Raw genomic sequence first — 114223 nt, 5'->3', positions numbered from 1 at the left:
CTCGCTTATGGGCGAAGTGGGCAAAGGCATCACCTCGTTCAAGAAGGGCGTCAAAGAAGGTGCGGACGAGCTGGAGCAGGACGCGTCCGAGGTGGCCAAAGACGTCACGCCCGAGACAGACAAAGACAAGGTCTAAGCGCAGATGTTTGATCTGGGCTGGACCGAGCTTCTGGTCATCGGCGTTGTTGCCCTGATCGTTGTGGGGCCAAAGGATCTGCCGGTATTGTTCCGCAATGCCGGCCGCTGGGTTGGCAAGGCCCGTGGCATGGCGCGCGAGTTCAGCAGCGCCATGAACGAGGCAGCGGATCAGGCGGGCGTGAACGAGATCAAGAAGGGTCTGAATGCGGCCACCAATCCTGTGAACACCGCCATGGACGGTGTCAAAGAAGCCGCGCAGGAAATGGCCAAGAGCATGGATCCGACCAAGTTCGACCCCGACAGCGAGACAGGCAAGCTGGCTGCAGAACGTGCCGAGCAGGCCAAGAAGATTCAGGCCTCGACCGCGCGTGCCGCTGCCGAGCGTAAGGCCAAAGAAGCTGCGGATGCGCTAGCCAAGGCTGAAGAGGCCGAAGCCGCGCTGAATACTGAAAGCAAGACATGAGCAATACCGACGAGATCGAAGACAGCTCGGCCCCATTGATCGAGCATCTGGCAGAACTGCGCACACGGTTGATTCACTGCGTCGTGGCGTTCCTGATCGGGATGATAATCTGTTTCACGGTCGCTACGCCGCTGTTTAACTTCCTGACGAACCCCTTGTGTCAGGTTCTAGCTGATCGCGGACAGGATTGTGGGCTGATCTTCATCTCACCGCAGGAAGGTTTCTTCGTCGCCATCAAGGTCTCGCTGCTGGGCGGCTTCATACTGGCGTTCCCCTATATCGGGATGCAGATGTGGCGGTTCGTGGCACCAGGCCTTTACCGGACAGAAAAGAATGCGTTCCTGCCGTTCATGCTGGCGTCGCCGTTCATGTTCCTGCTGGGGGCAAGCTTTGCGTTTTACGTGGTCACGCCACTAGCTTACGACTTTTTCCTGGGTTTCCAGCAGTTCGGAGCGGAAGGCGAGGCAGTAGTTGACGGCACGGTCACAGCGCCGCTCAGCGTGGTCTTCCAGGGCTCGGCACAGGAATACCTGAACCTGACGATCAAGTTCATCGTGGCCTTTGGGCTGTGTTTCCAGCTGCCGGTTCTATTGACCCTGATGGGCAAAGCCGGGTTGGTAACTGCCGAAGGTCTGGGGGGCGTGCGTAAATACGCTGTGGTTGCCATTCTGGTTCTGGCCGCGCTGGTGACACCGCCTGACGTGATCACGCAGGTCATCCTGTTCGTGGTCGTCTATGGGCTGTACGAGGTTTCGATCTTCCTGGTCGCACGTGTTGAGAAGAAGCGCGAGGAACAACTGCGCGCTGACGGCTACTACGACGACGAGGAAGAAGCCGACGAAGAGATCATTCAGGAAGAAGAAGGCAAGTAATCCTGATGATCGGTAACAATCAGGCGCGCCCGTTGGGGCGCGCCTTTTTTGTGCGCGGCTCTTGTTGCGCCCGGCGGAACATGGTTTGAAACCAGCAAACCGACCGGAGGCGCCTATGAACGACCAAGCCCTGAACCGTATCGCTGACGCCTTGGAACGCATGGCACCGGCCCCATTGGCCGCGCCCGACTTCGAAGCTGCCCCAGCTTTTGTCTGGCAAGTTGAGCCGGACCGGTTGGAGCCGGTCAAACAGGTCAACCGTGTCGATCTGGACCTGTTAGTGGGCATTAATCGTTCACGTGATACGCTGCTGGACAACACGCGCCGCTTTGCGGCCGGATACAAGGCCAACAACGCGCTGTTGTGGGGTGCACGGGGCATGGGTAAATCCAGCCTCGTGAAAGCTGTCCACGGTACGTTGCAGGCGGAATTTCCTGACCTCAAACTGGTCGAACTTCAGCGTGAAGATATGGGCTCGGTCGCGCGTCTTCTTAACCACCTGCGGGCAGCGCCACACCGGTTCATCCTGTTCTGTGATGACCTCTCGTTCAGCCACGATGACCAGCACTACAAATCACTCAAGGCGGTGCTGGACGGAGGCATCGAGGGCCGCCCCGAAAACGTTGTCTTCTACGCGACCTCGAACCGCCGTCACCTGATGCCGCGGGACATGATTGAAAACGAACGTTCCAGCGCAATCAACCCGTCAGAGGCGGTCGAGGAAAAAGTCTCGCTCTCTGACCGGTTCGGCCTGTGGCTGGGCTTCCACCCCTGCGATCAGGATGAATATCTTGCGATGATTGACCGCTATTGCGCGGCTCATGGTGTGTCCGTCGACGCCGATATCCTGCGCGCCGAGGCCATCGAATGGCAGGCCACCCGGGGCGGACGTTCGGGTCGCGTGGCGTGGCAGTTCTTTGTCGATCTGGCTGGGCGCAACGGCGTACATATCGCGTAATCTGCCCGCTTCATCTGGCCAAAACATTTCCTCGCCGGAGGCATGGCCCAAGGGGGCATTCCTACAACAATGCCAAAATTCTGGCCGCCTCATCCGCAGGACTAGTCAACACATCGCGGTCTTCGCCGGGGTGGAACCGAGCGCGCACAGCCGTGGGCATTGGCGCGGGTTCCACGATGGACACGCGTGGTCCTGTACGTTCTGTCTCTACCGCCCAGCTGCGGGCAAGCGCCAGTTGCGCGGCTTTGGTTGCGCCATAGATGCCATAGAACTTCTCACCCGCCTTGGGATCGTCAAAAAACACCGCATGGCCGCTGTCGCCCAACAGGGGCGCGATATACGGGATCAAAACCGACGTGGCTGTTGCGTTGATGTTGACCGCCTTCGTCCATTCCTTGGGGTCCACGAAATGCGCAGGCGTCAGGGCCGAGGTGTGGACTGCAGTGTGCATCCACAGATCAACTTTGCCCCATCGGTCATGAATCCCCCGGCACAGGGTCGCCATGGCGTTCGGGTCCACGATGTCCATCGGCGCAAGCGTGGCCGCACCACCTTTGGATTTGATACGGTCATCCAGCTCTTCCAACCCACCAGTGGTGCGGGCGACGGCGACGATGTGATACTCGGGTGCCAGAGCTTCGGCCAGGGCAGCACCCAAACCGCGCGAGGCCCCGGTGATGAGGGCAATTTTAGTCTGATCGGTCATAAGGGCGGTTTGAACCCATGCGCGCAGGGCGTCAAGGCAGATTAACTTCCGGGGATGACGATCCGCTTGGTCTGGCCGCTTTGTCGCAGCATGACGCCTTCGTCATCAATGGCAATCACAGTGCCCGACGACACCCGGCTGCCGGGCTTGACCTCTTTGACCCGGCCTGACGACAGGCGCACCAACGCACGCATGTCAGCTTTTGGACCAAAGACGCCCAGCACAGAGACTGAGTTCTTCTTTAGCGCGCCCGTCTGTGTGGCCGCGTTTTTGACGTTGGCGTTTGACATGATTTCCGGCCTGGCCACGTTGGCCTGACCCCTTGTTTTATGAGTGGTTCGGCAAATGCGCTATCAAACGAAGGACAGGAACTAAAGAGGCGGGGATTGCGTGATAGCGCGGCTGAATAGCTGCGTCGCCGAAGTTCCTGCAATTGCGGTTTCTTCATCGAAAAGTTGTGCGCGAAAACCAACCGATCAGGCGTGGCCCATACGTGAAAAGGTCCGCATCGCAATTGCGAAACGGGCCATCACTGCAATCTGATTCGGGGGCGTATTCTTAGCCGGACGCCAGTTTGGCCGCATTCCAGGACCCGCCGGGTACCTGCATGTCCTGCTTTTTCTTGCTGACCCTGCTGCTGTTTTCGAGGCTGTCCAGATAGTCTTCGCTGACGCTGCCGGTAATGTAATTCCCGTCAAAGCACGAGCAATCGAAGGATTCGATATCCGGGTTACCTTCCTTGGCGGACCAAATCAGGTCATCGAGATCCTGATAGAACAGGGCGTCTGCGCCCAGCTCCTGCCGGATATCCTCAATGTTCTTACCGTTTGCGATTAACTCATGCTTGGTGGGCATGTCGATGCCGTAAACGTTGGGGAATTTCACCGGTGGCGAGGCGCTGGCGATGAACACCTTCTTGGCCCCGGCTTCGCGGCACATCTGAACGATCTTTTTGATCGTGTTGCCGCGTACGATGGAATCGTCGATCAGCAATACGTTGTGGCCTTTGAACTCCAACGGAACGGCGTTCAGCTTGCGGCGTACGGATTTCTGACGCTCTTCCTGACCGGGCATGATGAATGTGCGGCCTACATAGCGGTTCTTGACCAGGCCTTCACGGTAAGGAATGCCCGTGGCTTTCGCGACCTCAAGCGCCACAGGGCGCGCGCTGTCCGGCACAGGAATGATGCGGTCGATCTCTAGGCCTGCAGCCTCAATCTGGCGCGCCAGTGTCTGACCCATACGCATCTGGGTTTTGTAGACCGAAACACCATCCAACAGCGAATCCGGACGGGCCAGGTAGACATACTCAAAGATACAAGGGGTCAGCTGACCATCGACTGCCTGGAACGTGTGCATGTTGCCGTCGAGGTCAATCAGGATGGCCTCACCCGGTTTCACATCGCGCAGCTTTTCAAACCCGTTGATACCGAAGGCGACATCCTCGGACGCAAAGGCATAATCGTCGCCGTCCCCATCCACATCGCGCTTGGCAACCGACAGGGGGCGAATGCCGTAGGGATCGCGGAACGCCAGCATACCAACGCCGGCCACCAGACAGATCACTGAATAAGCACCCTGAACGCGTTCCATTGTCATCTTCACACCGGCAAAGATATTGCGGATGGGTTCGGCATTGCCGTTGACCTTGATTGCGTCGGCCACTTTGTCCGCCAGAACATTCAGCAGAATCTCTGAATCCGAAGTGGTGCGCAGATGGCGGCTGTATTTGGCGGTGACTTTCTCGCGCTGCTCGGCGGTGTTGGTGATATTGCCGTTATGGACCAAATAGATGCCATAGGGCGCGTTGACGAAAAACGGCTGCGCCTCAGCCGCGCTGAGCGATCCGGCCGTAGGATAGCGCACATGTCCCATACCGACCTGTCCCAGCAGGGTCTCGGCGTCACTGGCGTTAAAGACGTCCTTGACCAGCCCGTTGGCTTTCTTCTCACGGAAGAACTCACCGGTATAGGTCACGATCCCCGAGGCATCCTGACCCCGGTGCTGCAACATCAGCAGCCCGTCATAGATTTCCGCAAAGACATCATGTGTCCTGCTTGCGATCCCTAAAATGCCACACATGTACGGGCTCCAATTTCCATGACGTGTTTATGTTGATTAGGTGTGCGGGTCGGGCCGTCTGGACAGCGGTATCTGTACGCATTGTCGCTCGGCCGATTGGCGGCGCAAACACGCCAGCGTCGCAAGGGCAAGCGCGTAAGAAAACAGATACAGCAAGATCGGCAGCTCCGATTCCATGTCAGTTCGCCACTCACATAATGCCTAAGCTCGCCTGTGTCATCAAAGGATCACATTCGCGATTTGACGCATGCGGATTTTGTCAAAAACAACATGAAAAGGTGACAGGGACCGCAGGCATGTGGTGTCATGGTCGACATAGTGAGTTTTCGGCAATGATAAAGGTTCGATCGGATACCCGCCATGTGGCAGCACAAACAAGGAAACAAAAAAGAAGAACCGGTAAAGCGCCGGTGTCACCGATGCAGGGGTATGGGGCGGGCACCTTGCCAGATCTGTAACGGATCGGGAGAGGTTATCAAAAGTCGCGACATTCACGGAAAGCCGATATTCAATCGCTGCGACGGCTGTTTCGGTTTGAAGACGATTAGATGCACGGTTTGTGCAGGCGAAGGGTTCGTCTGAACTCGAAGATTTACTAAGCTAAAATAAACGGGTGTAGCTGCGAACCAGTGCCCTTTTTTGTCGAAAAGAGATCTCGAAAACTCTTCAGCTAATTGTTTTTGTACCGGGCTCTGACAAGCGGGTATCTGGTGAGTCTGGTCGGGCGCCCGGAATGGGACCGGATTAGACGTGATTTCCTTCCACAGTGCGCCATCAGCGTCAGTTTTTGGGGTTTTGGTGTCATTATGATACAATCCTAGCGTTGAGACTCTCTGGTAGCTCAACGGGAAAAGTAGTCATTACAATCTCGGATTTGTCGAAAAGGATGTGTTTCATGTCTTACGGACTTTGTAATTTTCAACTCAAAAGTGTGCGTTCATTTCTGAGCGTGGCAGTCATTGCTGCAGGCTTTGGAGCCATGACGACGACAACAGCGTTTGCGCAGGTGTTCATGACTCAGGAAGAGCTTCTTGCCACAATACCTGGCGGCCAGTTGTCTGGCGTCTCTAACAATGACGGAAAGACGCCGTGGATTCAGGCATACAGCAAGGCAACAAGCAAGAAGAACGGCAAACTGAACGGGCTTTGGGACGGTAAGGACAAATACACGGGGGACTGGTTCGTCAAAGACGATCAGTGGTGTGAGAAAGGGAATTGGGGGCAAAAGTGCTGGAGCGTCGAACGCATCGGCGCAAATGAGTTTCGGATCTACGAAAACGGACAACCGAAAAAGAACACTTGGAAGCTCAAGTAGAAGTGCGCTTTTGGGAGGGTTTTGATCGAGATGTGTGGGTTTTTTGAAGACCCGGCAAGACACCCAAGAAGTTCTTAATGACAACCGTACAGTGAAAGATCTTCCAGACAATTACAAAAGCTCGGGCACAAACGAAGACGAGCCGCCGGCAAAGCGGCGGCTCGTTTCAACAATTGCAGCATGGGTCGGACCCGTGCCAGGCATTTATTCCGTAGTCGTCGGGGCCGTCAGATCCTCGGCCGGTGCGGAACCTTCCGCGCAGCTGGCGACCAGTTCTTCATATTGGCGGGTGACCCAGCCAAGAGCCGCTTCGGGGTTCTGTTCTTCGATCTTGTCGCTGAACTGCTCGAACACTTTGGCCGAGCGGCTTTCGTCCACGATTGTATAGGACTGACCCGTCATCACCGTGTCATAGACAAAGAACGCGATGGCAACCAACAGGATGCCGCGGGCGATGCCGAAGAAGAAACCGAGTGCCTGATCCAGACCGCCCAAAGCAGATCGCTGGACGATCGACGAAAACAGGGGCGTAAAGATGCTGACAATAATAAGTGCAACTGCGAACACCGCAGCAAAGCTCGTGATGACCGACAATTCGCAGCTGTCGCGCAGGAAATCCCCAACAACCGGGATCTCTTTGACCAGTGGCACCGCTTGGGGTGCGAAAATAAAGGCCAGCACTGCGGCTGCGACCCAGCCTGCTATGGCCAGAACCTCACGTAAGAAGCCGCGCGAATAGGCAAGAATGCCTGAAACGACGACGATCAGGGCAACGACCCCGTCAATTATTGTAAAACCTTCCATGGCCCTCGCCTGTTTTTTTCTGCCCCTCAGGGGGCGACTTTAACCTGCTCCGAAGGTTTCGCCAACAAACCCAACCAAATCAGAGGGTCGGGTGAGTGTCAGACCTGCCACAGTACCGGTTTTGCCGCCCGCCGGAGCGATTGCCGATGTGAAACCAAGTTTTTGGGCTTCTTTCAACCTGTTTTCGGTCTGTGGGGCCGGTCTAAGTGCCCCAGATAACGAGATTTCTCCGAAAACAACGGTATCTGCGGGCAAGGCTGTGTCTTCCCGGGCACTCAACAGGGCTGCAGCAACGGCCAGGTCTGCGGCGGGTTCACCGATTTTCAATCCGCCGGCGACGTTGAGATACACATCGAGACCCGCAAAAGGGATGCCACAGCGTGCTTCAAGCACGGCGAGGATCATTGCCAACCTTCCACTGTCCCAACCGACAACGGTCCGGCGCGGTTGTGAATGTGGAGACGGGGCCACAAGCGCTTGTAATTCAACCAAAACGGGGCGTGTGCCTTCGATCCCGGCAAATACGGCTGACCCAGGGCTGGGTGTGCCGCGCTCGGACAGAAACAAGGCCGATGGGTTGGTCACCTGTGCCAGGCCTTTGCCTGTCATTTCGAACACGCCAATCTCATCCGCAGGGCCAAAGCGGTTCTTGACCGCACGTAGGATGCGGAACTGATGGCCGCGCTCGCCTTCGAAGTAAAGAACGGTGTCGACCATATGTTCGACGACGCGAGGACCTGCAATTTGGCCTTCTTTGGTGACGTGGCCGACCATGATGATTGAAACACCGTGTCGTTTCGCAAACGTGGTCAATTCATGCGCCGCGGCCCGGACTTGTGACACCGAGCCCGGTGCGCTGTCCACATTGTCGGCCCACATAGTCTGAATCGAGTCGATGATGGCCAGACCGGGTTTCTCAGCCTCAAGCGTCGTCAGTATGTTCCGCAGGTTGGTTTCGGCGGCCAGTTGAACCGGTGCGTCCTCTAAACCCAGACGGCGCGCGCGCATGCGCACCTGAGCGCTGGCTTCTTCGCCAGACACGTAAATCGTCTTGACGCCCGCACGTGCAAACCGCGCTGCGGCCTGCAACAGCAACGTCGACTTGCCAATCCCCGGGTCGCCCCCAACCAGCAGGGCCGAGGCCGGGACCAGACCGCCACCCAAAACGCGGTCCAGTTCTTCTACTCCGCACAAGGTGCGCGGCGGCGGTGTTTCCTCGGTCGACAAGTCCGTGAGTGTAATGGACTGGCCACGTTTGCCGCCTAGGGATTTCTTTGCAGGGCCAGCCGAAAGAGGCACGTCTTGCGTGATTGTGTTCCATTCACCGCAGCCGTCGCACCGCCCGGACCACCGGGAATGCGTTGCGCCACAGGCCGAGCAGGAGAAAGTTGTCTTTGCCATTCGGCCTTGGTGCCCGAGCGCGGGCGGTTCTTCAAGCCCTTGCAGGGCTTTCATCTCTGCCGATGGCGCGCCGCGTCCTCAGGCCCGATGGGCCATCGTTCCCGACGGGCGCTGTCACGCCTATTCGGCGGCGCGGGGCGGCGACATCGCTATGACGCTCGATTTCTTGGGATCGCGGTCGTCGACGGGCGATTGAAGCTGTGCCGACAATTCGGGCAGCAGTTCAAACAGTTCGTCCCGCAAACGCGCCAGCTGCGATTTGGCAATGGTTTCTTCCATCTCGATATCGTGGGTCCATTGGCGCAGCTCATGCTGGATGACCTGCGCTTCTTCGATCCGCTTCTGGAACGTTTCGATCTCTTCCTGACGTTGCTGCAGGAACGTGCGGGCGCGGCTGACGCGGGCATCGCCATAGGTTTCTGCCAGCTCTTGGCTGATACGGCTCATCTGTGCGGCCAGTTCCAGGATTTCGGGTTCGAGTGATTGCAGGTCGGGGTGGTGGCGCAGGAAGGCCATCCTTTCCTTAACTGCGTCGAATTCCGAGGACAGCAGAAACGTTTCACCGCGATCCGCTGAATGAGCCAAGTGGTAGGCCTGAGCCACGTCATACATGTTCAATGAGAACTTACGATGTGACGTTTCAAGCGCCATCATCCGGGCATTAGCGGGCAGATAGAACGCCAGCATGAGAATCAGCACGGTCAGGCCGATCTGGATATACATGCCCGCGTCCATAGCCGGATCGTTGCCGAAACCGGCCTGCATGGACAACCAGGGTAGTACCCCCAAAGCGGATAAAAGACAGGCACCGACCAGGAACAATGCCGCGGTGCAAATGAGGAAAAAAGTTAGTCGTAAAAAGGCATTCTGAAATTGCAATGTGATGTTATGGAGGGCGGTCATCTTAGACGAACTCCTTTTGAAACCGGAACACACCGGCCCAAAGCGGGAAACATCTAACACACACAGAATGATCCGCTCAGGACCGAAACTACAAAAATTTTCTGCTCGAAATATAAAGATGATACTCAGATAAGCGTTTTCAATCAATTACGTCTGAGGATTTCGTGAACCACGTGTCATTTCGGTAATGTGGCCCAGTGCGAGCGAGGCCAGAATGCACGCCGTAAACAGGTAAAGACCCCACGCGGTTTCGATGGTGGCGTAAGAGATTCCCTTGGCCAGCGTGATGTAAAGCGCGATGAGGAAAATGTCGGCCATGGCCAGTTTCCCGAGGATGTTGAGTGCGGGTTGGACGCGTGGGTCCAGCATGTCCCATTGGATCAGGGCGGAACCGATTGTTTTGATATAGGGCGCAAACAGGGCGAAGATGGTGACGATCAGTGCTAGAAAGACGTCTGATTTCCACAGCGACTGCAGGCCGGTGATGACGCTGATCTCGCTGAGGCCAAAGATCGGCAGGAACCCTGCGCGCATCAGTGGAGCGAACCACGCGATGGGGTAGAGGATCAGGAGTGAAAGGGTGGCGAGGCGGAGCATGAATCTATATTTGGGTAATCAAAATAAACAATCCAACCAGAAAGCTTGCAAAGTCGATTTTCCATGCTTTTCCAGCCCATTTTCGCAAAAACAGTCTGCGGCAGTTAAGCCCTAAAAAGATGCACGTAATTCCCAGAGTGATATTCAGTGCAGGGATTTGTGCATTTTCTGCCCAGCGCAATCCAAAGTAGGCCACCGCGATTAGAACAACTACCGCTATCCAAGTCAGAACGGTTGCTTTGGCATTGCTCCAGTCTTCGGCTAACAGTCCGAAACTCCAGCCGAGCTGTTTTCTTTGAATAAGGGTCTGAGATTCGTCGTATTTGCTGTTCGAAAACTGTGACTTCGCGAAGGCGGGAAAAACGCCGGATGTAGAGATCACAATACCCGTCAAATACGCAAGGCCCAAAAGCCTGATGAAATCTGATGGTTCTATCAGGCTGACGTTCATCTTTATCTTACCGCCTCAATCGGCCCTTCCGCACTCCCACTGATGAACTGCTCGACATAAGGATCACCCGAGGCATCCATCTGGCTGACCGGGCCGGTCCATTGGATGACGCCTCCGTGCAGCATGGCCACGTTGTCGGCAATCGCGCGGACCGAGCTCATGTCATGGGTGATGGTCATCGCGGTGGCGCCCATCTCGGTCACGATCTCGCGGATCAGGTCGTTGATGACGCCGGACATGATCGGGTCGAGGCCGGTGGTGGGTTCGTCGAAAAAGATGATCTCGGGCTCGGCGGCGATGGCACGGGCAAGGCCCACGCGCTTCTGCATTCCGCCGGACAGTTCCGACGGAAAGCGGTCGGCGACATCGGATTTAAGGCCCACTCGGCGCAGTTTCTCGATAGCGATCTCACGCGCGAATTCAGCAGGGCGCTTCAACGGGCCGCGCAGCAGGCGGAAGGAAACGTTTTGCCAGACGGGCAGGGAATCGAACAGCGCCGCGCCTTGAAACAGCATTCCGAAGCGGGCCAGAAATTTATCACGATCGCCCTTGGCCGCGTCCTTACCGTTTACGTAGATCATCCCACTATCGGGTTTGATCAGGCCCAGAATGCACTTCAGCGCCACGGACTTGCCGGTGCCTGAACCACCGATGATGACCATCGAGGTGCCCTTGGGGATCTCAAGGCTCATGCTCTGCAGAACCTGATTGTCGCCAAAGGCTTTTGCTACGTTCTTCATCCTGATCATACCGAGAAGAACACCCCTGTGAGAATGAAGTTGGCGGCCAGGATCATGATCGCGGCGGATTCGACCGAGGATTTGGTCGCGCGGCCAACGCCTTGCGCACCGCGGCCTGAATTCATGCCGTAATAGCAGCCCATGATGGCTGCGATCAGGCCGAAGGCTGCACCCTTAACCAGCGATGACACGATGTCTTTGGTTTCAAGGAAATTGACCGTGTTTTGCAGGTACGTCGCTGCGTTGAAGCCCAGATTTTGGGTTGCAACCACATAGCCGCCTGCGATGCCGATGATATCACCGATACCTACCAGCAAGGGCACGGTGGTGAGTGCGGCCAGAACCCGTGGTGCGGTCAGGTATTTCATCGGGTGGGTCGACAGGGTGACCAGCGCGTCAATCTGCTCGGTCACTTTCATGGTCGCGATTTCTGCTGCAATGGATGAGGTCACGCGCGCGGCGATCATCAGGCCAACCAGCACCGGCCCAAGTTCGCGCACCATGCCGATGGCGACGATCTGGGGTACCACGGCCTCGGCGTTGAAACGCGCGCCGCCCGCATAGATTTGCAAGGCCAGCGCACCACCAGTGAAGATTGCGGTCAGGCCAACAACTGGTAGCGACAGCCAGCCGACATTCATCAGGGCAACGGCAAACTCGCGCGGATAATAGGGCGGCCGAAAGATGTGTGAGATCGCGTCCAGCGCGAAAATTCCCACCTTGCCAAAGTTGGCAAGCATGGACAGGACAGCACGGCCCAGCCCACCCAGCACGGCCAAAGGGTTCATTCGACGTATCCCCGGGAATAGCGCGCGCCCAGCGACGTCAGGATTTCATATCCGATGGTGCCGGCGGCTTCGGCCAGGTCGTCGACTGTTTGATGTCCGTTCAGGATGCGCAGGCGTTCGGGATCTTCGGGCAGATCGGTGACGTCTACCGTGATCAGATCCATCGAGATGCGTCCGACAACAGGGCAAGGCTGGTTGCCGGAAAACGCGTCGATCCCACCGCCGATGGCGCGGTGCAAGCCGTCTGCGTAACCAGCGGCAACGGTGGCAATACGAGAAGGACGGCGCGCGATCCAGCTGTTGCCGTATCCGACCGATTCACCGACCTCGACTGGGCGAACTTGGATGACCGGCAGGTCAACCGTCACCACCGGTTTCGCTTCGGCAAACGGCATGCCGCCGTACAGGCCTACGCCGGGGCGGCAGAAATCAAAGTGGAATTCGGGCCCAAGAAACGTACCGCCTGTAGCCGCCAACGACCTTGGTGATGCGGTTCCGTCAGTCATCTCGCGGAAGGTCTTCAGTTGCTGGCGATTCATTGGATGATCTGGTTCGTCCGAACAGGCCAGGTGCGACATCATTACGACGGGGTTCAGTGCCTCGGCCTTTGGGCGCAGTTCAGCCCAGTCAGCAGGTTCCAGACCAAGGCGGTTCATGCCGCTGTCCAGCTGAATACCAAAGGGATGATCCGGAAGCGCCTGTTGATGGCGCATGAATTGCTCGGGCGCATTGATCAGCGGCGTCAGATCGTGATCGCGCAGCAGATCGGTGTCACCTTCCAAATGACCCGAGAATACAGCGATCATCGGTCCGGGGCCGGTGGCCTTACGCACGGCAACCCCTTCTTCGGCAACTGCAACAAAGAATTTGCGAACGCCTTCCTCTGCCAGGGTCGCGGACACAGGCTCGGCCCCCAGGCCGTAGGCGTCAGCTTTGACCACGGCGCCGGTTTCGACATCCGTTTTTGCATCGAGCGCGCGCCAGTTGCTGGCCAGCGCCTGAAGATTAATCGTCAAACGTGCGGTACTCATGGAACCGTTCATGACATTGGATCACGGCAGGTCAAGGGGGTAGGCGGCGATAAATGCAAACTTGTCCGCGTTCATGGGCAACTATTGGCCAACGGTACAAGGCATTGGCGTAAAAACATGTTCGGCTCGCCTCTGCATCGCCATTGTATCCGTCCTATGTTCAACCAGGTGCATCGGCGTGTAATCGTTGAACCAGAAACAGACCCACGGACGATTGGAGAGAGTTCACCATGAAATTCACGACAGGGATAGATGAATGGGAGGCCGCGCTGCCCGGCTTGTTCAAGAGGGTGTTCACGGCTTCGGAAAGCGATGAAGAAGGGGCCGCGATCGGCGCGTTGGTTTCGGATCTGTTGGCCACAACGCCTGACGGCGATTTGAGTGCAGCCATTGCCCATGATGGCCCCCAAGTGCTGGGTTGCATCCTGTTTTCGCGGCTGCGCTTTGACCAAGATCCGCGACAGGTGTTCCTGATGTCGCCGGTTGCCGTGCGTACAGATCGCCAGAAAGCGGGGATAGGGCAGCGACTTATCGCGTTTGGGTTGGGCGAGTTGCGCCGTGACAAAGTGGATTTTGTGGTGACTTACGGCGATCCGAACTACTACGGCAAAACCGGGTTTTTTCCGATTTCAGAAAAAGTCGCCCAAGCTCCTCTGCCGTTAAGCCATCCGCACGGGTGGTTGGGGCAATCGTTGACAGGGGCTGAGATGGCGCCGTTCAAGGGGCCATCTCATTGCGTCAGTGCATTCAACAAACCCGAGCTGTGGTGAGGGTTAGTAACCCTCAATCTGTCCGTCCTGTTGCCAGGGTTTGACCAGATTTCCAAAACGGGTGAACTGCGCCTCGAACGAGAGGTCAACCGTGCCGATGGGACCGTGGCGCTGCTTACCGACAATGACTTCGGCCTTGCCGTGCAGACGTTCCATGGCCTGCTTCCACTCTTCCATCTTTTCGAGTTCGTGATCGCCGGGCTTTTCGCGTTCTTTGTAGTACTCCTCACGGTACACAAACATCACCACGTCGGCGTCCTGTTCGATCGAGCCTGATTCCCGCAGGTCGGACAATTGCGGGCGCTTGTCGTCGCGGTTTTCAACCTGACGCGAAAGCTGGGAAAGGGCGATCACAGGAATTTGCAATTCCTTGGCGATGGCTTTCATGCCCATCGAAATCTCGGCAATTTCGTTGACGCGGTTTTCGGCCATTCCCCGGCACAGCTGCAGGTAGTCGATAACGAGCAGGTCCAAACCATGTGTCCGCTTCAAACGGCGTGCCCGAGCCGCCAACTGCGAAATCGGCAGGGCGGGCGTGTCGTCAATGAAAAGCGGGCAGGCTTCCAGTTCCTTGGCCGCGTCGACAAAGCGGCGGAACTCGGACTCGGTCATGTCACCCTGGCGGATCTTATGGGATGAGATTTCGGAGGCTTCAGCCAGAACTCGGCCTGCCAGCTGTTCGGCACTCATTTCCAATGAGAAAAAGCCAACGACACCGCCGTCAACCGCGCCCTCTGAGCCGTCTGGTTTCAGCCCACGTTTGTACGCCTTGGCGACATTGAATGCCACGTTGGTCGCCAGAGAGGTTTTTCCCATCGACGGACGACCGGCAAGAATGATCAGGTCAGACGGATGCAAGCCACCCAGTTGTTTGTCCAAGTCGGCCAGACCGGTGGAAATCCCTGCCATGCCACCACCGCGCTGGTACGCTTCGTTGGTGACGTTGACGGCTTCTGTGACCGCCTTGAGGAAGGATTGAAATCCCTGTTCGGTCTGGCCCTGCTCGGATAACTGATAAAGCTGTTGCTCGGCTTCGACGATTTGTTCTTTTGGTTCGCTGCTGATGTCGACCCGCGCTGCCTTGTCCGAGATATCGCGGCCTAGGCGGATCAGCTCGCGCCGGATTGCCAGATCATAAATCATCTGGGCATAGTCATGCACCGCAAAGGCGCTGATCGATGCGCCCGCCAGTTTGACCAGATAGGCCGGGCCACCCAGTTCCTGCAGGCCCTCATCCTCGGCCATGAAGGATTTTAGTGTCACCGGCGAGGCCAGTGCATTTTTAGCAATCCGGGTCGAGGCGACCTCATAAATCCGGGAGTGAACCGGGTCATAGAAATGCTCGGCCCCGATGATCGAGGCGACCCGATCGTAAAGATCGTTATTGGTCAGGATCGCACCCAGAAGCTGCTGTTCGGCCTCAATGGAATGCGGCATGGTTTCGGCGTTCTGAATCCGAGCTGCTGCCTGCTCGATGCTGCTTATCTCGTTCATTTTGTCCCCGCTGCCCTGCGGCGCTTTCTACACGCTATTTTGACGTGTCGGCTATCTGGAAATACCTGTGGCTAACTATGGATAAAGCCTTGGGATAACTTTCCTGACAGTTTGGATACCTGTGTATGCGTAGCTTATTATGTAGGAAATGGGGGGAAAGTCACCAGATATCGTGGCCGGTCGACCGATTCTTCTGGGCTTATCCCCAATCTGTCCACAAGAGGTTTACGTGGATTTATTTGCTTCCTGCCAGCCACGCGGGCCTTTCAGGAAGGCTTCGACACCGTCAAGTGTTTCCTGATCAAAGGCTTTCTGCGCTTTGGCCTCGGCCAGAACATCCCACCATGTGCACAGGTGATGCAGTTGGATGCCGTGGTCGCCCAAGGTTTTTTCGGTCTCGGGGAAGATGCCATAGTAGAAAATGACCGCCGTGTGCCCACAAGTGGCACCTGTTTCGCGGATCGCATCCACGAAGGACAGCTTGGACCCGCCATCGGTGGTCAGATCCTCGACCAGCAGCACGCGCTCTCCCTCGCTCATCGCGCCTTCGATACGGGCGTTGCGGCCATAACCCTTTGGCTTTTTGCGCACATAGGTCATCGGCAGCGCCATACGCTCTGCGACCATTGCGGCGAATGGAATGCCCGCGGTCTCACCGCCGGCGATATTGTCGAACGCCTCGAAGCCCGCGTCGCGCATCACGGTGACGGTCAGGAAATCCATCAGGGTCGACCGGATTCGCGGATACGAGATCAGTTTGCGGCAGTCGATATAGGTCGGGCTGGGCAAGCCGCTGGCCAGTGTGAAAGGCTCGCGCGAATTGAAATGGACAGCCTTGATCTCCAGCAACATCCGCGCGGTCAGGCGGGCAATCTCGGTGCTGTCGGGGAAGGAACTGGGGATCATAACGGTACCTCTGGACTGAATGGCATTGCGGGCTGATAGCCTGTCCCTCGTCCCAGAGTCGAGAGGGGTGTGCGCAAAAGAAAAGCGGACCTCACTAAGAGGCCCGCTTTGGCCCTTGCGGGCAAGAGGCAGCCAAGGTGGGCTTAGCTGCTCATGTCATAGGCACGCTCGCCGTGTACCGAAAGATCGAGCCCGTTTGTCTCGGTTTCTGCATCTACGCGAAGCGGGGTGATCAGCGCAACCACCTTGATCAACACAAATGTGACAACTGCCGTAAAGACACCTACGATGACCAGCCCGCCCAACTGCGCGGTCCAGGCACCCAGGCCGAACACAGCGATCATGATGGTGCCAAAGATGCCGCTTACGCCGTGCACCGCGAACACGTCCAGAGTGTCGTCGATGTTCAGCTTGTTACGGATGATGTTCACGGCCTCCTGACACAACACGCCTGCTACGGCACCGATGATCAGCGCCTGAACCGGATCGACATAGCCTGAGGCCGGAGTGATCGAGGCCAGACCGGCAATCGTACCTGTAACCAGGCCCACCATCGAGGCTTTGCCGTATTTGATGCGTTCATACAGCGCCCATGTCAGCGATGCGGTTGCGGCCGAGATATGCGTGACTGTTATCGCCATAGCGGCACCGCCATCTGCCGCCAATTGTGAACCGCCGTTGAAGCCAAACCAGCCAACCCAAAGCATCGCGGCACCGATCATGACGTAGCCAGGGTTGTGTGGCGGGGTTGTGCGATTGCGGCGCGGGCCAAGGACCACGGCGATGATCAGCGCGGCCAGACCTGCCGTTTCATGCACCACAATGCCACCGGCAAAGTCACGCACGCCGATCTCGCCCAGAATGCCGCCATCGGTCAGAATGCCGCCGCCCCAGATCCAGTGAACAACCGGTGCGTAACACAGCAGCATCCACAGGCCCGAGAAGATCATCACAAAGCCATAGCCCACACGCTCGACATATGCGCCGATGATCAGGGCGGGGGTGATGATTGCAAAGGTCATCTGGAAAGCAAAGAACAGAACCTCGGGCAGGGTGCCCGACAGGCTGTCGACATCAACTCCGTTCAGGAAGGCTTTGCCCAGACCGCCCCACAGGCCCGACCCACCGTCACCAAATGCGATCGAGTATCCGGCGACCAACCACAGGATGCTCATCAAACAGGCGATTGAGAAGCAGTGCATGAAAACGCTCAGCACGTTGCGGGCGCGCACGAGGCCGCCATAGAACAGGGCGAGGCCCGGCAATGTCATGAATAGGACCAGTGCAGTTGCAACTATGATCCAGGCGGTATCGGCTCCGTTCATCAGCCGGTCTCCTCTGTGGCATCTTCAGCTTGCTTAGCTGGCGTTGAAGCGGAGAGAAGGCGGGGAAAAAAGAGGCAGAGGTGGTTTTTGATGCCTGTTTTAAGGGCCTTTTGTGAACCGGTGATTAAATGAGCGCCAAAATGAATGGGGTGCTAGATTATTAAGCAATTGACGAAAGGCCGCGCGACAACAGGTCCAAGGCATGATCGCGGGCGGTCAGCCGGACCTTGTCACGCCCCAACGCCCCGAATTCGACCGTTTCGGTCTTTGTCTTCTGCCCGTCGGCAGCGAGCCCAAAGCAAACACGGCCTTCTGGCTTGAATTCAGATCCACCGGGGCCTGCGATGCCGGTGATCGAAACGGTCAGTTGGGCTTGCGAGTTCTTCAATGCACCCTCTGCCATCTCCAGCGCGACTTCTTCGGACACAGCGCCATGGGTTGTCAGAGTCTCGGCGTTTACGCCCAGCATCTGTTGCTTAGCGTCATTGGTGTAAGTGACAAAACCGCGATCCACTACGACCGAGCTGCCTGGAACATCTGTCAGTGCAGCGGCGACCATACCGCCAGTGCAGCTTTCGGCTGTGGCGATCATCACGCCTTTCGCCTTGGCGCGATCTAGCAGATCTGCGACCGTCATAGACCCAGAACTCCATGCGAAATGCCGGCCAGGATCAACACGCCGATCCCGGCAAAGACGCCGGCGATCACATCGTCCAGCATCACCCCCATCGCATCACCTTTGCGATCAGCCCAACCGACAGGGCCGGGTTTGGTGATGTCGAACAGACGAAACAGGAGGAAACCTGCGATCCAGCCGGGCCAAAGGGCTGTGATATCAATTCCATGCGCCCAAGATGGGTAGGAAATGGCCCAAAGCGCGATAAACTGTCCGGCAACTTCGTCGATGACGATTTCGGACGGGTCGTGATCTTCCTGCCCAGCCGTCATCACTTTGGTTGCCCACAGGCCACCGACAAAAACGGCGACAGTGGCGATGACCAACAAGGGAAAACCGCCCAGCGTATGTAGAACCCAGGCCAGGGGCAGGGCGGCCAGAGATCCCCATGTTCCTGGTGCCGGGCGCAGATATCCGACGCCGCAAACCGTCCCGATCAATCGCGCGGCGTTCATGACTTCACCAAACAGGCAGTTGCAAGCGAGGCGATGCCTTCGCTTCGCCCGGTAAAACCAAGGCGTTCAGACGTGGTCGCCTTGACCGATATCTGATCGACGCGCAGCCCCATGATTCGCGCCATTTCTTCACGCATCGTGGATGCGTGCGGACCGATCTTGGGGTATTCGCAGACCAGCGTGCAATCGACATTTGAGATGCTGTAACCCATCTGGACCGACAACTCGACCGCGTGGCGCAGGAAGATCTCACTTGCCGCGCCTTTCCATTGCGGGTCCGATGGCGGGAAGTGTTGACCGATATCGCCCTGCGCCAGCGCGCCATAGATTGCATCAGTAACCGCGTGCATGCCGACATCCGCATCCGAATGGCCCTGCAGCCCTCGGTGATGGGGAATTTTGACGCCGCACAGGATTACGTGATCCCCGTCGCCAAAGCGATGCACGTCATAGCCGTTGCCCAGTCTCACATCCATGTCTGTCCCCAATACGCGTTCCGCCCGGGCAAAATCCTCGGGTCTTGTGATTTTGATGTTATCGGCATCGCCTGGCACGATCACCACGTTCATACCTGCGGCACGGGCGACCTCGACATCGTCCGCCGCGCCGCCAGAATGGGCCGCGTGCGCCGCGACAATCGCGTCATAGCGAAAACCCTGTGGGGTCTGCGCCGCAAACAAACCCGTCCGGTCCTGCGTTCCGGTCACAACGGCTTCGTCACCGGTCCAAAGCGCATCTGTGACGGTCAGACCGGGTGCTGCAGCCTCATGTGTGGTCAGGGCGGTCAGGACGTCCGCAATAGTCTGGCTGCTCACGCAGGGGCGGGCGACGTCGTGAATCAGGACATGTTCGATCCCCAGCCCATCCAATGCATCAAGCCCGTTCCGTACCGACCCGGCGCGATCGCTGCCACCTTTTGCCAGCAGCAGATCAGAGCCTAAAAACTCGTCCCAGGCGGTCTGATCATCCTGGGACAGCACCAGAACAATATGGTCGACCTGATGGCGAAACCGGTCGATGGTCCAATCCGCAACTCTGCGTCCGGCCAATGGTCGCCATTGCTTGGGAATGCCGCCTCCGGCGCGCAATCCGCGTCCTGCGGCGACGATGATGGCGGCGGTGGTCATTGGGCGAATTCTCCGATGATTTGAGCGCAGTGTTTAAGCTGCGGTGAATGTAGAGGCAATCACCCGCGTCAAGTTGCTTAAAAAATAGGCAATTGATGATTTTGCAAGCTTGTTTCCTGCCGTTTTGTTGTTCATATGCGTCGAATTCGATATCTAAGTTGCAACTGCTCAAGGATTAAGCACGTTGACCCTATACCTCGCCGACAAAACCTTAAATCCGCCGGTCATGCTGGCCCCGATGGCCGGGATCACTGATCGACCGTTCCGCGATCTTGTGATGCGCTTTGGCGCGGGCATGGTCGTCAGCGAAATGGTCGCCAGTCAGGAAATGGTGCAGGCCAAACCGGGTGTGCGGGAACGGGCTGAGCTGTCCGCTGACGTTGAAAACACCGCTGTTCAACTGGCCGGGCGCGAGGCGCATTGGATGGCTGAGGCTGCGCGTCAGGTGGCCGATCGCGGCGCCCGGGTGATCGATATCAACATGGGGTGCCCGGCAAAGAAGGTCACGAATGGCTATTCCGGTTCGGCGCTGCTTAAGACGCCGGATCACGCGCTGACGCTGATTGAGGCCGTGGTCGACGCTGTCGACATTCCGGTTACTATGAAAACTCGTTTGGGCTGGGACGACAACCTGCTGAACGCGCCGGACGTGGCGCGCCGGGCGCAAGGTGCAGGCATCCAACTGATCACGATCCACGGGCGTACGCGATGCCAGTTCTACAAAGGACGCGCGGACTGGCAAGCGATCCGAGCGGTGAAAGAGTCGGTGTCGATTCCTGTCATCGCGAACGGGGATATCGTAGATACTGATGCAGCGCGCACGGCTTTGGACCAGTCAGGCGCTGATGGCGTCATGGTTGGGCGTGGGGCGCAGGGTAAGCCTTGGCTGCTGGCCCAGATGTGCCGCGATTTGTATGGCGCACAAGCGCCGGTCATCCCAGCCAATAGCGACCTGATCGACATGGTGCGCAGTCATTATGAGGCGATGCTGGACTTTTACGGCACCGATCTGGGTCTGCGCGTGGCGCGTAAACATCTGGGCTGGTACATGGATGAGGCCGCGACCCCGGCAACCCTTCGCCGTGCGGTTTTGACCTCGCGGGATACCGCCGAGGTGCTCCGTCTGTTGGGCGATGCCCTGCACAGCGACGCAGAGGAAGCAGCATGACCTCGGACCAAAACATCTGGGCTTCACTGCCGGTTCCGGCTTTCATCATTGATGCCGATGATCGGATCACCGATGTGAATTCTGCCGGAGAGGGGTTCCTGAACGCCTCCCGCAATGCAGTCATCGGTCACCCGGTCTGGGACCAGATCGCAGTGGATGCCCCACTGGAAGAAGCGTTTTTGCGCGCGCGCCAACAGGGCACACCGCTTTTCGTGAATGATGTCGATGTGGGGTCTGGTAATCGGGCGCCGCTGCAATGCGCTTTGCAAATTGCGCCGCTGCTTGGGCATCCGGGGTCGATGATCATGACCATGTCCCCACGCGAACTGGCGGGGCGGATGACGCGGGGCAACACGGTAAAATCTGCTGCGCAATCGGCGATTGGTATGGCCGAAATGCTGGCGCATGAAATCAAGAACCCGTTGGCGGGGATCACCGGGGCCGCGCAGCTTCTAAGCATGAATATCAGCCAACAAGACACTGAACTTACAGACCTTATCGTTGCTGAAAGCCGCCGAATAGTGAAGCTTTTGGAGCAGGTCGAGCAATTTGGGAACCTGACCCAGCCAGATTTCAAACCAGTCAATATCCATGACGTTCTGGACCGTGCGCGGCGCTCGGCGCTGTTGGGTTTTGGCGCGCATATGACGATTATCGAAGATTACGACCCCTCGTTGCCGCTGGCCTACGGTGACCCGGATCAACTTTTGCAGGTGGTGCTGAATCTGCTCAAAAATGCATCCGAGGCGTCCCCCAAAGGCGGGACAATCCGCCTGCGGACGTATTTCGAACATTCCTTCCGCCTGCGCCGCAGCGACGGTTCGGGGCATTCTTTGCCCCTGCAGATCGAAATCATCGACGACGGCCCGGGGCTGCCGGACAAGATCCGCAGCGACATTTTCGATCCGTTCGTGTCGGGCAGGGAAAACGGCACCGGTCTTGGGCTGGCGCTGGTCAGTAAAATCATCTCGGACCACGACGGCTGGATTTTGGCCGAGTCGGTTCCGGGACACACCGTATTCCGCCTGTCCGTCAGACGCGCGCCGCGCGACGGAACCTGAGATGGACAACCGGGCAGAGATAGTAAGGAGAGCACCCGATGGATGGCACAGTACTGGTCGCAGATGACGATCGCACAATCCGAACCGTACTGACTCAGGCCCTAACGCGGGCCGGGTGCAAGGTGCATGCGACATCCTCGCTGACCACTCTGATGCGCTGGGTCGGCGAGGGCAAAGGGGATGTTGTAATCTCGGACGTGGTCATGCCGGATGGCAACGGGCTCGAGATGTTGCCTAAAATCGCGCAGGACCGTCCGGGGCTGCCGGTTATCGTGATTTCAGCGCAGAACACGATCATGACCGCCATTCAGGCGGCCGAGGCGGACGCATATGACTATCTTCCCAAGCCTTTTGACCTGCCGGACCTGATGAAGCGGACCGCACGGGCCTTGGAGCAAAAGCAGCGTGTGCATGCGGATGCGATCGTACCTGCTGAAGACCGTCCTGAGGAGCTACCGCTGGTTGGGCGCACTCCGGGGATGCAGGCGCTGTATCGCCTTGTGGCACGTGTGATGAATACCGATCTTTCTGTCATGATTTCCGGTGAAAGTGGCACTGGCAAGTCATTGATAGCGCGGGCTATTCATGATTTTTCGGACCGGCGTACATTGCCCTTCGTCACTGCAACTGCCGGTGATCTGCGTGACCTCGAAGGGCCTGCGCGCATTATGGCCAGGGTGCGTGGCGGCACCCTGTTGATCGACGAGATCGCTGATATCGAAGATGAGGTCCAGGCACGTATTGTCCGGATGATGGACACGCCCGGCGATCATCTTCCGCGTTTCATGGCGACCAGCCAATCGGATCTGACCGAAGCGATGGAAAGCGGGCGTGTGCGTCAGGATCTGTATTATCGACTGTGCGGCGCGACGATCCATGTGCCTGCGCTGCGCGAGCGGGTGGACGATATTACCCTGCTGGTTGATCACTTTCTTGCCCGTGAGGAACGGGAGCATGGCACAAAGCGCTGGCTCAGCCCCGAGGCGGTAGAATTGGTGCGGCGGTATTCCTGGCCCGGTAATGTGCGACAGCTGGAAAACGCGATCCGACGTTTAAGCCTGACCAGCCGGGCCGAAGAAATATCGAAAGCCGAGGTCGAGATGGTTTTGGGCAGTCAGCCCGAAGCGGAACCGATTCTTGGTGACGGCGAAAGGGAGAAACTTTCAGCCTCTGTGGCCCGTCATTTGCGTCGCTATTTCGATCTGCACGGCAATTTGTTGCCACCTCCGGGCCTGTATCAGCGCATCCTGCGCGAGGTTGAGGGCCCCTTAATCGAGCAGGCACTGGACGCAACCGGCGGAAATCAGGCGAAATGTGCGGATTTGCTGGGGATCAACAGGAATACGCTGCGCAAAAAAATCACGGATCTCGATATTCAGGTGACACGCCGACGCAAACTGATGTAATATCGCCACACAAAGCGTGGCATCCGGGTACAAGCCCGGCAACGACCACGAGATATGGCGGTACGCCGCGTAAGCGGCACATCAGGATGAGGGCAGACGGTGGCAACCCGAGCACAGAGCGGGCTGATCCTATCGATTGATCGGTGGCGGAAATCCCGAAAACTGCGCAATTTTAGCACCCTGGGGCTGGTCCTTTTGGGGCCGCTTCTGGCGTTGGCCACGTATCTGGTCATCGGTCCGTTTGATTTGGGTTCGGCAGCGCCAACGCTGCGGCTGATTCTGCTGGCCGATCTGGTCTATGTGCTGGTCGTCGCGGCGTTGGTGTTGGGACAGGTGTTCAGTCTGATCGCTGCGCGCCGGGCAAAATCTGCCGGGTCTCGTCTGCACCTGCGGCTGATCGGGGCGTTCACCTTGCTGGCCCTGGTACCGACAGTGACCGTTGCGATCTTTGCCGGCCTAACAGTGAATATCGGGCTTGAGGGATGGTTTTCGGATCGGGTCCGTCAGGTTGTCGGATCATCCCTGTCCGCCGCCGAGGCCTATGAGCTTGAGCACCGCAGCGGACTGACACAGGACGCAATCGTTCTTTCCCGGTTCCTCGACAATGCACGAACGCTGGACTTTTACATTTCGGACGCCGAACTGCGCGAGGTTCTGGCACAGGGGCAATCGCAGATTCAGCGGGGCCTGCGCGAGGCATATGTCATTGATGGCAGTGGCGAAATTAAATCCCGCGGCGACCGGTCCTACTTGTTCAACTATGAACCGCCGACACCGGAGCAGATGGTTGAGGCAACCGACAGTGACCTTCTGATCATTGCGGATTGGCAAAACAACGAGTTCCGCGCGCTGGTGCCGTTGCAGGCTTATCTGGACCGGTATCTGTATGTTAGCCGCGAGGTGGATGGCGAACTGCTGAAATTGCTGGATGACACCAAGGAAACGGTACAATTCTACCAACAGCTGGAAAGTGAAAGGGGCCGGGTTCTTTTTGAATTCGGGCTCCTGTACCTGGGCTTTGCAGTCATTCTGATCCTTGCTGCGATGTCTTTGGGAATGTGGTTCGCCGAACGCCTGTCGCGCCCGGTTGGCCGTCTGACAACCGCCGCACAAAGGGTCGGCGCCGGGGATCTGAGCGTTCAGGTCATCGAAGAGGCCAGCGATGACGAAATCGCCATGTTAGGTCGTTATTTCAATCAGATGACGCGGCAACTTAAAGGGCAGCGCGAAACGTTGTTGGAAAACACGCGTCAGATCGAACGCCGCCGCCGCCTGTTCGATTCTGTACTGAGCTCGGTGACGTCTGGTGTAGTGGGCGTCGATTCGGATGGATGTGTCACATTCGTAAACCGCTCAGCCGAGCGTCTTCTGGACTGGTCGCGCGGTGAAGAACAACTGGCAATCGGCATCGCAGTTCCTGAATTCCTTCCCTTGTTCGAAAATCTGAAAGCCAGCGGTCAAGAAGCCGTGCAGGGTGAGGTTAAGGTCACGCGTAAGGGGCGGTTGGAAAATCTGCTCGTGCGCATGGCGATCCGACGCGGCGAAGATGGCGGTTTGGAAGGCTACGTGGTGGCCTTTGATGACGTGACCGATCTGGTCAGTGCACAGCGCATGGCGGCCTGGGGCGATGTGGCCCGCCGTATTGCCCATGAGATCAAGAACCCGCTGACGCCTATCCAGCTCAGTGCGGAACGGATCAAGCGCAAGTTCTCGCGCAAACTGAACGAAGAGGATTGTGACAGCCTTGAATCCATGACCGATGTGATCGTGCGGCAGACCAACGATCTGCGGCGGATCGTGGACGAGTTTTCGAAATTCGCGCGGATGCCTGAACCGGTTCGGCGCGAGGAAGACGTTGTTAACTTGGTGCGCGAAGCCGTGTTGTTGCAGCAAGCCGGACAGCCGGACGTGCAGATCGACGCGACGTTGCCGGACAAGCCCATCCTGGCGGATGTCGACGCGACGATGTTGAACCAGGCGTTGACGAACTTAATAAAGAACGCGGGTGAGGCCATTGAAACACTTAAGAAAAAAGGTCCGCCGGAAAATTTGAAGCCACAAATCAAAGTGGACATTTCCAACGATGATGCGGGGACGGTCATTACTATAGCGGACAATGGCATTGGGTTGCCCGAAGATCGGGCGCGGTTGTTTGAACCCTATGTCACCACGCGCGACGAAGGCACGGGTCTGGGCCTGCCCATCGTTAAGAAAATCATAGAAGAACATGGCGGAGCGCTGACCCTGGAAGACGCGCCCGTTTTCGACGGACAGGACCATTTCGGTGCGATGGCCGTGATCCGTTTGCCGGGGGGCAAAATTTCCCAGACTGCAGCGCCACAAAAGCAGGCAATTCATACTAACAAACTGAAAGCAGGCCAAAGATGAGCGACATTCTGATCGTAGATGACGAACGCGATATTCGCGAACTGGTGTCCGACATTCTGGAGGACGAAGGCTATTCAACCCGGCTGGCGGCAAACTCGGACGAGTGTATGTCGTCGATCAATTCCGAGCCACCGGGTCTGTTGATCCTTGATATCTGGCTGAAAGACAGCCGCATGGACGGGATCGATATCCTGAAGTCGGTTAAACGCGACAACCCCGACGTGCCGGTGGTGATCATTTCCGGTCACGGTAATATCGAGATTGCTGTGGCGGCCATCAAGCAGGGCGCTTACGATTTTATCGAAAAGCCGTTCAACATTGATCAGTTGATGGTCGTGATCCGCCGCGCCATGGAGACCTCGCGCTTGCGTCGCGAGAATGCTTCGCTCAAGCGGCGTGAGGTCACCAACTCGGACATGATCGGCAAATCGGCCTCGTTCCGGGCGATGCAGAGCCAGTTGGACAAGGTCACCAAGTCGAACGGCCGAGTGATGTTGAGCGGGCCAGCTGGGTCGGGCAAAGAGATTGCCGCGCGTTACATCCACGCCCATTCCAACCGCGCCAATGCGCCATTCGTCACTGTCAACTGCGCCGGGGTCGAACCAGAGCGTGTCGAAGAGGTACTATTCGGGCGCGAGTCATCGGAACGCGGGATCGAATCCGGCTTGCTGGAAGAGGCCCATGGCGGGGTGATCTACTTTGATGAAGTGGCCGACATGCCCCTGGGGACGCAATCCAAGATTCTGCGGGTTCTGGTCGACCAGCAATTCCAGCGGGTAGGCGGGTCTGACAAGGTGCGAGTGGATCTGAGGGTCATCTCTTCGACAAATCGCGATCTTGATGCCGAAATCGAAGCCGACCGGTTCCGTGAAGAGCTGTATCACCGCCTGAACGTTGTGCCGATCACCGTGCCTTCGATGGAGGACCGGCGCGAGGATATTCCGGTTCTGGCGCAGCATTTCATCGAAGTGTGCAACGAATCGCAAGGCTTGCCAATTCGCGAGATCTCGGAAGAGGCGGTGGCATTGTTGCAGACCATGACTTGGCCGGGCAATGTGCGTCAGCTGAAGAACCTGATCGAGCGTGTCCTGATCCTGGGCGATGGAACGGGCCCGATTGAAGCCCGCGAATTGCCGACCGAAGATGAGAAAACCGACGACTCGGGCCGCGTGGTATTGTCCGGTGCGCTGGCAACCCTGCCGCTGCGCGAAGCGCGCGAGGCGTTCGAGCGCGAATATCTGCTGACCCAGATCAACCGCTTTGGCGGCAATATCAGCCGAACAGCCAGCTTTGTTGGAATGGAGCGCAGCGCACTGCACCGTAAGCTGAAATCGCTCGGTGTTGTAACTTCGAACAAATCCGGGGCTAGGGTGGCGCAAATCGACGAACCGGAACCGGCGGAGTAATCCGCCGGGACATTACCCTGCCTGACCCGGGTTGATTATCTGAAACGAGCCGTCGTCGAACTTCACATAGCAGGATTGGGTTCCTAGCGGCGGCAGTTTCGTTGTGCGCGCAGGTGGAACCTGAGACTTTACGCTCTGTTTGCAGGGTGGCAGGCTGACCGGACGAAAGCCTTTTTTTGCCATGCATTGGGCCTCGACCTGATTGCGTAGACCGGCATTCACGTCGACCGTATACACGCGCCCGGGTTCCCACCAACCAGGCGAGCGATAGCAGTGCCCCCTGTTGTCGCAATAAGTGCGTCCCGGCCAGTATGTGGGCGGGCTTTGCCGCACCTGATTGGCGACGGGAACGTCATTTACCGCCTTAACCTGACATTGCGTAGTCTCGGATTGCGCGCGCGACACGCTTTCACCTTCGCGATAGTACAACGAAAGTGGGCCGCTGCATGCGGACAGGACGGTCAAAGGAATTAGTAAGTGAAGCACTGATTTCATAGGGTTATCTTGCCCCAGCTTTGTCTGAATGACAATTCAATTGACCACTTTAGGGGCATCTGTCATTCAAGGATTTCAGGCAGAAGGGCCAGAAACATGAAGGTCATCATATGCGGTGCCGGGCAGGTCGGCTGGCAGATCGCACGTCACTTGTCGGGCGAACTGAATGACGTAACGGTGGTGGACAACAATCCCGATCTGGTGCGCCGGGCAACAGAAACGCTGGATGTTCAGGGGATTGCTGGGTTTGCAAGCTATCCTGACGTGCTTGAGCGTGCTGGCGCGCGTGATGCCGATATGATCATCGCAGCGACCCATTCGGACGAGGTGAATATGGTCACCTGCCAGATGGCGCATTCGATCTTTTCCATCCAACGCAAGATCGCGCGATTGCGGGCGAAATCGTATTTGCAGGCGATCCATTCAGATCTGTTCCGTCGTGACCACTTGCCCATCGATGTCGTGATCAGCCCCGAACGCGAAGTTGCAGCCGCCGCTATGCGCCGCCTTTCGGCCCCGTCCGCCTTTGATACTGAGATGTTCATGGATGGGCAGGCGCAGCTTCTGGGCATTCGCATCGACGAAGATTGCCCCATCGTGAACACACCCTTGCGGCAGCTCACGGACCTGTTTTCGACGCTAAGCTCAATCGTTGTCGGTGTCCGGCGCGATGGCACGCTATTTGCGCCTGAATCCGAAGATCAGCTGTTTGTCGGCGACGAATGTTATGTCTTTACCAATGTCAAAGACTTGGATCGCACGATGGAGGTTTTCGGCAAGACCCACAAAAAGCAGGACCGCGTGGTAATTGTGGGCGGCGGAAATGTCGGTCTGGAAGTTGCCCGAACGCTGGAAGAACGTGAAAGCCGTGTGCGTGCCAAGGTGATCGAGCGTGATCGCCAAAGCGCTGAAATAGCCGCCGAAACACTGGAGCGGACGATTGTCCTGAATGGCGACGGGCTTGATGCCGCCTTGTTGCGCGAGGCCGGGATCGAACGCGCCGACGCGATGCTGGCGGTCACCGATGACGACCGCGCCAACATGCTGGCTGCTGTACGGGCCAAGGCCGAAGGTTGTGCCTTGGCGATTGCCTTGATCAATGATCCAAGCATGGTGGCCCTGATGGGGCCGCTGGGGATCGACGCCTATATCAACCCGCGTGCAACCACTGTCAGCTCGATCCTGCGCCATATTCGCCACGGGCGAGTGCGGCAGGTCTATTCTATCGGGGATGCCGAGGCAGAAGTGATCGAGGCCGAGGTGCTATCGACCTCACCAATGGCAGGACAGAAGCTGCGGGATATCGATTTTCCCGAAGGCGTTCTGGTGGGTGCCGTCCGAAAAGGCGATGAGCTTTTGCGCCCGACAGGCAGCCTGCGGATCGACGAAAAGGACGTGGTGGCGATCTTTGCGATGGCCAAGGACGTGCCCGAGGTTGAGCGCCTGATGCAGGTTTCAATCGATTTCTTCTGATGGCGCGCGCTCTGAGACAACAGATCACTTTGACTCAGCGATTGCCGCTGTTTCTGTTGATCTCGGGAATCGCTGCGTTGTCGATGTGGATTCCAGCGATTTACGCGCTGGCCTTGGATGATCACGACACGTCGCGATCCTTTTTCTACTCCGGCCTTCTGGGACTGTTCGTGGTATCCACGATCGCTGTGGCAGCATCAAACCGGGTGCCGCGACGTGGGACGCTGGGGCAACTGGCCGTGTTGTTGGGGTGTTTTACCGTTTTGCCGCTGTTTCTGGCGATTCCGCTGCATGATGCCTTGGGCAACACCACCTTTTTGAATGCGTATTTTGATATGGTCAGTGCTGTGACCACCACCGGTGCAGATCTGTTTCTGGACCCGGATCGCCTGACCGCACCGCTGCACCTGTGGCGTGCTTTGGTCGGCTGGATGGGCGGCTTGCTGATGTGGATTGCTGCGGCTGCAATTCTGGCGCCCTTGTCGCTAGGTGGGTTCGAGATTACGGCGCGCGGCCAGCCCGGTCGCCCTGTGTCGGGCGTCGCACAAAGCGAAGTGGTCGACCCCCGCGGCCGTCTGATCCGTGTGACCCGGACCTTGACACCAGTTTATACCGGTCTGACCGCAACCATATGGATCCTGCTGCTGATCGCCGGAGAAAACGGCCTGACTGCCGTGTGTCACGCCATGTCAACCATGGCCACGTCGGGGATATCTCCGGTCGGAGGGCTGGAGGGGGCGCAGGCTGGAATAACGGGCGAGGCGATCCTGTTTCTGTTCCTGTTCTTCGCCTTGTCGCGGCTGACCTTTTCGACCGATACGGCAACCACAGGCTATTCCCGGCTGGACCAAGACCCCGAATTCCGGATTGGCCTGATGATTGTGGGTGTCGTCGCGGCACTGTTGTTCGCGCGCGTCTGGGCCGGCGTTCTGGAAATCGGCAATCAGTTGGAACCGCTTCAGGCACTTAGCGTGATCTGGGGCATGATCTTTACGGCGTTGTCTTTCCTGACCACAGCCGGATTCGAAAGCGCAAACTGGAACGATGCGCAGCAATTGTCCGGCCTTGGCACCCCCGGGCTGATCCTGATGGGCCTCGCCCTGATCGGAGGAGGGGTGGCCACAACGGCGGGCGGGGTCAAACTGTTGCGGGTCTTTGCCCTGTACCTCAATGGCGCGCGTGAGATTGATCGGTTGATCTATCCCTCATCCGTTAGTGGCATTGGCGGCGGTAACCGTCGCATTCAAAGCGACGGGGCCTTTATCGCCTGGATCTTCCTGATGATGTTCGCCTTGACCGCAGCACTGTTCAATCTGCTGCTGGCCGCGATGGGGTCGGGGTTCGAACAGGCGATGGTCCTCAGCGTCGCGGCGCTCAGCACCACCGGGCCGTTGATTGAACTGGCCACCGATGTTCCCATCCGTCTGGTCGATTTGCCCTGGGGCGCAAAGCTGACCATGTGTGCGGCGATGGTGATCGGACGGTTGGAAACATTGGCGATCATTGCGCTGATTACGCCAACCCTCTGGCGAGACTAAGAATCCTCACCTTTGCCGACACCTTATTTTTCATCTGGAATATCGGTTAATGACACTCCATACTCTGCCAGAGGTAGCGCGTTGGTCCGCAGCGCGTAGCAAGAACAATGGCGAGATTATAATAATATGGCTTCGGACAGACAGAATCTGCAGGACGCGTTCCTGAATAATGTACGGAAAGCAAAGGTCCCTGTCACAATTTTCCTGATCAACGGTGTGAAATTGCAGGGTGTCATCACCTGGTTCGACAATTTCTGCGTATTGTTGCGCCGCGACGGACAGTCGCAGCTGGTCTACAAACACGCAATTTCAACGATCATGCCGTCGCAGCCGATCAACCTGTATGAGGGCGAAGACGCCTCTTGATGGAACATGAAAGGACGCGCACCCGGGCTTGGGTGCTGCATCCGGAAATCAAATCAGATGAACAGCGCCGTGTCCCTGGACCGGCGCTGGAAGAGGCGGTGGCACTGGCTGCCGCTTTGCCCGATCTGGATGTGATCGGGTCCGATATTGTGCGTCTGCCACGTGCTCAGCCGGGGCTGTTGTTCGGGACCGGCAAGATCGAGGAGCTGGGCGAACGGTTCCATGACGCCGAGGTCGAGCTGGTTCTGATTGACGGGCCGGTTACCCCTGTTCAGCAACGCAATCTGGAAAAAGCGTGGAAGGTTAAAATCCTCGATCGGACCGGGTTGATTTTGGAGATTTTCAGCGACCGCGCTCGGACCCGCGAAGGTGTGCTGCAGGTCGAGATGGCCGCGCTCAGCTATCAGCGTACGCGTCTGGTTCGCGCCTGGACCCACCTTGAACGTCAGCGGGGTGGATTGGGGTTTGTCGGTGGTCCCGGTGAAACCCAGATCGAGGCTGACCGAAGGGCGATCGACGATCAGCTTGTGCGCCTGCGCCGTCAATTACAGAAGGTGATCAAGACCCGGACCTTGCACCGAGCTGCTCGGGCCAAGGTGCCATATCCGATTGTTGCGTTGGTGGGCTATACGAACGCCGGTAAATCAACTTTGTTCAATCGCCTGACCGGGGCCGAGGTAATGGCAAAGGACATGCTGTTTGCCACGCTGGATCCGACCATGCGGCGGGTTGAACTGCCCGATGGTCCCGAGGTGATTCTGTCGGACACGGTAGGGTTCATTTCGAATTTGCCAACCGAACTGGTCGCGGCCTTCCGCGCCACACTTGAAGAGGTTCTGGGCGCAGATATCGTCGTGCATGTGCGCGACATCAGCGATGAAGACACCGAGGCGCAAGCCCGGGATGTCGAAACCATTTTGACCTCGTTGGGCGTCGATGACGAACGGCCCCGGCTTGAGGTCTGGAACAAGATCGACCTGTTGAACGAAGATGAGCGCGAGGCCAAGTTTGCCCGGGCCGACCGCGACCCGTCGATCTTTGCCATTTCCGCCGTGACGGGCGAAGGTATCGAACCATTGCTGGCCGAGATCGCGGTTAATTTGCAAGGGGTTCGGCACGAGACAGTTCTGACGCTGGCATTTGCCGAAGGCAACAAGCGTGCGTGGCTGTTCCGTCAGGACGTTGTTCAATCCGAAGAGCCGACGGATGAAGGATTTCAGATCACCGTATTGTGGACCGACAAGCAAGCGGCGCAGTTCGCCGCGCTTTGATCGACAAGCGAGGTCACGATGGCAAAAATTAAGGTGGTTCTGCGTGGTCATATTTCGGTGCCTGCCGACCGTGTCACACAGGTGCGGGAGGCGTTGCCGGACCACATCGCCCTGACTCGGGCCGAACCGGGTTGCATCACATTCGACGTTACAGAAGACGCGGATATTCCCGGTCGGTTCGACGTACACGAAATTTTTGAAAACCAAGCGGCCTTTGACGCCCATCAAGCGCGAACCAAAGCCTCGACCTGGTTCAAGGTGACAGAAGGCATTCCGCGCGACTACCAGATCACGCGCGTTTAGGCGGGGCGTCCGCTACTGCCCGTCTATCTGGCGCTGATAGTCGTCAGCATCGAACCAACCCAGCGACGTTTGCACCTTGTTGTCAGCGGTCAATTCCCATTCTTCCCAACCACGCGTGACGACGTGGTTGCCGGTCTCTGAGTGATGGCCTTCCAGCGTCCAGACAAAAATCGCGTGTGATCCGGCCCAGCGCAGCATGTCGCAGCGCACTTCCAGATCCGGGAAGTCGGCGTAGAATCCGCGCGCCATGTCTGCGACGGCGGCACGGCCGACAATTGGTTCACCCCGGTTGATCGTGATCTGCCCGTCGGGTGCAAAAAAGCTGGCAACCGCATTTGGGTCGCCCGAGCTCCACGCGATTGCGTAATCGCGTGCGAGATTGTTCAACATATCCCGAAAACTGGCCATCTGTACCCCCAAGGTCCCGAATTGTCGGCTTGCAGATCGTAGGCGAAAACACCTGCGCGCGTCCACGGCAGCTTGCAAAAGGGGCAAGGTCCTGCCGAAGCAGTGAAATCAGCGCGGGGTCAGGTTGGTTACACCGACCGCTGCCGCGCGGGCCAGATCCATGTCCAGTGACATGGGGATATACTCACCTCGCCGCCAAAGCTGGGCCTGATCGTCGTAGTAGCGCGACAGGAAATGCCCCGACTGGCCTGTGGCCGTGATAAAGACCGAACTGTTGGGATCGGCAAAATCATAGACACCGCGATATCCCGCACCGTGGACGTTTTGGAAAGGGTTGGGCCCTTCGCCCGATGTCCGCCCGCGCAGCAGGGTGTTGTCGCCGCCGCTGGTGGATTGGCGGATGTTGACGAAGAACCGCAGAACGGGAACCGTGCCCAGAACCGGGTGGTCATGCGTGGCCTGATGGGCGTCTCCCCAGCGCAGGGATTCCAGCGAACCACCGTATTTCTCGCTGATCCAGATCAGCGCATCGTCCAGCGCCAGTCGTGCCATGTCGGTACAGGTTTCCACGGGTGCGCTCTGACGCACGTCGCACCAGACCGACGCGCCGTCGATATCGCGGTACACCCGTTCGATGAAAAGCGGCTCAACATGTTTGTATTCGGCCGCCAGCGGCCCCAGCTCGTCCGAGATCAGCCGGATTTGCAGCGCGCGCAACCATGCGGCATAGATCAGCGGTTCAGGCAGGTGCTCGTTCATCTCACCGTTCCACTCGGCCAGCAGGGCCAGCGCGACCTGACGCTGGCGTTCCGGTGTGCCCTCGGGCGCAGAGGCTCCGGTAAACCAAAGATCGGCGCCGATTAGCGGCAGAAGTGAACGGGCGGTAAAGCTGACGGTATCAAGTTGCGCTTCGATAAAGCTGTCGCGGGTGTGAACCTCGCGCGATTGCATCAGGCGTTCCCAACGGTGCACCCTTTGGGTGTCGCCCCATTCGTATGAGACGTGGTTGGGAAAGGGGCGGTCGATGATCTTGTTGTTTGTATTGCCCAGAATCCCGCCTGCTGGCGTCACGAATTCGGGGTTGTTTGCATAAGGCAAGCGGCCTTGCCACAGGTTCTCGGCCAACCAACCGGGCGTTGGGATACGGCCGCGGCTTTGGTTGCGAAGATCTCGGTCAGGCATTGCGCCGATCAGCTTCATGCCGATCGTGTCCTTGTCGACCAGCGACAGATTTTGCGACGGCGCAATGAACAGCTCGGCCACGTCGATGGCTTCGCGCACACTGTCCGAATTCATTAATGCCATCGAAGCCGTCATCGACGTGTCGCGCGGGCTGAGCGCGGTCCATGACAACGACGCGACGTGTCCGGGCGGCGTGATCGTTTCCAGATCGTAATGGCTGCCGGGCAAGACGGGTCCGTTCTCGGTCCAGCGCAGGGTCAGGGTGATGGGGGCTTCGCCTTTGATCTCGATGATCGAGGGGCGAGAGCGAAACCGCTTGAAACCATCAGGCGACAGGTATTCTTCTGGGTTTTCCGGGTTCAGCTGTTCGATGTGAACATCCTGATCGTCCAGATAAGACGACGTCAGGCCCCAGCCCAATCGATCACTGCGGCCCGTCATGATCGCAGGTACGCCCGGAATGGTCGCGCCGATGACACCGCCTTTGGCAAGCTCAAGCCGTGCCAAGTACCAAATGCCGGGTGCGGTCAGGCCCAGATGGGGGTCGTTGGCCAGCAGGGTGCCCCCGATCGCGGAACGCGAAGGCGCAGCCGACCACGCGTTCGACGCCCCGGCCAAGCCGCGTCTAGGGAATGGTGACAGAGGCGAGTCTGGCATCGAGGTGCCTTCGGCATAGCGCGGCAGTCCTGGGAACAAAGACGCATATTCCGGCAGCGCCGCGATGCCCGCGCCTGGTACGTCTGGCAGGATATCGGCCAGCCGCTGTGGATCGTTCAGCATCAGGGATGTACGGGCGCGCAGGACCTCATCTTTCAAATGGCCGGACAGTTGTAAGCTCATCAGTTTGATGATCGCAATGCTGTCGCCGGGCTGCCACGGCGAAACAGATGCGTTGAACAGAAACATCTCGGGCGCGCCGCGTCCCAATGCGTTCTCATTGATCTCATCCAGACGGGCATTGACGCCCGCAGAATAAGCGCGCAGCGCAGCTTTGGTGTAATCGTCCTGCACCTCGACCGAGCGGTGGGCCAGACTGTACAGGTCAAACCGGCGCAAGAGCTTGTCGATAGGGACAGTGCGCTTGCCGAAAACTTCGGACAAACGGCCCTGCGCCGTGCGACGCATCACGGTCATCTGCCACAGGCGATCCTGCGCGTGGGCATAGCCCAGGCCAAAGAACACGTCCGGGTCGCTTTCGGCCAGAATATGCGGAACATTGGCGGTGTCGCGCACGATCTCGACCGGCGCACGCAGCCCGCTGACTTCGACGGTCTGGTCATAATCCGGCAGGGACTGGCTGGCCAGGAAGTAGACAAGACCCACAGCCGCAACGGCCAACAGGATCAGGCCCGTAGCAATCCGAACCAGCCAGCGAAAGACAAGATCCATGAACGCCCCATATCCCCATAATAAATTATTGGCTGAACCCTACTGGAAGGACCGGGCAACCGAAAGAGGAACGCCGCGCGAACGTTGAGTTAACATGTTGAGATGAAAAACCCCGCCACATGGTTTTGAACATGTGGCGGGGTCCGTGGCAAAGGGGGGGTGGTATTCGGTATCAGGGGATAATGCGCGTGTACTTGGTGCCTTCGACGGTCGCGCCGAATTTCAAACCGGCCTGTCCGAAAACGGCGGCAAGTACCGGTTTGCGCAATTGAGTTGTGTCGGTTGAGAGCGAGTCGCCGGTGGCATCGACGACGTAGCCGATATCCGCACCTGCGGTCCAACCGCTGGAGCGGCGGAAGTCATCTAGGGCGTCCTGCGTCATGAAGAACAGGACATGCGCATATTGTTGCGCGCCGATCTGCAGACCAGCACTGCCGGATAGGGCCGAGTAATAGTCTACCGTTGCGCCGTTGATGCGCAGCGCGCCCTGGCCATAGGCACCGCCAAAGATGAAACCGGCCTCGGTGATCAACGGCATCACCAGCATGCCGTCGGCTTTTTCGGCGATCTCGACGGTGTTGGGGTACTTGCTGAACATTTCGTTCAGCGTCACGTTCACACGGGCGTCGATTTGGGCCGCATTGGAATTGCCTACACCGTTTCCGCATGCAGCGGTCAGTGTGAGCCCGGCCATGCCAAGCGCAAAGCCACGACGGTTTAGTCGGGGAGAGTTGGAACTGCTCATGTTTTTTTCTCTGTATAAACTGCCTGAAGTGTCGGGTGTTCCCGATCTTGTGTGCAAGAATACGCCGATTGCGCCTGTGTGTCACGGGAAAGCTGGCTCAACAGCGTTCACAATCGGCGAAAAATCGCAACCGCCCGGGGTTTTAGCCTTGAAGAATGCGTGCAACCTGCGGTGCAAAGTAGGTCAGGATTCCGTCGCAACCCGCACGTTTGAAGGCCAGCAGGCTTTCCAGCATGACCTTCTCACCATCAATCCAGCCGTTCTGCGCAGCTGCCTGTATCATCGCGTATTCACCGGACACCTGATAGGCATAGGTTGGCGCGCCAAACGTGTCTTTCACGCGGCGACAGATATCCAGATAGGGCATGCCTGGTTTGATCATCACCATGTCTGCACCTTCTGTCAGGTCACGTTCGATCAGGCGCAGGGCCTCGTTCGAATTGGCCGGGTCCATCTGGTAGGTCTTCTTGTCTCCGGTCAGCGCACCGGACGCGCCCACTGCATCGCGGAAGGGGCCGTAGAATGCGCTGGCATATTTAGCGGCATAGCTGAGGATCATCACGTTGTGGTGCCCGGCACCCTCAAGCGCGCGGCGCATTGCGCCGATGCGGCCATCCATCATGTCTGAGGGTCCAATGATGTCGGCCCCGGCCTCAGCCTGCGCCAGTGTCATTTTGACCAGCGCCTCGACGGTCTGATCGTTCACGATCTCGCCATCCACGACATAGCCGTCATGGCCATTGATGTTATAGGGGTCCAGCGCCACGTCGGTCATCACGGCGATATCGGGGGTCGCAGATTTGATCGCCCGAATGGCCCGGTTCGACAGATTGTCTGGGTTCCACGCCTCGGCGCAATCTTCGGTTTTCAGGCTGGGATCAGTATAAGGAAAGATACAGATCGCCGGGATGCCCATAGCCTGTGCCTCAACTGCGGCCTTGGCGATCAGATCGACCGAGCGCCGCACAACGCCGGGCATCGAAGGTACGGGTTCTTCAATGCCTTCACCATCGCGCACAAAAACCGGCCAAATCAGATCGTCTGTCGTCAGCGCGTTTTCCCTTACCAACCCACGAATGGCATCGGATTGGCGCGCCCGGCGAAATCGCGTCTGTGGGTAGGGGGCGATGGTCGGTTTCATGTCGCGCTCTCCTTGAATAATCGTGCATTGGGTGGCATGAATTCCCGATGGTCTCAAGGGGAACATTGGACGCGCCTGCGCGAAGAACGCCCCAAGGACAATGAACAAAGGGCTGATGCGTGGATTTGCACTCTTCGATTTTCGAACTCATCGACATGCGCAGCTTTTCGAATCTGTGGTACTGGATTGTGTTGGCGGTGCTCTGGTCGTCGGCCAGCCACTGGGCGATGGGGGTTCCTTACGATCTGCTTGTGCGTGCCCGCCGCGTTGGCGGACAGTCCGAGCAGGACCTACTGGATATCGTTCGGATCAACGGCAACAGGCTGCTTTACATCGTTGATATGTCAGGTCTCGTTGTACTGGCCTTGAGTTGTTTCTTTTTTACCGGGCTTGCGATGCTGGGTTTCTATTATGGCGTTGAATTTGCACAGGCTGTGTTTTTGTTGCTGTTCCCGGTGAGTTTGGTGATGCTGATCAACATTCGCGCCGCGCGCAAGTTGCAAGGCATCGAGCCGGTGCTCGGAAGCGTGTCGAAGATCCTTGTACGCTGCAGGATTTACACCCAGATCATTGGCATGATCTCAATTGTCATCACGTCACTTTGGGGTATGTACCAGAACGTCTCGATCGGCGTTCTCGGGGGATGAAAATCAGAAAGGCAAGGCGATGACAGCTCCGAACCATGTGACGGTTGGCGGCGCTCCCGAAGGGTTTGACGCACAGCTTGTTCTGAATGAGATCACGCGCGTTGGCGGGCCGGTCTGCCACGTCGCGCGTGACGATAAACGGATGGAGGCGATGCGGGCCGCACTGGCTTTCTTCGCCCCCGATATGCCGGTCTTTGTGTTTCCGGGGTGGGATTGTCTGCCATATGACCGGGTGTCGCCCAACGCCGATATTGCGGCGGCGCGTGTGGCGACTTTGGCGGCACTGGTGCATCAGATGCCAGATCGGTTTGTCCTGCTGACCACGCTGAACGCGGCAACCCAGCGCGTGCCTGCGCGGGATGTACTGCGCGAGGCTGCTTTTACCGCCCGCGTGAACCATCGCGTCGACGAAACGGCGCTGCGGAACTTCCTTGTACGCATGGGGTTCACGCAAAGTCCGACAGTGATGGAGCCGGGCGACTATGCCGTTCGCGGCGGTATCATCGACATTTTTCCCCCGGGCGAATCTGGTCCCGTACGTCTGGACCTGTTCGGAGACGTGCTGGACGGCGCGCGCCGGTTCGATCCGGTTTCGCAACGCACGACCGAAAAGCTGGATGTTGTCGAATTGGCTCCGGTTTCCGAGGTCATTCTGGATGACGCCGCCATCACGCGGTTCCGCCAAAACTATCGCATCGAATTTGGCGCGGCGGGCACCGATGATCCGCTATATGAGGCGATCAGCGCGGGCCGCAAGCATCAGGGCATCGAACACTGGCTGCCGTTCTTCCACGAAAAGCTGGAAACCCTTTTTGATTATCTTCCGGATGCGACGATCACTGTGGATGATCAGGTGACACCCACGCGGCTTGCCCGCTGGGATACAATAGCCGATCAGTACGAAACGCGGCGTCTGGCACTGGAAAACCGTTCGCGCATGGATACGGTGTATAAGCCTACACCTCCCGGATTGCTCTATCTGGACGATGCCGCATGGGAGCAGGCGGTCGGGGACCGGCGGGTGATGCAGTTCAGCCCGCTGCCTCAGGCCAGCGGTCCCGGTGTGATCGATGCAGGCGGGCGGATTGGCCGCAATTTCGCACCAGAGCGGCAGCAGGAAAACATCAGCCTGTTTGGTGCTTTGGCAAGCCATATCACCGGCAAGATGGCCAAGGGACCCGTCTTGATTGCGTCGTACTCCGAAGGGGCACGAGAGCGCCTGACCGGATTGATCGAGGATGAAGGCCTTGCCGAAGCCGTCCCTGTCACCAATGGCACCCGGATTGGCAAACGCGGATTGCATCTGGCTGTCTGGGCGCTTGAGCACGGGTTTGAAACGCCCGGTCTGACCGTGATCGCCGAGCAGGACGTGCTAGGTGACCGCCTCATCCGTCAGCCTAAAAAGCGCCGCAAGGCCGAGAACTTCCTGACCGAAACCCAATCGCTCAGCCCCGGTGATCTGGTGGTGCATGTCGACCACGGGATCGGGCGGTACATTGGGATGGAAGTGGTCACGGCGGCCGGCGCTGCGCATGAATGCCTGCTGCTGGAATATGCCGAACAGTCCAAGCTGTATCTGCCGGTTGAGAACATCGAGCTGCTGTCGAAATACGGTCATGACGAAGGTCTGCTGGACCGCTTGGGTGGCGGCGCTTGGCAGGCTAAGAAAGCCAAGCTGAAAGAACGCATCCGCGAGATGGCGGACAAGCTGATCCGTATCGCTGCGGAACGCGCTTTGCGCAAAGCTCCGGTCATGGATCCGCCACCCCACGCGTGGGAGGAGTTCAGCGCGCGCTTTCCATATCAGGAAACCGATGATCAGTTGCGCGCGATTTCCGTGGTGATGGAGGACATGCATTCCGGCGCGCCGATGGATCGGTTGATCTGTGGTGACGTGGGCTTTGGCAAAACCGAGGTTGCCATGCGCGCGGCCTTTGTCGCCGCGATGTCCGGTGTTCAGGTGGCCGTGATCGCACCGACCACATTGCTGGCGCGTCAGCACGCGGCCAGTTTCAAGGAACGGTTCCGTGGCTTTCCGTTGGAGGTGCGGCAGCTATCGCGCTTTGTGTCCGCGAAAGATGCACAGCAGACCCGTGATGGTATGGCGCGCGGGACCGTCGACATCGTGATCGGCACCCATGCGTTGCTGGCCAAGGGTATCCGGTTCAACAATCTGGGCCTGTTGGTCATCGATGAAGAACAGCATTTTGGCGTCGGTCACAAGGAACGACTTAAGCAGCTGCGCAGCGACATTCACGTTCTGACCCTTACCGCCACACCGATCCCTCGGACACTGCAACTGTCACTGACCGGGGTGCGCGATCTGTCGATCATCGGCACACCGCCGATCGATCGTCTGGCCATTCGTACCTATGTTAGCGAATTCGATGCAGTCACTGTCCGCGAGGCGCTGCTGCGCGAACACTATCGTGGCGGGCAGAGCTTCTATGTTGTTCCCCGTATCTCCGACCTGCCAGAGATCGAAGAGTTCCTAAAAGAACAGCTGCCCGAGCTGACTTATATGGTGGCACATGGGCAAATGGCGGCGGGCGAACTCGATGATCGTATGAACGCTTTTTATGACGGAAAATATGACGTGCTGTTGGCGACGACGATTGTCGAAAGCGGGCTTGATATTCCCACCGCGAACACGATGGTCGTGCACCGGGCGGATATGTTCGGGCTGGCGCAGCTCTATCAGATCCGTGGTCGGGTAGGGCGGTCTAAAACCCGTGCCTATGCGTACCTGACCACCAAGCCGCGTCAGAAACTGACGGCGACAGCAGAAAAGCGCCTGCGGGTTCTGGGCTCGCTGGATACTCTTGGGGCCGGGTTCACGCTGGCATCGCAGGATCTGGACATTCGTGGTGCGGGCAACTTGCTGGGCGAGGAACAATCTGGCCAGATGCGCGATGTCGGCTATGCGCTGTATCAATCGATGCTGGAAGAGGCGATTGCCAAGATCAAAGCCGGTGAGATGGAAGGCCTGTCGGAAGCCGACGACCAATGGGCGCCACAGATCAATCTGGGCGTGCCGGTTCTGATCCCCGAAGATTACGTGCCCGATCTGGATGTGCGCCTTGGGCTTTATCGTCGCTTGTCATCGCTTTCGACCAAGGTCGAGCTGGAAGGTTTTGCCGCAGAACTGATTGACCGGTTCGGCACGCTGCCGAAAGAGGTGAATACCCTGATGCTGGTCGTGCGTATCAAGGCGATGTGCAAGCGGGCAGGGATCGCCAAGCTGGATGGCGGGCCGAAAGGCGCGACAATCCAGTTCCACAACGACAAGTTCGCCTCGCCAGAGGGTTTGGTCGAGTTCATTCAGAACCAACGCGGTTTGGCCAAGGTCAAGGACAACAAGATCGTCGTCAGACGTGATTGGAAGAAGGACAGCGACAAGATCAAAGGCGCATTCGCCATCGCCCGCGATCTGGCAGAAAAGGTCATGGCAGCGAAGAAGAAAAAGGCAAAAGCCTAGTCTCCGCTGACGAAAGTGCACAGCTGCCATTCGCCCGCGTCGGGTTTTACGAATGCGGCGCGGTGGCCTGTCATGGGCCAGAGAAAGTCGCCGTGCATGAATCCCCGCGTGCCGTCGGTCAGCATCACCGGTTGATAGTCGGCACCGTCGCGATAGTTTGGAACGATGACGATCTCGTAGCTGATGAGGCTCAGCGCTGGGGAGCCCGGCTCGGCAGCTTGCCGAAGGGTCACGTCCTCACCGGTCACAAAGTAGGCCACGTAAGGGTCCAATGAGGCAGGCAAAGTGATCTGCCATTGATGCGGCATCCAAAACTCGCCCTCGTCGTCGAAATAGCCCGGTTGGGACAGGGTGGTTTCCAGATCGCTCCAATAGGCTTGGCGGATCTGATCTTCTTGAGAGTCGCTAGTTTCCGGGGCGAGGTACTCGACAAACTCCTCGGGCCCGCCGTTTCCGCCATGGCTGAGGTAGATGTCCGGGCAAGCGGCTGCGATCACGGCCTCGGTATCCCGTGCGGCCACGCTCGCCAGCAAACTATCCCGAAAGGCCACGAGGGTAGGATCGCGGTCTGCTTCATCAACCGGCGGAAAAGACTGGCGGTCAGCCAGGGCTGGGCCGCAAATCAACAAAGACAATAGCAGTGCACGGGTCATTCTGCGGCCTTCATTGCTGCCTGCGCGCAAAAACACGAGGCCCCGACGGCCCTGTCAGCGCGGGCAAGTGCCAGATCAAGACGTTGTTTGATCAATTTGATCTCGACTGTCTCACCGCGTGCTTTCAGACAATCATGCAGGCCCTTCAAACTCCAGACATTGTCTGGGTGGATTGAGGCGCGGCTCAGAGTGCCGCCAAGCCCTAGATCTTCGCGATACACTGCTTCGGCCTCGGGCACGTGGCCCTGTTCGTACAACAGCGCACCAAGCGCGTGACGCGCGGGTTGCATCCACCCCCAAGGCTCGTCATAGGGCAGCGTGTCGTCCAATTCGACCGAGCGCCTAAGATGCGCGAATGCGGCGTCATAGTTGCCTTTGCGATACTCAATCTCGCCCCGCAGCATTTCGCGGGCGATGTCCAGCAAGTCGATCACGCGGTTGTTGTGTAGCAGCCGTGTTTCCGGAACCCGATCCTTGGCGGCAAGGAACAGTTGCTCTTCGGCCTCTGCTTCGGGCACAAGACCTGTGGCCGCATAAGCGATTGCACGGGCGTAATGGGTGGTTGCGGTGACAGTGCGGTAGAGATCCTGATCATCGGGCAAGGGCAGGGCCTTCGCTTCTTCCCACCGGCCAAATCGGATCAGGATATGCGGCCCCATCGACATGTAGCTTTCGAAGAAATCCGCCATGGGCGGGCTTTCCGTGCGCAGCATCTCTTCGGGGGTGGTGTCCCAGATGCCCTGATTGGCGCGCAGCGCGGGTTCCATCTGGCCAAGGAACAGCGCGCCGTAGATGGCAAAATGATAGTCGTGCTGGCGATAGCCTGTGTAGATGTTGAAGGCACCTTCGCGCTCATAATACTTCAGATCAGCCTCGGTCGCCTTTTCATTCCAGTGAACGACGTTCTGATAGTGCCCGCACAACACGTCGATATGGGTTGGCATATGCACCAAATGCCCCGCATCCGGGACCAAAGTGCGCAGGATATCCCCGGCCTTCAGCGCCTTTTCCGGTGTTGGCGACATCTCCATCAGATGAACATAGAGGTGCAACAGACCCGGATGCGACATCGCCGCCGGATCGTCTGCCATCGCGTCTTCCAGGGCTTTTTGCGCTTCCAGAGTCGCGGCGCCCTCAGCGGGATTACCGGTTTTCAGATCCCACATCTGCCAGGGGGTCAGGTTGAGCAGCGCCTCAACATAGATGGTGCGCAGATCGAGGTGATCCGACTGCTCTGCAAAGGCCACGCGCATCGCGTCGGCAAAATCGTGATCCCAGCTATGCATGTCGTCGACAGGATCGCGCTGTGGGTACCGCGCGGGTAGGGCGCGGATCAGCGCCTGTTCCGTCGGGCTGCACCCTTCGGCCAAAGCCACGGCTTTCTGCGTGGCATCATAGGCCAGCGCCAGCGCCTTTCGCCGTCCACGGTCATCCAGCAGGTTCCAAGGCAGGTTGTAATTCGGGCCCGCGGCATAAGCCACGCCCCAGTGGGCCAACGCGCAGTCAGGGTCAAATTCAAGCGCGCGCTGAAAACACACAACAGATTCGTCGTGGTTGTAGCCGTAGATCCAATTCAGCCCTCGGTCGAACCAGAGCTGTGCGTCTGCTGAGGCCGTCGTTATCGGACAGGTATATGCGCCAAGATCGTAGTAGTCGCTCACTGAAAAACTCCACTCATATTGAGCAGATGTTAGCCTGATTCACCGTTCCTGCACAGATCAGGCCGGCAGCCTGTTTTCGATCCGCCCCATATGCAGCATCAGGCCGAAGCCCGCGGCGCTCATGGCCAGGATGCCGACAGCCAGCGGGGTAATAGACCCGTCGAACATCTGCCCGATAGGCGCCGCAATCGCGGCAGCAAACACGGTCGAGATCGCTCCGATCACCGAGGCTGCCATGCCCGCGATATGGCCCATAGGCTCCATCGCGATGGCGTTCAGGTTGCCCATGGTCATGCCTGCCATAAAGAAGACCGCAGTTTGCCAGCTTACGAAAACGGCGAAGGACAGCGTGGGCGAAAGGTCTGCTGCATTCAGGGCGATGACGGCTGAGGTAAAGAGGACCTGCGCGCCTAACGCCCATGTCACGATCCGGCGCATGCCCAATTTAATAACGAGTGCGGCGTTTAGCAGGCTGGCTGAGCCCGCCATCAACGCCACGAACCCGAACCAGAACGGAAAACTGTCGGCACTGTCGTGGATGACATCGTAGACCGGTTGAACCATCGTCAGCATGGTGAACAACATGCCCAGACACAGTGTCTGAACCAAGATCGACAGTCGGACAGTTGGATGTGTGAACATCTGGCGCGCAGCGTCGAGTAAAAGGGGCAGGCGCAGCGGGCGACGGTTTTCGGCCGACAAGGGTTCCGGAAGGCGCAGGCCCATCCAGACGATGGTGATCAGTGAGAACAGGATGAATGAGGCAAAGATACCCCGCCATCCGGTCAGTGCGATCACGCCGGCACCAAGCATTGGCGCAATCGCCGGTACCAGGGTGAAGATCATCATTGCAATCGATACAATCCGCGCCATCTCGCGGCCCGAATACAGGTCGCGAATAATTGCCATGGCCACCACGCGCGGGGCCGCACATCCGATCCCCTGGAAGACACGGGCGACCAATAGCATTTCGAGTGATGAACTGGCCCAGGCAGCCGCCGCTGCGATGATATACAGTGCCGATCCGACGTAGATCACTGGTTTGCGGCCAAAGGCGTCCGACAGCGGACCGGTGAAAAATGTGCCAATCCCCATGCCCAACACAAACGAGGTCAGGATCAGCTGGGCTTTGTTGACGTCGTCGGGGCTGAGTTGCGCGCCGATATTTGGCAGCGCAGGCAACATGGAGTCGATCGAAAACGCGATCGTCGCAAACATCATTGCGACAAGTGCTACGAACTCACCCCGTGACATGCGATTGGCCATAACGCCCTCCTGATCTGTTCGCGCTATCACGGCAAATCAGTTGACGCTAGGTGTCAAATTGCACAGAGGTCTGTGCTAATTTGCAGGGGAAGCCTCGAGTTGAGACATGATTTCAGTAATCACTTTTTCCCACATTTCAGGGGGTTGCGCCCCGGGGACGGCATGTTGATTGGCAACGATGAACGTCGGGACAGAGCTGACGCCCATTTGCCTGGAATGGCTGTCACGGTTGCTGATATCCTCGCGATCGGCATCGGATTTCAGCAGCTTTAGAACGACTGCGGCGTCCATGCCCGCGTTGTCGGCAATATCCGCCAGAACCTCATGATCGCCGATATCGCGGGCCTGCACGAAATAGGCATCGAACAAGGCATCGACCACGGCATTCTGTTTGCCTTCAATCCCGGCCCAATGGATCAGGCGGTGCGCGTCCAGTGTGTTGGGCGTGCGCTTGATACCTTCGAAGTCGATCTTAAGACCTGCGTTCTCGGCATGATCAACGACCGGTGCATAGGCCCGCACAGCGCCGTCCTTGCCCCCGAACTTGCGTTCGAGATACTCGCGGCGATCCATCCCGGCATCCGGCATGTCGGGGTTCAACTGGAACGGATGCCATTCGATCACAAACGGATGGTCCGGGATCGCCGCCAGCGCCTTGTCCAGATGGGTTTTGCCGATATAGCACCACGGACAGATCGGATCGGACATGATATCAAGCTTGACGGTCTCGGTCATGGGGTAGTCGCCTTGAAATAGGCCGGCAGCGCCCGGCGCAGAAGTTTCCCGTTCCCGCCGGTGGGCAGTTCAGGCAGATGGATAAAGGCGCGCGGTTGCTTATAGCGCGCCAGATTTGCCTCGACATAAGTACGCAGGGCGTTGTCGTCCAGCTTTTCCGGTCCTGTATAGAAGGCTGCTATCACAAATGTGTCCTGTCTGACCTCGACTGCCGCAGCTCCGACCTGCGCGATGCCGGGATATCGGGACAGCGCCGCCTCGACCTCAACCGGTGACACCCTATAGCCGCCCGCATTCATCATATCGTCATCGCGGCCTAGATAGGTGATCTGGCCATCCACGGCCATGGCCCCTTGATCGCCGGTCAGGAACCAGTCGTCCTGCATCCGGGCTTCGGCTTCGTCCGGGGCGTTGAGATAGGTCAACATCAGGCCGGGGTCAGACCTGTGTACGGCAATGGTGCCTTCCTGACCCTGAGGTACAGGACCATCAGGCCCCAGAATGGCCACACGGCGGCCAGGCTGTGGCTGGCCCAATGCATCGGACCGCGCTGGATGCGCCGGGCTGGACGAAATGAAAGTCGAACACTCGGACATGCCATAAGCTTCGTAGAGTTCAGTGCCGGTCGCTTGCGTCCACTGTTCATGCAGATGCCGCGACAGTTTTTCTCCGGCGCACAACCCATGTCGCAGGTCCGGCAGGTGCAGGTCATTCTGCCTGCTCAATACCTTTCTGAACACGCCAGGAGCGGCAGCAAAAATAGTCGCCTGATGGTGACGCAGCAGCGCGGGCAAGTTGGTCAGATCGGTGCCCGGCGCGGGGATAAGAGCCGTTGCGCCAATGGTCCAGGGATCCATCAAACCGGTGCCCAGAGTATAGGTCCAGTTGAACGCGCCCGCGTGACACAGGCGATCGGTTTCACGCAGCCCGTACCAGCCATCCACCATCATCTGACGCGCCCAGATGGCGCGATGGGCATGGGCCACAGCCCTCGGTTTTCCCGACGTGCCCGAAGTATAGACGACATAGGCCATCAGGTCCGGACTACCCATTTGATACTCGGCAGCAGGCAGATCACGCATTCCGGCCAAATCGGACAGGTCAATCTGAACCGGGTGCGCGGCGCACGCAACCTGTGGGTCACGCAGAATGGCGGCTGGCTTGAGGTCCTTGATCATGCGCTCTGTTTCCGGCTCGGTCAGCTGCGATGACGTTGGGACCGGGACGATACCGACAGCAATCGCTCCGAGATAGGCAATCGGGAAATCGACCGTGTTTCCAAGCCGCATCAACGCGATATCGCCGGGCTTCAAACCGGCATTCAACAACCCTGTGCCAGTTCCCAGAATGGCCTGCCGCAACTCGCAATACGTCCAATTCCGGGCATCCGTGGAGCCCACCACAGACAGGGCGGTCTTGTCCGAAAGCCTGTCTGCACAGCGCAGTACGTGCGCTGCCAGGTTGAACGGAGACGGGCAGGCCGGCGGCGGCCCCTGATCAAAAACAGAAAGCATGGCAACTGGCTAGCGCGACCACTGCTGCGTTGCAAGCGCGACAGGCTGCGCCTATAGAATGACGCATGAGCACTCAAGACCAGACATCTCTGATCCGCATTGCCCGGGACTCGGGCGAACATACGGAAGTTGAACCACTGGACCTCGGCGCGCGTGTGCGCGAGCTGCGGAAAGCGCGGAAATGGACGCTTGAACAGGCGGCCACGCAGGCCGGTTTGGCGCGTTCAACGCTCAGCAAGATCGAAAACGGTCAGATGTCGCCCACCTATGACGCGCTGAAAAAGCTTGCGACCGGCCTTGAGATCTCGGTGCCGCAACTGTTTACGGCGCCACAGCGGGACCAAGTGATCGGCCGGATGGCCGTGACGCGCATGGGCGAAGGGTCTGCCCATCCCACAACCACCTATGAACATGAACTGCTGGCCGAAACGCTGACAAAAAAGCAGATGTTGCCCTATCGGGCCCGTGTCCGCGCGCGGTCAATGGATGAGTTCGACGGCTGGGTCCGCCACGACGGCGAAGAGTTCTTGTATGTCCTGACGGGTGTTGTGCGCCTTTACACCGAGTTTTATGAACCAGTCGAAATGCGCCGCGGCGACAGCGCCTATTACGACGGTAGCATGGGTCACAATGTAATCTCGGTCAGCGACGAAGATGCAATGATCCTGTGGGTAACATCACTTACTTAACGACCGGCTGAATTCCCGGTTCAAACCTTCCGTGAACAAAAAGTCCTCAAGCTCTTCGTGGGCTTCGTTCATGGTCAGTTGATGGCGTTCAGCCAGATACGCTTCGAAACATTTGCGGTCTTGGCTTAACCGCACCATGTCCTGATCCCGCAGGTTTGGAAAGCGCCGTTTGGCGCGGGTGTACATTGCACTCCAGTCTTGCGTCAGATCGGTCCATTTCAACATTAGACAGCTTTCCGTTTTCATGGTTTCAAACCGTTCGTCCCAAGAACCAGCGTACGAAGGTGGTGGGGGCGTTCGGGCATGACAAAATGTCGCACCCGGGGTCGGGAGGCGGTTTGATTTTTGACGGGGGCGAAAGTGCCCGTTGCAGCCTATCCGCAACGGGCAGACGGACCTGATTTTTGAGTGAGTGGAGGCCGGTCCGTAAATTCGATGTTCTGCGCACCGGACGAAGAGTTACGTTTTGAATTTCAAAGCAATAATCAATTCGTGCAGCGTACTGCAGTATATGTACAAGCTATATTGCTAAACCCCGGTCAGTAAAGCTTTTTGTGTGAGTTTTTTAGGGGAACACTTGACGTTGGGGTTGTTGCAACATGTTGGCATGGCAAAAAACCGACCCGCAATATGTGGTGCCAATAGGCTGTGCGCCGATTTCCGCCCACGTCCCTTAGGTGCCGCGCGTGACCCGTTACTGTTCGTACCACCAAACCTGCGGCATGTACTCCGGCCCATCGCCATAGATCGGCAAGTTTTCCGGCTGCTTGAGTTCCTTGGCGTGGGCTATCCGGCCCACATCAAAGTTCCAGATCGGAATGACATAGCGCCCGGCGGTCAACACACGATCAAGCGCGCGCGTTGCAGCGACGAAATCCTCATGACTTTCCGAGGCCAGCATGGCGTCAATCATTCCGTCCACAGCGGATGAAGCCACCCCCATCAAATTGCGCGTGCCCGGAGTATTCGCGTTTTCGCTGCCCCAATACAGGCGCTGCTCGTTGCCGGGTGACAGGGACAATGCACGACGGAAATAGGTCATGTCGAAATCTAACTCGGATGTACGGCTGGTGAACTGGGCGCTGTCGACGTGCTCGGTGGTCACAGCGATGCCAAGGCGCTCGAGCGCGCGCGTGTAGATCTCGATTGCCGTTTCGCTTTCGGTGTCGCCCTGTTGCAGCAACACGGTCAGCGTAAAAGCATCGCCGTTTTCGTTACGCAGCACGCCGTCCTGGATGGTCCAGCCCGCCTCAGCCAACAGTTTGGTTGCAGCGCGGATGTTCGAACGATTGCGGGCCGATCCGTCACTTTCCGGCAGGGTATAGCCTTCAAGCGTTCCGGGGGGCAGGTCGTCCTTGAACTCCAATAGCAGCTCTTCCACGCGACCACTTGCCGGGCCGGGTTGCATCGCCAGACCCGAGCCCGAGAAATAGGATGTGATGCGCGGCTGAGCATTGCCGGTAATCGTGTCGTTGATGAACTCGAAATTGAACGCCAGCGTCAACGCCTCGCGGACACGCCAGTCGGCAAACGGCGCTTTGCGGGTGTTCATGACAAACCCGGTCATGCCCGAAGGCTTGCCGTGTGGGATCTCGGTCTTGACCACATCGCCGCGTTGGACGGCCGGGAAATTGTATTGATTGGCCCATTTGTCGGCATTGAATTCACGTACCGCAGTCAGTTCTCCGGCTTTGAAGGCCTCAAACAGAACAGTGCCGTCGCCGTAGAACTCGATCCGCATTTCGTCCAAATTCATGGTGCCTTTGCGGAAGGGGATATCAGTGCCCCAATAATCCGGGTTCCGCTTGAGGTTCACGTATCTACCGGCCTCATAGCTGTCGACGACGTAGGGCCCACTTCCGGCCGGAATGTCATGCAACCCGGCATTGGCAAAATCTTTACCTTCCCACTGGGCTTTCTGCAGGATCGGGCGCAGGCCTGCGATCAGGGCAAGCTCGCGGTCGGGCTCGTTGAAGGTGATGCGCACCGAGCGGGGACCGGTCTGTTCGATGCTGTCGATCTTGCCCCACAGCCCGCGATATCGCAGATGACCTTCTGTGCCTAAAGTCTCATACGACCAGATGACATCATCCACTGTGACTGGTGTACCATCCGAGAATTCGGCGTTCTCACGCAGGGTGAATTCGACCCAGGACCGGTCCGGCGCGGTCTCAACTGATTCGGCTAACAGCCCGTAAAGAGTGAAAGGTTCGTCCCAAGATCGACCCATCAGGCCCTCATGGGTCCAAAATCGCAATTGCCAGGGCGAGCTGCCTTTTTGCACGAATGGGTTCAAACTGTTATAGCCGCCCGTATTTCCGAACACGACTTTCCCGCCTTGTGGCGCGTCCGGATTTGCGTAGGGCAGGGACACAAAATCCGGTGGTAAGGCCGGGTCACCATACATAGCTATGCCATGGGTTGATTCTGCATGGGCAATTGACGTGCTCAAAAGTGCAGTGATTCCCGCGATCAATGGACGAACGGGGCGTAGATAATCGGGGCTCATTTTGGAAACAATCCTGCTCTGGCCTTATTTTGTTGGGATTCATCGTAGCGATGATTTTTCTTATTTTCAAACTTTTAGCTTGGACGAAGGCACGGAATTGCTTATAAAGGTTGCACTGCTCGATAGGTTTCTTGCCTGTATGAAACCTGCCTCAATAACTTAACGCCCGCTTCGTGCGGGCGTTTTTTTGTGCGGGTCTTTCAAAGGATGCGCTGCCCGAATGTTTCCCCGTTTTCTTTGCAGCTGCAGCATGGCACTGTGTTGCCAAAGTTGATTTTGTGGGAGTTCGGCTATGAGCCTTTCGGGAAAAACAGCCATTATCACCGGTTCGAATTCAGGGATCGGATTGGGCGTCGCGCGCGAGCTAGCGAAGGCCGGCGCCGACGTGGTGCTGAATTCCTTTACCGACCGCGACGAAGATCATGCGCTGGCCGCCGAGATTTCGAAAGAGACCGGGACCAGCGCACGCTATATCAAGGCGGACATGTCCAAGGGTGAAGAATGCCGCGCGCTGATCGAAAAGGCGGGGGCTTGTGATATTTTGGTGAACAACGCGGGCATTCAGCATGTTGCGCCGGTTGATCAGTTTCCGGTCGAAAAGTGGGATGCGATCATCGCAATCAACATGAACTCGACTTTTCATACGATGGCCGCGGCGCTGCCAATGATGCGCAAAGCCGGGTGGGGACGTATTGTGAATATCGCCTCGGCACACGGGTTAACGGCGTCTCCGTTCAAGGCGGCCTATGTCGCGGCAAAGCACGGCGTGGTTGGTATGACCAAAACCGTGGCGCTGGAAACTGCGCAGGAGCCGATCACATGCAATGCGATCTGCCCGGGATACGTCCTGACACCATTGGTCGAAGCGCAGATCCCGGGCACGATGAAGGAATACGGCATGAGCCGTGAGGACGTGATCAAGAACGTGATGCTTGAACGGCAACCTTCGAAGGAATTCGCCACAGTCGAGCAATTAGGTGGCACCGCGATCTTCCTGTGCTCAGATGCGGCAGCGCAGATCACCGGGACCACGATCTCGGTCGATGGCGGTTGGACAGCGTTGTGAGTTTTCACGGGGGCGCTGCCCCTGAACCCCCGGAGTATTTTGGAAAAGATGAAGGGGCAGGACGGTGAAACGGATCAATCTGGCTTTGCAGGGTGGCGGCGCGCACGGTGCCTTTACCTGGGGCGTTCTCGACAGGCTGCTGGACGAAGAGGATATCGAGGTTGCGGCCATCACTGGGACCTCGGCCGGGGCGCTGAATGGCGCTGCGTTCAAATCCGGGATGGTGCACAACGGACGCGACGGCGCGCGGGCTTGTCTGGACGAGCTATGGGCACGGATGGGTGCTGTGGGAGATATGCGCCTGGCTAACTGGATGCAGGCGCTGGAGCCTGCGCAGATTGCCCAGTCGATGGAGTATTCACTGCCATTCTCGGTTGGTGATGCCTGGTCGCGAATGGTGTCGCCCTATGCCTATGGTCCTTTTTACCGCAATCCCCTGGAACCGGTTGTGGATCGGTTCAATTTTGATGAGATTTGCACGGATCAGGGACCCCAGTTGTTTGTTTGCGCGACCTGTGTACGCAGCGGCAAGATCCGGGTGTTCACCGGGGAAGAGATTTCAACGGATGCCATCCTGGCTTCGGCCTGCCTGCCGAGCCTGTTTCAGGCCGTCGAGATATTTGACCCCAGCTCGGGCCGGACCGAGGCATATTGGGATGGTGGTTACACTGGAAACCCGGCGCTTTATCCTCTGTTTAACAATGATTTGCCTGAAGACGTCGTGGTCGTGAACATCAACCCGCTCGAGCGTGATGAGGTGCCGAAAACTCCGCAGCAGATCCAGAATCGGATCAACGAGATCAGCTTTAACTCATCCCTGTTTCGCGAGCTGCGGGCGATCAATTTTGTTCAGCGTCTGTTGGCGGACGGCAAGCTGACGGCCGGAGAGATGAGCCGCGTATTTGTTCACATGATCGCGGATGACGAATTGATGAACGATTTGTCCGTGGCGACCAAGACGGTTCCCAACCCTGTGATCCTGCACAAGCTGAAGGAAGCCGGGCGTGCCGCGGCGCATCGGTTCATCGGCGATTACAAAGCCGATCTTGGCGCACGCAGCACCGTCGACCTGCCCGAGATGTTTGGCTGATCACTCGGGCGGCTGCGTCGGGTCTTTTTCGTTGGGGTAAACAAGGCCTGCGGAAATCACCAACTTCGCGGCGTCCTCGATCGTCATATCCAGCAGGATCACGTCCTCGGCCGGGAAGAACAGCAGGAAGCCAGAGGTCGGGTTGGGCGTGGTCGGAACGAAGACACCTAGCAGTTCACCCCCGGTTTCAGCCCGCTCGCTGACTTCACCTTTTGCCGCGGTAGAGACGAAGCCAATCGCCCAGATACCGCGGCGCGGGTATTGGATCAGGCATGCTTTTTCGAATGACCGTTCAGTTTGCGCAAAAACCGTTTCCGAGATCTGCTTGATCCCGGAATAGACGGACCGGACGACAGGCATCCGGCTGACAAGACTTTCGGCAATTTGGATCAGGGACCGGCCCAGAATACCTTTGGCGATCCATCCGACCAGAACAGTGAAGATCAGGAAGATGACAACGCCGACACCGCGCAGGTTGATGCCAACGTATTCCTGCGGCTGGAACCGTTGTGGAATTATGGGTAGCACCGCACTGTCGATCCAGCCAACTACAGACCAGATCAGCCAGATGGTCAGCCACACAGGCGCAATCACGACGATGCCCGTCAGGAAAGACGCTCGCAGTCGGGAAAACAGGCCCGGGCGGCGATGTGGTTCTTCGTCAAATGGCGTGTTCATTGCGGTCCTGAGCGGTTTTCTGCCAAATTAGTTAAGCAGTTGGGTGCCTTGGTACAATAGGCGTATGTCAATCGGTCCGGTCGGACAGCGCCCGAGCAATCCCAGCCGCCAGTCGCGCGTTATTACGAACTAGGGCAATATTGGCCGTCAGCGAACGCCCTTCGGTCTGTTCGTAAATCCGTTGCAGCAGGTAAGGCGTGACGCCCTTGCCGCTGATCCGGTGCGTATCTGCGTCGGCCTGTGCTGATGCAATGATGGGTGCCAGTTCTTCGGCCGGGATCTGATCGGCGGTCGGAATTGGGTTGGCAACCAGCTGGCCGCCGGGCAAGCCAAGCGCGCGGCGTGTGGCGTGCGCCGTGGCGATGTCCTCGGCGCTGTCCATGCGCAGGGGCGCGGCATAAGGGGATTTGGCCGACCAGAAGGCCGGAAATTCGTCCTGCCCGTAGGCGATGACTGGAACGCCCAGCGTTTCCAGAACCTCGAGCGTTTTTGCCAGATCGAGGATGGCCTTTGCGCCTGCGGCCACAACCGTAACCGGAGACTGGGCCAGCTCATGCAGATCGGCTGAGATATCAAAGGTCGTCTCGGCACCCTGATGCACCCCACCGATGCCACCGGTGGCAAATACCTCAATCCCGGCATAATGCGCGGCGATCATTGTGGCTGCGACCGTTGTCGCGCCAGTGCCGCCGGTTGCCATGCAGGCGGCCATGTCTGCGCGGGACAGCTTGGCGACGCCCTGCGCCTGACCCAACGCTTTTAGCTCATCAGCCTCAAGGCCCACATGCAGTTTGCCTTTGATCACTGCCATGGTTGCCGGAATTGCGCCCGCGTCGCGGATGTCCTGTTCGACCTGTGCCGCAACCTCGATGTTCTGAGGGTAAGGCATCCCGTGGGTGATGATGGTGCTTTCCAGCGCAACGATGGGCTGGCCTGCGTCTTTGGCGGCGCGGACCTCGGTAGAATATTGAATGTCGATCACAGTGGGGTTTCTCCGGATACGTAAGTTGCGGCGGCGTTCAGGGCGCGGGTCAGGGCCTCGGCGCTGGATGCTCCACCGGATTCTGAGGCGATGTGGGCCGCCATGAATGTGTCGCCTGCGCCGGTTACTCGGGTAACCAGAACGGACGGGGGTGTTTGGGTCAGGATTTCATCCGCATTACCAACCGTGGCCGAACTTCCGCCGTCGGTGACCAACACGCGCAGCGCGCCGCGATCCAGCAGGCCTTTGGCGGCGCTTTCGGAATCCTTGAATTCGCGCTGGCACAGGATGCCGGCTTCTTCGAGGTTCACATACAGCGTGGCACGCGCATGTTTCAGGAACGGCAGCAAGCGTTCGGCTTTACCGGGCGAGGCCGGTGCCACACGCAGATCGGCGCGGGCAAAGGCGGGGCTTTGGGCGATTTCCTCAAGCAAGTTCAGTGTCAGATTGCCGTCCAGCGCGATTGGGCCTTCGAACGGCTCGTTTTCGTACCCTAAAGGCCCGTGCATCAATGGACGCAGGATTTTGGCACCCGCGGCCTCAAGCGAATGCGCGTCGGCAATGGCCGCAATCAGGCCGTTGGCCCCTTCGACCGCCATGTAACGGTCGGTCGGCAAATCCTGCGAACGGTAAATGTGATCCGTCACCATGCCCAGTCGGGAACAGGCATTTGCCAACTCATCGCCCTCAGGATCGCGCCCGATGGCGGTCAGCAGGGTGGGGGTCATGCCAAAACGCACCAGTGTCATGGCGATGTTCATGGCCACGCCACCCGGTAGGCGGGTGATCCGCCCCGGCACGTCCGACCCTTGCCGCATGGCGCTGGCGGACCGGCCAATCACGTCCCAAAGAACCGATCCGATACAAAGGATGTCGCTGTTTTGTGTCATGTCGTCGTCATGCCGCAGCCCCGGCGTAGGTGCAAGCGTTAACGCTCGCACCGATCAGCGCATCGCGTCGGTCAGACCCTTCAGCGCGGCCAGAGGGTCATCCTGTGACCAGATCTCGTCCCTGATACCGAAAAAATCGGTGCAGGGGGTCAGATCGCGAACCAGGTCGGGGTTCAGGCCACCCTCGGCAACGACCGGAACTTCGATCGTCTCAGACCACCACTGGAACAGATCCATTTCGGCGATTGTGCCATCACCCAGCGTTGACGCGCCCACTGGTCCAAAGGCGACATAGTCCGCACCGGCCTCGCCAGCCGACATGCCGTCATGGCTGGACGCACCGCAAAAGCTGCCAACGATGGCTTCCGCGCCCAATTCCTTTCGTGCAAACCGGACCGAGCGCGCGGCGTCATCCAGATGCACCCCGTCCAGCCCCAACCGCTGCGCCAGCAGAACATGGTTCGAGATCACCAGCGCCACATCGCGCGCATGGGCAACCTCACGGCAGGCATCCGCCGCGCGGGCTATCGTGTCTTCATCTCCACCAGCCAGCGCCAATCGGATACAGGCGATCTCTGCCCCGTCCAACACGCTGGCCAAACGGTTCGTAAAGGTGCTCAGTTCGATGGTCGGTGGCGTAATCAGGTAAATCTGCGGCTGCTCGGGGGTGTCCATTGGCGCGTCCTTCGCTTTCAGTCTTTTGCGCGGTTTAGCGGATTGCGGCGGGGAAGCAAACTTTTATGCTGGTTTCCGGCCCAAATGAAGGCGCGGATGGCTTGCCCTGCCTGTGCGCGCAGATTAGAGCAGGCGGAACCTTCGGAGACAGCCATGCCCAGCGATAAATCTCAGCCCTCATTCGTGCTTGTGCGCCCGCAGATGGGTGAAAACATCGGTGCTGCCGCGCGGGCGATGTGGAATTTCGGGCTGGATCGGATGCGGATCGTAGCACCTCGGGACGGATGGCCGAACCCCAAGGCTGTGGCGATGTCCAGCGGCGCCGGGCGTCTGCTGGATGAGGCGCAGCTGTATGACGATCTGGCCGGTGCGCTATCCGACAGCACTTTTGTTTTTGCGACCACGGCGCGACAGCGTGGATTGACCAAGCCTGTCTACAGCCCGGAACGCGCAATGCAACTGGCTGCCGAAAAGGTTGCTGCTGGTGAAAAGGTCTGTGTTCTGTTCGGCCCGGAACGCGCAGGGCTCGAAAACGAAGACATCGCTAAGGCAAACGCCATCATTTCGGTTCCGGTGAATCCGGAATACGCCTCGCTGAACCTTGGACAATGTGTGCTGCTGACCGCTTACGAGTGGATGCGTCAAACCGGCGATTTGGTTCATGAGGCCACCGATCTGGGCAAGGGCGACTGGGCCACGGGCATCGAGGTCGAGAAATTGGTCGAACACTATGAGGACCGGCTGGAAGAGGCGGGGTTCTTTTATCCGCCCGAAAAGGCCGAGGGTATGAAGACCAACCTGCGCAACCTGTGGTCGCGGATGCGCATGACGCGGGCGGATGTGCAGATGCTGCATGGGGTCATGCGGCAGATGGTCCGCTGGAAAGACAAAGGCTGAGGCTGGACCTATGTTCCGCTTCACCCTAGCTTGCGACGAAATCCAAGGCACAAGAGGACAGCATGAGCGGTAAGCGCAGCATCTTCGAAGACGTCTCAGACACTGAAAAACAACAAGCCGTTCAACCGGGTATGATCGATCGTGGCCGCGGGGGCGCGCGCAAGGCAATTCGCGCCTGGCTGATGATCCTGTTTGCGCTGGTGGTCGTCATGATCGCGGTGGGTGGGCTGACCCGCCTGACCGATAGCGGGTTGTCGATCACCGAATGGCGCCCGATCACCGGGGCGATACCGCCGATGAACGAGGCGGACTGGCAGGCCGAGTTCGACAAATACAAGCAGATCGACCAGTGGCGCATCCAGAACCAATGGATGGAACTGGGCGACTTCAAATCCATCTACTGGTGGGAATGGGGCCATCGTCAGCTGGGGCGCGTGATTGGACTGGTCTGGGCTCTTGGCTTCTTTGGCTTCCTTGTAGCGCGGAAAATTCCGACCGGCTGGACCGGGAAACTGCTAATCCCCGGCCTTTTGGGCGGTGTTCAGGGCGCAGTCGGCTGGTGGATGGTCGCCTCGGGCGTGACGCAGGGCGAGGGGATGATTGCCGTGGCCAGCTATCGTCTGGCGATTCATCTGGGGCTGGCCTTTGTAATTCTCGGCTTCCTTGCATGGTACATCTTTGAGCTGGGCCGCGAGGAGCGCGACCTGATGCAGGCCCGACGCGCGAAAGAGGCGAAATTGTTCTCGCTATCCACTGGGCTGATGCATTTCGCCTTTTTGCAAATACTCATTGGTGCGCTTGTCGCCGGGATCGACGCCGGGCGGTCGTATACCGATTGGCCGCTGATCGGCGGGCAGATTCTGCCGCCAGACATGGCGATGTTGGAACCGATGTGGCGCAACTTCTTCGAAAGCCCCGGGCTGGTGCAGTTCATCCACCGTTGTGTGGGCTATCTGCTATTCATCTTCGCTATCATCGTTTGGCGACGCGGCAACAGCAGCGCCCACCCGCAAACGCGCTTTGCCTTCAACGCGGCCTTTGCGGCGCTGTCGCTGCAGGTGGTCATCGGCATATTGACAGTAATCTATGCCGCGCCGTGGCAGATCGCCATATGCCACCAGTTCATGGCCGTGGTCGTCTGGACGCTGATCCTGCGAGCGCGGTTCCTGACCGCTTACCCAATAGCTACCTCTCTGCGCGGAGCCTGATTTCCATGAGTGCATATGATGACCTAATGGCGTTCCAACGCGAAACTTCGGCTTTGGGAGAGATTGCCGGACGCTTGGGTTGGGATCAGGAAACGGTGATGCCGCGCGGCGCGGCGCCGCAACGGGCCGAGGAAATGGCTGCGATTGAGGCTGTTTTACATGCTCGCCGATCTGACCCGCGCGTGCCTGAATGGCTGGAACAAGCCGACCCTCAGGACCAGGTCGGGCAGGCGCAATTGCGAGAAATCCGCCGGTCCTATGAACGGACGGTCAAGGTGCCTGCCGATCTGGCAACGGCCATTGCGCGCGTGACGTCAGCAGCACAGGGAACCTGGGCGCAGGCCCGCGCAGACGAAGATGTGGCCGCTTTCTTGCCCGTGCTGGATGAGGTCGTGGCGCTAAAGCGTGAAGAAGGCGCCGCTCTGGCGCAGGGTGGCAATATCTACGACGCGATGGTTGAGGATTATGAGCCTTACACGACCGGGTCGCAGATTGCCGAAATCTTTGACCAGATGCGCCCGCGTCTGGTGGCGCTGCGCGCCGCCGTTCTGGATAAACCTGCACCTCAGGCTTTGACGGGGAGTTTCGATGAGCTGAAACAGATGCAATTGTCGGAAAAACTGGCAACCACTTTCGGGTATGACCTGAATACAGGCCGCATCGACAAGGCTGTTCACCCGTTCAGCTCGGGCAGTGGATCGGATGTTCGGATCACCACCCGGACCAGTAAAACCGATCCGTTCAATTGTTTCTATTCGACGATTCACGAGGTCGGCCATGCCGCCTATGAACAAGGGATTGATCCGGCCTACGCCCTGACGCCTTTGGGGCGGGGTGTGTCGATGGGCGTGCACGAAAGCCAAAGCCGGATTTACGAGAACCAGCTGGGCCGATCCCGTGCCTTTACCGGTTGGTTGTTTGGCCAAATGAAAGAGGCGTTTGGCGATTTTGGTATCACCGACCCGGATACTTTCTATGCAACGGTCAACGGTGTTCACAACGGTTATATCCGCACCGAGGCGGATGAGGTGCAATACAACCTCCACATCATGCTGCGCTTTGATCTGGAACGCGCGCTGATGGCCGGTGACCTCCAAGTGGATGATCTTGAGGCCGCGTGGAACGACCGTTTCAAGGCGGATTTCGGATATGCGGTCGACAAACCTTCGAACGGGTGTCTGCAGGATGTGCACTGGTCAGTGGGTCTGTTTGGTTATTTTCCAACCTATTCGCTGGGCAATGTCTATGCAGGATGCCTTTACCAAGCGTTGCGGAACGCTGTGCCGGAACTGGATGCGCAACTGGCAGCAGGTGACACGACAGGCGCAACCGATTGGCTGCACGAGAATGTGCAGCAACATGGCGGGCTTTACGCTCCACGCGAGACCATTCAGCGAGCAAGCGGTATGGAACCCGGACCTGACCCGTTACTCGGGTATCTGGAACAGAAATTTGGCGAATTATACGGGCTCTGAGGTCAGGAAACGTTTCGTCAAGTTGCCGTGTAGGTGCATTGGTTTTGACCTGAATGAGGGTAGGGTGTTTCGAACGGTTTTACCAAAGGAACCACCTTGTTCTTTGCAACACATGTGAAACCACACTTAGCGTCAATTCTGACCAGCAACACGCGCCTGGTGGTACGTAGGCGCGCGCTGGAGGCAAAGCATCAGGTGCTGAACCGCCCGCGCGTTGTCCATTATTTCCATGATGTTTCCGACCCATACTGTCACCTCACCGCACAGGTCTTGCAGCAGTTTCGAGACACTTATGATGTCGAGCTGCGCCCACATCTGATTTCGGGCCCTCCGGCCGAGGCTTTGCCGGACCCGGCAGCACATCGGCAAAATGCCATCAAAGATGCGGCAAGACTGGCCCGAAAGCTTGGTCTCAGCCCTCCTGAAGGCTCAGTTCCTGACGAGGCTTTCATTGCAGTTGCGGAAAAACAGATGGCAGCCGAACTGACGAATGATAGCTTTGTTAACAATGTCCGAGATATCAGCGAAGATCTTTGGTCGGGAAAGGGTTTTTCGTCTTCGGATCACCCCTTACCGGCTGCGCTGATCGAGGATGGTGACCAACAACTTTCCGATTTGGGTCACTATCTCGGCGGAACGTTTCACTACGATGACGAATGGTATTGGGGCGTTGATCGTCTTCATTATCTGGAAAACCGGTTGCTGCACGCGGGTTTGGGAAGCGGGTCGTCACCGATAATGTCTTTGCCTTCAGTGCAATTGGGCCAAGAGAAGTCTCAGGATCAGGAGATTGAGTTCTGCTATTCTTTCCGCAGCCCTTATTCTTATCTGGCATTTGACCGGGCCGTCGACTTGGCACGCCACTACAACGCACGGCTGGTTCTGAGGCCGGTTTTGCCAATGTTGATGCGAGGTTTACCCGTCCCTCCACCCAAGTCTTCCTACATCCTTTATGATTGCATGCGCGAAGCGCGGCGATTGGGGATCCCGTTTGAGCGTATCTGTGTTCCTTTGGGCAAAGGGGTCGAGCGTGGCTATGCCTTACTGGATTATGCCGAAGCGCAGGAAAAATTGCCTGAGTTCTGTTCCGCCTTCCTGCACGGCGTTTGGTCCGAGGGACTGAATGCAGCAACTGATCGGGGGCTTCGGACTATCATCGAAAACGCGGGGTTGGATTGGCAAAGTGCGAAACCGCACGTTAGCTCAGATCGTTGGGGAGATCGGGTAGCGGTCAATCAGGACCGTCTGCAAGAGATCGGGCTATGGGGTGTCCCAAGTTTCCGTGTCGCCGGGGAAAGTGTCTGGGGACAGGATCGCCTTTGGGCTGTCGAAGACCTTTTGATTTAAAAAAGGCGCCACACCCGAAAGTGTAGCGCCTGAATAATTTTACCCAATTATCCACGAAACAAAGCACGTGTAATTTCATAACGTTGAAAACCATATATAGAACCACTTGCTTCGCTAATTTGCGCGATTTGCGCAGTGTCTCTTCAGAAATCACGGAATCGGCCAATATTGCCGGTCCCCGGATTCTTTAAGGAGACAAGCATGATCACAGAGTTGAAGTCAGTGCGGGACATCTGGAAGAAGATGCCCAGCGAACGCCACGCTCGCATTTTCCTCGAAGAGATGATTTGGCCGTCTGGCCGGAATTGTCCACATTGCGGGAGCCTGAACTCAACACCCATCCGTGCGCGCACGGCCCGCCCTGGTCTCTACCAATGCGCCGAGCGGGAATGTCGTCTCCAATTCACGGTCACTACAAAGACCCCGATGCATGCCACGAAACTGGATCTTCGGATCTGGATTGCAGCAATTTTTCTGGTGCTGACGTCCAGCAAGGGAATCTCCTCCGTCGTCATGGCGCGGATTCTGGGTGTGAATCAGAAAACGGCTTGGAAGCTGGGGCATGCGATCCGGGAATTGATGGATGACCGCGAGGCTGTTTCCGCCAGGTTGGCCGGCGTAGTCGAAGTGGACGAGGCATATGTCGGCGGCGCCCCCAAGTTCAAGAAGGGTGTGAAGAACAAGCGTGGCCGGGGCACAGGTAAGCCCATAGTGCTGGTTGCGGCGGATCGAAATGGACAGGCCAAAGCGACACTGGTCCCGAATGCGCAAGGCGCGACGCTTGGACCGATCATGAAAGAGTGGATTGATCCATCATCGTCCCTCATGACCGACAGCAACACCGCATATCGGAAGATTGGCCACAACTTCGCATCGCACCACACTGTCAACCATGGCAAACGGCAGTATTCACGGCCCTCCAAGGGAGCACACATCAACACTGTGGAAGCCGTGAACTCCCAAGTGCAACGCGCCCTGATTGGTGTTTACCACCGCCTGGGCCGGCAACATCTTCAAAGATATCTGGACGAAATCCTGTGGCGCTGGAACCATCGCCAGCAGGAAGTGAAAATCAGGAACAGGAAAACAGCATCCGGAACAAAGACGATTGCCACGACGGTCTGGAAACCGATCCCAGTCGTCGAACAGATGCGGGGATTGCTCTGCTTTGCAGTCGGCCGGCAGGTTCGCAGGACACCCCAATGGGGGCTGAGTTGGCCGTGATCCCATGAGCCATGGAACCCAACCTCATTGCCAATTTTGTCGTGTTATGAGAACGATATCGTGAATTTCGGAAATATTGGCAGGCATTTATGTTGTTTGAAAATTGGGATGTGCGGAAACGGCGTGCCGGATTGGAGATTCTCGGGGGCTATACTGTCGACTTCGCAGCATACGAGGATGGCAAGCAGTTCAACCATAATTTCATGAGCTTTGGTGAAAATGCCACCTGGCTTGTATGTGCACTTGGGCTGGCAGAAGCCACAAACACAGGATTTATGAACCCCGTCCCTGAGGAGCGCAGGAGTTCAATCATCGCCGAAATCTCCGATGGGGAACTTCCATTGATCGAGGATGCCTGTCAGTCGGTCCTGTGTTTCGCGGAACACTATTTTGGGATCACGCCCACTGAAGATTGGCCTGCAAATCCAACTCGGCACTTTTTTCTCAACGATTGCTTCGCTGATCTTGGTTTGATGTCCAGAGAAGACGTCTGGCACGAGGCTGCCTTGCCCATGCTAATCAGGGCCGGTCATTTTCAAGTAGATGATATGATGAATGATGAAAAGATTGCGGCGTATGTCAGGAAAACTGCGCTTTCGTCGTTTGAAACAATGCCCGACGAGGTTTTCCAAGTCATGCTTGACGACGAAAACAGCCGCCGGCCAAGGCCCAGTTGGAGGCTTGATCATTTCTTTGCTCGTCGATGGAGGTATGGCACTTGGCTCACCGTTGAACAGGATAAGGTTGCGTGCAACTTTGGCCCCGACCCGCTCATCAAAGGAGTGGTCAACGAGATTGCCAAGCTAAGATCGTCGGCGAGGCACTGACCGATCTGTGCCACGACACGTCTTGTGTATTCCGCTGATTGAAAAGGGCACTGGCACATCCAGTTGTCCAAAACTTTGTTTGGTGGATAACTGGGTAATTTTATGGATCAGTCGGTTACTCTTCCGCTTCGTCTTCGTCGCCCTGATCGGCAATCCAGGCAACACTGACGACCACTTCGCCTTTACCGGTGTTGAAGACCTTCACGCCACCGGCCGAGCGGGAACGGAACGAAATCCCATCAACCGGCACCCGTATCGATTGGCCTTTGGACGTCGCCAGCATGATCTGATCTTCCATATCGACCGGGAACGAGGCGACGAGTTCGCCGCCACGCATCGCCTTGTCCATGGCGGCCACACCCATCCCGCCGCGTCCGCGGACTGGATAGTCGTGGCTGGAGCTCAGCTTGCCTGCGCCGCCCGCCGTGATTGTCAGGATCAGGTTTTCGGCGGCCGACATCTCGGCATACTTTTCCTGGTTGAAATCACTGCTTGCTGCGGCTTCCTCGTCGTCACCAGCATCATCTTCGGTAAGCCCTGCGACCGCACGGCGCATTTTGAGGTAAGCCACACGATCTTCGGGGGTCGCTTCGAAATGGCGGATCACCGACATCGAAACCACGCGGTCGCCATTGGACAGCCTGATACCGCGCACACCGGTGGATTCGCGCGAGTTGAACACCCGTACATCGGTGGTGCGGAAGCGGATCGCACGGCCCGAATTGGTGACGAGCATCACATCTTCATCCTCGGAACAGATGCGGGCGTTCACCAGCTCTACATCTTCGGGCAGCTTCATTGCGATCTTGCCGTTGCGTCGGACATTGGTGAAGTCTGACAAGCGGTTACGACGCACGTCGCCCGCGCTGGTGGCAAAGATGATCTGCAGGTTTTCCCACTCTTCATCGGGTACATCCACCGGCATGATCGCGGCGATGGAAACACCGGTCGGGATCGGCAGGATGTTGACGATTGCCTTGCCCTTACCTGTGCGCCCTGACTGCGGCAGACGCCAGGTCTTGAGCTTGTAGACCATGCCATCCGTCGTGAAGAACAGCAGTTGCGTGTGTGTGTTGGCCACGAAGAGGTTGGTGACAACATCCTCTTCCTTGGTCTGCATCCCAGACAGGCCTTTGCCGCCGCGCTTTTGCGCGCGGAAATCGGCCAGCGGGGTACGCTTGATGTAGCCGCCCGACGTGACGGTCACGACCATATCCTCACGTTCGATCAGGTCCTCGTCTTCCATGTCGCCGGACCAATCGACGATCTCGGTGCGACGGGGCACGGCAAACTGTTCACGAACGCTGCGCAGCTCATCTCCGATGATCGACATGATGCGCTCTCGCGAGGACAGAATATCGAGGTATTCCTGAATCTTACCTGCCAGTTCTTCCAGCTCGTCCGTGACCTCTTTGACACCAATCTGAGTCAGTCGCTGCAGACGCAGGTCAAGGATGGCGCGGGCCTGAACTTCGGTCAGGTTATAGGTGCCGTCGTCGTTCATCTTGGACAGAGGATCGTCGATCAGGCGCAGATAACTTTCAATCTCAGCCGCAGGCCAGCGGCGGGTCATCAGCTTTTCACGCGCTTGCGCCGCGTCAGCAGATGACCGGATCGTGGCGACCACCTCATCCACGTTCGACACGGCCACGGCCAGACCACACAGGATGTGGCTGCGTTCGCGGGCTTTGCGCAGGTCGTACGCAGTGCGACGGGCGACAACATCTTCACGGAAGTCAATGAAGGAGGTCAGGAACCGGCGCAGGGTCAACTGCTCGGGCCGGCCACCATTCAGCGCCAGCATGTTGCAACCAAAAGAGGTCTGCATCGGCGAGAAACGGAATAGCTGGTTCAGAACAACTTCGGGCGTCGCGTCGCGTTTGAGTTCGACAACGACACGCACGCCATTACGGTCGGATTCGTCCTGAACATGGCTGACGCCTTCGATGCGTTTTTCGCGAACGGCTTCGGCGATCTTTTCGATCATCGAGGCCTTGTTCACCTGATAGGGAATCTCGTCCACGACGATGGCGTAGCGGTCCTTGCGGATTTCCTCGACGCGGGTCTTAGAGCGGATAATGACGCTGCCGCGCCCTTCCAGATAGGCTTTGCGCGCACCGGAACGGCCCAGCATCACACCACCGGTTGGGAAATCGGGGCCGGGGATATATTCGATCAGCTGTTCGGATGTCAGATCCGGTTCATCAATCAGCGCTAGCGTCGCGTCGATGACTTCGCCAAGATTGTGCGGCGGGATGTTGGTCGCCATACCAACGGCGATACCACCGGCACCGTTGACCAGCATGTTCGGGAAACGGGCGGGCAGAACCGTCGGTTCGCGGTCCTTGCCGTCGTAGTTGTCCTGAAAATCGACTGTTTCTTTTTCGATATCGGCCAACAGAGATGCTGCGGGCTTGTCCATCCGCACTTCGGTATAACGCATGGCCGCCGGGTTATCACCGTCCATGGAGCCAAAGTTGCCCTGACCATCCAACAGCGGCAGCGACATCGAGAAATCCTGCGCCATTCGCACCAGAGCGTCATAGATCGCGCTGTCACCATGCGGGTGGTATTTACCCATTACATCGCCAACCGGACGGGCCGATTTGCGGTATGATTTGTCGTGGGTGTTTCCAGTTTCGTGCATGGCATAGAGGATGCGCCGGTGCACCGGTTTCAGGCCATCCCGCAGATCGGGGATCGCGCGGGACACGATGACCGACATGGCATAGTCCAGATAGGACGTGCGCATCTCGGATTCGATGGACACAGTCGGGCCGTCATATGCGGGGCGCTGTGGCGGGGTTTCATCCATGTTTTCTGGGGTTTCTGGAGTATCGCTCACGTAAACTGCCCGTTTATTGTGCTGGGTCTATATCTTGTGGATGTACCTTATCAGACCCGGCACATAAGGTGCAAGCAAGCAGCGCATTCTGTGCAAAAAACACCCGTAACACTGGGGTAACATATTGTTAACCAAGGGTTAGGTGGTTTCTGTGTTACGCTGAAGAGACCTTGCAACAATTTTGGAGATCTGCATGGAGCAAAGCGAAACAGAACTGATGCTCAAGGGGTATGGGCTGACAACGGCCGAATTTTTTTATCATATGCCCGACTATATTCACGTGCTCAATACATTTATCTGGCAGGAATACGACCTTGCGCCGGATCATCCCAAACTATTCGATTTTATTGAATTCTGGCAGCGAGAGATTGAAGGACCGCTGCATTCCGTGCGGTTTACACATCGCAAGATGATCGCGCCCGGGGAATGGCGCAACGTGGTAGGCGAATTCCGAGTGAATTGACGCCCGGGCGCATCAGGCCCAAACCCATATACATTTTCGGTGCATCCGGTATCGTGGCGGCGAAGTCATTGGCCACAAGCGGAAACACGGAATGCCCAGAGTTTTATTGATTGCAGTTGCCATCTGCCTAGCCGGGCCTGTGTCGGCCGAAGGTGTCCTTGATAAAATCAAGAAGGGCGCTGAAAATACGGCTAATGCTGTCGAACGCGGGGCAGAAACCGTCGGGCAGACACTCGAAAAAGGGGCGAACGCGGTTGACGAAACCATCACGTCCACCTCTGATTTGCTGTCCAACGAGGCGACGCCCGAAGAGACCCGCGCCAAGCTGGATGTCATGGCCGTCGATGTGTTGGCGCAGTTGCTTGGCGATAACCCCGAAGCACAAGCGCTATATGATGTCAGTGCGGGATATGCTGCGTTCGATTCCCGCAAAGTGACAGTTTTCCCGGTGTCCGCAGGGTACGGGCGCGGTGTTGCCGTGAACAAAGAGACTGGTCAGCACACCTATATGAATATGGGAACCGGCGGCGTGGGCGCGGCGATCGGTATCGGCGGGTTCGAGACCAAATTCGTGATCCTGTTTGAAACCCAAGCAGATTTGGACAGTTTTATCACGCAAGGTTACGACGCGACTGCGGAATCCGGCGCAATGTATGGAGATGAGCGCACCGATGAGACGCTCAGGTTCATAGACGGGCGGTCGTTCTTTGTGCTCAGCAAAAAAGGCTGGCGCGTTTCGGCTGGGGCGTCAGGCACAAAATACTGGAAGTCGCCCGAGCTGAACTGATCAGCCCGAGCAGCTGGCGCCGCCCAGAACGCAGAACTTTGCGCAATGTGGGTGGTTGAGGTGCACGTCGGCCTCGGCCTCTGCCAGTGTGTTGCCCATTTCAAACTCAGGCTCGTACGGCAGTAGGGTACAGGCCAGAACGGCAGGCCGTTCTGCGCCTTTGCGTTTGACCACCATGCGGGCATTCGAACACATTACAGCCTCGGGTGCTTTATCCAGAATGCCCCAGCAAGCGGTTGTGATTTCGGGGACTTCGACGGTTTCGTCCATCTCGGGGAACAAAACGGTCTGGCCAGGATTCTGTGCGTCGATGTCAAAACGGTGCTGCTTGAAGAACGCCTCATACCCGGCGCGACTGTCGGCGTCGCTGTCACCCCAGACCGTGCGACCTGCGATAGCGATATTGAACCCGTTGTCGCGCAACCACTCCATTCCGGTGATCGTCTTGTCAAAGCTGCCTTTGCCGCGTTCCTCGTCATGCAGTTCGGGGCGATAGTGGTCCACGGAAACTCGAAGTGTCAGCTTGTTTCCATAGTTGCGCTTCAGATCCAGCAACCCCTCACGCATCTTGCGGCGCATCATCGGCAGCATTGCATTTGTCAGGATCAAAACTTCATAGCCGCGTTCCAACGCGACACGAGTCATGTCGATCATTCCGGGGTTCATAAAGGGCTCGCCCCCAGTGAACCCAATCTCACGCACCGGCCAGTCGCGTTCTTCGATCTGGTCCAAGTAGTCGCGCACCTCTTCGGTGGTGATATAGACCAGCGCGTCGTTGGTTGGACTACTGGCTATGTAGCAGTTGACGCATTCGATATTGCAAAGGGTTCCGGTATTGAACCACAACGTCTCGGGGTTTTTCAGCGCTACGGAAGCGCGGGTTTGCCCATCTGCTGTCACCAATTTGTTCTGAAACTTGCCGATATTGGCGGTCTGAGGTGCGTTGTCTTTCATTCCGGTATCCGGTTCTTTGAAGTTACTTCTGATGTAGCTGCTCGACTCGGATTAGTTAAGTCAGGCAAGTGCGACCTGACAGAGTTTTGATGATGGGGGATTTACGCTGACCGATTGCGCTAACATTGGACATGCCCGGCGGGGCAAGATAAGGAAAAACCATGGTTTCTCGCGTCATACCTGTTGATCCATTCGATCTCGTCATTTTTGGCGGGACCGGTGATTTGGCGCAACGTAAGATTCTACCGGCCCTGTTTCGGCGCTTTTGCTCGGGGCAGTGGGCCGAAGGTGTGCAAATCATAGGCGCGGCGCGCGCTGTCCATGACCGCACGGGGTTTCAGACAATGGTCGCCGAATCGCTGCGAACCCACGCGGCTGCGCAATGCCAGGACGAGGGCGCATTGCGCGCGTTTCTGGACCGCGTCGATTACGTGACCCTCGACGGGTGTTCGAATGAGGGCTGGGATCAGCTTTCTGACAAGCTGAACCAAGATCGGGTGCGTGCGTTCTATTTTTCGGTTGGTCCGCGCCTATTCGGGCCCTTGGCCGAAAGGATCAAAGCGCATGATCTTGCAACGCCAAGCACGCGGATTGTCGTTGAAAAACCCTTTGGCCACGATTTGGAAAGCGCACGGGCGTTAAACGCGACCTTGGCTGAGTATTTTCGGGAAAGCCAGATCTACCGGATCGACCACTATCTGGGTAAGGAAACCGTCCAGAACCTGATGGCTGTTCGGTTTGGCAATATGCTTTTCGAACCGCTGTGGAACAGCCAGTACGTCGATCACATCCAGATCACGGTGGCCGAATCCGTAGGTATCGACGGGCGGGAAGAGTACTATGAGCGCGCAGGTGCCATGCGCGACATGATGCAGAATCACTTGATGCAGCTTTTGTGCCTGATCGCGATGGAGCCTCCTGCAAAGTTTGATCCGGATGCCGTGCGGGATGAAAAGCTCAAGGTTATTCGCGCGTTGGATCAGGTCCAGCCACACCATATCGTGCGCGGGCAGTTCGATGGAGGCGGCAGCGGGAACGGATACCGCGAAACCGTAGGCAATCCGCGCTCGACCACCGAAAGCTATGTGGCGCTGCGGGCGCATATCAGCAATTGGCGATGGGCGGGTACGCCGTTCTATCTGCGCACGGGCAAGCGTCTGGTGGCGCGGTCTTCGGTGATCAATGTGATGTTCAAAGACGCGCCGCATTCGATCTTCGGCGAAGAGGCCGGACGCCACGCGAATGTCCTGTCGATCCGCCTGCAGCCGAACGAAGGCATAACGCTGAAGGTGACGATCAAGGAACCGGGTCCGGGCGGTATGCGTCTGGTCGATGTGCCCTTAGACATGAGTTTCGCCGAGGCGCTGGGGTCGGGAAATCAAGACCCCCCGGATGCATATGAACGGCTGGTGATGGACGTGATCCGGGGCAACCAGACCCTGTTCATGCGCGGGGATGAGGTCGAGGCCGCATGGGCTTGGACCGACCCGATCATCGCCGGCTGGCACGCGCGCGGTGACGTTCCAAAACCGTATGAAAGCGGCAGCACTGGCCCGGGCGACGCCGAGCTGCTGATGAAACGAGATGGTCGCCGCTGGCAAGGAATAAACCCATGAAGATTCAGGAATATGCTGATCGCGACATGCTGGCAATTGATGTCGCAAACGCCTTGGCCGCGGAGTTGGAGGCTGCCTTGCTGCATCACGACACGGCCTCAATGGCCGTGCCGGGCGGTACGACCCCTGGGCCGGTGTTCGATGGTCTTTGCGCGGCCGATTTGGCATGGGATCGGGTGCGGGTACTGCCTACCGACGAACGTTGCGTTCCGGGAGACAGTGACCGTTCGAACGAACGGCTGATCCGGCAGCGCCTGCTGACGAACCGAGCCTCGGTTGCGCAGTATGTGCCGCTGTATCTTGAGGGTAAGGAACCCGACGATGTCCTGCCGGAAATCGAATCCTTGATTACACCAGTCTTGCCCCTGTCTGTTCTGGTTCTTGGAATGGGTGAAGATATGCACACTGCTTCTCTGTTTCCCGGGATGGCGGGGCTTGAGGGCGCGCTGGACAGCCATGCGCCCATCCTTGCGGTTGCCCGTCCCGAAACCCAGCCCGAGGCACGGATTACGCTGACCGGCCCGGTGCTGGACGGCGCGCTATCCAAACACCTGATTATCTATGGCGCCGCCAAACGTGACGCGTTGGAAAAGGCCATGTCGCTACCACCAGAAGAGGCCCCGATCGCCGCCACGCTGACCGGCATGACGGTTCATTGGGCGGAGTAACGCATATGCAATTGAACCCGCTCAAAACCCTTGCATCCGACGGTCAGGACGAAGCCATCCTGGGCCTGTTTGAAACCGATTCGAACCGCGCGCAGAGTTTTTCTGCATCGACCGGCGACCTGTTGTTTGATTACTCTAAAACTCAGATCACAGATGAGGTCCGAAAAGCCTTAATCGCGTTGTGTGATGAGGCGGGTCTGGCCTCGCGCCGCGCCGCGATGTTTGACGGGGAAAAGATCAACGAAACCGAAGGTCGCGCGGTTTTGCACACTGCGCTGCGCAATCTGGAAGGTGGTCCTGTCGAAGTTGATGGGTTGGACGTCATGCCCGACGTTCTGGACACGTTGCAACGGATGCGCGTCTTTGCAGAAGAGGTGCGTGGCGGCGCGGTCACCGGGGCAGGGGGCGCCTTTACCGATGTGGTCAATATCGGGATCGGTGGTTCGGATTTGGGCCCAGTGATGGCGACGCATGCGCTGTCCCCGTATCATGATGGACCAAGACTGCACTATGTCTCGAATGTGGACGGCGCACATATCGCCGATACGCTGCGACAGCTGGATCCAACGCGGACACTGGTGATTGTTGCCTCCAAAACCTTCACGACCATCGAGACGATGACCAATGCCCGAACCGCACGGGCTTGGATGGAAGACGGCGGCGGCGATCCGGGCAAGCAGTTTGCCGCCGTGTCCAGTGCGTTGGACAAAACCCAAGCCTTTGGCATCCCCCAAGAGCGCGTATTCGGTTTTGCTGATTGGGTTGGCGGGCGCTATTCGGTCTGGGGCCCAGTGGGCCTGCCGGTAATGATCGCCGTAGGGTCGAATGCTTTTGACGCATTCTTGCGCGGGGGGCAGGCGATGGATGTACATTTCCGCGCCGCCGACTGGGTCGAAAATATGCCCGTTATGCTGGCTTTGGTCGGCATTTGGCATCGTCAAGTTCTGGGCCACGCCAGCCGGGCCGTGCTGCCTTATGATCAGCGCCTGCTGCGATTGCCAGCGTATTTTCAACAGCTCGAGATGGAATCGAACGGCAAATCTGTTGCCATGGACGGCAACACTCTGACCATTCCCTCGGGCCCCGTCGTTTGGGGTGAGCCGGGCACCAATGGGCAGCATGCATTCTATCAGTTGATCCACCAAGGCACCGACGTGATCCCCTGTGAGTTCATGGTTGCGGCCGAAGGGCACGAACCGGAATTGACCCACCATCACCGTTTGTTGCTGGCCAATTGCCTTGCGCAGTCCGAGGCGCTTATGCGCGGACGGTCGCTGGGTGAAGCACGGCAACGGATGGCGGAGAAGGGGCTGGAAGGGGACGAGCTGGAACGGCAAGCCCGTCACCGTGTTTTTCCGGGCAACCGTCCTTCCACAACGTTGATGTATCCAATGCTCACACCGTTTGTTCTGGGCCAGATCATCGCGCTTTACGAACATCGTGTGGTTGTCGAGGGCGTCCTATTGGGCATCAACTCATTTGACCAGTGGGGCGTTGAGCTGGGCAAGGAACTTGCGACATCTCTCGGCCCGATCGTCGACGGAGAAGAAAGCGCATCCGGCAAAGACGGCTCGACCGCTGCCTTGGTTGCCTATGCAATGCGCCACCGCGATTAGTAACGCGGTTTTTTTGCAGTCTGCCGTGAAGGCAGGCTGCATTCTTTTATTGTCAGACAATTAAATGATTGGCAGGGTCTGTTCTTAGGGAACGCCCTGAACACTTTGCTTTGCGCACGCTGGCGAGTGGCATCAGGCAAGCAGACAGCACTGCCCAATAGAGGCGACGCTGATAATGGGAGGATGTCCATGCTGGGACAGATGATGACGCAGCCTTTGCTGATTTCGTCGCTGATTGATCACGCCGAACGCTATCATGGCCAGACCGAGATCTACTCGGTCGAAACCGATGGATCGGTCACCGAAACCACATGGGAGCAAGTGGCGCAAAACGCGCGAAAACTGGGATCAGCGCTGACCAAGCTGGGGTTGGAGCCGCAGGATCGAATTGGCACGTTGGCCTGGAACAACCGGCGACATCTGGAGATCTACTATGCCACCTCCGGCGCGGGTTTTGTGTGCCACACGGTGAACCCCCGGCTTTTCCCGGAACAGCTGACTTACATTATCAACCACGCCAAAGACCGGGTTCTGTTCTTTGATGCGACATTCATCCCTCTGGTCGCGGCCCTGTACGAACACCTGACCGAAGTGCGCCATTTCGTTTTGATGGGCCCACGGAATGAAGACGCCGTTGCCCAAATCCCTGGCGTCGCGTTCTATGATGACCTGATCGAAACTGGCGATGGCGATTTTCAGTGGCCAAGTTTCGATGAAAACACAGCGTCCAGCCTGTGTTACACCTCGGGCACGACGGGCAATCCCAAAGGCGTTCTGTATTCCCATCGTTCCACAGTTCTGCACAGTTTCGGATCGAACACGAGAGATGTCATAGGCTTTTCTGCTATGGATGTCGTGATGCCGGTGGTTCCGATGTTCCACGTCAACGCCTGGGGGTCGCCCTATGCCTGCGCCATGTCGGGTTCACGCATGGTGCTGCCCGGGCCGGGTCTACATGGCGAAGCCCTGGTGAATCTTGTCGATACATATGGCGTGACGCTGGCAATGGGGGTTCCGACGATCTGGCAAGGCTTGCTGGCACATGCCGAAAAGTCAGGGAGCAAGCTGGCCAGCTTGAACCGCACCGTGATTGGCGGCGCGGCGTGCCCGCCCTCGATGATCGAATCCTTCCGCGAGACCTATGGTGTCGATACGGTTCACGCCTGGGGCATGAGCGAGATGAGTCCGCTGGGAAGCACGAACAACCCACTGGCCAAACATCTGGACCTTCCGCCTGAAGAACAACACAAGCTGCGCGAAAGCCAGGGTCGTCCACCCTATGGGGTCGAGTTGAAAATTGTAGATGATGACGGCAATGATCTGCCGCATGACGGCGTTACGCAGGGCGATCTGCTGGTGCGCGGTCATTGGGTGTTGGACAGCTATTTCCAAATGCAGGATGAAGACCTGCTGCAGGACGGATGGTTCGCGACCGGAGACGTCGCAACGCTGGACCCCGACGGATACATGACTATCCGCGACCGGTCCAAGGACATCATCAAATCCGGGGGCGAGTGGATCAGCTCGGTCGAGTTGGAAAACATCGCCGTAGCCCACCCGCAACTTGCTACTGCAGCCGTTGTTGGTGTGCCGCATCCCAAATGGGACGAACGCCCCTTGTTGGTGGCCGTCAAAGCCGAAGGCGCGGACCCGACCGAAGAGGAGTTGCTAGCTTTCTTCGACGGTAAAATCGCCAAATGGCAGGTGCCCGATAAGGTTGTCTTTGTGGATGCATTGCCACTGAACGCGACCGGCAAGGTCTTAAAGCGCAACTTGCGCGCAGACTTCGAGGGTGCCTTGATGGGCTAAGCGCCTGATATTGTTGGAAATGGCTCCGGCGGTAGGGATCGAACCTACGACCAATTGATTAACAGTCAACTGCTCTACCGCTGAGCTACGCCGGAACGGTTCGCGCCGTATAGCAACCTGTTTCTACGGCGTCCAGTGGGGGGCAGAATTTTTTTTCGCTAAAATGACATCAATCCAAACAGTGCCAAATTTGGCGTCGTATGAGGGTCTTGATATCAGGGGATTTTGGCTCCGGCGGTAGGGATCGAACCTACGACCAATTGATTAACAGTCAACTGCTCTACCGCTGAGCTACGCCGGAACTGAGGGGCGTATAACAACCCGTTTTTTGCCCGTCCAGAGGGGAACTGCATCAAACGGAAAAAAAGTTCTGCCTGTTCATGCTGACCTTGAAAACATGGCATCGACTGAAAGTGCGTCGGAGGTGTAAACTTGAGATTTTCCATAAAGATCAACTAGATGTGCGAACACGTTGCGTTCAGCTGCGGGCAAAAGCGCGGCTGGCGTGTCGGTATAGACGCGCTCGGCAAGTTGTCGGGCGTTTCCGGGCTGCTCCTCCAGTGCCGCCAGTATCTGCGCCTCGCGGGACAGCCGGTGAGCGATCAGCCAATCCAACCGTTCAGAAGGGTTGGTGATCTCCGCTCCGTGACCCGCGTGAAACACGGCCCAATCCCGCGCACGCAACCTGTGGCAAGCCTGCATAAAGTCCGTCAGGTCCCCATTCGGTGGAGAAACCAGTGAGCTGGCCCATCCCATGACATGATCGGCAGTAAAGCAAACATCACCCCAGCCCAACGCGATATGATTGCCCAGGTGACCGGGCGTATGGATGACCTCAAGTTGCCAATCGCCGCCCTCGATCACCTCGCCATCCGCCACTTCGACATCCGGGCGAAACGCAGTGTCTATCCCTTCGCCGCCGCCGGCCAGACCCTGCCGCGCCAGTTGTGCCATCACTGTGCTGCGTCCGGCCTGCGGTCCGCCAAAGGCCAGAATCGGCGCGCCGGTGCGTGCTGCCAATGGTGCCGCAAGCGGCGAGTGGTCCAGATGGCTGTGCGTGACGATAATATGGCTGATCCGTTGCTCCGGCTGCACCGCATCCAGAATCCCTTCAAGATGAGCATCGCTCAAAGGACCGGGATCAATGACCGCCAAATCACGTTCTCCCAAAAGGTAAGTGTTTGTACCGCGATAGGTCATCGGGGACGGATTCGGGGCCAGTATCCGCCGCAACCCGGGTTGTAAGTCCACCGCCAGACCGGGGGGCGGGTTGAAATCGTCAGGCGCCTGCATTCTGAGCTCTTTCTCTTGGCGGATCAGCCCGTTAGGTTTAGCGCATGTTCAGTCGATGGCTCAAACAATATATGCCGCGCAGCCTGTATGCCCGGGCCGCACTAATTCTGGTTCTTCCAGTTGTCGTACTGCTGTTGGTGGTGGGGATTGCTTTTTTGCAAAAGCATCTCGAAGACGTCACCGCGCAGATGACCGAAACCGCCACGCGCGAAGTGACCTTGGTCCTTGAAACCATGCAAAAGGCCGATACCCAGCAGCAGGCGCTGGCAGCGATACGCCCGGATTTGTCGGTGCTTGATATGAAAGCACGTTTTGTTGACGGCGACGAAAACCCGATGACGGACAGGCGTCGGTGGTACGATTTCATCGCACCACAGGTCGAATACCATTTGCGAGCGGGGCTGCCCGATCTGGTCGCCGTGGCTTTGCCTTCGGGTGATGAAGCTCGGTTGTATCTTGAAACCGATCTGGGGCTGCTTCAGCTGACGATAGATCGCCGCCGCCTGTCGCCCACGGCGCCGCATCAGTTGATTGTGACCATGATGTTCTTTGCCGTTGTGATGACGACGATCTCATTCCTCTATATGCGCAATCAGCTGCGGCCTATTACCCGCCTTTCTGACGCTGCGCAGGCCTTTGGTCGGGGCAGGGTAGTGCCATATACGCCGGGGGGCGCAATAGAAGTGCGCGCTGCTGGCAGTGCGTTTCTGGAAATGAGGGCTAGAATCGAGCGACAGATGGAACAGCGTACCATGATGCTGTCGGGTGTAAGCCACGACCTAAGAACACCGCTGACGCGTCTGAAACTGGGACTTTCAATGTTGCCCAAGGATGAGGCGGCACCGCTTAAACAGGACGTGGACGAAATGCAATTGCTGCTGGATGCGTTCCTTGATTTCTCGCGTGGTGTCGCCGAGGGGCCAGCCGAGGCAATCGAACCCGCAGTGTTGTTGCGTCAGATCGTCGAAGACGCGCGACGGGCAGGTCATCAGGCCGAATTGGTCTCAGTCGAAGGTGACGGCACGGCGATGCTGCGCCCCATGGCCATTCGCCGCGCGGTCGAAAATTTGATTGGCAATGCAGTGCGATACGGCAACCGGGCCGAGGTCAGCCTGTCCCTGACGCCCAAAACCACGCGGATCCGGGTCGAAGATGACGGACCAGGCATTCCGGTAGAGCAGCGCACTGAGGCTGTAAAACCGTTCTCGCGTCTTGATCCCGCACGCAACCAGAATCAGGGCAGTGGCGTTGGTCTTGGGTTGGCGATTGTTGCGGATATTGCTCGCGCACATGGCGGTGTTCTGCGGCTTGGTAAAAGTGAAAGGCTGGGCGGTCTTTGCGCAGATATCATTGTTGGGCGATGATTTTGGTAGGACCGGAATTCATGATTTATGTCGCAGCCACAAGCGGCGCGCATAATTTTTCTTTGGTCTAAAGCATCGATCACCCCGTACAACCTTTAGAATGGGAGGAAGTCATGACCAATAGTTTCGACGTGAAATCAACGTGGGTATCGGTAATGGATGAAACAAAAAACCCACTAAAAAAATACTCTCTATCCACAGCACACATGCTGATGCAGATGTTGGCATGGATGTGGAGCGCAATCTTCTCGCTGATGGTTGGTAGCTATTTTGTTTTCGGAGTAACCGCATTGGGCCATTTACTGCTGATCGGCGGGTTGTTTGTCACCTTGGCAGTTTTCCAAAAGGCTGAAGCGACAGATCCTGAAGAGTAAAGTTACCGCCTCATATTAGACCGAACGGCTTTACTCGGGGTTTCTTAGGTCCAATTCTTGACCCGCTCCGTTCCGCCTTCACTACCCCAACTGCCTCCCGCGTTGTTAGTAACGGTTTCCCTCCGAACAACGCGGTTTTTTTGGAGCGGGAACGAGTGGCTAGCCTGGTGTCCAATGGGGTGTAGCTCCCCCATTAGACTTGAGGCGTATTTCTATCGTAACGTTACAGAACGTCTTTTGCGGCATAGGTTTAGGTATGGACAACACTGTATTGTATTTCTTGGTTGGTATATTTGTCGTCGGGCTCGTGACGCTTGGATATTACTCAAAAAGCAGTGGCGCATTGATCTCGATTGTCATCGTAGTTGGCGTATTGGGCGCGATGGTCGGATATTTTGGTGGATACTTCGGTGAACCTCCAAAGTAGGTAGGGACTTCAATTGGAGGTTTGCCGGTGCGCTTTGTCTTTGAAAGCTCTTTACAATCAAAAAACGGCACAAAAAAACCAGCTTCGCGGTCCGAGTGAGCGGAGGGGTCGCGAAGCCGGTCAATTTCCTCCTACTGGGTGTTGGTCGGAGGCTGGGATGCACATGTATGGGACGTGCAAGATCATGAAAACATGAATTTACAAGTTTTACTAAATGGAAATGGGATAGCCAAAAACCCAGTCGAATAGGTGATGTATCCAAAAGTGTAAAATGCGGATGTGTCAATTCTCTTGAATATACCAAGTGGCACTTCCGCTTTAGCGGGGATTCCGTACTCTAGGGGCATGAATAAGGTTAAGAGTTACTGGGCAATCCTGCAGATTTAGAAGAATGCATCTTATGTTTGGGCAGGACAGTAGAAACACCATGCATCGCTGGTCTGGCAAGCATCTGAAACTGATAACAATGAAAAAGTAGACGGTGGTAGGCCCGGCAGGACTTGAACCCGCAACCAAAGCGTTATGAGCGCTCTGCTCTAACCAATTGAGCTACAGGCCCGCCTGAGCGCTTTGAGTACCATGGTGAACAGCCGCGTCAAGCCTGACCGTTGCAACAAGTCGCACAATCGAATAACCCGCGCGGGAACCATTCATAAGGGGCTGGCCATGACCACGGGCAAGAACGGAATCACCTATGCCGATGCAGGCGTTGATATTGATGCGGGGAATGCCCTAGTCGACCGGATCAAGCCGGCCGCAAAACGCACCAACCGCTCGGGTGTGATGAGCGGGCTGGGCGGCTTTGGCGCACTGTTCGACCTGAAAGCCGCCGGGTACCAGGACCCGATTCTGGTTGGGGCCACCGATGGGGTGGGTACTAAGCTGCGCATTGCCATTGATACCGGTGTTGTCGACGGCGTGGGCATCGACCTTGTGGCCATGTGCGTCAACGATCTGATCTGTCAGGGTGCTGAGCCGCTGTTTTTCCTGGATTATTTTGCAACCGGCAAGCTGGATACCGACACGGCCGCGCGGATCATCGAAGGCATTGCTGAAGGCTGTGTCCAATCCGGATGCGCTTTGATCGGCGGTGAAACTGCGGAAATGCCCGGCATGTACCCGGATGGTGATTTCGATCTGGCCGGGTTCTCGGTCGGCGCGATGGAGCGTGGTGTGCATCTGCCGGCCGGCGTTCAAGACGGCGACGTGCTTTTGGGGCTGGCGTCGAACGGTGTGCATTCCAACGGCTACTCGCTGGTTCGGAAACTTGTCGAAATTTCGGGCCTGGACTGGGATGCAGCATCCCCGTTCAGCGACGGTTCTCTGGGTGAGGCGCTGCTGACCCCAACGCGTCTGTATGTGAAACCTGCGTTGCAGGCGATCCGGGCAGGGGGCGTTCATGCATTGGCTCATATCACTGGCGGTGGCCTGACCGAAAACCTGCCGCGCGTGTTGCCCGAGGGGCTGGGCGCCGAGATTGACCTGAATGCATGGGACTTGCCGCCTGTATTCCGCTGGATGGCGGATACCGGTGGAATCGTCGAGGCCGAGTTGTTGAAGACCTTCAATTGCGGCATTGGCATGATCGTCGCGTGTGACGCGGATCGCGCGGATGATCAGGCGATGTTGCTGGCCGACGCGGGCGAAACGGTTGCGCGGATCGGCACTGTGACCGGGACAGCGGGCATGGCCTATTCGGGCACCCTGTTGTGAGCCACAAGCGCGTCGCAATTCTGATCTCTGGTGGGGGGTCGAACATGGTGTCGCTGGTCGACAGCATGACCGGCGATCACCCTGCGCGGCCTTGTCTTGTTCTGTCCAATGATGCGAACGCGGGTGGGCTGACAAAGGCGGCAGAGCGTGGCATTCCAACCGCGTCGGTGGATCACAGACCGTTTAAGGGTGACCGCGCCGCGTTTGAGGCCGAGTTGCTGAAACCGCTGGAAGAGGCGCAACCCGATATCGTTTGCCTTGCAGGGTTCATGCGCGTTCTGACCGGTGATTTCGTTTCGCGCTTTCAGGGGCGGATGCTGAATATCCACCCTTCGCTTCTGCCGAAATACAAGGGTCTCAATACCCACGCGCGCGCTATTGAAGCCGGGGATGCCGAACATGGATGTTCGGTCCACGAAGTCACCGCAGCTTTGGATGACGGACCGATCCTTGGGCAGGCGCGGGTGAATATTGAACCGCGTGATACGCCCGAGGGATTGGCCGCCCGGGTGCTGGTGTGGGAACACAAACTCTACCCTACAGTGTTGCGCCGTTACGCCAGTGGGGATCGGACTCCGGTGTTGCTGCCCTGAACGTCTCAGGATGATTTACACCCGCGTCAAATTCATCCTATGGTCCGCAATACGGCTGGGTACGGAATGAAACTGATAATCGGCCGCACAGAACAAGAGCAAGAACAGCACCGCGCATGAAAACCCTGACGACGACGCAAGAGCTGGCCGATTTCTGCAAGGCCGCGGCGGAATATGACTATGTCACCGTAGATACCGAGTTTCTGCGCGAACGGACTTATTATTCAAAACTCTGTTTGGTGCAGCTTGCGGTTCCATCTGATGATGAAGGCAGTGCCGTTCTGGTGGACCCATTGGCCGATGGCCTGTCTCTTGACCCGCTATATGAGCTGTTTCGCGATGAAAGCGTGGTCAAAGTGTTTCACGCCGCGCGTCAGGATCTTGAGATTTTCTGGGTCGAGGCGTTCGTGTTCCCGCAACCTCTGTTCGACACTCAGGTCGCCGCGATGGTCTGTGGCTTTGGCGAGCAGGTGGGATACGAGACCTTGGTGCGCAAAATCTGCAAGGAAGGCGTCGACAAAACCTCGCGCTTTACCGACTGGTCACGTCGGCCGCTGACAGATGCGCAAAAGACCTATGCCTTGGCAGATGTCACGCATTTGCGGCAGATCTACGAATATCTGGCGTCCCAGTTGAACAAGTCGCAGCGCAGCCATTGGGTATCCGAAGAGTTGCGCACCCTGACGCAGCCCGGAACCTACGATATCCGTCCCGAAGATGCATGGAGGCGGGTAAAAACCCGGACGAATTCGGCCAAGTTCCTGGCCGTCGTGCGCGAATTGGCGCAGTTTCGCGAAGCCTATGCGCAAGAGAACAACGTTCCGCGCAGCCGTGTGTTCAAGGATGACGCCCTGATCGAGCTTGCTTCAACCAAGCCGAAAACGCCATCGGATCTCGGCGGTTCGCGTTTGCTGCTGCGCGAGGCACGCAAAGGCGCGATTGCCGATGGTATTCTGGCGGCGGTAAAACGCGGGGTAAATTGCCCTGCCGATCAAATGCCGCGCGTCGATAACAGCCGTGACAAGCTAAAGATCAACCCGGCGCTTGCCGATCTGTTGCGCGTGTTGCTCAAGTCCAAAACCGAAAGCTCGGGCGTGGCGGCCAAGCTGATCGCAACAAGTTCCGAACTGGACCAATTGGCTGCGGGCGAGCGCAAGCTGCCGTCAATGTCAGGCTGGCGATTTGAGGTGTTTGGCGAGGATGCCCTGAAACTGTGTGACGGCAAGATCGCTTTGGCCGCCAAGGGGCAATCCGTACAAGTCGTGTCGCTTTAGCGACCGTTAACGCCGCCGGGATTCCAATGTATTCTGTTCGCCGCGAACGCGAACCAGACGGATGTTTCGCAGCTCGGCCCGGCCAACCGTAGTGGCATCATTGACCTCACGCGATCTTTCGGAGCCCAGATTGGTCGCGTAGCTTGGATAGCTGACTTCGAACGTGTATTCCAGAATGCCGTTCTTTTCGTTCTCTTCGCTTTCCACGCGTACAAGGCGCGCATTGTAAGCCCCCTGTCTTGAGGCCGTACCTTTGACATAGATGATTGCCCCAGTTGGTGTGGGGTCGATGCGTAGCTCATCTACCTTGGTTATGGCAAAGCCGATCACTTCCTTTTCAGGTCGCGAAAACAGGCCCGGGCCGTCACGCCCTTCGGGCACCAGAGCATCGGCTTCGTTTACGGATACTTCAGTAGGGGCAGGTGTACTGGACCCGAACCAATTGGTCGGGTTCACGCGCGACTCGCTCCAGCCGCTGCAGGCGGCCAGTGCCAGAGTGCCGACCAATAGAAGAGGTGTTGATTTTTTCATGGTCCCAAAGCCCAGAGAAGTATTTTCAGCAATGGGTTATCGTAAATTCCAAAGATTGAAAACCCACACCGGGGCTGGACAGGTGCTCAACAGAGGCATAGGTCACAAATGTGATCGCAACAAAAAGGACCGCTGCGAAATGGCAACGCCCGCCTTTGAGGAAATCGTCGAGGATTTTGAGTTTCTGGATGACTGGGAAGACCGGTATCGCCACGTCATCGATCAGGGCAAGGCGATGGAGCCGCTGGATGACGCGCTCAAAGTGCCGGCCACCAAGGTGCATGGCTGCGCCAGTCAGGTGTGGTTACATCCCGTAATCGACGGCGGTGTTTTCCGGTTCGACGGCGACAGCGACGCGCTGATCGTGCGCGGGCTGATTGCGGTGCTTCGGTCTTTGTATAATGGCTTGCCTGTTGGCGAAGTCCCAAAGGTCGACGCGGGCGGTGAGTTGGCGCGCCTTGGCCTGAATGATCACCTGTCCGCACAGCGGTCAAATGGTTTGCGGTCAATGATTGAGCGTATCCGCGAAGTCGCGCAAGAGAACGCCTGACGTTCAGGCCGTCGGCTTGCGGGTGGCCCACTCGGTCAGAGTTGTTTCAAGATCGCCATAGCCGGTGAAGCGTCGTTCAAACGTCAAGCCCATGCGTTCGGCGCATTCCTGTGCGCGGGCCGTCAGGTCCGGGTCGTCTGTTTGGGCTTGATAGACAAGCTTGGTATAGTTCCCGAAATACATGTCCCGCAGCTGGGGGTGGCGGTCCAGACCCAGCGGCTTCCACACAAAGGCGTCAAACTGACGGGCCAAAAAATCCGTTAGATAAAAGGCCGTCGTTTCATCATCGCCATGGTCTTCAAAGGCTTGATTTCCTTCGAAAAAGGAATAGCAGTGCGGGCCCTTGATCATCTCAATGCCCATCTCTTCGCAAGCCTTCTGCAACAACCCTCCGGTGCCACAGTCGGCATAGACGACGAAGATCTGATCAAAGTTACCGCGATGCTTGGCAACAGCTTCTTCGACAGCCTGCGTAATCCGTTCGGGGTGGACGTGCAGTATGGCGGGCAGGCAAGTCAGGGTCATATGATCCCAGCCGTTGCGCTTTTTCAGATGCAGGATTTCGCGCGCCAGCGCACCGCATGCCAATAGCAGTATGCCGCCTTGCCGAGTGTCTTCGGTATAGCCTTTTGTCGTCAGGCTTGCGTCATCCGGTGTGGTGTTCTGCTGCATCGTCAATTCCCTGAAGGATTGCAGCATCAAAGAATGAATGCCGGATCAAGGCAAGCCCGCTTCCGACATCCCGTGTCAGGCCACCGACGCACGCGTTTCAAAAGACTGAAGCGATGGGCGGGCAGGGGGACCATAGGCGGTGATCCCGTGACTGGCCAGTTCCGGAAACAGCGACAGGATCTCTTGCCGTGTTTCATGCTCAAAACTGTTCCACGCCTGGATTCCGGGGTGAAAGCTCTCGCTCAGGCACCCTTCGCCCCAGATCAGTTCGTGCTGATCGAACATTAGGTGATAATAGGTCACAAGACCGCCGGGCTTCATCACGATATCGCGGCCATTCACCAAATGCTTGGCAGGCACCAGCGCCTCAGCGTGGCCCGTATGCAGCTCGACCCGCCAGTCGCTGATCAGCATCCTGTGCTGTTGCGAGACCAAGAGATCGCGATCATTGCCAAACGCACCCGCCCTGATCAGCACAGGCGTGAACACGCCTGCGGCACGCGCGGTCTGAGAGCCAATCCAACGCAGTGTTTGCAACCCATGATCCAGCGTCGGAATTTTGTCACCCACGCGCAAATTCTCGACCTCGACCAAACCACGTTCCGTTTTGATCAGAGTGCCGGTTGCGAAACATCTGGCGATGTCCCAGGATTCACGGTCAGCATTCAAACCCGTAGTTGTGGCGGTGTTTATACTATTGAGCGTTAGTGACCTGATTCCCGCAAATTCCAATGCGGCCTGATCGCTGTTGGCTGAGAATTCTGGAACCAGAAAAGTGTTCCCGAGCGTGTCTTGCGCGATGACTGCCGTTATGTCTGCCGTTGTGCCGTCGACATACGTAATTGTCGCATTGTAGGCGACAGCTGCATCGAAAGTGGTCGCCGCGCCATCAATTGCAAAAAAATCCACGTCAGAGTTGGCGTTGTTTTCGTAGGTTCCACCAGGGTTTCCTACCGGTGTCCAAACGACAGCGTCGTCAAGTAATGGATCACCCGGACCACCAAAAGTTTGTCCAACCAAAGCGCCCGCGTTTTCAGCGGTGTTGTTACCCTCAGTCGGGTCGATGATTGCAAGATTACCAAGAAAAATAGCATTGAATGTCGTCGGCATTCCGTAACCCAAAAACTCTTTAACCAAACCCGCGTAACAAACTGGGCCTTAACTACAGGTTTAATTTGTCCAAATTTCCATGAGTAGCAAGCCTAAAAACCAAAAAAGCCGCCCTTTAAAGGGCGGCCTTGATCATTTCCCTGTGAGCAGGATCAGCCGGCAAGCTGGTTGTGCTTGCGCGAAACAAAGTCTTTGGCCGTTTCCACCGCCACAGCGGCGTCACGGCAATAGGCGTCTGCGCCGATGGCCTTGCCGAATTCCTCGTTCAGAGGGGCACCGCCAACCAGTACGATGTAATCTTCACGCCGTCCCTGTTCGATCAGCGTGTCGATGACCACTTTCATGTAGGGCATCGTTGTGGTCAGCAGGGCCGACATGCCCAGAATGTCTGGCTGTTCGGAATCCAGTGCTTCCAGATAGTTTTCGACCGGGTTGTTGATGCCAATATCCACGACCTCAAAACCGGCTCCTTCCATCATCATCGACACCAGATTTTTGCCGATATCATGGATGTCGCCTTTGACGGTGCCGATCACCATCTTGCCGACCCGCGGCGCGCCGGTTTCGGCCAGCAGCGGCTTGAGGATCGTCATCCCACCTTTCATCGCGTTGGCCGCCAGCAAAACCTCGGGCACGAACAGGATGCCGTCGCGGAAATCGTGGCCCACGATGGTCATGCCACCGACCAATGCTTTGGTCAGGATGTCATATGGTGTCCATCCGCGTTCAAGCAGGATGTTCACACCTTCTTCGATCTCTTCTTTCAGGCCGTCATAAAGATCGTCGAACATCTGCTCGACAAGTTCGTCGTCGTTGAGTTCGGACAGGACGATGTCTTCTTCATCGGACATGGGGCATTTCCCTGTGCTGGGCGGGCCATCGGCCCGTGGTGGCATTTTTTCCGTTTTGGCCATTTCGTCGCAGTTAGACTGTTACGATTGCGACCTTGGCAGTTCCGGGACCGACCTATACGTCAAATTGTTTGCGATCACGATGGAATTATCTGCAACAACATCCTGCAATCTGTTCACAACCGGGGAAAAACCGGGCGTCCAGGATCGGGGGCGAATAGGGCGGTTCGAGCAGTTTTCCTTGTCGCATAGCGATTCAGGGTCTATTGATTCCTGAGCGAGAACATAACAGGAACAAATATGCCTGCACTCAACATAAAGGCCCGCGGCGTGGCCAACAATGAATCAGGCAGATTCGAACGCTTTGCGACCGAGGCCTGTGACGATGGCTGGGAGATGGAAGAGGAGCTTCCCCAGCTCAGAACCGAGGTCCGGGAAGAGTTAGCGCGCAGTGTGGTCACCTACAACCGATCGCCCGATCTGCCGTTCGACCGCTCGATTAACCCGTATCGCGGGTGCGAGCATGGGTGCGTGTACTGTTTTGCCCGCCCGACACATGCCTATCTGGGATTGTCGCCGGGATTGGATTTTGAAACCCGGCTGATTGCACGGCCAAACGCGGCAGAGGTTCTGAGGAAAGAACTGTCCTCGGCCCGGTACAAAGTGGCGACCATTGCGATGGGAACAAACACCGACCCGTATCAGCCGATCGAAAAATACCACCAAATCACGCGGGCTTGCCTGCAGGTCTTGCAAGAGTTCCAGCACCCGGTCGCAATCGTGACCAAAGGTGCGATGATCGAGCGGGACTTGGATGTCCTTACCCCTATGGCGCAACTTGGATTGGTTCGGGTCGGCATTTCGTTGACAACTTTGGACCCAGGCTTGTCTCGACGGATGGAACCACGCGCGCCATCCCCTGTAAGACGGCTGGCGACGATCCGACGGTTGACCGATGCAGGTGTGCCGGTGCGCGTCATGACATCGCCTTTGATACCGGGTCTGACGGATCACGAAATGGAATCCATGCTGGAAGCCGGGCGAGACGCGGGCGCTGATTCCGCAACCTGGATCATGCTGCGCCTTCCGCGCGAAGTCTCTGAGCTGTGGCAATCCTGGCTGCATCAGCATGAGCCGGCGCGAGCTGAAAAGGTCATGTCCAAACTGCGCGAAATGCACGGCGGTCGTGACTACGACCCGCGTTGGGGGCACCGCATGCGGGGGGAGGGTGAGTATGCCGGGCTGGTGGCCAAGCGCTTCAAGCTCGCGGTCAAACGTTTGGGGTTGGCCACAAGAACGCCGCCGCTCCGATGCGATCTGTTTTCCAGGCCCGCGCAGGCAGGGGATCAACTGACATTATTCTAAAACAAAAAAACGCCCCGGACAGGGTTCCGGGGCGTTTCGAAATTGTAACCGGCTATCAGCGGTTTTCGATGTCCACATAATCGCGGGTCGTTTCGCCCAGATACAGCTGACGCGGACGACCGATTTTGTTCTGTGGATCTGCGATCATCTCTTTCCATTGGCTGACCCAGCCAACGGTGCGCGACAGCGCGAAGATCGGCGTGAACATTGAGGTGGGGAAACCCATCGCCTCGAGGATGATGCCCGAGTAGAAGTCCACGTTCGGGAACAGTTTTTTCTCGGCAAAATACGGATCTTCCAGCGCCTGCTTTTCCAGTGCTTTGGCAACCTGCAGCTTCGGATTGTTCTCGACGCCAAGCAGTTCCAGCACTTCGTCGGCTGATTGCTTCATCACAGTCGCGCGCGGATCGAAGTTCTTGTAGACGCGGTGGCCAAAGCCCATCAGGCGGAATGGGTCGTTCTTGTCCTTGGCGCGGTCGATGTATTCCGGAATACGATCGACGGAACCGATCTCTTCCAACATCTCCAAACAGGCCTGGTTTGCGCCACCATGGGCAGGGCCCCAAAGGCAGGCCACACCCGCCGCGATACACGCAAACGGGTTTGCGCCCGAGGATGACGCCAGACGCACGGTCGAGGTCGACGCATTCTGCTCGTGATCCGCGTGCAAAGTCAGGATCCGGTCCATCGCACGGCTGAGGATCGGGTTCACCTCATATTCTTCGGCGGGAACGGCAAAGCACATGCGTAGGAAGTTGGACGCGTAGTCCAAATCATTGCGCGGATAAACGAAAGGCTGGCCGATGTGATACTTATAGGCCCATGCGGCGATCGTCGGCATCTTGGCGATCAGACGGTGCGAAGCGACCTCGCGCTGATGCGGATCAGATACGTCGGTTGAGTCGTGATAGAACGCCGACATTGCGCCAACGACACCCACCATAATCGCCATCGGATGCGCATCCCGACGGAAGCCGCGATAGAAATACTGCATCTGTTCGTGCAGCATGGTGTGGCGCGTGATGGTGGTTTCGAACTGCTCTAGATCTTTGGCTTGCGGCAGCTCTCCGTACAGCAGCAGATAGCAAACTTCTAGGAAGTGCGATTTTCCGGCCAGCTGGTCGATCGGATAGCCACGGTGCAGCAGCTCGCCTTTTTCGCCGTCAATATAGGTAATGGTGCTGTCGCAGCTTGCGGTTGACGTAAAACCGGGGTCGTAGGTGAACACTCCGGCATCGCTGTACAGTTTACGGATGTCGATGACGTCAGGTCCAGCGGTCGGAGAATGAACCGGCAACTCGTACGTTTCACCATGGACTGTCAGAGTGGCTGTTATATTGCTGTCGGTCATAGTGTCCCTTCCTCATTCTTACGCATGTCGAATCGCTGTCCGACCTTGCGGGCAACGGCTGCGCGCGGGCGCGCAGTCCGGGTGTTAGCGGAGCAGCGTTACCCAAATATGAAGATTGGGTTTACGTCGCTGCGTCAGAAAGCCGGGCCAGGGTTTCTTCCTTCCCCAGCACAAGCATCATGTCAAAAACTGAAGGCGTCACTGCCCGACCTGCCAACACGGCCCGCAATGGGCCCGCCAGTTTGCCGAACTTAACCTCTTTCGCTTCTGCAAACGAATTTAGGGTTTGCTCCAGTTCGTTTCGCGTCCAGCTAGCATTTTGCACGTGCGGCGTCAATTCACTCAGTATACCATCGGATACTGAGGCCAGTGCTTTTGCAGCCTTTTCATCGGGGTAAATTGGCCGAGATGTCAACACAAAGTGAGCTTTTTCAAGAAGTTCCGGGAACATCCGCGCGCGATCCTTGAGGCAATACATCGCACGTTCCAGATCACCGGATTGTGTTTCCGTGAGGTTAGGTAAATTTGCCGCTGCCAGATAGGCTTCGATCTCTTGCCGCAATGCAGCATCATCCGCGATGGCGATATGCTGCCCGCACAGATTTTCCAGTTTTTTCAGGTCGAAACGGGCAGGGCTTTTGCCGATTCCGTCAAGATCGAACCACTCTTTGGCCTGCGCGTCCGTAAAGAATTCATCATCGCCGTGGCTCCAACCCAGGCGCGCCAAATAGTTGCGCATGCCAGCCGCTGGGTAACCCATGCCCTGATATTCCTGCGCACCCAAAGCACCGTGGCGCTTGGACAGCTTTTTACCATCCTGCCCGTGGATCAGAGGGATATGCGCCCAGACCGGGACGTCCCAACCCATCGCCTGATAGATCATCATCTGCCGCGCCGCGTTGTTTAGGTGGTCGTCGCCACGGATCACATGGGTCACGCCCATGTCGTGATCGTCGACCACAACTGCAAGCATGTAGACCGGCGTGCCGTCCGACCGCAGCAGGATCATGTCGTCCAACTGATCGTTGCGAATGGTCACGTCACCCTGAACCTGATCGCGGATTACCGTCGTGCCGTCCTGAGGCGCCTTGATGCGGATCGCAAACGAAGCGTCCGGATGGGAGGACGCGTCTGCATCGCGCCAAGGACTGCGGAACAGGGTCGATTTCCCCTCGGCCCGCGCTTGTTCGCGGAAGGCCGAGATCTCTTCCTGCGTTGAAAAGCACTTGTACGCCTTGCCCTCAGCCAGCAACTGATGCGCCACCTCGGCGTGACGTTCGGCACCCTCGAATTGACTAATTACATCGCCGTCGTGATCAAGACCCAGCCACTCCATCCCGTGCAGGATCGCAGCCGTTGCTTCTGGGGTCGATCGTTCACGGTCGGTGTCTTCGATCCGCAACAGGAACTTGCCACCACGTCCACGCGCATAAAGCCAGTTGAACAGTGCGGTGCGTGCCCCGCCGATATGCAGAAAGCCGGTTGGGGACGGAGCGAAACGAGTGACGACCTGATCGGACATTGTGTGGATTAACCTTTTGGTAACCGTGTCGGGCATAGATTGGCGTCTGTCTAACGAGCCGGAAGGACGGGGGCAACCATGCGTGTTCTGGCACGGGTCGAGACCGCATTACTGAACCAGACAGGGTATTTGTTTGAGTGGTCTCCGGTGTGTTTGGCAGTCGGTATTGGTCTGTATTTCAGCCTGCGGTTTGAACCGGGGTGGATGGTCTATGCAGGCTTCGTTGCCGTGATCGCGATTTGCTTAGGCTTGGTGCGCTGGCTTTCGTCTGGCTGGGCTGCGTTGACAACAGGGGGGGCGCTGATCGCTGCCGGGTTTATCCTGGCGGGCGGGCGCGCCCACACGGTGGCAGAGCCGGTCCTGTCCTGGCGTTATTACGGCCCGGTCGAGGGGCGGGTTGTAGCCATGGATCGCTCTGCGTCGGATGCGCTGCGGATTACGCTGGATCGGGTGCGTATAGGGGATTTGCCCGGTGACCGGCGGCCGCAGCGCGTCCGGCTTTCCTTGCACGGAGGCGCACGGTCGCTGACGCCCGGCCAAAGGATCATGACCACTGCCCATTTGTCGCCCCCTCAAGGTCCGGTGGAACCGGGAGGATTCGACTTTCGGCGACACGCGTGGTTTCAACGGCTGGGGGCCGTGGGATACACCCGAGTTCCGGTGCTGATCGCTGCGCCCCCGCAGCCCGAAGGCATCCGCGTTACGGCATGGCGAATGGCGATTTCCAACCATGTCCGCACGATCCTGCCGGGTGAGATTGGCGGGTTTGCGGCCGCCGTCACAACGGGTGATCGCAGCGGTATGGGGCAAGAAACGCTAGAGTCACTGCGCGCATCCAACCTGGCGCATCTGTTGGCGATTTCGGGCCTCCACATGGGCCTGCTGACCGGGTTCGTCTACTTGATGTGCAGGCTTTTGTTTTCAACCATTCCTGCGCTGGCTCTCAGATTGCCTGTGCGCAAACTGGCGGCTGTCTGTGCGATGTTCGCAGCCACGATCTACTTGTTACTGTCTGGGGGAAACGTCGCCACGGAACGCGCCTTTGTCATGGCGAGTGTCATGTTGATGGCCATACTGATCGACAAACGCGCGATTTCCCTACGGGCCGTTGCGGTCGCCGCACTTATTGTACTCATTCTGCGCCCCGAATCCTTGCTTAGCCCGGGGTTTCAAATGTCTTTTGCCGCAACGACAGCGCTTGTGACGGTGTTTGGAGCGGCGCGTGAATTGGGACCGATGCCGGGGCCAAAGTGGCTGAAACCTGTCGCGAGCCTGCTGATGTCCTCAGCTATCGCGGGATTTGCAACCGCGCCAATTGGTGCGGCGCATTTCAACACATTGTCTCACTATGGTCTTCTGGCCAACATGCTTTCGGTGCCCGTCATGGGCATGGTTGTCGTCCCCTCGGCCGTGGTGGCAGCACTGCTGTCGCCATTCGGCCTTGAGATGGTGCCACTGGCAGTGATGGGGCTGGGTTTAGAGTGGATTCTTGCGGTTTCTCAATGGGTATCGGGATTTGACGGCGCGCAAGGATATGTTGTCAGCCCGCCGACCCCTGTCCTGCCGCTAATTGCGCTTGGCGGCCTGTGGCTTGCGCTGTGGCAAGGACTGGCCCGATGGGTTGGGGTGGCACCAATGGCCTTGGCGCTGATGTTATGGGGGCAGGGAAATCGCCCTGAAATACTGGTTGCGGATAGTGGCGGTCTTGTTGGCGTGATGACCGAACAAGGACGCGCCTTGAGTAAGAAAAAGGGAAGCGGGTTCGTCGCAACCGTCTGGCTGGAAAACGATGGGGACGGCGCAGATCAGCTGCATGCGGCCAGTCGATGGCCGCATGATTCCGGCACCATTCAACGGTATGACTGGCAGGGCAAAGAGGTGTTGCACATAACAGGCAAACGCGCGGCGCGCGGGTTCAGTGCCTGCAATGCCGATCAGATCGTGATTTCTGCCGTGGCGCTGCAACTGTCCGGCGGCTGTGAAGTCTTCGATCCGAAACGGCTGCTTGCAACGGGAAGTCTGTCCCTGTCGGGCGGCAAGATCACAACGTCTAGAGAAGCGATGGGCGACAGGCTCTGGTCCCCGAACGCATCCGGGAACCGGGATACCAAGCAGTTTTAGTAGCTGCGGATCAGTCCAACCAGACGACCCTGCACCTTGACCTTATCTTCCGGCAGAACGCGGGTTTCATAGGCGGGGTTCGCAGCCTCAAGCGCAATCGCCTGACCCCGGCGGAAGAACCGCTTCAAGGTGGCTTCCTGATCTTCGACAAGGGCAACAACGATATCGCCGTTATCGGCAACCGAGGTTTCCCGGATCACCACCACGTCGCCATCGTTGATCCCGGCGTCGATCATCGAGTCGCCACGCACTTCCAGCGCGTAGTGCTCTCCTTTTCCCGACACCATTGTTCCGGGTACCGCGACGCGGTGCGAAACGTGGCTGATCGCTTCGATGGGAACACCGGCGGCGATGCGGCCCATAACGGGCAATTCCATCGCATCCACGGTCACCGGCTCAAAGTTCGCGGGGCGGGGGCCGGACGGCTTGTCGCCTTCGATCACACGCGGCTTGAAGGCCACTGTGGGTTCTCCACCCAGGCTTTCCGGCAGTTTGACGATTTCAATGGCCCGCGCACGGTGCGCCAGACGCCGAATGAACCCGCGTTCCTCTAGTGCAGTGATCAATCTGTGGATGCCGGATTTGGACCTGAGGTCCAACGCGGCCTTCATTTCATCGAAACTGGGCGGAACACCGTCCGCCTGAACGCGTTTGTGAATGAATTCCAACAAATCCAACTGCTTCTTGGTCAACATTGCTCACACCTCATCGGTCATGCGTTTTCTTTTGTTCTACGCATGTTCACGTTTTGTGTCAACGGATTTGAGCGGGATTTAGATCGGCAGATATTGAACCTCATCCCCGGCAGGTCGGGCGGGGTCATGCGGGGGGCGCACCAACAGAGCGTTTGCCTGCGCCAAAACGCTGAGCAGTGAACTGTCCTGATCGGAATATGCGCGAATGCCGGTTTCATCCAGCATAGCCCGCATGTAATGCTCACGCGGACCGTTTTCGCCGAGCGGTTCAGCAAGCCTTGCGGTTGGCAATGGGGGCAGAACCTGTTCGACACCCAACATCCGACGCACCATTGGCAACAGGAAGAGATAGCCACAAACCATTGCACTAACAGGATTTCCGGGCAAACCGACCATTGCCGTTTGTCCCAATCGACCCGCCATCAGGGGTTTGCCGGGGCGCATTCGGATCTTGTAGAAAGATTGCTCCATTCCCAACCCGGTTGAGACATCTGACACCAGATCGTAGTCTCCAACCGATGCGCCGCCGATGGTCACAACCAGATCCGCTCCTTCGGCCAGTCCGAAGGCAGTTTCAAGCGATGAGACCGTATCGCGCGCGACCGGAAGGATGCGGACGTGCGCGCCAGCGTCCTCCAGCAGTGCTTTCAAGCCAAACGTATTGGATGCGATAATCTGATCGGGGCCGGGGGTTTCGCCCGGCATCACCAGTTCATCACCGGTGGAGATCAGAGCGACAACAGGCTTTCGAGTCACTGGTACGGTCGCAACATTCATCGCCGCCATGAGCGCGATGTCCTCTGCACGCAAACGACGGGGGGCCGGGATCTTTGTGCCTGTTTTGAAATCGACGCCCGAAGGTCTGATATTCGTTTTTAGCCCGGGCAGGTCCGAGATTGTGATCAGGTCGCCGCGACGTTCGGTATCTTCTTGTATGACAACGAAATCAGCACCTTCGGGGACCGGGGCGCCGGTGAAGATACGCACTGCCTGTCCAGGCCCGACGCGACCAGTGTAGCGGTTGCCAGCGGCCGACTCGCCGATGACCTTGAACATGGCGTGCAGCTCGACCTCGGTCGCTTTCAGCGCGTAGCCGTCCATCGAGGATGCCTCAAACGGTGGCTGGTCGCGGGTGGCCTCGATATCCTGAGCCAGAACACGACCTGCGGCGTCGGACAAAGCAACGGTCTCGGCTGGCAGGGGCGAGACCAGTTCAAACAACAGCGCGCGGGCCTCTTCGACGGTGATCATTTTGCTTCGTAACGCCCTGATTTACCGCCATCTTTCAGCAATACACGGATGCCGCCGATTTCCATCGCCTTATCAACAGCCTTGGTCATGTCATAGACCGTTAGCGCAGCCGTGGACACGGCGGTCAGCGCCTCCATCTCGACACCGGTCTGGCCCGATGTTTTGACAGTGGCTTCGACCTGCACACCGGGTAAGTCGGGATCCAGCGTCAATTCGACAGCTACCTTGGTGACCGGGAGCGGGTGACATAAAGGGATCAGATCAGGTGTTTTCTTCGCGCCCATAATGCCTGCAAGGCGTGCCACGCCGAGAACATCACCTTTCTTGGCGCGGCCTTCGGAAATCAGATCAAAGGTGTCCTGCGCCATTTTGATGTATCCAGCCGCCACGGCGACGCGGTCAGTGACTTCCTTGTCCGAGACATCGACCATATGGGCCTGCCCCTGAGCATCAAAATGGGTCAGCGGCATCACATGACTCCGGGGATTAGAGGGCTTGCCAAAAGGTGGCGGGTGGCTGCTGCCACGTCGTCCTGACGCATCAGGCTTTCACCGATCAGGAAGCTGCGCGCGCCGTAGCGTGCGATATCGGCCAGATCTTCCGGTGTGCTCAGACCACTTTCGCAGATGATCGTCCGGCCCGCTGGCACCAGCTTGGACAGGTGTCGAGTGGTATCAAGAGATGTCTCGAAGGTCTTGAGATTGCGGTTGTTTATCCCGATCAACGAACTCTTCAATTGCGCGGCACGTTCCAGTTCTTCCTGATCGTGAACTTCGATCAGGACATCCATACCCCAGTCAAATGCCGTCTGCTCCAGCTCAGCGGCTTGGGCGTCATCTACCGATGCCATGATAATCAGGATGCAATCCGCACCCAAAGCCCGTGCCTCGACCACCTGATAGGGGTCGTACATAAAATCCTTGCGCAGCGCCGGAAGCTCGGTGGCAGCCCGGGCTTCGGTCAGGTACTCTTTTGCACCCTGAAAACTCGGCGTGTCGGTCAGCACCGATAAACACGCAGCGCCGCCTTCTTCATAGGCTTTGGCCAGAGCGGGTGGATCGAAATCCGGGCGGATCAGACCCTTGGACGGGCTGGCTTTCTTGACCTCGGCAATCAGGCCGTAACCCCGACGCGCCGCTGTTCGAAGCGCATCGGCAAAACCGCGGACCTCTGGCGCGTTACGAGCTTCGTTTTCAAGTGTTTCCAGCGATTTTTGCGCTTTGTCTGCCGCAACTTCTTCAAGTTTGTAGGCTTTGATTTTGTCCAGAACCGTCTCGGTCATGCGGCCTCCTGCGTAATTTGGGCCAGGGCCGCGATTTTGTCTTTAGCTTTTCCGCTGTCGATGCTTTCCCGCGCCTTGGCAGCGCCGTCTTTCAAGTCATCAGCAGAGCCAGCAACCACAAGGGCCGCGGCGGAATTCAACAACACCGCGTCGCGGTAGGCCGATGGCGCGCCATCCAACAAGGCGCGGAAGGCCACGGCGTTTTCCTCGGGCGTTCCGCCGATGATATCCTCGAACGGGTGGACCGGCAGCCCTGCGTCTTCAGGATGCAGCTCGACCTCTTTCACAACGCCATCTTCCAGCGCGGCGACCCAGCTTACGCCGGTGATCGTCAACTCATCCGTGCCATCTGATCCGTGCACTAACCAGGCGTGTTCAGCGCCCAGCAGTCCCAACGTTTCCGCCATTGGGCGGATCAAGTCGCGACTGAACGCACCGGTCAGTTGACGCCGAACACCAGCGGGGTTGGTCAACGGGCCAAGAATGTTGAAAATCGTACGCGTTCCAAGCTCTTGCCGGCTGGGCATGACATGCGCAATCGCAGGATGGTGCATAGGTGCCATCATAAAGCCGATGCCGACTTCTTGCAGAGCCTTTTCAACGGTTTGCGGGCCAACCATAACGTTGATGCCCAGCTGTCCCAAGGCGTCCGCGGCACCGGACTTGGAACTGAGGTTTCGATTGCCGTGTTTGGCGACAGTGACACCAGCCCCAGCCACAACAAACGCCGTGGCGGTGGAAATGTTCAGAGTGCCTTTGCCGTCGCCGCCAGTGCCAACGATATCCATCGCACCCGCCGGTGCTTTCACCGCATTGCACTTTGCGCGCATCACGGCGGCAGCGGCTGCATATTCGTCTACCGTTTCACCACGAGTGCGCATCGCCATCAGCAGGCCGCCAATCTGGCTGGGCGTGGCTTCGCCATCAAACAGGATGCTAAAAGCTTGTTCAGCCTCGGCACGCGTTAAGGGACGATCGGCAGCGGCTCCGATCAGTGGCTTCAGAGCGTCGCTCATGCAGGAACTTTCATCTCGGACAGGAAATTCTTGAGCAGAGCGTGGCCATGCTCAGAGGCGATTGATTCCGGGTGGAACTGTACGCCGTGAATGGGCAATTCTTTGTGTTGCAGGCCCATGATGGTGCCGTCTTCCAGTTCTGCTGTGATCTCAAGGCTATCTGGCAACGTGTCCCGATCCACGATAAGCGAATGATAGCGGGTCGCCTCAAACGGGGTGGGCAGGCCAGCGAACACGCCTTTACCGGTGTGGTGCATCATACCCATCTTGCCGTGGACAATCTCGTGGCAGCGGACAACATTGCCGCCAAACACCTGCCCAATCGTCTGATGACCAAGACAGACCCCCAGAAGCGGTGTCTTTGTTTCGGCTGCTGCTTCTGTCAGCGCAAGGCAAATACCGGCCTGATCAGGATCGCACGGGCCAGGGCTGAGGAGAATTCCTGCAGGGTTCATCGCCATGGCTTCTTGTACATCCAGGGCGTCATTCCGCCGAATGACCATTTCGGCGCCAAGTTCGCCTAAATAGTGTACCAGATTGTAGGTAAACGAGTCGTAGTTGTCGATCAGCAGCAGCATTTGGGCACTTGTCTCGGCTTGGGCATTTCGGACTGGCGATACAGCCCCTGGCCACGGTATAATGTCGGGACATACATGCTCAGGCTTGCGGGGCAGCGTCAAGAGGACATCCTGTTCAGGGCGCAATCGCAGGCCAAAGGCGCGGTAAACGGCGTTGAGGCGATCGAAGCAGGATGAAGGCGAGAGGCAGTTAAGATGGGCGGATTTTTAGGCGGGATGATCGCAGGGGCGGTCGTTGTTGGTCTGCTTGGTGTGGTACTATCCCTGAATACCCCTTTGACCCGGAAACCGGTAGTAAACGCCGAGGCCCCCGAGCCGGCACCGGCTGCGACCCCCGAGGTCAGCACCGAAGCGGCTGAGACGGTGGCAGATGCCGATCTGGTAACCGCGCCGCCGGTGACATCCGATGCGTCCGGGGATCAAACGGACAATCTTGCCGGGCTGGCGGACGTGGAGACTGTGCCAGACTCTGAGCCGACGATCAGTGAGGCCGTCACGCAGGTCGAAGGGGTCGAAATACCTGAAACGGTTGAGGTAACCACATCAAACGAGGCTCCGGTCGTGCCGCAGTCGCCTGCGCAATTGCAGCCATTACCCAGCACCGAAGGTGAGCCGATCATTTCGGAAACCGCGCCCGAGCCGCCGGTTGCACCCAAGCAAGAAGAGACCATTGCTGAGGTTGAGCCGCAGCCCGCGCCCGAAGTCCTGGAAATACTGCCCGAGCCGGAAGTGGAACAGGTGCAGCCCGAGGTGGCAGAGACCCAGCCTGAAATCGCAGAGCCGTTGCCCGAAGTCACCGAAACGGAAATTGAACCAGAACCTCTGCCCGAGCCCGAGGTAGCAGCGGTTCAACCGGAACCCGAGCCGCAGCCTGAACCCACGGCAATCGAACCCCTGGAGCCCGAGGTCGATCCGCTTGAGGACAACCCGATCGCTGTAGAAGGGGAAGAAGACCCGCAGCTTAAAAAGCTGCCACGGATCGCAGCGGTCCCACAGATCGGCGGTGAAGAAACGGATGCCGACGGTCTGACCGTTGGCAAACGAGTCGTCCCGTTGACTGAACGCGATGACGCGCCGGTTTCAGCGGACGAGCAACCCGCGGTACTTCTGCCCGGTAAGCCAATTGATGCCTATGCCGCCAAGTTCGAAAATCCCGAGGCCAAACCGCTTATGTCGATCATTTTGATTGATGATGAAGGGGCCTTTGGAGCCGAGGCGTTGAAGGATTTCCCATACCCACTGAGCTTTGCCGTCAGCCCGTCTGATCCCGATGCGGCCGAAAAAATGGCCCGCCATCGCGCAGCGGGTTTCGAGGTTCTGGCCCTTGCCGACTTGCCCAAGGCGGCCAGCGCACAAGATGCTGAGGTTTCGATGGCTGTCTGGCTGGACACTCTGCCGGAAACCGTTGGTATTCTGGAGGGCGTGGGAACCGGCATTCAGGGCAATCGCAAATTGGCCGATCAGGTGGCCGCAATTGCCGGTGATACTGGGCGCGGGCTTATCACTCAGGATAATGGCCTGAACACCGTCCAGAAACTGGCCGCTCGCAATGGCATCCCTTCCGGGGTCATCTTTCGCGACATCGACGGTGCCCGCCAGGACCCCACGATCATGCGACGTTTCTTGGATCAGGCGGCATTCCGGGCTGGTCAGCAGGGAACTGTCGTCATGTTGGGACGGCTGCGCCCGGACACGATCTCGGCCCTGTTGCTATGGGGGCTGGAAGATCGCGGTGGCCGCGTGGCCATGGCCCCGATTTCAGCGGTCATGACGCAAGAAACTCAGTAAGGCTGAAGATGAAAAACGGCTGACCATGAGGTCAGCCGCTATTCTTTAAGAGTTGCCAGAGCCGGTGAATCGGGCCGCGTCTGCAGCCGCACGCCGAATGGCGTTCGATTTGTGGACGGTTTCCATGAATTCGGCCTCGGGGTCGCTGTCATAGACCACGCCTCCGCCTGCCTGAATATAAAGCTTTTGGTCTTTCACGATGGCCGTACGCAGGGCGATACACATATCCATGTCGCCGCCAGCACTGAAATACCCCACACCACCGCCGTAAACGCCGCGCTTTTCGGGCTCAAGCTCGTCGATGATCTCCATTGCACGAACCTTTGGCGCGCCTGAAACGGTGCCTGCAGGCATTCCGGCAAAGAAGGCATCCAGTGCGTCTTTGTCTTCGGCCAACTCACCAACAACGTTGGAGACGATGTGCATCACGTGGCTGTAGCGTTCGATGATGAACTCTTCGGTAGGGCGCACAGTGCCGATCTTTGCGACACGACCGGTGTCGTTGCGGCCCAGATCCAGCAGCATCAGATGTTCTGCCAACTCTTTCTTGTCGGCCAGCAGATCAACCTCGTTGGCCTTATCCTCTTCGGGGGTCGTGCCGCGCGGGCGAGTGCCGGCGATGGGGCGGATCGTGACCTCATCTCCGAAAACGCGGACCAGAATCTCGGGGCTTGCGCCCACGACCTGAAAGCCGCCGAAGTTGAAATAGAACATGAAGGGCGACGGGTTCGTGCGCCGAAGCGAACGATAGAGCGCGAAAGGAGGTTGCGGAAAGTTCTGGGTCCAGCGCTGTGCCGGAACAACTTGAAAGATGTCGCCCGCGCGGATGTATTCCTTGGCCTTTTCGACCGCTTCCAAATACCCGGATTTGGTGAAATTCGACACCGGTGCCGCGACCTCGGACGCATCGCCAAGATCGCGAGTTTCGGCGGGCATGGCGCGTTCCAGATCGCGTACTGCGTCCATAACACGTTCTGCGGCCTGTGCATAAGCAGCCTTGGCCGATTGCCCTTCGCTGACCCATGCGGGCGACACAACCGTGACCTCGCCCTTGACGCCGTCCAGCACAGCAATGACCGAGGGTCTGAGCATGATGGCATCAGGCAGGCCGAGCGGATCAGGGTTCACATCAGGGAGGTATTCCACCAGCCGCACCATGTCATAGCCGAGATAGCCAAACAGCCCGGCTGCGGCTTGGGGTAGGTCGTCCGGCAGGTCGATCTTACTTTCCGCAAGCAGCGCCCGCAGGTTATCCATCGGGTTGCCGGTTTGGGGCGAGAACGCATCGGGGTCGAACCGCGCCGAGCGGTTCAGCGCGGACGTCTCGCCTTGGCAGCGCCAGATCAGGTCCGGCTTCATCCCGATGATCGAATAGCGGCCACGAACCTCACCACCGGTGACCGATTCCAACATGAACGCGTCTTTCTGCGCGCCTGTCAGCTTGAGCATCAAGGAAACCGGCGTGTCCAGATCAGCGGCTAAGCGTGTGTAGACAACCTGATTCTCGCCTGCCTCATAAGCGCGGGCGAAGCTGTCGAAGTCGGGGGTCAGCGCCATATTCAGTCTCTTTTAATAGCTCGCCTGAACAGCATTCAGGGCCTGCTGATCTACGACGGGACGGGCACGGACCTGTGCATCGCGGACAAACGCATCAAAGATGTTCTGGGCCAAAGCCTGATCCAGCTGCGCGGTAAGGGCCGCTTGGACCTGACGCAACTCATCTGTTTCGGCAGGCGGCAGCAGCTCGTCCAGACGCACGATAAACGCGGTTCCGGCACCGGGAATGACGCGCAGATCGCCTTGTTCCATTTCAAAGACCTGCGTCATGAAATCTGCGGGCACATCTTCCAAAAAGGCCGTGCGGGTCAGGGCGTTTTCAACGCGGAACGGCAATCCGGTGGCCGTAAAGTCACCATCGGCCTGCACCTGTTCCAGAACCGCATTTGCCTGTTCTTCCAATGCCGTGTTGGTTTCGGCCTGTGTCCAGGCGGCAACGACACGATCGCGTGCGGTCTCTAGCGGTTCGGGCCGGGGTTCGAGAACCTCGTTCAGACGCAGAGCAAAGATCGAGCCATCCTCGAGGAACGCAACCTCGGGGAAGTCGCCGTCCTGTACGGCTTCGGCCGCGCTGCGGAACCCGTCATAGGCGGCCACGCCTTCACCGGTTTGCGCGCTCCAGTCGATTTGGCCCAACTCCATTTCGGTCTCGGAGGTCAGTTCTTCCAAAGTCGCGCCACCGGCCAGCAGGTCATTGATATCCTCGGCCTGCGCCTCAATCTGGCGGCGGGCACGATCGGCTGCCAATTCCTCGCGCAGGGCAGGGGCGGCATCTTCAAACGACGTGTTGTTTTCGGCAAGCGAGCCATTGACGCGGAACAGCGCCGGTCCGAAGGTGGAAGGCAGCGGGCCGACAACAGCGTCCAATTCGGCAGCAAAGACACCATCGGCGGCTTCGCCCAGATCCTCGCGGGTGACGTCGCCAAGGTCGATATCGCTGAGCTCAAGTTGGCGATTCCGAACGAGTTGCTCGAAGGTCTTACCGCCAACCTCTAGCTGGGCCATGGCGTTTTGGGCTGCGTCCTGATCCGAGAAGGTCAGACGTTCGACCAGGCGGCGTTCGGGCTGCTGGAATTCAGCTGCGCGCTGTTCGTACAAACGCTTTACCGAATCCTCGTCGACTTCCACGTCGTCGAGCAGCATTTCGGGTGACAGGATCGCATACGTCAGCTTTTTGGTGCGCGGCAGGGTGAACAGCTCGGTGTTCTCATCATAAAACGTTTGGACCTGCTCGTCGGTCGGGGCGGCAACAGGTGCGGGCAGGGCGTCAGGTGCCAAAGTTGCGACGGTAAAGCTGCGGCGGGCACCAACGTAGTCAGTCAACACCTGCGTGAGGGTTTCGGGCATCTTCACACCGCCAACCACGGCACTCTGCACGATTGTGCGGGATGTTTCCCTGCGCAGATCCGATTCGAACTCGGTATCGGACATGCCGATCTGTTCCAGTTGGAACTGATACGCGTCGCGGTCAAATGTGCCGTTGACGCCGTGAAAAGCCGGGATCGCAACAATTTCTTCCTGCAGGTTCTCATCACCGATCGAGATGCCCAGCAAACCGACCTCATTGTCCAGCGCGGCTAAAGCCGTCAGGCGCGACAAGGCAAGACGATCCAGACCAAACTCAATGGCCTGCGACATTTGCAAAGGCTGGCCTGTCTGTTGTTCAACCGCGCGGATCTCGCGCTGCAGCTCGCGGACATAGTCATCAACTGAGATATCCTCATTCCCGACCTGGGCCACCGAACGCACGGTGCCAGAGAGGCTGGTTGCGCCAAACCCTGCAAGTCCGAGCATCAAAAGGCCCATGAGAATCCAGACAAAGGTCTTTGATAACTTTTTTACGCCTGCGGCCATTGTGCCCTCTTCGTGCTTTTGTCGGCAGGTAACTGCCCTGTCGGTTGCGGCCCTGAATACGACGCGCACCGTCGGGGAGCAAGCTCAGAAGGACAGAGCAGCCAGCCGTTCGAACAATTGCCCCAATCCGGCGCGGTCCAGATTGGCAAATGCGATACGAACCTGACGTTTTCTTGCCGCATCATTTTCGGGCATGAACATTGTGCCGGGCAGCAGCAGGATGCCGGCCTCGGGGACCAGTCGTTGGGCTAGCTCGTCCGATGGGATATCGAACGGGTGTTCGAAATAGGCGAAATAAGCGCCCAGACCCAGCAGCCGCCAACCCTTGTCCGTCAGGCTTGGCAACAGCTCGGCAATTGCGGCGCGGCGGTCGAGGATCTCATCGCGTTCACCTGCCAGCCATTGCGACAGGTTCTGCATTCCCCAAAGGGCTGCGTGCTGGCCGATCTGGCTTGGGCAGATGGCGACTGTGTCCAAAAACTTTTCAATCTCGGATAGCAGGTCAGTGCCGGTCGCAATCGCGCCGACACGGTGGCCGGTCAGCCTGTATGCTTTGGAAAAGGAATAGAGGTGGATCAGGGTTTGATCCCAGTCAGGCTGGGCGAACAGGTCATGCGGTGGGCCGCTGCGGCTGTCGAAGTCCCGATATGTTTCGTCCACGATCAGCCGGATGCCGACCTCCTGCGCAAGATCAAAGAATGCGCGCACCAAAGGGGCAGGGTATTCCACTCCGCCGGGATTGTTCGGGGTCACAAGAACGATGGCGCGTGTTTTGTCGGTGATCAGAGCACGGGCTGCGTCCGGATCGGGCAGCAGAGCGTCATCGGTTGGCAGGTCCACAGTTCGGACGCCTGCTATGTCCAGCCACATCTTGTGATTAAAGTACCAGGGCGTCGGAACGATGACCTCGTCATCCTGATCGGTGATTGCTGTGATCGTAGCGGCAAATGCCTGATTGCAGCCCGAGGTGATTGCCACCTGATCGCTGGACACCTGCGCGTCATAATGCGACCCGATCTGATGGGCGAGTTCAGTTCGCAGGGCTGGATTGCCCAGAACCGGCCCGTAAAGATGGGCGCTGTCTTCGGTCACGGCAAGGCTGGCAATCGCTTTGCGCAACGCCAAGGGCGGTGGATCGACCGGGGCCGCCTGGCTGACGTTGATCAGGGGACGGTCATCAGGAAACGCCACCCCCTCCAACCAGCGCCGCGCCTCCATGACCGGAGGGGCAAATGTCGCGGTGGTACGGGACTGGGTCATGACGGGCCTGTCCTTTGTAAGGCTTTGCCTCACTCTTTGTGGGTTGAGAGGGTTCTTTTAGTCGGTCCCGCGGTAGGGCTCGACATATTGCAGGGCCATATCCCAAGGGAAAAAGATCCAGGTGTCCTGGCTGACCTCGGTGATGAACGTGTCCACCATCGGACGACCCTTGGGCTTGGCGTAAACTGTCGCGAAATGCGCCTTGGGGTACATTGCGCGCACCAGCTCCAGCGTTTTGCCGCTGTCGACCAGATCGTCGATGATCAGAATACCTTTGCCGTCGCGCATCAGCTGGGCATCGGGGGCTTTCAACACCTCGGCTTCGCCTTGGTCCTGATGGTGGTACGAGCGCACGCTGACTGTGTCGACGGTGCGAATGTCCAGCTCGCGGCTGACGATCATCGCAGGCGCCATACCGCCACGGGTGATGGCCACAACTGCGCGCCATGCGCCGTCATCCGGACCTTGCCCGTCCAAACGCCAGGCCAAGGCGCGGGAATCACGGTGAATCTGATCCCAGCTGATGTGAAACCCTTTTTCGTGGGGCAGGCGATCCTTGGCGCTCATGTCATTAACCCTTTTCGACGTCAGGTGCGTCGACGGCTTTCATGCCGACAATGTGATAACCCGAATCCACGTGTAGGTTTTCTCCTGTTACACCGCTGCTGAGGTCAGACAGCAGATACAGAGCTGATTTGCCGACATCGTCGATGGTCACGTTGCGACGCAGGGGCGAGTTATACTCGTTCCATTTCATAATATAGCGGAAGTCGCCGATGCCGCTGGCGGCCAGCGTCTTGATAGGACCGGCCGAGATCGAATTCACGCGGATACCGTCCTTGCCCAGATCCTCGGCCAAATACTTGACCGATGCTTCCAGCGCAGCTTTGGCAACACCCATCACGTTATAATGGGGCATCACCTGTTCCGCGCCATAATAGGTCAGGGTGACTGCGCTGCCGCCTTCGGACATCATCTTCTCGGCCCGTTGCATCACAGCGGTGAAGGAATAGACCGATACGTCCATAGTCAGTTTGAAGTTCGCACGCGATGTGTCGACGTAGCGGCCCCGAAGTTCGTTCTTGTCTGAAAAACCGATGGCGTGAACAACAAAGTCCAGCCTGCCCCATTTCTCTTCCAGAGATGTGAACAGCGCATCAATCGATTCTTCGTCACTGACGTCGCAGGGCAGAACAATTTCGCTGCCAAGCTGTGCCGCCAGTGGATCAACGCGTTTCTTAAGTGCGTCGCCTTGATATGAAAAAGCCAGCTCTGCTCCGGATTCGGACAAGGCACGGGCTATTCCCCATGCGATTGATTTATCATTGGCCAGTCCCATGATGAGGCCGCGTTTGCCGGCCATCAACTGATTTGACATGTTTGGTTCTCCGCCTGTCTTCGCGTTATGTTGGGATGGTTTATGCCATTGGGTGCGCTGCATCAAGGCCGCGCGCTCTTGCCCGTGGCGGGTTCTCGCCCTAGTGTGGGCTTTATTAGTTTCCAGGGGATGGGAATGAGCGAACGTAGCGGCATATTTGCCGGCACCGATCCGTTTGAAATAGCGGGGCGGTGGCTGGCTGAGGCCAAAGAGAATGAACCGAACGATCCGGACGCTATTGCTTTGGCGACCGTCGATTCGGACGGTATGCCGAATGTGCGAATGGTTCTTCTGAAAGAGATCGAACCGGCAGCTTTTGTGTTCTACACCAACTACGAAAGTGCCAAGGCGGCCGAGTTGGACGGCGCTGGAAAAGCTGCTTTTGTGATGCATTGGAAATCTCTGCGGCGGCAAATCCGAGTTCGTGGTACAGTAACCAGAGAAAGCGGGCCGCAGGCGGATGAGTATTATGCGTCCCGCTCGCTAAAAAGTCGATTGGGGGCCTGGGCGTCCAAGCAGTCTCAGCCTCTCAGCAGTCGCTCGGTTCTGATGGCCGAGGTGGCCAAGGTGACGGCCAAGTTGGGCCCGAACCCGCCACGCCCGCCGTTCTGGGGCGGCTATCGGCTGGTGCCAACCGAAATCGAATTCTGGGCCGATGGGGCCTTTCGGTTGCACGACAGGTTCCGATGGCAGCGGGATCAAGTGGGTTCCGACTGGCAGATACAGAGGTTAAATCCATGACGTTCGCGTATCGTGAAATGCAAGAAGCCGAAAACAAAGGGTTTTTTCAGCTTGAATTTGCGAGCCATTCCCATACACATCGGACCCTTAACGAAATGACAATTTTCGCGATGGGAACGCCGTGCCAGAAGATCTGAACAACATGTACCGCGTCCGTGGACACGTGAAATGGTTCGACCCTGCAAAGGGCTTCGGATTTGTTGTGTCTGATGAGGGCGGTCCGGATATTTTGTTGCACGTCAATGTGTTGCGCAACTTCGGCCAAAGTTCGGTCGCAGATGGTGCGGGCATAGAAATCATGACCCATCGCACGGACCGTGGTGTTCAGGCGGTTGAGGTCATCAGTGTTGATCCACCGGCGCGGACGGACACGATGATGCTGGCTGATTTTGCCGAGCTTGATCAGGTTGAGATCGCCGCTGCCCCGCTAGAGGCTGCGCGAGTCAAATGGTTCGACAAAGGCAAAGGCTTTGGGTTCGCCAATGTTTTTGGCCGTGGTGAAGATGTGTTCCTGCATATCGAAGTTCTGCGCCGCTCAGGTCTGTCGGATCTGCAGCCGGGCGAGGCCCTCGCGATGCGTGTCATCAGTGGCAAGCGTGGACGTATGGCGGCTCAGGTACTGGCCTGGGAAGCTGCCCTGGACGACTGAGTGATTCATGCCTAAGTTTTTTCCGGGTCTTTTAGCGGTTTTGTTGCTTTGGTCCGGGATGACCTGGGCTGCGTGCAAGCCTGATAAGATCGACATCAAGAACGACTCGGCCCAGATCCGATTCAATATCGAATTGGCGATTAGCCCGCAGGATCGGTCGCGTGGATTGATGTTCCGCGAGTCGCTGCCAAACCGTTCGGGCATGCTGTTCGTTTTTGACCCGCCGCAGCCCGTGGTGTTCTGGATGAAGAACACGCTGCTTCCCCTGGACATCATTTTCCTCGATCGAGCTGGAACAGTGACGCGTGTCCATCAAGGTGCGATTCCCGGTGATCTGACACCAATCGAAGGTGGCGATTCCGTCTTTGCGGTTCTCGAAATCAACGCGGGACTGGCCGCGCGCTACTCGATTAAGCCCGGAACCGTCATGCGGCACGAAATTTTTTCGCAAGGTCCTGCAATTTGGTCCTGTTAGGGCTTTTCAAATCAGATTGGCATGGTTAGGAAGGCGCACGGTTCGGGGCGTGGCGCAGTCTGGTAGCGCACCTGTTTTGGGTACAGGGGGTCGTAGGTTCGAATCCTGCCGCCCCGACCACTTCTTTCACTTATGTTGGCGATCCACCTAACGCTTGGTAAAGCGCGCTAAGCGCCTTATCCAGTGTATCGCTTTCCACTGGTACTTTTACCGACGGGCCGCTTTTGCGTGGGACGTTGAAATACAGCTCGGCATCGACACGGTAGCCCGAGTTGTTCTTGGTCGTTGTCAGCCGCATCACGCTTTTGGGCAGATCCTGAGGGTAACCGTCATAGTTGAGAATCAGAAAAGCGGTCATATCCGGAGGTAGAAGCTCGGTGCATTCGAAAACCCGATTCCCGGTACTTTCAAAGCGTTCACCCGGGCCGTCGCAGCTTATCTCGAACGTGTCGAACAGCCTTTTGGGGAAATCATCGAACTGGGCGCTGCGTGCCGGAGGGCGCACATCTTGTGGTGTGCAGGCCACGATCAGGGCCAGAATCGGAAGTAAACGTGACAACGACATCTGTCCGCTCCCCTTTGAGTGAACGCGCCCGGCGGGTTACCTGACGCCGCGGTTCAAAATGACCGCTTCGTGATTCTCATCCAACCTAGACATCTTAGCGTTAGATTATCAAATTCCGATAACTGTGCCGGGAAACACAGTTAATTTACCTGTGGGTTTTTGGAAACGCCGGGTGTACTTGGTGGATGAACCTGTGGAGGAATCAGAACAGGGTGTCCGGATGCAAGTTGTCAGAAATGGGTCAATACAAAAGATATTAAAAATGACCTAAAAATGGCGTTGACGATCTATGGGTCGATACGTCAAGTTGTATGGGCCGGTAAGGTTGCCACAAAATCTGGTACGAAAACCAGAATAGGGCACAGGGCGAGGGTCGGAAAGCACATCATAGTAACGTGCAACCGTTTGATCGGTTTTGCGCTGCGGAATGCAGCGGCTGGTCTATTGCGCTCAATTTTATTCGGCATGGCGATCGGTCCGCGTCTGAGGAACTGACGCTGAAAGACAAGTTGATTGAACCTAGGGCGTGCGGACATGAAGATTGACAGGAAATTTACGAAACCGGGGCAGGACGCATATGCGGAACTGGACTTTGTCTCAGCGACGTCTGAGATCCGAAACCCCGATGGCACCATCGTTTTTCGCCTGGACAACATCGAAGTGCCCACGCGTTGGAGCCAGGTTGCCAGCGACGTCATCGCGCAGAAGTATTTCCGTAAGGCGGGCGTGCCGACTAAGCTGAAGAAAGTAAAAGAGAAAGACGTCCCCGAATTTCTGTGGCGCTCGGTCCCGGCCGATAAGGCGGAGTTCGATGGTGAGACGTCTTCAAAGCAGGTTTTTGACCGGCTGGCGGGCGCCTGGGCCTATTGGGGCTGGAAGGGTGGTTACTTCTCGACGGAAGAGGATGCGCGCGCCTACTTTGATGAGATGCGCTATATGCTGGCGACCCAGCGCGCTGCGCCGAACAGCCCACAATGGTTCAACACCGGTCTGCACTGGGCATATGGAATCGACGGTCCCGCGCAAGGTCACCACTACGTCGACTACAAGACCGGCAAGCTGACCAAATCGAAATCCGCGTATGAACATCCGCAGCCGCACGCGTGCTTCATCCAGTCTGTCGATGATGATCTGGTGAACGAAGGCGGCATCATGGATCTGTGGGTGCGCGAGGCGCGCCTGTTCAAATACGGCTCGGGTACCGGGACCAACTTCAGTCACTTGCGCGCTGAAGGCGAGGCGCTGTCGGGTGGCGGCAAGTCCTCGGGCCTCATGGGCTTTCTCAAGATCGGCGACCGCGCCGCCGGCGCGATCAAATCAGGCGGAACAACCCGTCGAGCAGCAAAGATGGTAATCGTCGATGCTGATCACCCTGACATCGAGAAATTCATCGAGTGGAAGGTGATCGAAGAGCAGAAGGTGGCCTCGATCGTAGCCGGATCGAAGATGCACGAGAAGATGCTGAACGGCATTTTCGAGGCCATCCGCACATGGGACGGCGCGCAAGACGACGCGTATAATCCCAAGAAGAATGATGCCCTGAAGGACGCGGTTCGCGAAGCCAAAAAGGTCGCGATCCCAGAAACTTACATCAAGCGCGTTCTGGACTATGCCAAGCAGGGTCACGACAGCATTGAGTTCCCGACTTACGATACGGACTGGGATTCGGAAGCCTATAGCTCGGTCTCGGGTCAGAACTCGAACAATTCGATCCGCGTGACCAATGCATTTCTGACCGCAGTTGAGAAAGATGCCGATTGGGAACTGATCAACCGCACCGATGGCAAAGTTGCCAAGACAGTCAAGGCACGCGACCTTTGGGAAAAAGTCGGCCACGCCGCATGGGCTTGTGCCGATCCCGGCATTCAGTTCCACGACACCGTCAATGAATGGCACACATGCCCCAAAGATGGTGAGATTCGCGGTTCGAACCCGTGCTCGGAATACATGTTCCTTGATGACACAGCTTGTAATCTGGCGTCGATGAACCTGCTGACCTTCCTCAAGGATGGTGAGTTCCAGGCGGAAGACTACATGCACGCCTCGCGCCTGTGGACCCTGACGCTGGAAATCTCGGTCACGATGGCGCAGTTCCCATCCAAGGAAATCGCGCAACTGTCCTATGATTTTCGCACATTGGGTCTGGGCTATGCCAACATCGGCGGTCTGCTGATGAACATGGGCTACAGCTACGACTCGGATGAGGGTCGGGCGATCTGTGGCGCGCTGACCGCGATCATGACCGGCGTGGCCTATGCCACTTCGGCCGAGATTGCCGGAGGGCTTGGACCCTTCAAGGGCTATGAGCGCAACGCAGACAATATGCTGCGCGTCATCCGTAACCACCGCCGCGCTTCGCAAGGTGTGACCGATGGGTATGAGAAACTGGCCGTGAAGCCGGTGCCTCTGGACCATGGCAACTGCCCGGACAAGCGTCTGGTCGATCTGGCGATGTCGGCTTGGGACGAGGCGCTGAGCCTTGGCGAAAAGAACGGCTATCGTAACGCGCAAGCCACGGTGATTGCGCCCACCGGCACCATTGGTCTGGTGATGGATTGTGACACGACCGGGATCGAGCCCGACTTTGCTCTGGTGAAGTTCAAAAAGCTCGCGGGTGGCGGTTACTTCAAGATTATCAACCGCTCGGTGCCGTCGGCGCTGGAAAAGCAGGGCTATTCCTCGTCTCAGATTGAAGAGATCGTGGGTTACGCGGTTGGTCACGGCACCATCGGCAACGCGCCGGGGATTAACCACACCTCGCTGACGGGTCACGGGTTTGGCCCAAATGAGCTGGCCAAGGTGGATGCCGCACTGGAAAGCGCCTTTGATATCCGGTTCGTGTTCAACCAGTGGACACTGGGCGAGGATTTCTGCACCGGCGTTCTGGGCATCCCGGCGACCAAGCTAAATGATCCGACCTTCGATCTGCTGCGCCATCTGGGCTTTACCAAGGCGGATATCGACGCGGCCAACGACCATGTCTGCGGAACCATGACGCTGGAAGGCGCGCCGCACCTGAAGGAAGAGCACTATTCGATCTTCGACTGCGCCAACCCGTGCGGCAAGAAAGGTAAGCGTTTCCTAGGGGTTGATAGCCACATCACCATGATGGCCGCAGCCCAAAGCTTCATCTCGGGTGCGATAAGCAAAACGATCAACATGCCGAATGACGCGACCATCGAGGATTGCCAGAAGGCTTATGAACTCAGCTGGTCGCTCGGTGTGAAGGCCAATGCGCTATACCGTGACGGTTCGAAACTGTCGCAGCCGCTGGCAGCCGCACTGGTCGAGGACGATGACGAGGCGGCAGAGGTTCTGGAAAGCGGCACGGCCCATGAAAAATCCGTCGTTCTCGCCGAAAAGGTTATTGAGAAGGTCGTCGTCAAGGAAATCATCCGCAGCCATCGTGAGAAACTGCCGCATCGCCGCAAGGGTTACACCCAGAAAGCGATCGTCGGTGGCCACAAGGTCTATCTGCGGACGGGTGAGTTCGAAGACGGCAAGCTGGGCGAAATCTTCATCGACATGCATAAGGAAGGCGCTGGCTTCCGGGCGATGATGAACAACTTTGCCATCGCAGTGTCGGTTGGCCTGCAATACGGAGTGCCGCTGGAAGAATTTGTCGACGCCTTTACCTTCACCAAGTTCGAACCGGCGGGAATGGTGCAGGGCAACGACTCGATCAAGAACGCGACGTCGATCCTGGATTACATCTTCCGCGAACTTGCCGTGTCCTATCTGGACCGCACCGATCTGGCCCATGTGAAACCCGAAGGTGCCACATTTGATGATCTGGGCCGCGGCGAGGAAGATGGTCTGTCCAACGTATCTGAAATCAGCGACAGCGCCGCGTCCAAGTCTTTGGAGGTGTTGAAACAAATCAGCTCGACCGGATATCTGCGCAAACGTCTGCCGCAGGATCTGGTGGTGTTCAACGGCGGCCAACCGGAAGTGAACGGCATGGCAGAACCGGCCGCGCAATTTGAAGCTCCGGTTGCGGAAACTGCCGTTGCCACGGGGATGGACGCACGGACCAAGGCCAAGATGCAGGGGTACGAGGGCGATCCTTGCGGCGAATGTGGAAATTACACGCTGGTGCGCAATGGCACCTGCATGAAGTGCAACACCTGCGGCGCAACCAGCGGGTGTAGCTAAGGAAAACGCCCCGTCAGGCGGGGTGTAGGGATCAGGGTTTCCCCTCGGATGTCCGATCCCGACGAACACGGAGCAAGGCGTTGAGACTTACCAAATACGCCTTGGTCCACTCGGTCGACATGCCCGTGTCGACCGGGAACAGGGTGGGGCGGAATATTTGCTCTTTCCCACTCTCTCACGGGACGGGTGCGCTCGTCCCATGCGACGTCCAGGCCGCAGGCAAACAAAACACCGGGCGGTCAACGAATGGAGCCTGGATGGCGAAACTGACAGGGGGCTTCGGCCCCCTTTCTTTTTGCACCTCCGAGTCGGTGATTTAGGCAGGGCCTTGCCGGAACGGCACAGGCGCATCGGGCAAGAACCGCCGAAACGTGGATTGTACGTTTCGCCCAGCGGTTGATTGCAGACGCGACTCGGACAAACACGCGGAGAATGGCGCGAAACAGGACGTGTTGCCGGGTTGGGGTGACGACGTTCATTGATTTGTTGTCTGTGGTGCCTGTCCGGACGAAAACACACACAAATACCACTTAGGAGGCATCACAATGAAACCGCAAAACCTGGCAATCATTTCCGCATTCGTATTGGGCCTGCCGGCGATGGCTGCTGCGCAGTCCTCGGCGGACACCAACGGCGACGGAGTTCTGACCATAGAAGAAGTTCAGGCCGTTCTGCCCGAGGTTGATGCCGATGGTTTCTCGGCGATGGACGCTAACGGCGACGGGTCGCTGGACTCAGATGAAATTGCCATCGCGCAGGAAGCAGGGTTGCTACCGCCCAGCAACGGTTAATCCCGCGAAGGCATCGGCGGCCCGTACGCCCACGGGCCGCCATATTTCAACGGGTTACGCCGGCAAGTAAATGTTAAACCTTCCGCGCAGTTCGGCATCCAAAAGCGGATCGAATCTGGCCGGAGACGGCGTCGAGAGAATCTCTTCCTTCCGCTTCACCGCCTTTTCGATCAAATCGGGCTTGCCAATTTCAACCCATTCCTTCGGAGAGGACCGGTCGCCGAAAGTCGGGTAGACATAGTCCGCCTGCATGCGGCTCAGCGTTGCATCGGTTCCCAGATAGTGACCGGGTCCGCCGATACAGACTTCGGCCATCTGATCCAGTGCCAGCGTTTCGTCCGTCACTTCGATACCGCGAACACAGCGTTGCGCTTGCCCGATTAAATCATCGCTAAGGATCAGGCTTTCATGGCAGAATCCCAGCAGCGAGGCATGCATGCCTGCGGACTCATACACCATGTTCAAACCCGAAAGCCCGGCCATGACGTTCGAACACATCTGCTCCCACCCGGCTTGCATGTCGGGCAGTTTCGCATCCGATGCACCGGCGGCCGCGCCGCCCGGCAAGTCGTAGAAGTGGTGCATTTGGGCGCAGCCCGCTGTCAGGAGCGCTTGTTCGCCAGACCCGATGGACATCGCACCTGTGCGCAGATCAAGGCCAAAAGGCCAAGTGCCAAATATCGCGGGAGCGCCGGGACTTACGGCGTTTACATAAACCAACCCGGCCAGGCATTCCGCGGTGGCCTGCGCGATAGCACCGGCAATTGTCGAAGGCGCGGTGGCGCCGGCCATTCCGGCCGACAGCAGCAAAACGGGCATGCCCGCTTTGATGCATTCCTCCATGACTTCGCAGCTTTCGGTTGCGAATTTCATCGGCGGAACTACGAAGCAGTTCGAGTTCGACATAAAGGGCCGCTCACGCCACTTATCCTCTCCACCAGCGATCATGTGCAGCATCTCAATCGCGGGGGCAACATGGCTGGGTTCGGTGAAGGACGTGCCGATATGTTTGAACGTTCCGGACGTGGTGGCGTAGACCGTGTTCAAATCCATCTCGAGGTTGTCGGCGATGTCGCGGCACACCATTGGGCGCTGAACAAAGTGAATGTTTTCAAGTTGTTCACAGATTCGGGACGCGTCGTGCAGGTCTTGAAGGGTCGAATCCCGGTATTCCTGCCCGTGAACATCAACCATGCTGACAGCCGCGCCGGCAGTACCAAAGTGGACGCGGTTGCCCGACAGTTCCAGATCGGAGTTGCCATCCCTTGAATGCAAGGTGACAGAGCGATTGGCCTTGGCGATTGTGTCTTCGACCAAGGCGCGGGGGAAGCGGATACGCCCGTCGTCACCCAAGATACAGCCAGCGCCGACAAGATAGTCGATCCCGCTCTGTGGGGCGTCCGCCAGACCAATGGTTTCCAGCGCGGTCAGCGCGGCTTGGTGGATACGCTCGATCTGCGCCGGGGTTAGCACCTTCAGCATGCCGCCCTCCATGCCGGGGCGGATCGGGCGCAGATGTTCGGGCAGCGCTGTGGCACGGGCCGCACGGCGCGCGGCACGACCGCCGCTGCGCGATGAATTTCGGGTTTGTTCGTTCATAATTTAAGGTCCGGTCGAAAAAGTACGTTCAAGGTGAGTGTACTCAGACCACAACCGGCCGCCCACGCGCGGCACGCCCGCGATCCGCACCAATGGTACGGCTGATCAGGCGAATCTTCCAAACGTCACTTTGCATGCGGGTCCTCAATTGGTGATGCAAACTCTCTCAATACGACGGCGCGCAATCTGTCCTGTTTGCGACCTGAGGGGCCAAAAACGAAGTGTTGTGCCTTGTCGGCATCACGTTCTTGCCGTGGGGTAAAGTTTTTTCCCGAATGTGGGAAAATCTGTTAAGCTTCTATCACTTATTTAAGATTGGTCCGTGATCTCAATGGATTTTTGACGATTGCAGACCAAGTTTTATGTGATGAATCCCATCGGTTGTGGGCGCGCTGCAAGGAATTTTGGAGAGGTTGATGAAAGCCCTGATGGCCCTCATGACCACCTGCCTGACAATCGGCATTGCACCGGTGTATGCAGAGGATTGGACGGGGGCGTATGCGGGCTTCAGCTTTGGCTATGCGGATGTAGATGGCCCAAATAACTCTGGCGGAAACGACACGACTTTTGGCCCGCTTGTCGGTTATGATCATGACTTCGGGAATTTCGTTCTTGGCGGTGAGCTGGAATACAATCGACTTTCTCTGGATCTGGGGCAGGGTGAAGGCAGCGTGGACAGTCTGACCCGCCTTAAGTTGCGCGGTGGTTATGATTTCGGACCGGCCTTGGGCTATGTCGTCGTGGGCGCGGCCCGATTGGATGCGTCACCGGAAAATGACACCGCTGCAGTGTACGGCATCGGAATTGCCTATCCCATCGGCGACAGTTTCGTCATCAGCGGTGAGGCCTTGCGTCAGGATTTTAGCGACGTCACACGAAGTCAGGGCGATATTGACGCCAACGTGTTCAACCTGCGTACAACTTTCCGGTTTTAAGGCCGTCTATTCTGCCGCGTGACTTTCCGCCAGGGCGGCGGCGAAATTGCAAATAGTTCTGAGTGCTGCAGCAAAGCGGTCGTCATCAATTGTCATCGCAACGCGCACGTGTCCTGCCGCCGCTGTGCCAAAACTTTCACCGGGCATGACGGCAATTGCGTGTGTATCCAGCAATGCGTTGGCGAATGCCTCACCGCTTAGCCCCACTGCGCGGATGTCCAGCATCAGGTACATCGCACCCTGTGCCGGCACGAGGCCAATGGTGTTCTGGGTGGCAAGAATCTCGACCGCCAACGCGCGACGACGCCGGAACGGAGCGGCGATTTCCTCTTCAAGATCATGACTCGCGCTCAAAGCAAAACTGGCGGCGTCCTGAATGAACCCGGGCACGCCGTAAGTTGTGTGCGTAGCCAGATTGATGAGATGGGCGATCACCTCCGCGGGGCCGACCACCCAACCGCATCGGGACCCGGTCATCGCATGCGACTTGGACATCGAACCAACGACCAAAGTACGCTCGGCCATTCCGGGC

Annotated in this window: 106 protein-coding genes and 4 tRNA genes (2 of these 110 cut by a window edge); 50 read left to right on the top strand and 60 right to left on the bottom strand. The window is 57.7% G+C overall.

All coding sequences use genetic code 11. From position 1 onward, the window contains the following. The 4 genes from RUA4292_RS14105 to RUA4292_RS14090 all read left to right on the top strand — a co-directional run. Positions 1 to 136 carry the 3' portion of a twin-arginine translocase TatA/TatE family subunit gene (locus tag RUA4292_RS14105; protein ID WP_058271822.1) on the top strand. The gene continues 80 nt to the left of window position 1, outside the view, so only the last 136 of its 216 coding nucleotides appear in the window; the start codon falls outside the window, past its left edge; it ends in the stop codon at positions 134 to 136. A gap of 6 nt (positions 137 to 142) precedes the next feature. Then, entirely contained in the window at positions 143 to 601 is a 459-nt protein-coding gene (gene tatB / locus RUA4292_RS14100) for a Sec-independent protein translocase protein TatB (RefSeq protein WP_058278111.1), read from the top strand. Beyond that, positions 598 to 1473, top strand: a complete 876-nt coding sequence (gene tatC, locus RUA4292_RS14095; RefSeq protein WP_058278110.1) for a twin-arginine translocase subunit TatC — start codon at positions 598 to 600, stop codon at positions 1471 to 1473. The genes tatB and tatC overlap by 4 nt, the downstream gene beginning before the upstream one ends. Before the next feature lie 115 nt (positions 1474 to 1588). Continuing rightward, positions 1589 to 2431 (top strand): ATP-binding protein, encoded by an 843-nt coding sequence (locus RUA4292_RS14090; protein ID WP_058278109.1) that lies wholly within the window; start codon positions 1589 to 1591, stop codon positions 2429 to 2431. Between the two features lie 61 nt (positions 2432 to 2492). On the opposite strand, the gene RUA4292_RS14085 is transcribed toward RUA4292_RS14090, so the two are convergent. From RUA4292_RS14085 to RUA4292_RS24795, 4 genes are all read right to left on the bottom strand, one after another. After that, the gene (locus RUA4292_RS14085; protein ID WP_058278108.1) at positions 2493 to 3137 is read right to left on the bottom strand and encodes an SDR family NAD(P)-dependent oxidoreductase; all 645 of its coding nucleotides are present in this window, start codon (positions 3135 to 3137) and stop codon (positions 2493 to 2495) included. Positions 3138 to 3178: 41 nt separating this feature from the next. Next, a complete protein-coding gene (locus tag RUA4292_RS14080; protein ID WP_058271935.1) occupies positions 3179 to 3427 on the bottom strand; it encodes a hypothetical protein in 249 nt (82 codons plus the stop codon). Between the two features lie 268 nt (positions 3428 to 3695). Further along, positions 3696 to 5219, bottom strand: a complete 1524-nt coding sequence (gene purF, locus RUA4292_RS14075) for an amidophosphoribosyltransferase (RefSeq protein ID WP_058271817.1) — start codon at positions 5217 to 5219, stop codon at positions 3696 to 3698. A 36-nt stretch (positions 5220 to 5255) separates the two neighbouring features. Then, positions 5256 to 5396 (bottom strand): hypothetical protein, encoded by a 141-nt coding sequence (locus RUA4292_RS24795; protein ID WP_158507031.1) that lies wholly within the window; start codon positions 5394 to 5396, stop codon positions 5256 to 5258. A gap of 802 nt (positions 5397 to 6198) precedes the next feature. Between RUA4292_RS24795 and RUA4292_RS14065 the strand changes: the two genes are divergently transcribed. Beyond that, positions 6199 to 6534: a hypothetical protein gene (locus RUA4292_RS14065; protein WP_233493437.1), complete on the top strand. Its 336-nt coding sequence runs from the start codon at positions 6199 to 6201 to the stop codon at positions 6532 to 6534. A 204-nt stretch (positions 6535 to 6738) separates the two neighbouring features. Here RUA4292_RS14065 and RUA4292_RS14060 read toward each other — a convergent pair whose 3' ends face one another. The 8 genes from RUA4292_RS14060 to alr all read right to left on the bottom strand — a co-directional run bounded on the left by RUA4292_RS14060 (position 6739) and on the right by alr (position 13249). After that, entirely contained in the window at positions 6739 to 7338 is a 600-nt protein-coding gene (locus RUA4292_RS14060) for a CvpA family protein (RefSeq protein ID WP_058278105.1), read from the bottom strand. A 39-nt stretch (positions 7339 to 7377) separates the two neighbouring features. Then, the gene (gene radA / locus RUA4292_RS14055) at positions 7378 to 8739 is read right to left on the bottom strand and encodes a DNA repair protein RadA (protein ID WP_058278214.1); all 1362 of its coding nucleotides are present in this window, start codon (positions 8737 to 8739) and stop codon (positions 7378 to 7380) included. A 120-nt stretch (positions 8740 to 8859) separates the two neighbouring features. After that, complete coding sequence (locus RUA4292_RS14050; protein WP_058278104.1) at positions 8860 to 9642, bottom strand: hypothetical protein; 783 nt, start codon at positions 9640 to 9642, stop codon at positions 8860 to 8862. Between the two features lie 147 nt (positions 9643 to 9789). Continuing rightward, complete coding sequence (locus RUA4292_RS14045; protein WP_058278103.1) at positions 9790 to 10239, bottom strand: paraquat-inducible protein A; 450 nt, start codon at positions 10237 to 10239, stop codon at positions 9790 to 9792. A gap of 4 nt (positions 10240 to 10243) precedes the next feature. Then, positions 10244 to 10690 (bottom strand): hypothetical protein, encoded by a 447-nt coding sequence (locus RUA4292_RS14040; protein WP_058278102.1) that lies wholly within the window; start codon positions 10688 to 10690, stop codon positions 10244 to 10246. Positions 10691 to 10692: 2 nt separating this feature from the next. Then, complete coding sequence (locus RUA4292_RS14035) at positions 10693 to 11439, bottom strand: ABC transporter ATP-binding protein (protein ID WP_058278101.1); 747 nt, start codon at positions 11437 to 11439, stop codon at positions 10693 to 10695. After that, positions 11436 to 12218, bottom strand: coding sequence for an MlaE family ABC transporter permease (locus RUA4292_RS14030; RefSeq protein ID WP_058278100.1), 783 nt, complete (start codon positions 12216 to 12218; stop codon positions 11436 to 11438). Before RUA4292_RS14030 ends, RUA4292_RS14035 begins: the two co-directional genes overlap by 4 nt. Then, entirely contained in the window at positions 12215 to 13249 is a 1035-nt protein-coding gene (gene alr / locus RUA4292_RS14025) for an alanine racemase (protein WP_058278213.1), read from the bottom strand. Before alr ends, RUA4292_RS14030 begins: the two co-directional genes overlap by 4 nt. Positions 13250 to 13479: 230 nt before the next feature. On the opposite strand from alr, the gene RUA4292_RS14020 reads away from it, so the two are divergent. Continuing rightward, positions 13480 to 14019 carry a GNAT family N-acetyltransferase gene (locus tag RUA4292_RS14020; RefSeq protein WP_058278099.1) on the top strand — a complete coding sequence of 180 codons (540 nt, stop codon included), beginning with the start codon at positions 13480 to 13482 and terminating at the stop codon, positions 14017 to 14019. Positions 14020 to 14022: 3 nt separating this feature from the next. On the opposite strand, the gene RUA4292_RS14015 is transcribed toward RUA4292_RS14020, so the two are convergent. The 6 genes from RUA4292_RS14015 to RUA4292_RS13990 all read right to left on the bottom strand — a co-directional run bounded on the left by RUA4292_RS14015 (position 14023) and on the right by RUA4292_RS13990 (position 20002). Next, positions 14023 to 15513, bottom strand: coding sequence for a replicative DNA helicase (locus RUA4292_RS14015; protein WP_058278098.1), 1491 nt, complete (start codon positions 15511 to 15513; stop codon positions 14023 to 14025). Positions 15514 to 15738: 225 nt separating this feature from the next. Then, positions 15739 to 16419: an orotate phosphoribosyltransferase gene (locus RUA4292_RS14010; protein WP_058278097.1), complete on the bottom strand. Its 681-nt coding sequence runs from the start codon at positions 16417 to 16419 to the stop codon at positions 15739 to 15741. Between the two features lie 143 nt (positions 16420 to 16562). Beyond that, positions 16563 to 17744 carry an ammonium transporter gene (locus RUA4292_RS14005; protein WP_058278096.1) on the bottom strand — a complete coding sequence of 394 codons (1182 nt, stop codon included), beginning with the start codon at positions 17742 to 17744 and terminating at the stop codon, positions 16563 to 16565. A 160-nt stretch (positions 17745 to 17904) separates the two neighbouring features. Next, positions 17905 to 18381, bottom strand: coding sequence for a CinA family protein (locus tag RUA4292_RS14000; protein ID WP_058278095.1), 477 nt, complete (start codon positions 18379 to 18381; stop codon positions 17905 to 17907). Further along, positions 18378 to 18875, bottom strand: coding sequence for a phosphatidylglycerophosphatase A family protein (locus RUA4292_RS13995; protein WP_058278094.1), 498 nt, complete (start codon positions 18873 to 18875; stop codon positions 18378 to 18380). Before RUA4292_RS13995 ends, RUA4292_RS14000 begins: the two co-directional genes overlap by 4 nt. Further along, positions 18872 to 20002 (bottom strand): bifunctional 2-C-methyl-D-erythritol 4-phosphate cytidylyltransferase/2-C-methyl-D-erythritol 2,4-cyclodiphosphate synthase, encoded by a 1131-nt coding sequence (locus RUA4292_RS13990; RefSeq protein WP_058278093.1) that lies wholly within the window; start codon positions 20000 to 20002, stop codon positions 18872 to 18874. Before RUA4292_RS13990 ends, RUA4292_RS13995 begins: the two co-directional genes overlap by 4 nt. A 184-nt stretch (positions 20003 to 20186) precedes the next feature. Here RUA4292_RS13990 and dusB point away from each other — a divergent pair, with 184 nt between their 5' ends. From dusB to ntrX, 5 genes are all read left to right on the top strand, one after another. Continuing rightward, on the top strand, positions 20187 to 21170 hold the full coding sequence (gene dusB, locus RUA4292_RS13985) for a tRNA dihydrouridine synthase DusB (RefSeq protein WP_082637097.1): 984 nt from the start codon (positions 20187 to 20189) through the stop codon (positions 21168 to 21170). Continuing rightward, positions 21167 to 22231: a two-component system sensor histidine kinase NtrB gene (locus RUA4292_RS13980; protein WP_058278091.1), complete on the top strand. Its 1065-nt coding sequence runs from the start codon at positions 21167 to 21169 to the stop codon at positions 22229 to 22231. The genes dusB and RUA4292_RS13980 overlap by 4 nt, the downstream gene beginning before the upstream one ends. 38 nt (positions 22232 to 22269) lie before the next feature. Continuing rightward, positions 22270 to 23637 carry a response regulator gene (locus RUA4292_RS13975; RefSeq protein ID WP_058278090.1) on the top strand — a complete coding sequence of 456 codons (1368 nt, stop codon included), beginning with the start codon at positions 22270 to 22272 and terminating at the stop codon, positions 23635 to 23637. A gap of 99 nt (positions 23638 to 23736) precedes the next feature. Beyond that, positions 23737 to 26025 (top strand): sensor histidine kinase NtrY-like, encoded by a 2289-nt coding sequence (locus RUA4292_RS13970; protein WP_058278089.1) that lies wholly within the window; start codon positions 23737 to 23739, stop codon positions 26023 to 26025. Next, positions 26022 to 27431 (top strand): nitrogen assimilation response regulator NtrX, encoded by a 1410-nt coding sequence (gene ntrX / locus RUA4292_RS13965; protein ID WP_058278088.1) that lies wholly within the window; start codon positions 26022 to 26024, stop codon positions 27429 to 27431. The genes RUA4292_RS13970 and ntrX overlap by 4 nt, the downstream gene beginning before the upstream one ends. A gap of 12 nt (positions 27432 to 27443) precedes the next feature. Here the strand turns inward: ntrX and RUA4292_RS13960 are convergent, their stop codons facing one another. Further along, positions 27444 to 27860 (bottom strand): hypothetical protein, encoded by a 417-nt coding sequence (locus RUA4292_RS13960; protein WP_233493436.1) that lies wholly within the window; start codon positions 27858 to 27860, stop codon positions 27444 to 27446. A 162-nt stretch (positions 27861 to 28022) separates the two neighbouring features. On the opposite strand from RUA4292_RS13960, the gene trkA reads away from it, so the two are divergent. From trkA to RUA4292_RS13935, 5 genes are all read left to right on the top strand, one after another. Then, positions 28023 to 29399 carry a Trk system potassium transporter TrkA gene (gene trkA, locus RUA4292_RS13955; RefSeq protein ID WP_058278086.1) on the top strand — a complete coding sequence of 459 codons (1377 nt, stop codon included), beginning with the start codon at positions 28023 to 28025 and terminating at the stop codon, positions 29397 to 29399. After that, entirely contained in the window at positions 29399 to 30937 is a 1539-nt protein-coding gene (locus RUA4292_RS13950; RefSeq protein WP_058278085.1) for a TrkH family potassium uptake protein, read from the top strand. Before trkA ends, RUA4292_RS13950 begins: the two co-directional genes overlap by 1 nt. A 126-nt stretch (positions 30938 to 31063) precedes the next feature. Beyond that, on the top strand, positions 31064 to 31303 hold the full coding sequence (gene hfq, locus RUA4292_RS13945; protein WP_005982826.1) for an RNA chaperone Hfq: 240 nt from the start codon (positions 31064 to 31066) through the stop codon (positions 31301 to 31303). Next, positions 31303 to 32574 (top strand): GTPase HflX, encoded by a 1272-nt coding sequence (gene hflX, locus RUA4292_RS13940; protein ID WP_058278084.1) that lies wholly within the window; start codon positions 31303 to 31305, stop codon positions 32572 to 32574. The genes hfq and hflX overlap by 1 nt, the downstream gene beginning before the upstream one ends. A gap of 18 nt (positions 32575 to 32592) precedes the next feature. Next, positions 32593 to 32877 (top strand): putative quinol monooxygenase, encoded by a 285-nt coding sequence (locus RUA4292_RS13935; protein ID WP_058278083.1) that lies wholly within the window; start codon positions 32593 to 32595, stop codon positions 32875 to 32877. Between the two features lie 12 nt (positions 32878 to 32889). Here the strand turns inward: RUA4292_RS13935 and RUA4292_RS13930 are convergent, their stop codons facing one another. The 4 genes from RUA4292_RS13930 to hemB form a co-directional block, all read right to left on the bottom strand. Further along, positions 32890 to 33285, bottom strand: a complete 396-nt coding sequence (locus RUA4292_RS13930; RefSeq protein ID WP_058278082.1) for a nuclear transport factor 2 family protein — start codon at positions 33283 to 33285, stop codon at positions 32890 to 32892. 108 nt (positions 33286 to 33393) lie between these two features. Beyond that, on the bottom strand, positions 33394 to 35856 hold the full coding sequence (locus RUA4292_RS13925; RefSeq protein ID WP_058278081.1) for a penicillin acylase family protein: 2463 nt from the start codon (positions 35854 to 35856) through the stop codon (positions 33394 to 33396). Positions 35857 to 36028: 172 nt separating this feature from the next. After that, a complete protein-coding gene (locus RUA4292_RS13920) occupies positions 36029 to 36601 on the bottom strand; it encodes a lipid-binding SYLF domain-containing protein (protein WP_058278080.1) in 573 nt (190 codons plus the stop codon). Positions 36602 to 36743: 142 nt separating this feature from the next. Beyond that, positions 36744 to 37742, bottom strand: coding sequence for a porphobilinogen synthase (gene hemB / locus RUA4292_RS13915; RefSeq protein ID WP_058278079.1), 999 nt, complete (start codon positions 37740 to 37742; stop codon positions 36744 to 36746). A gap of 119 nt (positions 37743 to 37861) precedes the next feature. On the opposite strand from hemB, the gene RUA4292_RS13910 reads away from it, so the two are divergent. Together RUA4292_RS13910 and mfd are read left to right on the top strand one after the other, a co-directional pair. Next, a complete protein-coding gene (locus tag RUA4292_RS13910; RefSeq protein WP_058278078.1) occupies positions 37862 to 38389 on the top strand; it encodes a hypothetical protein in 528 nt (175 codons plus the stop codon). A 19-nt stretch (positions 38390 to 38408) separates the two neighbouring features. After that, the gene (gene mfd, locus RUA4292_RS13905; RefSeq protein WP_058278077.1) at positions 38409 to 41867 is read left to right on the top strand and encodes a transcription-repair coupling factor; all 3459 of its coding nucleotides are present in this window, start codon (positions 38409 to 38411) and stop codon (positions 41865 to 41867) included. Here mfd and RUA4292_RS13900 read toward each other — a convergent pair. From RUA4292_RS13900 to RUA4292_RS13880, 5 genes are all read right to left on the bottom strand, one after another. Continuing rightward, on the bottom strand, positions 41864 to 42520 hold the full coding sequence (locus RUA4292_RS13900) for a hypothetical protein (protein ID WP_058278076.1): 657 nt from the start codon (positions 42518 to 42520) through the stop codon (positions 41864 to 41866). The genes mfd and RUA4292_RS13900 overlap by 4 nt on opposite strands. Then, complete coding sequence (locus RUA4292_RS13895) at positions 42517 to 44181, bottom strand: tetratricopeptide repeat protein (RefSeq protein WP_058278075.1); 1665 nt, start codon at positions 44179 to 44181, stop codon at positions 42517 to 42519. Before RUA4292_RS13895 ends, RUA4292_RS13900 begins: the two co-directional genes overlap by 4 nt. 57 nt (positions 44182 to 44238) lie before the next feature. Then, positions 44239 to 45447: an MFS transporter gene (locus RUA4292_RS13890; protein WP_058278074.1), complete on the bottom strand. Its 1209-nt coding sequence runs from the start codon at positions 45445 to 45447 to the stop codon at positions 44239 to 44241. Positions 45448 to 45522: 75 nt separating this feature from the next. Further along, positions 45523 to 46182, bottom strand: a complete 660-nt coding sequence (locus RUA4292_RS13885) for a DsbA family oxidoreductase (RefSeq protein ID WP_058278073.1) — start codon at positions 46180 to 46182, stop codon at positions 45523 to 45525. Continuing rightward, positions 46179 to 47696, bottom strand: a complete 1518-nt coding sequence (locus RUA4292_RS13880) for a class I adenylate-forming enzyme family protein (RefSeq protein ID WP_058278072.1) — start codon at positions 47694 to 47696, stop codon at positions 46179 to 46181. Before RUA4292_RS13880 ends, RUA4292_RS13885 begins: the two co-directional genes overlap by 4 nt. Positions 47697 to 47761: 65 nt before the next feature. On the opposite strand from RUA4292_RS13880, the gene RUA4292_RS13875 reads away from it, so the two are divergent. After that, the gene (locus RUA4292_RS13875; RefSeq protein ID WP_058271780.1) at positions 47762 to 48385 is read left to right on the top strand and encodes a helix-turn-helix domain-containing protein; all 624 of its coding nucleotides are present in this window, start codon (positions 47762 to 47764) and stop codon (positions 48383 to 48385) included. Here RUA4292_RS13875 and RUA4292_RS13870 read toward each other — a convergent pair. Continuing rightward, a complete protein-coding gene (locus RUA4292_RS13870) occupies positions 48374 to 48631 on the bottom strand; it encodes a hypothetical protein (RefSeq protein WP_306346065.1) in 258 nt (85 codons plus the stop codon). The two genes, RUA4292_RS13875 and RUA4292_RS13870, sit on opposite strands and share 12 nt — an antisense overlap. A 448-nt stretch (positions 48632 to 49079) precedes the next feature. Then, positions 49080 to 50894 carry an extracellular solute-binding protein gene (locus RUA4292_RS13865; protein ID WP_082637096.1) on the bottom strand — a complete coding sequence of 605 codons (1815 nt, stop codon included), beginning with the start codon at positions 50892 to 50894 and terminating at the stop codon, positions 49080 to 49082. Between the two features lie 292 nt (positions 50895 to 51186). Between RUA4292_RS13865 and RUA4292_RS13860 the strand changes: the two genes are divergently transcribed. Next, complete coding sequence (locus RUA4292_RS13860) at positions 51187 to 51960, top strand: 3-hydroxybutyrate dehydrogenase (RefSeq protein ID WP_058278070.1); 774 nt, start codon at positions 51187 to 51189, stop codon at positions 51958 to 51960. 64 nt (positions 51961 to 52024) lie between these two features. Further along, on the top strand, positions 52025 to 53050 hold the full coding sequence (locus RUA4292_RS13855) for a patatin-like phospholipase family protein (RefSeq protein WP_058278069.1): 1026 nt from the start codon (positions 52025 to 52027) through the stop codon (positions 53048 to 53050). On the opposite strand, the gene RUA4292_RS13850 is transcribed toward RUA4292_RS13855, so the two are convergent. The 4 genes from RUA4292_RS13850 to RUA4292_RS13835 form a co-directional block, all read right to left on the bottom strand. Beyond that, positions 53051 to 53728: a DUF502 domain-containing protein gene (locus RUA4292_RS13850; RefSeq protein WP_058278068.1), complete on the bottom strand. Its 678-nt coding sequence runs from the start codon at positions 53726 to 53728 to the stop codon at positions 53051 to 53053. A 67-nt stretch (positions 53729 to 53795) separates the two neighbouring features. Next, complete coding sequence (locus RUA4292_RS13845; RefSeq protein ID WP_058278067.1) at positions 53796 to 54710, bottom strand: pseudouridine-5'-phosphate glycosidase; 915 nt, start codon at positions 54708 to 54710, stop codon at positions 53796 to 53798. After that, positions 54707 to 55600 (bottom strand): PfkB family carbohydrate kinase, encoded by an 894-nt coding sequence (locus RUA4292_RS13840; protein ID WP_058278066.1) that lies wholly within the window; start codon positions 55598 to 55600, stop codon positions 54707 to 54709. Before RUA4292_RS13840 ends, RUA4292_RS13845 begins: the two co-directional genes overlap by 4 nt. 54 nt (positions 55601 to 55654) lie before the next feature. After that, entirely contained in the window at positions 55655 to 56275 is a 621-nt protein-coding gene (locus RUA4292_RS13835) for a thiamine phosphate synthase (protein WP_058278065.1), read from the bottom strand. 153 nt (positions 56276 to 56428) lie between these two features. Between RUA4292_RS13835 and RUA4292_RS13830 the strand changes: the two genes are divergently transcribed. The 6 genes from RUA4292_RS13830 to RUA4292_RS13800 all read left to right on the top strand — a co-directional run bounded on the left by RUA4292_RS13830 (position 56429) and on the right by RUA4292_RS13800 (position 63253). Next, positions 56429 to 57172 (top strand): RNA methyltransferase, encoded by a 744-nt coding sequence (locus RUA4292_RS13830; protein ID WP_058278064.1) that lies wholly within the window; start codon positions 56429 to 56431, stop codon positions 57170 to 57172. A 62-nt stretch (positions 57173 to 57234) separates the two neighbouring features. Continuing rightward, a complete protein-coding gene (gene ctaA / locus RUA4292_RS13825; RefSeq protein ID WP_058278063.1) occupies positions 57235 to 58380 on the top strand; it encodes a heme A synthase in 1146 nt (381 codons plus the stop codon). Positions 58381 to 58385: 5 nt separating this feature from the next. Beyond that, positions 58386 to 59855, top strand: a complete 1470-nt coding sequence (locus tag RUA4292_RS13820) for a carboxypeptidase M32 (RefSeq protein WP_058278062.1) — start codon at positions 58386 to 58388, stop codon at positions 59853 to 59855. Positions 59856 to 59969: 114 nt separating this feature from the next. Further along, complete coding sequence (locus tag RUA4292_RS13815) at positions 59970 to 61202, top strand: DsbA family protein (protein WP_058278212.1); 1233 nt, start codon at positions 59970 to 59972, stop codon at positions 61200 to 61202. 201 nt (positions 61203 to 61403) lie between these two features. Further along, positions 61404 to 62426 carry an IS1595 family transposase gene (locus RUA4292_RS13805; RefSeq protein ID WP_082637094.1) on the top strand — a complete coding sequence of 341 codons (1023 nt, stop codon included), beginning with the start codon at positions 61404 to 61406 and terminating at the stop codon, positions 62424 to 62426. A gap of 131 nt (positions 62427 to 62557) precedes the next feature. Beyond that, on the top strand, positions 62558 to 63253 hold the full coding sequence (locus RUA4292_RS13800; protein WP_233493435.1) for a hypothetical protein: 696 nt from the start codon (positions 62558 to 62560) through the stop codon (positions 63251 to 63253). Positions 63254 to 63368: 115 nt separating this feature from the next. Here the strand turns inward: RUA4292_RS13800 and gyrA are convergent, their stop codons facing one another. Beyond that, positions 63369 to 66098 carry a DNA gyrase subunit A gene (gene gyrA / locus RUA4292_RS13795; protein ID WP_058278058.1) on the bottom strand — a complete coding sequence of 910 codons (2730 nt, stop codon included), beginning with the start codon at positions 66096 to 66098 and terminating at the stop codon, positions 63369 to 63371. 193 nt (positions 66099 to 66291) lie between these two features. Here gyrA and RUA4292_RS13790 point away from each other — a divergent pair, with 193 nt between their 5' ends. Both RUA4292_RS13790 and RUA4292_RS13785 read left to right on the top strand, forming a co-directional pair. Continuing rightward, entirely contained in the window at positions 66292 to 66561 is a 270-nt protein-coding gene (locus tag RUA4292_RS13790) for an usg protein (protein ID WP_058271768.1), read from the top strand. Positions 66562 to 66652: 91 nt separating this feature from the next. Then, positions 66653 to 67348, top strand: a complete 696-nt coding sequence (locus tag RUA4292_RS13785) for a lipid-binding SYLF domain-containing protein (RefSeq protein WP_145974953.1) — start codon at positions 66653 to 66655, stop codon at positions 67346 to 67348. Here RUA4292_RS13785 and RUA4292_RS13780 read toward each other — a convergent pair whose 3' ends face one another. Continuing rightward, positions 67349 to 68302 carry a radical SAM protein gene (locus tag RUA4292_RS13780; protein ID WP_058278056.1) on the bottom strand — a complete coding sequence of 318 codons (954 nt, stop codon included), beginning with the start codon at positions 68300 to 68302 and terminating at the stop codon, positions 67349 to 67351. It lies immediately after the preceding gene. Positions 68303 to 68463: 161 nt separating this feature from the next. On the opposite strand from RUA4292_RS13780, the gene zwf reads away from it, so the two are divergent. The 4 genes from zwf to RUA4292_RS13760 all read left to right on the top strand — a co-directional run bounded on the left by zwf (position 68464) and on the right by RUA4292_RS13760 (position 74011). Continuing rightward, positions 68464 to 69918, top strand: coding sequence for a glucose-6-phosphate dehydrogenase (zwf, locus tag RUA4292_RS13775; protein WP_058278055.1), 1455 nt, complete (start codon positions 68464 to 68466; stop codon positions 69916 to 69918). After that, positions 69915 to 70586, top strand: a complete 672-nt coding sequence (gene pgl / locus RUA4292_RS13770; protein WP_058278054.1) for a 6-phosphogluconolactonase — start codon at positions 69915 to 69917, stop codon at positions 70584 to 70586. The genes zwf and pgl overlap by 4 nt, the downstream gene beginning before the upstream one ends. Before the next feature lie 5 nt (positions 70587 to 70591). Continuing rightward, positions 70592 to 72202: a glucose-6-phosphate isomerase gene (gene pgi, locus RUA4292_RS13765; RefSeq protein ID WP_058278053.1), complete on the top strand. Its 1611-nt coding sequence runs from the start codon at positions 70592 to 70594 to the stop codon at positions 72200 to 72202. Between the two features lie 189 nt (positions 72203 to 72391). After that, positions 72392 to 74011, top strand: coding sequence for a long-chain-fatty-acid--CoA ligase (locus tag RUA4292_RS13760; protein WP_058278211.1), 1620 nt, complete (start codon positions 72392 to 72394; stop codon positions 74009 to 74011). 20 nt (positions 74012 to 74031) lie between these two features. Here RUA4292_RS13760 and RUA4292_RS13755 read toward each other — a convergent pair. The 3 genes from RUA4292_RS13755 to RUA4292_RS13745 form a co-directional block, all read right to left on the bottom strand. Beyond that, a tRNA-Asn gene (locus tag RUA4292_RS13755) sits at positions 74032 to 74106 on the bottom strand. 131 nt (positions 74107 to 74237) lie between these two features. Continuing rightward, positions 74238 to 74312 (bottom strand) — tRNA-Asn (locus tag RUA4292_RS13750). A gap of 77 nt (positions 74313 to 74389) precedes the next feature. Continuing rightward, positions 74390 to 75304, bottom strand: coding sequence for an MBL fold metallo-hydrolase (locus RUA4292_RS13745; RefSeq protein ID WP_058278052.1), 915 nt, complete (start codon positions 75302 to 75304; stop codon positions 74390 to 74392). A 44-nt stretch (positions 75305 to 75348) separates the two neighbouring features. Here RUA4292_RS13745 and RUA4292_RS13740 point away from each other — a divergent pair, with 44 nt between their 5' ends. The 3 genes from RUA4292_RS13740 (at position 75349) to RUA4292_RS24790 (ending at position 77469) form a co-directional block, all read left to right on the top strand. Beyond that, positions 75349 to 76668: an ATP-binding protein gene (locus RUA4292_RS13740; protein ID WP_058278051.1), complete on the top strand. Its 1320-nt coding sequence runs from the start codon at positions 75349 to 75351 to the stop codon at positions 76666 to 76668. A gap of 113 nt (positions 76669 to 76781) precedes the next feature. Further along, positions 76782 to 77042 (top strand): hypothetical protein, encoded by a 261-nt coding sequence (locus RUA4292_RS13735; protein ID WP_058278050.1) that lies wholly within the window; start codon positions 76782 to 76784, stop codon positions 77040 to 77042. Positions 77043 to 77298: 256 nt separating this feature from the next. After that, positions 77299 to 77469, top strand: a complete 171-nt coding sequence (locus RUA4292_RS24790) for a hypothetical protein (protein WP_158507028.1) — start codon at positions 77299 to 77301, stop codon at positions 77467 to 77469. A gap of 482 nt (positions 77470 to 77951) precedes the next feature. On the opposite strand, the gene RUA4292_RS13730 is transcribed toward RUA4292_RS24790, so the two are convergent. Beyond that, positions 77952 to 78028: transfer RNA gene (locus tag RUA4292_RS13730), tRNA-Ile, on the bottom strand. Positions 78029 to 78135: 107 nt separating this feature from the next. On the opposite strand from RUA4292_RS13730, the gene purM reads away from it, so the two are divergent. From purM to rnd, 3 genes are all read left to right on the top strand, one after another. Continuing rightward, the gene (gene purM, locus RUA4292_RS13725; RefSeq protein ID WP_058278210.1) at positions 78136 to 79182 is read left to right on the top strand and encodes a phosphoribosylformylglycinamidine cyclo-ligase; all 1047 of its coding nucleotides are present in this window, start codon (positions 78136 to 78138) and stop codon (positions 79180 to 79182) included. Continuing rightward, entirely contained in the window at positions 79179 to 79775 is a 597-nt protein-coding gene (gene purN, locus RUA4292_RS13720; protein WP_058278049.1) for a phosphoribosylglycinamide formyltransferase, read from the top strand. Before purM ends, purN begins: the two co-directional genes overlap by 4 nt. A 116-nt stretch (positions 79776 to 79891) precedes the next feature. Continuing rightward, positions 79892 to 81049 carry a ribonuclease D gene (rnd, locus tag RUA4292_RS13715; protein ID WP_058278048.1) on the top strand — a complete coding sequence of 386 codons (1158 nt, stop codon included), beginning with the start codon at positions 79892 to 79894 and terminating at the stop codon, positions 81047 to 81049. 6 nt (positions 81050 to 81055) lie between these two features. Here rnd and RUA4292_RS13710 read toward each other — a convergent pair whose 3' ends face one another. Continuing rightward, positions 81056 to 81580 (bottom strand): hypothetical protein, encoded by a 525-nt coding sequence (locus RUA4292_RS13710; protein ID WP_058278047.1) that lies wholly within the window; start codon positions 81578 to 81580, stop codon positions 81056 to 81058. Between the two features lie 139 nt (positions 81581 to 81719). Between RUA4292_RS13710 and RUA4292_RS13705 the strand changes: the two genes are divergently transcribed. Beyond that, positions 81720 to 82130, top strand: a complete 411-nt coding sequence (locus RUA4292_RS13705) for a SufE family protein (RefSeq protein WP_058278209.1) — start codon at positions 81720 to 81722, stop codon at positions 82128 to 82130. A gap of 3 nt (positions 82131 to 82133) precedes the next feature. Here RUA4292_RS13705 and RUA4292_RS13700 read toward each other — a convergent pair whose 3' ends face one another. The 3 genes from RUA4292_RS13700 to RUA4292_RS13690 all read right to left on the bottom strand — a co-directional run bounded on the left by RUA4292_RS13700 (position 82134) and on the right by RUA4292_RS13690 (position 84763). Then, positions 82134 to 82802 (bottom strand): DUF1638 domain-containing protein, encoded by a 669-nt coding sequence (locus RUA4292_RS13700; protein ID WP_058278208.1) that lies wholly within the window; start codon positions 82800 to 82802, stop codon positions 82134 to 82136. A gap of 75 nt (positions 82803 to 82877) precedes the next feature. After that, the gene (locus RUA4292_RS13695; RefSeq protein WP_058278046.1) at positions 82878 to 83912 is read right to left on the bottom strand and encodes a Hint domain-containing protein; all 1035 of its coding nucleotides are present in this window, start codon (positions 83910 to 83912) and stop codon (positions 82878 to 82880) included. Between the two features lie 152 nt (positions 83913 to 84064). Then, entirely contained in the window at positions 84065 to 84763 is a 699-nt protein-coding gene (locus RUA4292_RS13690; RefSeq protein WP_058271755.1) for a cobalamin B12-binding domain-containing protein, read from the bottom strand. Between the two features lie 300 nt (positions 84764 to 85063). Here RUA4292_RS13690 and RUA4292_RS13680 point away from each other — a divergent pair, with 300 nt between their 5' ends. Continuing rightward, the gene (locus tag RUA4292_RS13680; RefSeq protein WP_058278044.1) at positions 85064 to 86128 is read left to right on the top strand and encodes a PA0069 family radical SAM protein; all 1065 of its coding nucleotides are present in this window, start codon (positions 85064 to 85066) and stop codon (positions 86126 to 86128) included. Between the two features lie 55 nt (positions 86129 to 86183). Here the strand turns inward: RUA4292_RS13680 and gltA are convergent, their stop codons facing one another. Together gltA and gltX are read right to left on the bottom strand one after the other, a co-directional pair. Next, positions 86184 to 87479, bottom strand: coding sequence for a citrate synthase (gltA, locus tag RUA4292_RS13675; protein ID WP_058278043.1), 1296 nt, complete (start codon positions 87477 to 87479; stop codon positions 86184 to 86186). Positions 87480 to 87600: 121 nt separating this feature from the next. Continuing rightward, the gene (gene gltX / locus RUA4292_RS13670; RefSeq protein WP_058278042.1) at positions 87601 to 89001 is read right to left on the bottom strand and encodes a glutamate--tRNA ligase; all 1401 of its coding nucleotides are present in this window, start codon (positions 88999 to 89001) and stop codon (positions 87601 to 87603) included. Positions 89002 to 89079: 78 nt separating this feature from the next. On the opposite strand from gltX, the gene RUA4292_RS13665 reads away from it, so the two are divergent. Beyond that, entirely contained in the window at positions 89080 to 91122 is a 2043-nt protein-coding gene (locus RUA4292_RS13665) for a ComEC/Rec2 family competence protein (RefSeq protein ID WP_058278041.1), read from the top strand. Here RUA4292_RS13665 and lexA read toward each other — a convergent pair. The 6 genes from lexA to RUA4292_RS13635 form a co-directional block, all read right to left on the bottom strand. Continuing rightward, positions 91119 to 91817, bottom strand: a complete 699-nt coding sequence (gene lexA / locus RUA4292_RS13660; RefSeq protein WP_058271750.1) for a transcriptional repressor LexA — start codon at positions 91815 to 91817, stop codon at positions 91119 to 91121. The two genes, RUA4292_RS13665 and lexA, sit on opposite strands and share 4 nt — an antisense overlap. 78 nt (positions 91818 to 91895) lie before the next feature. Continuing rightward, positions 91896 to 93068: a molybdopterin molybdotransferase MoeA gene (locus RUA4292_RS13655; RefSeq protein WP_058278040.1), complete on the bottom strand. Its 1173-nt coding sequence runs from the start codon at positions 93066 to 93068 to the stop codon at positions 91896 to 91898. Next, positions 93065 to 93538, bottom strand: a complete 474-nt coding sequence (gene moaC / locus RUA4292_RS13650; protein WP_058278039.1) for a cyclic pyranopterin monophosphate synthase MoaC — start codon at positions 93536 to 93538, stop codon at positions 93065 to 93067. Before moaC ends, RUA4292_RS13655 begins: the two co-directional genes overlap by 4 nt. After that, a complete protein-coding gene (trpC, locus tag RUA4292_RS13645; RefSeq protein ID WP_058278038.1) occupies positions 93538 to 94350 on the bottom strand; it encodes an indole-3-glycerol phosphate synthase TrpC in 813 nt (270 codons plus the stop codon). Before trpC ends, moaC begins: the two co-directional genes overlap by 1 nt. Beyond that, the gene (gene trpD / locus RUA4292_RS13640) at positions 94347 to 95366 is read right to left on the bottom strand and encodes an anthranilate phosphoribosyltransferase (RefSeq protein WP_058278037.1); all 1020 of its coding nucleotides are present in this window, start codon (positions 95364 to 95366) and stop codon (positions 94347 to 94349) included. The genes trpC and trpD overlap by 4 nt, the downstream gene beginning before the upstream one ends. Then, entirely contained in the window at positions 95363 to 95944 is a 582-nt protein-coding gene (locus tag RUA4292_RS13635; protein ID WP_058271745.1) for an anthranilate synthase component II, read from the bottom strand. The genes trpD and RUA4292_RS13635 overlap by 4 nt, the downstream gene beginning before the upstream one ends. Before the next feature lie 195 nt (positions 95945 to 96139). On the opposite strand from RUA4292_RS13635, the gene RUA4292_RS13630 reads away from it, so the two are divergent. Then, on the top strand, positions 96140 to 97732 hold the full coding sequence (locus RUA4292_RS13630; protein WP_058278036.1) for a divergent polysaccharide deacetylase family protein: 1593 nt from the start codon (positions 96140 to 96142) through the stop codon (positions 97730 to 97732). Between the two features lie 45 nt (positions 97733 to 97777). On the opposite strand, the gene trpE is transcribed toward RUA4292_RS13630, so the two are convergent. The 5 genes from trpE to fabI form a co-directional block, all read right to left on the bottom strand. After that, on the bottom strand, positions 97778 to 99289 hold the full coding sequence (gene trpE, locus RUA4292_RS13625; protein ID WP_058278035.1) for an anthranilate synthase component I: 1512 nt from the start codon (positions 99287 to 99289) through the stop codon (positions 97778 to 97780). 12 nt (positions 99290 to 99301) lie between these two features. Beyond that, positions 99302 to 101143: a peptidylprolyl isomerase gene (locus tag RUA4292_RS13620; RefSeq protein ID WP_058278034.1), complete on the bottom strand. Its 1842-nt coding sequence runs from the start codon at positions 101141 to 101143 to the stop codon at positions 99302 to 99304. A gap of 84 nt (positions 101144 to 101227) precedes the next feature. Continuing rightward, the gene (locus RUA4292_RS13615; protein WP_058278033.1) at positions 101228 to 102403 is read right to left on the bottom strand and encodes an aminotransferase; all 1176 of its coding nucleotides are present in this window, start codon (positions 102401 to 102403) and stop codon (positions 101228 to 101230) included. Between the two features lie 57 nt (positions 102404 to 102460). Next, positions 102461 to 102970 carry a xanthine phosphoribosyltransferase gene (gene gpt, locus RUA4292_RS13610; RefSeq protein WP_058278032.1) on the bottom strand — a complete coding sequence of 170 codons (510 nt, stop codon included), beginning with the start codon at positions 102968 to 102970 and terminating at the stop codon, positions 102461 to 102463. A 4-nt stretch (positions 102971 to 102974) separates the two neighbouring features. Beyond that, positions 102975 to 103781: an enoyl-ACP reductase FabI gene (gene fabI / locus RUA4292_RS13605; RefSeq protein WP_058278207.1), complete on the bottom strand. Its 807-nt coding sequence runs from the start codon at positions 103779 to 103781 to the stop codon at positions 102975 to 102977. A gap of 135 nt (positions 103782 to 103916) precedes the next feature. Between fabI and pdxH the strand changes: the two genes are divergently transcribed. The 4 genes from pdxH (at position 103917) to RUA4292_RS13585 (ending at position 105766) form a co-directional block, all read left to right on the top strand. After that, positions 103917 to 104522, top strand: coding sequence for a pyridoxamine 5'-phosphate oxidase (gene pdxH, locus RUA4292_RS13600; RefSeq protein WP_058278031.1), 606 nt, complete (start codon positions 103917 to 103919; stop codon positions 104520 to 104522). Between the two features lie 142 nt (positions 104523 to 104664). Further along, positions 104665 to 105171, top strand: coding sequence for a cold-shock protein (locus RUA4292_RS13595; protein ID WP_370737420.1), 507 nt, complete (start codon positions 104665 to 104667; stop codon positions 105169 to 105171). Positions 105172 to 105178: 7 nt separating this feature from the next. Continuing rightward, complete coding sequence (locus RUA4292_RS13590) at positions 105179 to 105646, top strand: DUF192 domain-containing protein (protein ID WP_058278029.1); 468 nt, start codon at positions 105179 to 105181, stop codon at positions 105644 to 105646. 43 nt (positions 105647 to 105689) lie between these two features. Beyond that, positions 105690 to 105766 (top strand) — tRNA-Pro (locus RUA4292_RS13585). A 10-nt stretch (positions 105767 to 105776) separates the two neighbouring features. Here the strand turns inward: RUA4292_RS13585 and RUA4292_RS13580 are convergent. Beyond that, positions 105777 to 106211, bottom strand: a complete 435-nt coding sequence (locus RUA4292_RS13580) for a hypothetical protein (RefSeq protein ID WP_058278028.1) — start codon at positions 106209 to 106211, stop codon at positions 105777 to 105779. Between the two features lie 534 nt (positions 106212 to 106745). On the opposite strand from RUA4292_RS13580, the gene RUA4292_RS13575 reads away from it, so the two are divergent. Together RUA4292_RS13575 and RUA4292_RS13570 are read left to right on the top strand one after the other, a co-directional pair. Next, positions 106746 to 110366 (top strand): vitamin B12-dependent ribonucleotide reductase, encoded by a 3621-nt coding sequence (locus tag RUA4292_RS13575; protein WP_058278027.1) that lies wholly within the window; start codon positions 106746 to 106748, stop codon positions 110364 to 110366. Positions 110367 to 110911: 545 nt separating this feature from the next. After that, complete coding sequence (locus RUA4292_RS13570; protein ID WP_058278026.1) at positions 110912 to 111157, top strand: EF-hand domain-containing protein; 246 nt, start codon at positions 110912 to 110914, stop codon at positions 111155 to 111157. A 54-nt stretch (positions 111158 to 111211) separates the two neighbouring features. Here RUA4292_RS13570 and RUA4292_RS13565 read toward each other — a convergent pair whose 3' ends face one another. Continuing rightward, on the bottom strand, positions 111212 to 112756 hold the full coding sequence (locus RUA4292_RS13565) for a trimethylamine methyltransferase family protein (protein ID WP_058278025.1): 1545 nt from the start codon (positions 112754 to 112756) through the stop codon (positions 111212 to 111214). Between the two features lie 416 nt (positions 112757 to 113172). Between RUA4292_RS13565 and RUA4292_RS13560 the strand changes: the two genes are divergently transcribed. Continuing rightward, positions 113173 to 113691, top strand: a complete 519-nt coding sequence (locus tag RUA4292_RS13560) for an outer membrane protein (protein ID WP_058278024.1) — start codon at positions 113173 to 113175, stop codon at positions 113689 to 113691. 6 nt (positions 113692 to 113697) lie between these two features. Here the strand turns inward: RUA4292_RS13560 and RUA4292_RS13555 are convergent, their stop codons facing one another. Continuing rightward, on the bottom strand, positions 113698 to 114223 hold the 3' end of the coding sequence (locus RUA4292_RS13555) for a pyridoxal phosphate-dependent aminotransferase (protein WP_058278206.1). It continues 662 nt past the right edge of the window; only the last 526 of its 1188 coding nucleotides appear in the window; its start codon lies beyond the right edge, outside the window — the gene reads right to left on this strand; the stop codon is at positions 113698 to 113700.

It is taken from the genome of Ruegeria atlantica (assembly GCF_001458195.1).
Classification (GTDB): domain Bacteria; phylum Pseudomonadota; class Alphaproteobacteria; order Rhodobacterales; family Rhodobacteraceae; genus Ruegeria; species Ruegeria atlantica.
The sequence above is the reverse complement of the archived record's forward strand: the minus strand, read 5'-3'. Positions and strand labels throughout refer to the sequence as shown.

Excerpts from the sequence above, each read along its gene's own strand:
- tatB (WP_058278111.1), top strand. The coding sequence starts at position 143 with ATGTTTGATCTGGGCTGGACCGAGCTTCTGGTCATCGGCGTTGTTGCC.
- tatC (WP_058278110.1), top strand. The coding sequence starts at position 598 with ATGAGCAATACCGACGAGATCGAAGACAGCTCGGCCCCATTGATCGAG.
- RUA4292_RS14090 (WP_058278109.1), top strand. The coding sequence starts at position 1,589 with ATGAACGACCAAGCCCTGAACCGTATCGCTGACGCCTTGGAACGCATG.
- RUA4292_RS14085 (WP_058278108.1), bottom strand. The coding sequence starts at position 3,137 with ATGACCGATCAGACTAAAATTGCCCTCATCACCGGGGCCTCGCGCGGT.
- RUA4292_RS14080 (WP_058271935.1), bottom strand. The coding sequence starts at position 3,427 with ATGTCAAACGCCAACGTCAAAAACGCGGCCACACAGACGGGCGCGCTA.
- purF (WP_058271817.1), bottom strand. The coding sequence starts at position 5,219 with ATGTGTGGCATTTTAGGGATCGCAAGCAGGACACATGATGTCTTTGCG.
- RUA4292_RS24795 (WP_158507031.1), bottom strand. The coding sequence starts at position 5,396 with ATGGAATCGGAGCTGCCGATCTTGCTGTATCTGTTTTCTTACGCGCTT.
- RUA4292_RS14065 (WP_233493437.1), top strand. The coding sequence starts at position 6,199 with ATGACGACGACAACAGCGTTTGCGCAGGTGTTCATGACTCAGGAAGAG.
- RUA4292_RS14060 (WP_058278105.1), bottom strand. The coding sequence starts at position 7,338 with ATGGAAGGTTTTACAATAATTGACGGGGTCGTTGCCCTGATCGTCGTC.
- radA (WP_058278214.1), bottom strand. The coding sequence starts at position 8,739 with ATGGCAAAGACAACTTTCTCCTGCTCGGCCTGTGGCGCAACGCATTCC.
- RUA4292_RS14050 (WP_058278104.1), bottom strand. The coding sequence starts at position 9,642 with ATGACCGCCCTCCATAACATCACATTGCAATTTCAGAATGCCTTTTTA.
- RUA4292_RS14045 (WP_058278103.1), bottom strand. The coding sequence starts at position 10,239 with ATGCTCCGCCTCGCCACCCTTTCACTCCTGATCCTCTACCCCATCGCG.
- RUA4292_RS14040 (WP_058278102.1), bottom strand. The coding sequence starts at position 10,690 with ATGAACGTCAGCCTGATAGAACCATCAGATTTCATCAGGCTTTTGGGC.
- RUA4292_RS14035 (WP_058278101.1), bottom strand. The coding sequence starts at position 11,439 with ATGATCAGGATGAAGAACGTAGCAAAAGCCTTTGGCGACAATCAGGTT.
- RUA4292_RS14030 (WP_058278100.1), bottom strand. The coding sequence starts at position 12,218 with ATGAACCCTTTGGCCGTGCTGGGTGGGCTGGGCCGTGCTGTCCTGTCC.
- alr (WP_058278213.1), bottom strand. The coding sequence starts at position 13,249 with ATGAGTACCGCACGTTTGACGATTAATCTTCAGGCGCTGGCCAGCAAC.
- RUA4292_RS14020 (WP_058278099.1), top strand. The coding sequence starts at position 13,480 with ATGAAATTCACGACAGGGATAGATGAATGGGAGGCCGCGCTGCCCGGC.
- RUA4292_RS14015 (WP_058278098.1), bottom strand. The coding sequence starts at position 15,513 with ATGAACGAGATAAGCAGCATCGAGCAGGCAGCAGCTCGGATTCAGAAC.
- RUA4292_RS14010 (WP_058278097.1), bottom strand. The coding sequence starts at position 16,419 with ATGATCCCCAGTTCCTTCCCCGACAGCACCGAGATTGCCCGCCTGACC.
- RUA4292_RS14005 (WP_058278096.1), bottom strand. The coding sequence starts at position 17,744 with ATGAACGGAGCCGATACCGCCTGGATCATAGTTGCAACTGCACTGGTC.
- RUA4292_RS14000 (WP_058278095.1), bottom strand. The coding sequence starts at position 18,381 with ATGACGGTCGCAGATCTGCTAGATCGCGCCAAGGCGAAAGGCGTGATG.
- RUA4292_RS13995 (WP_058278094.1), bottom strand. The coding sequence starts at position 18,875 with ATGAACGCCGCGCGATTGATCGGGACGGTTTGCGGCGTCGGATATCTG.
- RUA4292_RS13990 (WP_058278093.1), bottom strand. The coding sequence starts at position 20,002 with ATGACCACCGCCGCCATCATCGTCGCCGCAGGACGCGGATTGCGCGCC.
- RUA4292_RS13980 (WP_058278091.1), top strand. The coding sequence starts at position 21,167 with ATGACCTCGGACCAAAACATCTGGGCTTCACTGCCGGTTCCGGCTTTC.
- RUA4292_RS13975 (WP_058278090.1), top strand. The coding sequence starts at position 22,270 with ATGGATGGCACAGTACTGGTCGCAGATGACGATCGCACAATCCGAACC.
- ntrX (WP_058278088.1), top strand. The coding sequence starts at position 26,022 with ATGAGCGACATTCTGATCGTAGATGACGAACGCGATATTCGCGAACTG.
- trkA (WP_058278086.1), top strand. The coding sequence starts at position 28,023 with ATGAAGGTCATCATATGCGGTGCCGGGCAGGTCGGCTGGCAGATCGCA.
- RUA4292_RS13950 (WP_058278085.1), top strand. The coding sequence starts at position 29,399 with ATGGCGCGCGCTCTGAGACAACAGATCACTTTGACTCAGCGATTGCCG.
- hfq (WP_005982826.1), top strand. The coding sequence starts at position 31,064 with ATGGCTTCGGACAGACAGAATCTGCAGGACGCGTTCCTGAATAATGTA.
- hflX (WP_058278084.1), top strand. The coding sequence starts at position 31,303 with ATGGAACATGAAAGGACGCGCACCCGGGCTTGGGTGCTGCATCCGGAA.
- RUA4292_RS13935 (WP_058278083.1), top strand. The coding sequence starts at position 32,593 with ATGGCAAAAATTAAGGTGGTTCTGCGTGGTCATATTTCGGTGCCTGCC.
- RUA4292_RS13930 (WP_058278082.1), bottom strand. The coding sequence starts at position 33,285 with ATGGCCAGTTTTCGGGATATGTTGAACAATCTCGCACGCGATTACGCA.
- RUA4292_RS13925 (WP_058278081.1), bottom strand. The coding sequence starts at position 35,856 with ATGGATCTTGTCTTTCGCTGGCTGGTTCGGATTGCTACGGGCCTGATC.
- RUA4292_RS13920 (WP_058278080.1), bottom strand. The coding sequence starts at position 36,601 with ATGAGCAGTTCCAACTCTCCCCGACTAAACCGTCGTGGCTTTGCGCTT.
- hemB (WP_058278079.1), bottom strand. The coding sequence starts at position 37,742 with ATGAAACCGACCATCGCCCCCTACCCACAGACGCGATTTCGCCGGGCG.
- mfd (WP_058278077.1), top strand. The coding sequence starts at position 38,409 with ATGACAGCTCCGAACCATGTGACGGTTGGCGGCGCTCCCGAAGGGTTT.
- RUA4292_RS13900 (WP_058278076.1), bottom strand. The coding sequence starts at position 42,520 with ATGACCCGTGCACTGCTATTGTCTTTGTTGATTTGCGGCCCAGCCCTG.
- RUA4292_RS13890 (WP_058278074.1), bottom strand. The coding sequence starts at position 45,447 with ATGGCCAATCGCATGTCACGGGGTGAGTTCGTAGCACTTGTCGCAATG.
- RUA4292_RS13885 (WP_058278073.1), bottom strand. The coding sequence starts at position 46,182 with ATGACCGAGACCGTCAAGCTTGATATCATGTCCGATCCGATCTGTCCG.
- RUA4292_RS13880 (WP_058278072.1), bottom strand. The coding sequence starts at position 47,696 with ATGCTTTCTGTTTTTGATCAGGGGCCGCCGCCGGCCTGCCCGTCTCCG.
- RUA4292_RS13875 (WP_058271780.1), top strand. The coding sequence starts at position 47,762 with ATGAGCACTCAAGACCAGACATCTCTGATCCGCATTGCCCGGGACTCG.
- RUA4292_RS13870 (WP_306346065.1), bottom strand. The coding sequence starts at position 48,631 with ATGAAAACGGAAAGCTGTCTAATGTTGAAATGGACCGATCTGACGCAA.
- RUA4292_RS13865 (WP_082637096.1), bottom strand. The coding sequence starts at position 50,894 with ATGAGCCCCGATTATCTACGCCCCGTTCGTCCATTGATCGCGGGAATC.
- RUA4292_RS13860 (WP_058278070.1), top strand. The coding sequence starts at position 51,187 with ATGAGCCTTTCGGGAAAAACAGCCATTATCACCGGTTCGAATTCAGGG.
- RUA4292_RS13850 (WP_058278068.1), bottom strand. The coding sequence starts at position 53,728 with ATGAACACGCCATTTGACGAAGAACCACATCGCCGCCCGGGCCTGTTT.
- RUA4292_RS13840 (WP_058278066.1), bottom strand. The coding sequence starts at position 55,600 with ATGACACAAAACAGCGACATCCTTTGTATCGGATCGGTTCTTTGGGAC.
- RUA4292_RS13835 (WP_058278065.1), bottom strand. The coding sequence starts at position 56,275 with ATGGACACCCCCGAGCAGCCGCAGATTTACCTGATTACGCCACCGACC.
- RUA4292_RS13830 (WP_058278064.1), top strand. The coding sequence starts at position 56,429 with ATGCCCAGCGATAAATCTCAGCCCTCATTCGTGCTTGTGCGCCCGCAG.
- ctaA (WP_058278063.1), top strand. The coding sequence starts at position 57,235 with ATGAGCGGTAAGCGCAGCATCTTCGAAGACGTCTCAGACACTGAAAAA.
- RUA4292_RS13820 (WP_058278062.1), top strand. The coding sequence starts at position 58,386 with ATGAGTGCATATGATGACCTAATGGCGTTCCAACGCGAAACTTCGGCT.
- RUA4292_RS13805 (WP_082637094.1), top strand. The coding sequence starts at position 61,404 with ATGATCACAGAGTTGAAGTCAGTGCGGGACATCTGGAAGAAGATGCCC.
- RUA4292_RS13790 (WP_058271768.1), top strand. The coding sequence starts at position 66,292 with ATGGAGCAAAGCGAAACAGAACTGATGCTCAAGGGGTATGGGCTGACA.
- RUA4292_RS13785 (WP_145974953.1), top strand. The coding sequence starts at position 66,653 with ATGCCCAGAGTTTTATTGATTGCAGTTGCCATCTGCCTAGCCGGGCCT.
- RUA4292_RS13780 (WP_058278056.1), bottom strand. The coding sequence starts at position 68,302 with ATGAAAGACAACGCACCTCAGACCGCCAATATCGGCAAGTTTCAGAAC.
- zwf (WP_058278055.1), top strand. The coding sequence starts at position 68,464 with ATGGTTTCTCGCGTCATACCTGTTGATCCATTCGATCTCGTCATTTTT.
- pgl (WP_058278054.1), top strand. The coding sequence starts at position 69,915 with ATGAAGATTCAGGAATATGCTGATCGCGACATGCTGGCAATTGATGTC.
- pgi (WP_058278053.1), top strand. The coding sequence starts at position 70,592 with ATGCAATTGAACCCGCTCAAAACCCTTGCATCCGACGGTCAGGACGAA.
- RUA4292_RS13760 (WP_058278211.1), top strand. The coding sequence starts at position 72,392 with ATGCTGGGACAGATGATGACGCAGCCTTTGCTGATTTCGTCGCTGATT.
- RUA4292_RS13745 (WP_058278052.1), bottom strand. The coding sequence starts at position 75,304 with ATGCAGGCGCCTGACGATTTCAACCCGCCCCCCGGTCTGGCGGTGGAC.
- RUA4292_RS13740 (WP_058278051.1), top strand. The coding sequence starts at position 75,349 with ATGTTCAGTCGATGGCTCAAACAATATATGCCGCGCAGCCTGTATGCC.
- RUA4292_RS13735 (WP_058278050.1), top strand. The coding sequence starts at position 76,782 with ATGACCAATAGTTTCGACGTGAAATCAACGTGGGTATCGGTAATGGAT.
- RUA4292_RS24790 (WP_158507028.1), top strand. The coding sequence starts at position 77,299 with ATGGACAACACTGTATTGTATTTCTTGGTTGGTATATTTGTCGTCGGG.
- purM (WP_058278210.1), top strand. The coding sequence starts at position 78,136 with ATGACCACGGGCAAGAACGGAATCACCTATGCCGATGCAGGCGTTGAT.
- rnd (WP_058278048.1), top strand. The coding sequence starts at position 79,892 with ATGAAAACCCTGACGACGACGCAAGAGCTGGCCGATTTCTGCAAGGCC.
- RUA4292_RS13710 (WP_058278047.1), bottom strand. The coding sequence starts at position 81,580 with ATGAAAAAATCAACACCTCTTCTATTGGTCGGCACTCTGGCACTGGCC.
- RUA4292_RS13705 (WP_058278209.1), top strand. The coding sequence starts at position 81,720 with ATGGCAACGCCCGCCTTTGAGGAAATCGTCGAGGATTTTGAGTTTCTG.
- RUA4292_RS13700 (WP_058278208.1), bottom strand. The coding sequence starts at position 82,802 with ATGCAGCAGAACACCACACCGGATGACGCAAGCCTGACGACAAAAGGC.
- RUA4292_RS13695 (WP_058278046.1), bottom strand. The coding sequence starts at position 83,912 with ATGCCGACGACATTCAATGCTATTTTTCTTGGTAATCTTGCAATCATC.
- RUA4292_RS13690 (WP_058271755.1), bottom strand. The coding sequence starts at position 84,763 with ATGTCCGATGAAGAAGACATCGTCCTGTCCGAACTCAACGACGACGAA.
- RUA4292_RS13680 (WP_058278044.1), top strand. The coding sequence starts at position 85,064 with ATGCCTGCACTCAACATAAAGGCCCGCGGCGTGGCCAACAATGAATCA.
- gltA (WP_058278043.1), bottom strand. The coding sequence starts at position 87,479 with ATGACCGACAGCAATATAACAGCCACTCTGACAGTCCATGGTGAAACG.
- gltX (WP_058278042.1), bottom strand. The coding sequence starts at position 89,001 with ATGTCCGATCAGGTCGTCACTCGTTTCGCTCCGTCCCCAACCGGCTTT.
- RUA4292_RS13665 (WP_058278041.1), top strand. The coding sequence starts at position 89,080 with ATGCGTGTTCTGGCACGGGTCGAGACCGCATTACTGAACCAGACAGGG.
- lexA (WP_058271750.1), bottom strand. The coding sequence starts at position 91,817 with ATGTTGACCAAGAAGCAGTTGGATTTGTTGGAATTCATTCACAAACGC.
- RUA4292_RS13655 (WP_058278040.1), bottom strand. The coding sequence starts at position 93,068 with ATGATCACCGTCGAAGAGGCCCGCGCGCTGTTGTTTGAACTGGTCTCG.
- moaC (WP_058278039.1), bottom strand. The coding sequence starts at position 93,538 with ATGCCGCTGACCCATTTTGATGCTCAGGGGCAGGCCCATATGGTCGAT.
- trpC (WP_058278038.1), bottom strand. The coding sequence starts at position 94,350 with ATGACCGAGACGGTTCTGGACAAAATCAAAGCCTACAAACTTGAAGAA.
- trpD (WP_058278037.1), bottom strand. The coding sequence starts at position 95,366 with ATGAGCGACGCTCTGAAGCCACTGATCGGAGCCGCTGCCGATCGTCCC.
- RUA4292_RS13635 (WP_058271745.1), bottom strand. The coding sequence starts at position 95,944 with ATGCTGCTGCTGATCGACAACTACGACTCGTTTACCTACAATCTGGTA.
- RUA4292_RS13630 (WP_058278036.1), top strand. The coding sequence starts at position 96,140 with ATGGGCGGATTTTTAGGCGGGATGATCGCAGGGGCGGTCGTTGTTGGT.
- trpE (WP_058278035.1), bottom strand. The coding sequence starts at position 99,289 with ATGGCGCTGACCCCCGACTTCGACAGCTTCGCCCGCGCTTATGAGGCA.
- RUA4292_RS13620 (WP_058278034.1), bottom strand. The coding sequence starts at position 101,143 with ATGGCCGCAGGCGTAAAAAAGTTATCAAAGACCTTTGTCTGGATTCTC.
- RUA4292_RS13615 (WP_058278033.1), bottom strand. The coding sequence starts at position 102,403 with ATGACCCAGTCCCGTACCACCGCGACATTTGCCCCTCCGGTCATGGAG.
- gpt (WP_058278032.1), bottom strand. The coding sequence starts at position 102,970 with ATGAGCGCCAAGGATCGCCTGCCCCACGAAAAAGGGTTTCACATCAGC.
- fabI (WP_058278207.1), bottom strand. The coding sequence starts at position 103,781 with ATGTCAAATCAGTTGATGGCCGGCAAACGCGGCCTCATCATGGGACTG.
- pdxH (WP_058278031.1), top strand. The coding sequence starts at position 103,917 with ATGAGCGAACGTAGCGGCATATTTGCCGGCACCGATCCGTTTGAAATA.
- RUA4292_RS13595 (WP_370737420.1), top strand. The coding sequence starts at position 104,665 with ATGTACCGCGTCCGTGGACACGTGAAATGGTTCGACCCTGCAAAGGGC.
- RUA4292_RS13590 (WP_058278029.1), top strand. The coding sequence starts at position 105,179 with ATGCCTAAGTTTTTTCCGGGTCTTTTAGCGGTTTTGTTGCTTTGGTCC.
- RUA4292_RS13580 (WP_058278028.1), bottom strand. The coding sequence starts at position 106,211 with ATGTCGTTGTCACGTTTACTTCCGATTCTGGCCCTGATCGTGGCCTGC.
- RUA4292_RS13575 (WP_058278027.1), top strand. The coding sequence starts at position 106,746 with ATGAAGATTGACAGGAAATTTACGAAACCGGGGCAGGACGCATATGCG.
- RUA4292_RS13570 (WP_058278026.1), top strand. The coding sequence starts at position 110,912 with ATGAAACCGCAAAACCTGGCAATCATTTCCGCATTCGTATTGGGCCTG.
- RUA4292_RS13565 (WP_058278025.1), bottom strand. The coding sequence starts at position 112,756 with ATGAACGAACAAACCCGAAATTCATCGCGCAGCGGCGGTCGTGCCGCG.
- RUA4292_RS13560 (WP_058278024.1), top strand. The coding sequence starts at position 113,173 with ATGAAAGCCCTGATGGCCCTCATGACCACCTGCCTGACAATCGGCATT.